Source organism: Desemzia sp. FAM 23989 (genome assembly GCF_045528345.1).
GTDB lineage: Bacteria > Bacillota > Bacilli > Lactobacillales > Carnobacteriaceae > Desemzia.
In genome coordinates this window covers 1-92059 of sequence record NZ_JBGQQT010000008.1, presented here as the reverse complement: position 1 = coordinate 92059, position 92059 = coordinate 1, and the positions used below count along the sequence as shown (strand labels likewise).

Sequence of the window (92059 nt, the reverse complement as noted above, 5' to 3'; positions counted from 1 at the left end):
AGCGATTGAACATCAAGGAAGTAATCTTCATGATGAAGAATAGCGATTGAACATCAAGGAAGTAATCTTCATGATGAAGAATAGCGATTGAACATCAAGGAAGTAATCTTCATGATGAAGAATAGCGATTGAACATCAAGGAAGTAATCTTCATGATGAAGAATAGCGTTTGAACATCAAGGAAGCAAACTCCATGATGAAGATCAGCGATTGAACATCAAGGAAGTAATCTTCATGATGAAGAATGGCGTTTGAACATCAAGGAAGTAATCTTCATGATGAAGAATAGCGTTTGAACATCAAGGAAGCAATCTGCATGATGAAGAATAGTGTTTGAACATCAAGGAAGGAGCCTGCCTGATGAAGACTCTAACTTTTAGAGTTTTAAGAAGACAACGCCAAGGCTTTCCGATGGCTTTCCATAAGCAGCCTCATAGGTCGGAGAGAATTTCTTTACCAACATTAAAAATGTGGGGAATGGGACAATAACCTGATACTTCATTGGAAAACTGAACGTCAGCTACCAAAATGCAGCCTTAGATTCAAACAAACCAAATACCGGACGAGAGAATAACTTCTCGTCCGGTATTTGGTTTGTTTGAGCAGAGCTAAACGCATTTTGTCCCGCTCTTTCATTTTTTTATAGCTGAGTTGCGCAAATCAGCTTTTTAGGGGTTTTGTTTCTCCTTTTATTTTGGGGAAACACCCCATTAAAAAGGAGAAAGTGGACCTCTAGGAAGTCTAAACGCTCTTGCTCCACTCTCTAGAGCCATGATCCAGTAAATTGATGGATGGCATAGGTGTTCTTAGTATCATCTATTTCATGAGTATAGTAGTCTTTTGGTGAAAAGTAATCCCGAGGAAAAATAGTAACATCATCATACACTTGTTTGGTATTGTTCATTTGGAATCCTTTTTCTGCAAGGATTTCCGTGACACGAATGACGTTTGTTTTCCGGTCATGCGTTCCATCTTCTTTGATGAACGTTCTGTCTGCGTAATCTTGGTACCATTCTTCAATCAGAGGATTATGGGGTTCTGCGCCGATAATTCCTGTAGAGATTTCTGTCTCGATTTCAAATCCCATGAAAGCAGGCAACTCTAGAAATTCATCTAATGATTTAATCACTTCCATGTCTGTATCCATGTAAATACCGCCGTATTCTTTTAATACGTATAAACGAGCTACATCTGAAACAAAGGCCCATTGTTTTTCATCATAGGCTTGCTGTGCGTAAATACCCGCCCCTTCCAAATCAAAACTTTCTTCATTCCATAGTTTGATTTCATAGTCGGGACAGTACTTTTTCCAGCTGGCAAGGCATTTTTTTTCAACTTCTCCAAAAGGCTTGTCCCCAAACCATACATAATGAATTATTTTAGGTATCATAACAAGCTCTCCTCTTTTCTTCTTTTTTTAAGCTTCTATTCAATGATAAGAACAAAATGGAAAAAAATCCATTAAAACGCCTTATGGCAAATAAAAAACCAGACCAACAAAGTATTGGCCTGGTTTTTACAGGGTAAGGTTTTCTTTTTTAGTTTGGAGGAGTAAAAAAGAAATAAGAAATTAGGGATGTTTCTTTTTGGTATGAAATAAGTATAAAAGAAGAATATGAACATTTTATGATGAAAATATGCAGATTTAGAGCAGCCCGTCAAATTAAACTAGTTCAAACAACAAAGCTTGATTTTACAAGTTGTCTGACTTCAAAATCATCCTGATTTTCTTTACAATAAATTCAAAGTGAATGCTTGCTTTTTCAGTAGGAGAAAGAAGGGGAACACAAACTTATCTAGGGGGACGACTGTTTGGATTACAAAACAGAAGAACTAAAGAAGATCGCAGAGGAACTAAAGGTTGATATCGAGAAAGGTCTGGACACACAACAAGTAGAAGCCAATCGGGAAGAATATGGGAAGAATGAGTTTGAAGAATCAGAGAAGAAGTCTTTATTTGCTCGGATTGCAGAACAGTTTAAAGATGTGATGAATCTTATTTTAGTGTTTGCTGGTTTCTTATCACTATACATTTCTTTGTCTGACCCTTCTCATGGATTTTCGGAACCTATTGTTATCTTCATAATTATTGCCATTAATATGACGATTTCTATTCATCAAGAAGGCAAAGCAGAAGATGCGTTAGATTCTTTAAAAAATCTTTCCTCGCCGGTTTCAAAAGTCATTCGTGAAGGAAAAGAGCAAGAAATCGATGCCAGTGAAATCGTTCAGGGAGATATTTTAGTGCTTCAAGCTGGAGATAAAGTAGATGCAGATGTGCGTTTAATCGAATCCAATAATCTGCAAGTAGATGAAGCTTCTTTGACCGGAGAGAGTGTTCCGGTCGATAAAGATCCGAATGCCCAAGTTGAAAAAGATGCTTCTACTGGAGATGTGTTAAATACAGCTTTCTCGGGTACAGTTGTGACGAATGGAAATGGAAAAGGGATCGTAGTGGGTGTTGGGATGGATAGTGCAATGGGATCTATTGCCGGGTTATTGACCGATTCCAACCAAGGCAAAACGCCTTTACAACTACGAGTAGATAGTTTAGCAAAAAAACTGGCTGTGGTAGCCTTTATCGCAGGTGCAATTATTTTTGGTTTAAACTTTTTCACAAGCAATATTAACATTTTAGATAATTTGATGACTGCCGTATCTCTAGCTATTGCAGCCGTACCAGAAACGTTGCCGGTCATTGTGACCCTTTCACTAGCTTATGGTGTTCAAAATATGGTGAAGAGAAATGCGATCATTCGGAATATTCCAGCAGTAGAAACGCTTGGGAGTGCTTCAATCATCGCTTCAGATAAGACTGGGACATTAACTAAAAACCAAATGACGATTCAAAGAATCTGGGCTGTTTCTCATGAGCCCAAAACAGCAGAAGAGGAATTTAATGACGATGAAGACTGGCTGATCAAAATGATGGGATTGGCTTCCAATGCTCGAGTCAAAGAGCTAGAAGAGGAAGAAAATACTATTTCCGGAGATCCGACAGAAGCAGCTATTATTCAGTTGCTGGAGGACAAAGAGTGGTCAAAAGAACAATTGGATGAAAAGTACGAACGTGTTCATGAGATTCCATTTGACTCGGATCGAAAACGAATGACAACCGTTCACAAATATGAAAATAAATATGTAGCCATCACAAAAGGAGCGTTTGATCGAATACCTTTAGATGAGGCAGCTGTTGAAAAAGAATACGATCAAAATGCTGGCGATATTCATGATGCCTTTGCTGAAAAAGCGTTACGGATCATAGGGGTATCGTACAAATTTATGGACAGTAAGCCCAATAACCTTGATGATGAAGAACTGGAGAAAGATATGACTTTTGCCGGAATCGTGGGAATGATTGATCCGCCAAGAGAAGAAAGTAGGCAAGCAGTTCAAGAAGCGCGTGAAGCTGGGATACGTCCAATAATGATTACTGGGGATCATGCCGTTACAGCTACGGCTATTGCCAAAGAGATCGATATTTTCCGTGACGGTGACAAAACCATCACTGGAAAAGAGATGCAAGAACTGTCTGATGAAGATTTAAACGAACAAATCGAAAACTTTTCTGTTTATGCACGAGTATCTCCTGAAGATAAAATCCGTATTGTAGAAGCTTGGCAACACAGAGGGGACGTCGTGGCCATGACAGGAGACGGTGTCAACGATGCTCCTTCTCTTCAAGCAGCAGATGTAGGAACAGCAATGGGAGAGAATGGAACAGAAGTAGCGAAGAATGCTTCTGACATGATTTTGACGGATGATAACTTTGCGACGATTGTTCATGCCGTTGAAGAAGGTCGTCGAGTGTATGACAATATCAAAAAAACAGTCTATTACCTGCTTTCTGCCAATGTGGCTGAAATTCTTGTTATGTTGATTGCCGTATTGATTGGTTGGGGAACTCCATTAACTTCTATTCAGTTGTTGTTTATCAACGTCATTGCGGACGGGATACCGGGGTTTGGTTTGAGTCGGGAAAAAGCGGAAGCCAATATTATGAAGCGTGATCCTGTTCATAAAAATGAAAGTATCTTTGCGCATGGAGGCTACCGCAGAATCGCGATTGCAGCTGCCACGTTTACAGTTATCACATTAATTGCCTTTTATATTGGAGAAAATCTGGCGCTGAATGCTGCTATTGAACCTTCCTTAGAGGTAGCTCAAACATTGGCCTTTTTAGTTCTAGGATGGTCTTCTGTCATTCATATATTTGTGGCGCGAACAAATGATTCCATCTTTAATGCAGGCATTACAGAGAATAAAACGGTTTTTTGGACAACTTTATTTTCTTTCGCAGCTACCACAGTAGTAGCAGTAGTTCCGTTTCTAGCGTCGATTTTTAATCTGGTGACTTTAAGTTGGGAATATTGGCTAATTGCAGCTGTTTTGTCCATTATGATCATTGTCGTGGTGGAAATTGAAAAAGTAGTGATGAAGAAAATGGGTGGCAGTTTCTTAGGTTAAAGCATTTTTGTCCTAAATCTGGTAGCAAAGACAAGTAGCTTAAAAGGAGGGAAATAAAAATGGATATTTCTAAATACCTTATAAAACCTGAAGAAAATGTAAATTTAGCAGAACTGGCTGAAAAAGAAAATCCTGATTATACAGAAGAAGAGATCAAAGAAAAATTGATTCCTGAAAGTGTGGAACAATTAAGAGAATGGCAATTGCGACTGCATGCAGAAGAAAAAAAAGGAATCTTAGTAGTGTTGCAAGCGATTGATGCAGCAGGAAAAGATGAGATCATTACCTTTATCTTTTCTCATTTGATGCCGCAAGGATTAAAAGTAACATCTACTAAAAAACCAACTGAAGAAGACATGAAACATGACTTTTTATGGCGTGTCCACAAAGGGATGCCTGAAAGAGGGCAGATTGCTATCTTAAATCGCTCTTACTATGAAGATTTGCTGTCTCCGATTGTGTACGGAGAAGAAGAAAGTATCCCGATGCCTTCCAGCGAGGACGATCATGATGCTTGGGAAGTCCGGTGTCGACAAGTCAATGATTTTGAAAAGTATATGGTAGAGAGCGGTTTTCCAGTGGTTAAATTTTTCTTGAATGTATCGGAGGAAAAACAGCGGGAGCGGCTGTTGGAACGTATGAAAACGCCGGAAAAAAATTGGGAGTTTTCATTCAGCGATATAGATGACCGTCAAAAATGGGATACTTACCAGGAAGCATATGGAAAAATCTTGAATAAAACCTCGACAGAATATGCACCGTGGTATATATTACCTGCTGATGATGGTTGGTATACGCGTTATCTTGCAGCGGAGATCATGATAAATGTGATCGAAAAACAGGATCCAAAGTTTCCCGTGATGACAGATGAAGATAAAGAACAGTTGGAAAAAGAAATTCAGCGATTAGAAGAAGAAAGAGAACAAGACACCTGAGAAATAAAGTATGAAGAAGTCTTTAAAGGGCCCCCTCTGCATGATGCAGAAGGGGCTTTTGTGGGTTTATTTTGAAATACCGGTAAGGAGAACGAGGTCAGTACTCATGAAAGATTTCTGCGACTACTAAAGTGTGAAAAGTTAGTCTACTGTTTCATTAGAATCGATTAGTAAATCTACGGGAATTGATTTTAATTTATTTCTAATAATTAATTGCGTATTCAAAATTGTGTTAATCAGCTCTATTACAAGGTTTCTATATATAAATAAGACTGTTCATCATCAACTACCTGCAAAAAATAAAATTCAACATTTTGTTGACGTTTTATTCTAATTAAATTATAATCAGATTATTATTATTTAATAGTATTTTAATATTGTTTTAATCTTGGCAATTAAAAAGGGTACAGGGGGAAAACTTAATGAAAAAGACAAAACGATTCAGTTTGTTTATTGCCGGAATGACATCCATGTTGGTATTAGCGGCATGTGGAGGAACTAGTTCAGAAGAAGCAGAAGGAAATGCCAATGCTACAGAAACTGCAGGCGGAGGAGTATTGAATGTTCAAGTAGATGTAGAAGTAGCTTCTATGGATCCACAAATGGCAACTGATGGAACTTCATTTGAAGTAATTGCCAATACGATTGAAGGATTGTATACATTGGATTCTAAAGGAGTAGCGATTCCTTCATTAGCTGAAGCAACAGATGTCAGCGAAGATGGGTTAACATACACGTTCACGTTGAAAGATGCAGTATGGTCTAACGGAACCTCTGTCACTGCAGATGATTTTGTTTATGCTTGGCAACGTTTAGCAGATCCGGATACTGCCAGTGAATATTACTACATTATGGGAATTGCTGGTGTAGAAAATGCTAATGAAATTTCTGCAGGAGAAAAAGCACCAGATGAATTAGGGGTAACTGCAATTGATGAGAAAACATTGGAAGTCAAATTGACTCATCCAGTTCCTTTCTTTGAAAGCTTAATGGCTTTTCCATCATTCTTCCCGATGAACCAAGAATTCTTTGAAGAAGCTGGAGAAAACTATGGAACATCCCCGGATACACTACTTGCAAATGGAGCGTTTGAAATCACTTCATACGAACCCGCTGCAACAACCATCGAATTGGAAAAAAATCCAGATTACTTTGATGCAGATAGCGTTAATTTAGACGGAATCAAATACCAAGTCATTAAAGATACTCAACAAGCTATGTTGTCTTACCAAAATGGGGATTTAGATGTGGTGACGTTAGCTGGAGAGCAAGTTGACTTGTTCAAAGAAGATCCAGAATTCCAAACGATTCAAGCTGGGTATCTATGGTATATTTCGCCAAATACGAAAGTACCTGGGTTGGAAAATGCCAACTTGAGAAAAGCACTAGCACAAGCATTTGATAAAGATTATATTGCTGAAACAGTCTTAAAAGATGGTTCTGTACCAGCTGATTACATGGTACCAGATGGGTTGGCAGTAGATGCTGAAGGAGTTGATTTCCGCGATACGGCAGGAACTTACTTGGCTTATGATCCAGCTGCTGCACAAGAATCCTTGGCATTAGCTAAAGAAGAATTAGGAAAAGACAGCTTTACATTTACAATGATTATTGAAGATACAGAAAGTTCTATCAATGTGGCTCAAGTGTTGAAATCACAGATTGAAGAAAATCTAGATGGCGTTACGGTCGAAATCGAGCAAATGCCTAAGAAAACAAGATTGGATCGTATGAACACAGGTGATTACGAATTAGGATTAACTCGTTGGGGTCCAGACTATGCAGACCCAATGACTTATGCAGATTTATTCTTAACAGACTCTGGGAACAATAAAGGTTTCTGGTCAAATGAAAAATATGATGAACTGGTTAATTCTTCTTTAGACGGTGAATTGTCACTTGATGTAGAAGGAAGATGGGCTGCATTGCAAGAAGCAGAAAGCATCATTCTTGAAGACGCTGGTATTCTTCCAGTATACCAGAAAGGAAATGCTGTAATGATCAAGAGCAATGTTTCAGGTGTTGATTTCCACTCTGTTGGTGTATCAAGAATCATGAAACATGCAGTAAAAGAATAACCGTTTTTAATGCATGCTGAAAGAAAGGTGTACAAGAGAATATCAAGCGGTTAGTAGAACTGTTTTGGATTATTCATTGTATGCCTTTTTTTGATAGTTTAGTGTCGATGTAAAAAGAATGCATTTTTATTTCGAACGAAAGGAAAATAACTATGAAAAAATATATTGCTCGTAGAGTACTGATGTCTTTTTTAACTTTGTTAGTGATCATTCTGGTGTTATTTGTTTTGATGCAGCTGCTTCCAGGATCACCTTTTAACGATGAACGATTATCCATCGAACAACAAGGATTTATCATGGAAAAATATGGATTGAATGATCCAATTCCGGTCCAATTTGGCCGTTACTTAGTCAATATGTTGACGGGAGATTTCGGGAAATCTTACACGATCTCAAAAGATACAGATGTATCCATCCTTCTTCAGAATCGATTGCCGATATCCCTTGCAGTCGGTGGGGTTTCAATTGTGCTCGGAGCCGTTATCGGCTTGTTTTTAGGTGTGTTTTCAGCATTAAAACACAATACAGTATGGGATTCTTTAGCTACCTTTATCTCTGTTTTAGGCGTTTCGATTCCTTCTTATGTATTTGCCTTAGGGTTATCTTATTACCTAGGGTTCCAATTGAAATTATTTCCTATGTTGTTTAACCCCGCAGATGGCATCAATGCTTATCTATTGCCGGCTGTTGCGTTAAGTATGACAGTGATGGCGACAGTTGGACGCTTTACCCGAACAGAAATGCTGGATGTCTTAAATTCAGATTACATTCAGTTAGTGGAAAGCAAAGGTGTATCTGGTCCCCGATTAGTTGTTACACATGCATTGCGCAATGCGTCGATTTCTATTTTGACGGTTCTTGGTCCTTTAGTAGTAAGTTTAATGACGGGGAGTTTAGTAGTCGAAAAAATTTTTTCCATTCCTGGAATCGGGCAATTGATGGTACAAGCCATTCAATCAAATGATTACAATATCATTATTTCATTAGCATTTGTGTACAGTGCCTTGTATATCGGAGTGATGCTGGTGGTGGATATTTTATACGGTGTACTGGATCCAAGGATACGTTTAGCAAAGGAGAGTTCAAATGGATAAACCAATCGAATTTTTACCAAATGATTTTGAGTTTGTGAATGACAATAAAGCGGCGATGATCGACGAAGTGTATTCAGGAGAGTCTTTCTGGAAAACGATCATTCAACGGATCTTGAAAAATAAGGGTGCCGTTTTAGGTTTTATCAGTATCTTAATCATTTTAGCCTTGGCTCTTATTGGTCCGGAAATAACAGGGTATACTTATGACCAGCAAATAACAGGGCATGAAAGTATGGCACCGCGAATTCCAGGACTTGAAAAATTAGGCATTTTTGATGGAACAGAAACCTTAAAAACTTCAACAGGCGAACTGGAAGTCAATAAATATGAGGAAATCGATGGTGGAGCAGATGTCTATCATTGGTTCGGGACAGATGTTCTAGGAAGAGATTTATTTACTCGGACTTGGGTAGGGACACGGATCTCGCTTTATATTGCTTTAGTGGCGGTAATTGTTGATGTATTGATCGGGATGAGTTACGGAATGATTTCTGGTTTCTACGGCGGAAAAGTCGATATGATCATGCAGCGTTTTATGGAGATCCTAAATGGTATCCCTAGCTTAGTGGTCGTTACTCTGTTGATCATTGTCTTAAAACCAGGCTTATTAAGTATCACGATCGCGATTGCATTGACAGGTTGGATCGGTATGAGCCGTATCGCCAGAGCCTCGATGTTGAAATTGAAGCAAAGCGAATATGTATTGGCCGCACGAACAATGGGAGCAAAAGACTTTCCTATCATGTACAAAGAAATTTTGCCCAACATCTTCTCTCAGCTTCTCGTTATGTCGATGTTTTCTATTCCCAGCGCTATTTTTACGGAAGCCTTTCTAGCCTTTGTCGGTATTGGGATTCCGGTTCCAATGGCTTCACTGGGATCTCTTATTTCAGAGAATTTCAAATCCTTAACGACACATTTTTATATGATTGTGCCTCCCGTCATTGTCTTAGCCGTTTTGATGCTCAGCTTTAACTTATTAGCAGATGGGTTGCGCGATGCATTGGATCCAACATTGAAAGAGGTGTAAAAAACATGGGCAAAGAAAAAGTATTGTCAATACGAGATTTATCGATCGCCTTTAAGACATCTTCTGGACTGGTAAGTGCCGTTCGAGGAGTCAACTTGGACTTATACAAAGGGGAAACTCTGGCGATCGTTGGCGAATCAGGAAGTGGTAAATCAGTGACCGTTAAAACGATCATGGGGATTCTAAGCAACAATGGGAAAATAAACAGTGGAACGATAGAATACACTTACGAAGAAAATGGACAAAAAACAACGAAAAACCTGCTGGAGTATTCTAAAAAAGAGATGCGAAAAAACATCAATGGAAAGCATATCGCGATGGTTTTCCAAGATCCTATGACGTCTCTTGATCCAACAATGAATATTGGGAATCAAATTATGGAAGGGATGCGTATCCATTACAAAACCCCTAAAAAAGAAGCATATGCTAAAGCGCTGGAGTTGTTGGAATTAGTTGGGATAACAGATGCAGAAGCTCGAATGAGCAATTATCCCCATCAGCTTTCTGGAGGTATGCGCCAACGGATAGTAATCGCGATCGCTTTAGCCAGTGATCCCGATGTCCTCATTTGTGATGAGCCGACGACGGCGTTAGACGTAACGATCCAAGCAAAGATTCTGGAATTGATTCAGTCCATCCAACAAAAAACAGGTATCTCCGTTATTTACATTACCCATGATTTAGGGGTAGTAGCGAAAGTTGCGGATCATGTAAACGTTATGTATGCAGGACGAATCGTAGAAACGGGGACAGTAAACGAAGTGTTCTATGAACCAAGACACCCTTATACTTGGGGTCTATTGCTGGCAATGCCTGATTTAGAAACGAAAGCGGACAAATTGGAATCGATTCCCGGGAACCCTCCAAACTTAGAACATGAAGTAGTAGGGGATCCATTTGCGCCGCGTAATCCCTATGCTCTCAATATAGATTATCGCTTGGAGCCGCCAATGTTTCAAATTAGCGAAACGCACTATGCAGCTACTTGGCTGCTGGCAGAAAATGCTCCAGTGTGTCCTCCACCAGCAGAACTGCTCGAACGAATCGAACGCATGAAGAAGGAGGATGAGCTCTATGTCGGAACTGAAGAAACCTATACTTTCCGTGAAGAACTTAAAGCAGCACTTTAAAGTCAGTCGAAAATTTACCGTCAAAGCGGTAGATGGAGTTTCCTTTGAGATTTATCCAGGCGAAACGTATGGGTTAGTTGGGGAATCAGGCAGCGGAAAATCCACTATCGGCCGTTCGGTCATTCGACTGTACGATATCACAGAGGGTAAAATGACCTTTAACGAACAAGACATCTCTGGGAAGCTCTCTAGGGAAACGAATGATATGATGCGCACTAAGATGCAAATGATTTTTCAAGATCCAATGGCTAGTCTGAATCCGAGAAAAACCGTCATGGATATTATTGCCCAAGGGTTAGATATTCATGGTAAGGCTGGTTCTAAAAAAGAAAGAGAAGAGCAGGTCATTGAGATATTAGAGCGTGTGGGTTTATCTCGTGAATTCGCCAATCGCTATCCCAATCAATTTTCAGGAGGACAGCGGCAGCGGATTGGGATCGCTCGGGCATTGATCATGGATCCGGATCTCATTATTGCAGATGAAGCGATCAGTGCGTTGGACGTTTCTATTCAAGCTCAGATAGTGAACTTGATGAAGGATATCCAAAAAGAAACTAATGTGGCTTATCTGTTTATTGCGCATGATTTGTCTATGGTCCGCTACATTTCTGATCGGATCGGTGTATTGCATTTGGGGCATTTATTAGAAACGGGGACAACAGAAGAGATTTTTAACAATCCCTTACACCCTTATACCAAATCATTGATTTCAGCCATTCCGCATCCAAATCCAGTGTTGGAAAAGAAACGGACTTCTCTAACCTATGATTATGCTGCAAGTGGGTTAAACTACAGTGAAGGAAAGCTGCACATTATTGAAGGAACCCACAAAGTGTTGGGAACAGATCTGGATATTGAAAAGTGGCTGCAAAAAGACAATCAAAAAGAAGTCATTGGTGTCAGTTAAGAAAAGAATAATGACTTTATTTTAGTCAGGACAGGAGCTGGGATACTTTATCTCAGCTTTTTTTGATTAGGATGTGTCTTGAAACTATAGTTGTACACTATTTGAGTTGGTGATGAAGAATACGTTTTGAACATCAAGGCAAAACCAGCCTTGATGAAGAATGTGTTTTGAACATCAAGGCAAAAACCGCCTTGATGAAGAATCCGATTTGAACATCAAGGCAAAAACCGCCTTGATGAAGAATGTGTTTTGAACATCAAGGCAAAAACCGCCTTGATGAAGAATGCATTTTGAACATCAAGGCAAAAACCGCCTTGATGAAGAATCCGATTTGAACATCAAGGCAAAAACCGCCTTGATGAAGAATGTGTTTTGAACATCAAGGCAAAAACCGTCTTGATGAAGAATGTGTTTTGAACATCAAGGCAAAAACCGCCTTGATGAAGAATGCGTTTTGAACATCAAGGCAAAAACCGCCTTGATGAAGAATGCATTTTGAACATCAAGGCAAAAACCGCCTTGATGAAGAATGCATTTTGAACATCAAGGCAAAAACCGCCTTGATGAAGAATGCATTTTGAACATCAAGGCAAAAACCGCCTTGATGAAGAATCCGATTTGAACATCAAGGCAAAAACCGCCTTGATGAAGAATGCATTTTGAACATCAAGGCAAAAACCGCCTTGATGAAGAATGTGTTTTGAACATCGCGAACAACCACATTATCAATGAAATATTGCTCGGGATTCAAGAAATGTAGTTTTTTGAAGCCGTTGTATCAATAAGCTGCTGTTGCTCTAAAATAGAAGGTAACTTTGATTGTCAACAAACGTTACATGATGAAAATCAAAACTATTTATCTCTTTTCAAAGTAGTTTTAAGACACACCTTAGGCTCGGTAGTAAGATGTGTCAATTTTTGTATATAACAAGATCACTAAATTATTTTTCAATCAACAAATTTGGAAAAAGAAGATGCAGTGTGTCAAAAATAATGATACACTAAACTTAAAACGAGAAATGTAAGTGCTTTTATTTTTTTCTAAGGAGGAACAAGATGAAAAGAAAAGATAAGGTACTAGCTTACGTATTGGAAAAAACCAGTCATTTAAAAGATCGGGATATTGAAATCGGTGGCGGGGTAACAGCTTTTGAAATTGCGGAGTCCTTAGACATTCTTCGCAGCAATGCGTCAAAAGATCTTAACACACTAACCAGAGAAGGTAAGTTAGACAAAACGGAGACGCGACCGGTTCGTTACTATGACGCAACGATCAATCATTATCGACCGCTCGAAAAAAAGGTCAGAAGTTTTAAAGAATTTCCAAGCAAAAAAGAAAATAATTCAAAAGAATCGTCATCAGCAGCTACTGATCTATTCCATAATATGATTGGAGCAAGCGGCAGTCTGACTAGTCAGATTAGTCAGGCAAAAGCAGCTATTTTTTATCCGCCGAAAGGATTGAACACGCTGATTATAGGTCCAACTGGATCAGGGAAGACTTATTTTGCAAATGCAATGTATCAGTATGCTCAAGACAATAAATTGATTGCTAAAAATAAGACGATGGTGGTGTTGAATTGTGCCGATTATGCGCACAATCCGCAACTTTTGATGTCTCATTTGTTTGGCCATGTGAAGGGTGCCTACACCGGAGCAATCAGCAGTAGTGAAGGGTTATTGGAGAAAGCCAACCACAATATGCTGTTCTTAGATGAGATCCATCGCCTGCCGCCTGAAGGACAAGAGATGTTGTTTTACTTTATGGATACGGGTTCTTTTTCACCTATGGGAGACACGGGAGAAAAGAAAAAAGCTGATGTGCGGATTGTTTGTGCCACAACAGAAGATCCAAATTCAGCTTTGTTGGCAACTTTTAACCGACGGATACCCATCGTTATTACGCTGCCGTCATTCCAAAATCGTCCAGCTGTCGAGCAGATCAATTTATTGAAATATTTAATGAGCATCGAAGCTAAACGGATCCAAAAAAGTATCCAAATAGAAGATAAAGTCATGCAAGCCATCTTGGGTAGTGTCACATATGGAAACGTTGGACAATTAAAGTCAGTGATCCAAATGGTTTGTGCCAGAGGATTTTTGGATAGTGTCAACAATCGATCAGAAATCACGTTACGCTACGACAGCATGTCCAGTATATTAGAAGACGGATATGATTCTATTGCGTTAAATCAACGATTGAGACACGAAATTGTTCATTTTTTAGAACCTTGGACTACAATTACGCCGATTGACGATATTATGGTATTTGATTCAGATACTTACGAATTGCCATTTAATTTATATGAAATTATTGGAGATAAAGTAGCCATGTTGAAGGAAAGCGCGGTTTCTGATCAAGAAATCCACCATTTTATCACGACCGATATCGATCTGCATTTAAAATCTTTTTATAAAAATACGATTTTTTCGACTAAAGAAGACGGACTGAAAGATATTGTCGATGTGGAGATCATTGAACTAACAAAAAAAATTCAGCAGATCGTAGAAGAAATATTGCAATTCAATTTTTCAAAAAAATTCTTGTACGCGATGAGTCTGCACATCAGTTCTTTCGTCAAGCGTATCCAAGAAGGAATATTCGTACACAATAATAATGTACATTTAAAAGAGTTTGTATTGAATTACCAAGAAGAACAGCGTGCTGCTCGAGCGGTCAAAACTGAGATTGAACAGTATTACAAAATCGTAGTCCCCACAGTAGAGGTCAATTATTTGACGATGCTGCTGGTTTCTTTACGAACAGAAGAACAGCAAGGCCAAGTAGGGATCGTGATTGCAGCGCATGGAGTTTCGACAGCGTCCTCCATGAAAGAAGTGGTCGCAACATTGCTGAATTCTGTTAATTTGTATGCGGTAGATATGCCATTGGAAATGAATCCTAATGAAGCTTTTCCAAAAGTAAAAGCTGCTGTTGAAGAAGCAGATAATGGGGCTGGAGTGTTGTATCTGACCGATATGGGTTCTTTGGTAACATTTGGACAAAAGATCATGAATGAAACCGGTATTCGTATTGAGACTCATGATATGGTGACAACTCCTATGCTGCTTGAAGCTGCCAGAAAAACACAGTTCTCCAATCAAGACCTGGTGTCCATGTCTCAAGAATTGAAGCGATTCAGGGGATACTCTACACAAAAAAATAGTCTTGAAATAGCTGCAGAAGAGAACTACTCTTTATCCAAACAAACAGATAAACCTCAAATTATCGTTACGATATGTGCTACTGGAGAAGGAACAGCTATTCAACTGCAGAAGATCATTGAGGATATCTTAGCGGAATATCTAGAAAGCGACATCAGTATTATCCCGATCTCTATTTTGAATTATCAAGAGCAATTAAAAGAACTGCAGAAAAATTATACTGTTATAGCTACCTGTGGTTCGATCGATCCTCAACTGCAAGTGCCTTTTATTCCGATTGATGCTTTATTAGCGGGTAATGGAAAACATCGGCTGCATAATATCTTAGAGGGGATCGAATCAGAAGGGGAGCAAAAGATCTTGCCGCGTTTGTCTAAAGAGATATGTGTAGATTATATGAGTCAGTATGTAACCTACATCAACCCGGCAAAAATCATTACACCTGTATGGGATTTTTGTTATGTGATGGAGAAACAGTTGGACCAAGTATTTGAAAATGCCTTTAACCTAGGTATCATGCTGCATCTGTGCGGGATGTTAGAAAGAATCGTCACACGTGAAGAAATCCATTCAGGAGAAGATGTAGACGAGGTGGATCCTAAATTGGCTTTATTGATCGAGGAGAATATTGCTCCTGTATTGTATGGTCTCAATCTAGAAGTTTCGAAAAATGAATTGAAATTCGTCGGAGCGATGTATCAGAATAAGTTGAGAGAAAAACAAGTATAAAAAGTCTTCATATGCATCACTTAAACGTAGTCTGGATGTTTTTTAACCGAATTGATTTAGAAAGTTTATTGAAAAGCAGAGGGAGAGACAACCTATTATGAGTATGGAAATTCGATTGGTCCGTATTGATGACCGCTTGATTCACGGACAAGTAGCCACTGTTTGGACCAAAACAACAAAAGCCAACCGTATTTTAGTCGTCAGCGACAGTGTAGCTAAAGATGAATTACGTAAAACGTTGTTGAAACAAGCTGTACCACCTGGAGTAAAAGCAAATGTGATCACTGTCAAAAAAATGGTAGACATCACGCATGATCCTAGATTTAGTGGTTTCAAAGCAATGCTGCTATTTACAAATCCTGAAGATGTCGTAAAAGTCGTGAAGAACCATGCAGACATAAAGACTATCAATATAGGCAGTATGAGTTATGCAGAAGGAAAGAAAATGATTACGAATGCCGTTGCGGTTGACCAAAATGATGTGGATGCTTTTAAATATTTACATGAAAAAGGAATTGAATTGGAAATTCGAAAAGTAGCCTCAGACAGTAAAGTAAATATGATGAAATTATTGAAAAAAGAAGGATTAGTCTAAATGAAGACTAAGGCAGGGTATAAATGTGCTGATTCGTAAATTAGAGTCAAATGAAGAGCCGCCAATGGAATTACTGCTGTCAGCGGATCCTTCAAAAGAGATTATTGAAGAATATTTGCTGAGAGGGGATTGTTATGTAGCTGAGAGGGACAATCAGATAATGGGAACCTACGTCTTAGTTGCGACAAAGCCTGATACCATAGAATTGATCAATATCGCTGTAGCAGAAAATCATTCTGGCAAAGGCTTTGGAAAACAATTGATCAAAGATTCCATTAAGCGTGCAGCAACAAAAGGATACAAAATAATGGAGGTCGGTACGGGAAATTCAAGTATTGGACAACTAGCCTTGTATCAAAAGTGCGGATTTAGAATAGACGGTGTGGATAAAGATTTTTTCCTTCAGCGCTATTCTGAAGTCATTTGGGAAAATGATATTCACTGTAGAGATATGATTCGATTATCTCTACAGTTGTAAATGAAAAATGTTTAACATCGTTGCCTGTGCTAAGCGTTTTTTTGGTGATTTTTCCCGTTTAACTTAATGATTGCACGAATCACAGTTATTTTCTTATTAGTAACCTCAAAAAAAGCTATCAATTTTCAATCATACTTCGGACTAACAAATTAAATATTCTTTTATTAGTCAAGTGACGACAAAATAAAAGCCCACTCGAAGAATAAGCCCGCTTTACTAGTCAAGTGACAACAAAATAAAAGCCCACTTGAAGAATAAGCCCGCTTTACTAGTCAAGTGACAACAAAATAAAAGCTCGCTTGAAGAATAAGCCCGCTTTATTAGTCAAGTGACGACAAAATAAAAGCTCACTTGAAGAATAAGTCCGCTTTATTAGTCAAGTGACGATAAAATAAAAGCCCACTTGAAGAATAAGCCCGCTTTACTAGTCAAGTGACAACAAAATAAAAGCCCACTTGAAGAATAAGCCCGCTTTACTAGTCAAGTGACAACAAAATAAAAGCTCACTCGAAGAATAAGCTTGCCTTACTAGTCAAGTGACAACAAAATAAAAGCTCACTCGAAGAATAAGCTTGCCTTACTAGTCAAGTGACAACAAAATAAAAGCCCACTTGAAGAATAAGCCCGCTTTACTAGTCAAGTGACAACAAAATAAAAGCCCACTCGAAGAATAAGCCTGCTTTACTAGTCAAGTGACAACAAAATAAAAGCCCACTTGAAGAATAAGCCCGCTTTATTAGTCAAGTGACAACAAAATAAAAGCTCACTCGATAACTAAACCTATTCATACAAAAAATCCCCTCAGCCACTGAGAAAATTTGTCAGTGGCTGAGGGGATTTTAAGAGAGTAGTGTTACTCGTGATGAAGCAACTGCTTCAAGTCTTCAGCGTCTTTTTTCATTTGTTCAGGTGAGTTGTCTTTGACAAATTCCAGTAAAGCAAAGTGTTCGGGTGACGTAGAAGGAGAGAGAATCTCAAAATAGGAAGCCCATTCTTTAGCCCCCTCTTCTAACGTATAACGCGTATGGTAATCTTGCCAATGAAAAACATGGACATTCGTCAACCATGGTTTCAATAATGGAAGACTGGCTATACGTTGACCAAAGGATAAGCTTTCAGCTAGCTGCCAATACAACTTTACGTTTGGTTCATTGATGGCTTCCAACAGTTTAATGGCACTTTCGGGAGTATCGGTCAAGGTATTGCTGTGGTATTCAAAATTAAGTGTAATGCCAAGGTTTTGTGCCGAATGAGCATTCAGTTTAACATCACGAACGATCATATCGAATTTTGCTTCATCTGTTTCATCAGAACCAACATCGCCGGCCCAGATACGGATCATTTTAGTATTTAGTTCTTGAGCAGTTCTTAACACACCTTGAAAAGGTTCAGTAGATCCAGCTATGTAGTAAGAACCATAAGAAGACACAACTAATCCGGCTTCTTCAGTAAGACGAGCGGCTCTTTTTGCAGCCTTTAAATCTTCGTGAGGCACATGACCTTTGCCTCCCCATTCAATAGCCTCAAGCTCAGCTTCTTTTGCCAGCTGAACGACCTCTTCTATAGAACGGTTACGAAATGTAACGGAACACAATCCTGTTTTCATTTAAATCCTCCTAAGCCATATGTTGGTATTTTTCTTTGGTAATTTGATAATCTAATGGCTCGTCGGCTAAGTAATGTTTCAACTCGCTTAGCATATAAGCTCCCATTCGTTCGACTTCCGTTCCTGCGCTCCCAGCAATGTGCGGAGTAAGAACCACATTTTTCATATTGTATAAAGGCGAGTCGATTACGGGCGGCTCAGGATAAGTGACATCCAAAACAGCTGTTAAATCGGTCCTTTCCTTCAAAACAGCGATCATTTGATCTTCGTTAACGATAGCGCCCCGTGCGGTATTGATGAAAGTCGCATGTGGTTTCATGGATTTCAATAATTCTCCAGTGATCATTCCAGTAGTTTCAGGAAGCAAAGGAGAATGCAGGGAGACGATTTCAGACTCTTTAAATAATTCTGCTAAAGTTACTTTGGTAACGTTCAGTTCGGCAGCTTCTTGATCAGATACAAAGGGATCATAAGCCAGTACATTTACATTAAAGGGTTTTAAATAGTCCAACACTTTTCTGCCAACTTGACTTAGTGAGATCAACCCAATGTTCCGATTGTAATTGCCAAATACAAATGGAAAATCACCGAATTGATATGTTCGGTCTTGTCGAACTTGTTCGCGCAATTCCCAACCATTTTTTAACGCAAATAAGATCTGACTCAGCGTAAATTCAGCTACGGGGATGGCATTGGCTGTATTGGCAGTAGTCACAATCAGTTTACGTTCCCAAACAGCATCGGTCAAAAATGATTTCATAGTTCCGGCTGCGTAAAAAATCGCTTTTAAATTAGGCGCTAATTTTAAAAAGTAGTCATCAAAAACAGGTGCCCCCCAGCCTGAAAAAATCACTTCTACTTCTTGCAGCAATTCAGGATGTTCAAAACACGATTCACTGGTTAAAGGACCATGAAGCACTTCAACACGTTCTGCTATTTCAGTTTGGACTTCTTTTGGATAAACAGCATCAAATAAACCTTCATTTAAGATATATAGAGCTTTTAGCATTTTTCTTCCTCCTCATTATACAGTAATTATTTAGTTGGAGCCAAATTGAAAAAAGTACTGAGGTGCTGCTTAAAGAAATTTGTGAAAGGGCCAATCAGAAAAGCTGATAGTACTGTTCCTTCTCGGATTCCAGTAACATTACCCAAGACAATTAAAGAAAGGATGACAGAAAAGACGATCAATCCATTGTCAAAAATCAGTTTTACATTTCCAAAAGATTTGTGAAATGCTATCGCTAAAGTGTTGACGATTCCTTCACTAGGATTGTAAATGGTCTGAGAAGAGAGTTGTAAAAATATCCCAAATGCTAAAACCACACAACCAATTAGAATAAAGAGGAGCTTGGCTGCATAAGGACTAGTTTGTAAAAAGCTGAAGACAGTCCCGTTTGAATCGATCGAGAGTCCTAATAGAGGACCGACAAGAAATTGCAAGTATTGTTTTTTCTGAAAGTCTTTTTTCAAGATCAGCAATTGTAGAAAGACGAAGAAAATATTCATCAGCATGGTAAATGTACCGAAACTGAAAGGAAAAATAGCGTTTAATACAAAAGGAAGACTGGTGACAGCGGTCGTTCCAAGGTTATTTTGTGTAATGATGCTGATACCTAGACCAATTATCCAGACGCTGATCAAAAATAACCCATAACGTTTGGCAGATTGCTTCAATAGATTCACCCTTTCTTTCTTTTGATGAAAAAAATCGGTATAGTATAATTAAAGCACAAAAAAAATATAGGAGCAAGGCGACTAAGGCGTACAAAGTAAGCGTGTTACATTTTCAGGCCATTAAAGTTTTAAGTGATTTCCACTAAACCAATCAGCCTAAAGAACCACAATAAAAGTAGAGAAAGTATGGGATAAGAATGGAAAACAATCAATTAGCAGTCAATATGCTGGCTTATGAGGCAGCGGTAAATGAAACGACCAGCCAAGTACAATTTTTTAAAGAGATTAAAGCTGCTGGGATCACAAAAATCGAAGTGCGAAGAGAATATGTTCATGACGAGGAAGATTTGAACTCTATTCAGCTAGAAGCAGCCGAGTTGGGGATCGAACTTTTTTATGCCATTCCTGAAATCTTGTTTGAAGACAAATTATTGCTGCTAAATCAATTAGAAGGGTACTTTAAAGAAGCTCAACTACTGGGAGCTAAACAAGTGAAATTTACTGCTGGATATGCTGCGGATGTTCCTCAAGAAGAAGCGGATGCCTTGCGTCGCTTATTGGATACTTACGGAATCGAGAATTTAACGTTGGAAAATGGTCAAGACCCAACATTTGCTAAAGCAGAGACTCTTTACAATTTCATCCAAGTGTTAAAAGAGAAAAGTTTGCCAGTGAGCGTCACATTTGATACAGGGAATTGCTTGTATGTGGATGAAGATCCACTAACAAGTTTTGCAGTATTGGAAGAGGAAATCAGCTATATTCATTTGAAAGATGTCTCTAAATTAACTCTTGCACCAACCTTGAATGGAGAAGGGGATGTACCGACGAAAGAAATTCTGTCACGAGTTCCGGTCACCGTGAATATCGCGATCGAATACCCGCTGGGGGAACATCCAACAGAAACATTGAGGGAAGAACTGGCTAAAATAAGCTAGCTATTAACGTTCTACATCAAAAATGTGGATGAAGAAATTTCTTGATGAGAGCCATAAAAAAAGAGGTTCTACAACATTTGACGTTGGTGAGTAGAAAATACACTTCTTTTTAACTCTAACTCTATTAGAAACTCAGTTCTAGAAATTTATGGAGGAATATGGGGTTGCTTATAACCATGAAAAGGATGCAATGAGAATTACCCCGAGTTAAGCTTCAGCTTTTACTCGGGGTTTGAAGCTTGCAAGTCTTGAGACGCGGTTTTCGGCTCAAGGCGTTCCCATGGTGTTCCATAAGCAACCCCATAGGCCGGAAGAAATTTCTTTACCAACGATAGAAGATGAAGAGCAAAAAAAGAAACACGAAAAGTTCAGTAAAAGGAACTTTTCGTGTTTTTTCTGTTATCAGATCACCGATTCTTGTGATGCAGGATATAGCTTTCTGTTAATTGTTTGTATTCAGTCATGATGGTCTGGATAATAGGATTTTTGGCAGGGTCGAGTACAATGTCATCAATCGAAGCAATCGGCAAGACATCATTGCCGGTTCCTGAGATAAAGGCACCTTCAATTACCGATAATTCGGCAGCAGGAATAGGTTGCTCCACGATCTCAATGCCTTGTTCCTGACAAATAGAGACTACTTTTGAACGAACGATACCCAACAGCACTGTTTTCGCCGGGGACGTATGCAATTTACCATCTTTAACGATAAATAAATTCGAGCGGCTGCCTTCCGTGACATTGTCGTGCTGGTCAACTAGCAATACTTCATAGGCACCCGTCTTTTCACGTTCCGCCAGCACCGTTTTTTGGTATTCTTCCCGCTGTATCTTGATATTAGGATCTTGTCTTTCCAATTTCAGCAAAGTTGTTTTCATCCCTGTGCGGTAGTACGATTCTGGAGGGTAAGGGCTCTTAGTAAAAAAAGACAGCAAGCCTACATCTTTATTTAAAATCAATTTGATGTTTTGATTGGAGACTTCATTTTTGGCTACTAATTGGTACAAACGCTCCGTCAATACGTCGTCTGACTCTGCCAAAGGAATTCCAACTGATAAAGCAGACCGTCTGAAGCGATGCAAATGGTCTTCCAGAAAAAGAGGTATCCCTTCTCGGACTCGAATGACTTCGTACACATTTTTCCCGCTTAATTGTTCAAATGGGCTGAGATCTTCTGTGGACTGCTCTTGATTATTAAGGTAATAAAGGGATTGTTCTATATATTCCATGTTTTTCATCCTTTCATACAATTGTGATGTGTATTCAGTGTAGCACTTTTTACAAGTTGAATGCATCTGAAAATAATGTTTCAACTCTAATTCTATCTGTTAGGAAATTTATATAAATTATGGTATTTTTTAGTGAGATACTGAAAGAGAGGAGTAATAGATATGTCTATATCAGAAAAAAATGGCGCAAGATTTACATAGGATTAATGATTTTTATTTACGCCGTATATGTACCGGTATCCGTTTTTGAATGGTTGGCTTCAGATGGAGGTTTTCCGTTTACAGCTGTGCTGTTAGCCGTGGCCCTTCCTTTGATGCGCAAAAATCATTGGACGCAATTGAAAAAGGAACGTAAAAAATGATGAAAAAGAACCATTCTTTAAAGCCGTAACTTTTTATTCTCCATGAAAAAGATGTTAAACTGCTTACATACACAGCTTCATCAATCATCTTATAAAAAGAGGAGAGATAGTATGCGCGCAGTAACTTGGCAAGGAAATGAAAAAATGGAAGTTAAAACCGTTCCGGATCCAACGATTCAAGAGCCGACAGATATGGTGATTCGAATCACCGCTACAGCAATATGCGGATCTGATTTGCATTTGTACCATAACGGAAAGCCGGTAATGGAAGAAGATTATGTGGTCGGACATGAGCCGATGGGAATCGTAGAAGAAGTGGGATCAGCCGTCAAAAAAGTTAAAAAAGGCGACCGAGTAGTGATTCCGTTTAACATTGGCTGTGGAGACTGTCAATTTTGTGCCCATCATATGGAAAGTCAATGTGACAATTCTAATCCGAATCCGATATTTGATCAAGGTGGATTGTTTGGATTTGGTAAAATGAACGGAAACTATCCTGGAGGGCAAGCGGAATACTTACGAGTACCTTTTGCTGATTTCACCTCCTTTGTCGTGCCTGAAAGCAATTTGCCGGATGAAAAAGTCTTGTTTTTATCTGATATTTTACCAACAGCTTATTGGAGTGTCGAGCACAGCGGCATGAAGCCAGGCGATACGGTTATTGTCCTAGGTTCGGGTCCAGTAGGATTGTTCGTGCAAAAATTTGCCAAAATGAAAGGCGCCAAACGTGTGATTGCCGTCGATAATGTAGACCATCGCTTACAACATGCTAAAAAAATGAATGGTGTAGAGATCGTTAATTTTTCTGATGTTTCTGAAGTTGGGGATCAATTGTACGAGATGACAAAAGGCGGAGCCGAAATCGTCATTGATTGTGTCGGAATGGACGGAGTGAAACCAGCGAAAGAAAAAGCCAAAGACTTTATAACATTGCAAAGCGGTTCTTATTCGCCACTGCAAACAGCGAGTGAATGTGTTAAAAAATTCGGTACCCTTATGGTCACTGGAGTATATATGACACCAGCTGCAAGTTTCCCATTCCAGAATTTCTTTACTCGAAATGTGGACATTAAAATGGGGCAGGCTCCAGTTATTCACTTGATGCCTACGATATACGACATGATCGAAAGAGGAGATTTTGACCCGACCGATATCATTACGCATACGATGCCTTTGGAAAAAGCTGCTGAAGCGTATGATTTATTTGATAAAAAAGCTGACAACAACATTAAAGTAGTGTTGAAACCGGGGATGTCTTAAAAATAATGGACCTTTTGAAAAGTACAGGCTTTTCAAGAGGTTCTCTTTTTGTTTTGCGAGCAGAAAAGAAAGGAGCAACATATGATTCAAGAAATAGGCAGAATTATGTTGTACGTCGATAATCAAGAAGAAGCTAAGAATTTTTGGACACAACAAATCGGATTTTCTGTTGTAGACGACCAAACTGAAAATGGTATCAGATGGATAGAAATCGTTCCTTCAATGGATGCACAAACCAGTTTTATATTGCATGACAAAAAAATTATTTCAAAATTAGAGCCTGAACTGACGTTGACTACGCCATCTTTGATGTTTTACACTCCAAATGTAGAAGAACTATATGAGACATTCAAACAAAAAGGCATAACAGTAGGTGAGATGGTGACCACATCGTCTGGTAAAGGATTTAATTTCGCAGATAGCGAAAACAATTACTTTGTAGTGGTGAAAAAAAATTAAGCTTAGTAATTTAATAGTTTAAACTGAGGAGTTAGTCCAAAAGTCGAGTGGGTTGAGTCGATTTTTAGGCAGCTTCTTTTTTTATTGCCCACAAATAGTTGTTATTGGCTAGTAAAAGCCATTTGGACTTTTTTTTAGTTCGAAATGGCCGCTATTCGTTTATTAAGAGCCATTTGGACTTTTTCTCAGAGTGAGATGGCTGCTATTTGTTTATTAAGAGCCATTTGGACTTTTCCTCAGCGTGAGATGGCCGCAATTCGCTTAATAAGAGCCATTTGGACTTTTTCTCAGAGTGAGATGGCTGCTATTTGCCTATTAAGAGCCATTTGGACTTTTCCTCAGCGTGAGATGGCCGCTATTTACCTATTAAGAGCTATTTGAACTTTTTCTCAGCGTGAGATGGCTGCTATTTGCTTATTAAGAGCCATTTGGACTTTTTCTCAGAGTGAGATGGCCGCTATTTGCCTATTAAGAGCCATTTGGACTTTTTCTCAGCGTGAGATGGCTGCTATTTATTTATTAAGAGCCATTTGGACTTTTCATCAGAGTGAGATGGCCGCTATTCACTTAGTAAGATCCGTCTCCATTTTTTTATTTCTTGCAATAGCCATCACAAGACAACAAAATAGGACTATCTCATTTTTATGATAGTCCTATTTCCCAATAGAAAAGCTATTAAATTCTAGCTACACCAGTCTCAACAGCTGCTTTTTTTACAGCTTCAGTTACGACACTAGCTACTCTTTTATCCAACGCATCTGGAATAATATAATCGGGTGACAATTCAGCTGGTTCAATCAACTCAGCAATGGCAACCGAAGCCGCTATTTTCATTTCCTCATTGATGTCACTGGCTCTCACAGCTAAAGCGCCTTTGAAGATACCAGGGAAAGCCAATACATTATTCACCTGGTTTGGGAAATCGCTGCGTCCCGTACCAATAACTGCCACACCAGCTTCTTTAGCTTTATCCGGCATGATTTCAGGAGTCGGATTGGCCATCGCGAACACAATCGCATCCCGGTTCATTTTTTTGACCATTTCAGTACTTAAAATGTTGGGAGCAGAGACGCCGATAAACACGTCAGCTCTTTCTAATGCTGTTGCGAGGTCTCCTTGAACATTATCCAAATTAGTGACGTCCATCATTTTTTGCTGCTCACTGTTCAAGTCAGAAGAAGCTGATGACAGGATGCCTTTTTTATCTGCTAGGATCAAATCCTTGACTCCAAAACTGAGCAAATGTTTAGCGACAGCGATACCAGCAGATCCCGCTCCATTGACTACGACCTTGATGTCTCCAAAGGACTTGTTGACTAATTTTAAAGCATTGATCAGTCCCGCTACTACCACGATTGCCGTACCATGCTGATCATCATGGAATACAGGGATATCCAATGATTCTTTCAAACGACGCTCGATCTCAAAACATTCTGGAGCAGCGATATCTTCTAAATTGATGCCCCCAAAACTGCCGGCTATTTGCTGAATAGTCTGAACAGCGGTGTCTACATCGGTTGCTTCTATACAAATCGGAAAAGCATCTACATCTGCAAACTCCTTAAATAAAACACATTTTCCCTCCATTACCGGCATAGAGGCACTTGGCCCAATGTTTCCTAGTCCCAGTACCGCTGTTCCATTGGTAATAACGCCGACTAAATTATTTCTTCGAGTCAGTTGGTAGGCTTTTTCAGGCTCTTTTTCAATCGCTAAGCAAGCTTCAGCTACTCCTGGGGTGTAGGCTAAAGCTAAATCTTCACGACTTGTGATTTTAGCCCGGCTAATCACTTCAATTTTACCGTTCCATTCGTAATGCTTTTCTAATGCTTCTTTTCTTACATCCATATCAAGGTCTCCTCAATTTTCAAATGGGAAATGAAAGTCGGTAAGTCCGGCATCGTCTCGAATCGCCAACAGTTCTTTTTGAACAGATTCATTTACCGGCAATCCTGTTTTTTCCCGTTCTTTCCAAATCAAATATTCTTTTTCTCCTGCTGTATAGATCCGTTCTGCTCCGGGTGCTTTTTCAGAGGTCCGTAATTCGCGCATAATGTCTCCAGCAGTTTTCTTAAAGCTGTCCAATCCCATAAATGCTTCAGTATCGATCGCAATAAAGAAATGTCCTAAATGGAATTTTGTTTTTTCTCCATTTTCCCCGATTCCTGACAACATACTCAAAAAGCTCCCTTGCTGCAAAGCAGCAGATAATACCTCTACAATAGTAGCATATCCGTAACCTTTATAGCCAGACAGTTCTTCTCCGATTCCGCCTAATGGAGCTAAGGCTGCTTCACCAGATTGGAGATCATTTAAAATTTGGTTGGAGTCGGTAAGGGCCGATCCATCGCGTCCAATGACGGTTCCCTCAGGAGTATCTTTGCCTTCACGTGCATACAATTCAATTTTTCCTCTTTGTATAATAGATGTTGCGCAGTCTAATGAGAAGTGGAAAGCTTCATCTGTTGGAAAACTAACCGTTAACGGGTTGGTTCCCAATTTATTTTCGACTCCAAAAGTAGGGGCGATAGAAGGACGAGCATTTGTTCCGGACATACCGATGCATCCGGCATCAGCCGCCATATCCGTATGATATCCAGCGATTCCGTAATGGGTAGAATTGCGAACCGCCACCATCCCCATGCCATATTTCTTCGCTTTTTCAATAGCCATTTTCATTGAACGATATCCAATTACTTGACCCATTCCGTCATGACCATCCACAACAACAGTAGTAGGAGTTTCACGTAAAATTTCAAAGTTTGTGACTGGATTCTGTACACCATCTTTTATCCGGTCTATGTAAATCGGTTTAAAACGATTTACACCGTGACTTTCGATTCCTTTTTTGTCTGACTGCAATAAGACATCCGCACAAATTTTGGCATCTTCTTCTGGTACTCCATAAGCAACAAAGGCTTTTTCAACAAAATCTGTCAAAAAATCCCATTCTAAGTAGTTTGACATTGTAAGTCCTCCTTTAAATTTTTGTTTATGTGAATTAGCGAGCAATAAAGAATAGCAGGAAACGCTTTCATAAATACGTCTATAGTTTACCACAACATAAAATTGTCCTCAATGATTTCTTAAAAAGAATTCATTTAAGCTATATTATGTATGAGAAAGTGTTATAAGAATAGAAATGAGCACAAAAGCGAATGATTTGAAATAACTAATATAAAAATGTTCGCTAAAATGCTTTACAATTCTAACAACGGGGATTATAATGGCACTATCACATTAATAAACGAACGATTAGATAATAGCATAAAATAAAAGTTCGTTAAAACAGGAGGATTAACGTGGAAGAGAACATGCAGCATCAGGTAGTTGGCAGAAACGCGGGAAATTTAAAGGAACAGGACGACAGTTTAACTTTAAACTATGGCATTGAGGACAAACCAGATCTTGTGACCACAACTATTTTAGGTTTTCAAAATGTATTAACCGCTTTTGGAGGCTTGGTAGCTGTTCCCTTAGTCATTGCTGGGATTGCTGGATTTGGTGTAACGGATACAGCTTATATGATCAGTGCTGCATTATTGGTTTCAGGAATTGTTTCTATTATTCAATCAAAAGGTTTCGGCCCTAAACATTTTAGAGTTGGTGCTGGAGTCCCAACAATCATGGGCACAGATTTTGGCTTTGTCGGTCCTGCTAATGCGGTCATCAATACGATGGGCGGCGGAATTGCAGGGTATTTAGGCGGAACGATGATGGGAGCTTTACTGGAGATTGGTCTTAGTTATTTCGTCAAACCGTTAATGAAATTTTTTCCTCCTGTTGTAACGGGCTCAGTCATTGCTCTGATGGGAATGACTCTTATGCCAGTTGCCTTTGAATGGGTCGGCGGTGGTGTAGGCGCTGCGAGTTATGGAGATCCGTTTAACTTGATTATCGCTACTCTTGTATTTTTGATTATTCTGGCTATCAACCATTATGGCAGCAGCCGTATCGCACCAGCAGCTGTCTTGATCGGTATCGTAGTAGGGTACATCGTTTGTATCCCGCTTGGAATGGTAGATTTCTCTCAAGTAGCTCAAGCAAAATGGTTTGCTTTCCCTCAATTGTTCAAATTTGGAATTTCATTTGACATTCGTTTTGCGATTCCATTCTTAGCTGGGTATTTAGTAACGGTTATTGAAACAGTGGGAGTTATGCAAACGATCGGTGAAGTAACACAAACAAAATTATCTGACGAGGACATTGCAAATGGCGTTCGTGCAGATGGAGTGGGCTCCTTTATTGGACCAGCTCTAGGGTCTGGACCGGTTGCTACATTTAGTCAAAATGCTGGTTTGATTCCATTGACTAGAAACGCTTCACGTACTGTAGCGATTGCTGCTGGATTTATTTTGATCTCAATGAGCTTCTTCCCTAAATTTGCAACATTGGTGTCTATTATGCCGATGCCGGTGTTAGGTGGAGCTGGAATTCTAATGTTCGGTACAGTGGCTGGAGCAGGAATCAAATCACTTTCACGCGTCAAAATGAACAACCGCAACTTATTGATCGTTTCTTCTGCCATTGGAGTGGGTCTGGGTGTTGCTTTCAGACCGGAAGTTGTGGCAGGATTACCTGGCATTCTTGGTGGATTATTTTCTTCAGGCATTTCAGCTGGAACTATCGTTGCACTAGTATTGAATATCCTTTTAAAAGAAGATTAAGTTGATTTACTATCTAACAAGCTACTCTGCTAAAGATGAGTGGCTTGTTTTTGTATATCTTTACTTCCATTTTTTTCTATTTGCTGGTCACTTTTCGTCAAAAAGAATTGTTCACAACATGATAAGTGGATATCTGGTATAATTATTCTAAGAAAAAATAGAAAGGAAGCTTAGATGACAAAATTACTAGGTTTTATCGTTAGCGTTTTAATTTCGATAATGTTCGGGTTTTGGCTGGCAGCGACCAATATATTAGATGGAACTCAAGTCGGACAATTATTGTATGATGTCGTCGATATGATTCCTGTTCCAAATGAATTCAGTCCAGGAATGCAAGTAGATTTGCCTGAAGAAGAAACTAACTCAAACTCAGTGAATGAAACTGAACAACAAGAAGCAGCAATTGAAAACAGTTCTGAAGAAATAGATTATAAAATTATCGAAAATCGAATTTTTGAATTGCTCAATGAATTAAGAACTGAAGTAGGTGTTCAACCGGTAACGAAAAACCAGCTATTAAAGTTGGCTGCAGATCAACGTGCACTCGAAACGGAAGAACTGTTTGAACACACTCGCCCAGATGGCAGCGATCCATTTACTGTTTTAGAAGAAGCAAGTCACGAATACCGCTATCAACTGGCAGGAGAAAACTTAGCCATGGCTACTTATTATTTAGATGAACTCGGTATGGCTGATGTTATTTTTGACGGTTGGAAGAACAGTGAAGGGCATTACGAAAATATGGTCAAACCTGAATTTGAAGAAGTAGGCATAGGCATTCATTATGATGGGGAAGTCCTCTACGCTACTCAAATTTTTGGAACACCAAGATAAAAAAATGTGGCAATGAGAAAGATAATGACTCCAAAAATTAGAGTAAAATCTAATTTTTGGAGTCATTTTTTATGAGAAAGTATTAGGGTGACACTTTATTCCTCAAGTGAGCCCAAAACTATTGTTCACTTGATGCGTAAAGTGGCTTTACTCATCAAGTGAGCCTGAAAATATTGTTCACTTAATGAGAAAACACGTTTTATTCGTCAACTGAACTTATTTTAAATTTCCACTTGAATAATAAAATCCAATTCATTTAAAGATTCAAACCTTTTTTTGCGAATAGTATAGAGTAATGACTATTTTGTGAGAGGAGCTTTTTTATGATTATCAAGAAACGATCCAAGCCATTGACACTTAGAGTTTTAGAATCTTTGAATTACCGAACCGACCTCAAAGTTTTAGAAAAAAAAGAGTATTCCAACCATACTAAGGGTTTCGAAGGTGAAACAGATTTTGACATCTATCCAGAAATCCTGCCAGCTGATAATCTCGTGATAAACGATTTATTGCTTAAGGAAAATGGACAAATGTTTCAAATTGATTGTCTTATTTTAAAGGAAAATACGATTTTTCTTTATGAAATAAAAAATTATTCTGGCAGTTATGATTACAAAAACGGGGCTCTTCATGGGCAGTCGGATTTCATCATCTCGGATCCTCTAACTCAAGTCCATCGTAGTCAGCCACTTCTTCATAATTTAGTCCGTAAACTTGGCTTTCAAATGGAAATAAAATCGAAAGTCGTCTTTATCAATCCAGACTTTTATTTATATGAACTTCCTAGGGATAAACCATTTATATTCGCAAACCAATTACCCCGCCACTTTGAGCAGATGGCAAAAATAACTTCAGTGACAAACGTGGCTCAGAGTCAGCTTGCTAATCAGTTGTGCGCATTGCATATAGATAACTATCGACCGCTTGATTTGCCACAATATGATTTTTCCGTGTTAAAGAAAGGAATTATCTGTCCGCGCTGTTTTTCATTTGATCATATAAACACGCGTCAAAATCGCATCTGTTCTGCTTGCGGGTATAAAGAAACGGCCTCAGATGCTATCATACGTTCGGCAGACGAATGTCATCTGCTTTATCCGGGATTGAACGTCACGAAACGACTCATTACTCTTTGGTGTGGAGAAGAATATGATGAACAGCGTGTTCAACGGGTATTGGCGAGACATTCTCATACACATGGCCACTACAAAAGTACTTTTTACGAACTCCATTCCCCTTTATTCATCAAGTGAGTCTAAAATAATCGCTCACTCGATGAGAAAACCCGCTTTATTCATCAAGTGAACTCAAAATAACCGCTCACTCGATGAGAAAACCCGCTTTATTCATCAAGTGAACTCAAAATAATCGCTCACTCGATGAGAAAACCCGCTTTATTCATCAAGTGAACTCAAAATAACCACTCACTCGATGAGAAACACAACCCACACACATCACTTTAGACACTACTTAACTCAGACAATCAGCTGCAAAAAAAGGTGTCAGCGAAAAATAGCTGGCACCTTTTTTTATACTACAGAATCCAAAACGCCCTTTAGCGACTCTCTGAATTTATCCCGGTCTTCATTAGTAAAGGGTTTCGGTCCTTTAGTCCGTTTGCCGCTTTTTCGCACCATGGCGCTCAAGTAGCGAGATTGCAACAGCTGATCGATATTGTCAGCAGTATAACGGAAACCAGTGTGGTGTAAAACTAAACAGCCTTTTGCTAAACACAATGAAGCTAGACCATAGTCTTGAGTGATCAATAGATCCTCTTTTTTTACCAGCTGCATAATTCGGTAGTCAGCTGCTTCTGCTCCGGTATCGACATAAACTGTCTGAACTCCTGGTGGATACTCAGTGGTAGAATAATGTGCAATACTGGTTACTAAGGTGACTGGAAGACCGCGTTTTAATCCCTCTTCGATCACAATATTTTTCACTGGACTTGCATCCGCATCAATATAAACGTGCATCCTTAGCACACAACCTTTCTATGCCGATAAAACCAATAATTTCAGTATACAAGAAAGCATTCCATTTACCAATTCAAATATAAATAGAAGACCCACTAAATAAAATGTAGTAATCCAAAAATGTGACAAAGTATTCACATTATTTTCCTTAATATACGCTGTTTTTTTCCGATATGGGTTACAGCGATAAAAATAGGGAGGGCTTCATAAAAGAGGAGGGAAGAAAAGGTATCGGTGAGGCAAAGAAATGTACATAAGAAAAGTGAGGGAATAGAACTAATGGAAACTACAAACAATATAAATGAAACAAACTTAGATAATCTAAAAAAACGATCTCGGAGCTTAAAAGGTAAATTTAATGCGAAAACGATCAAAGGAAAATTGTTAATGAATTTTGGTGTCATCATTTTATTGGTCTTGATCAGCAGTGGATTCAACTTATTCAGTGTTACGAATCAAAATAACGCTGTGAAAAAAGTATTAGAAGAAGATATGGCATTATTGATTTTAGATGAAGGCATTGCAAATAATATGGCTGAACGCATGAATTTACTACAAGCCTATGTGATTTCAGATGACACACAGTATTTAGAGAAGTTCAATGACAGAATCGATGCGAGTATTGCTTTAGAGAATGAATTTTTAACTAAATCCAGTTCACCTGAAGCTGAAGAGTTAGTTGACCAAAAGACTAAATGGGGAGCATTTACAGATGAGGTCATTTCAGCAATGGAGAGAGAGGACACTGCCTATGCTGAAATGACGATGTTGACCGAAGTTATTCCTCGAGGAGATGCATTGATTCAGTCCTTTAACGAACTATCAGCTCATCGAGAAGAAGAAATTCAAGAAATAGCTCAAGAAGTTAATCAATCCGGTACTATGATGGCTACAAATTTAGTGATCATTTCAATACTTACCGTAATTATCGGGATTGCGTTTGCTTTGATCGTTTCTAATAATCTGACTAAACCAATCAAACAATTAAAAGAACGTATGCAAATTATGGCAGCCGGAGATTTAAGTTCTGAACCGCTTGTGGTTACTTCTCAAGATGAAATCGGAGAATTGATGACAGCAGCTAATGAAATGAGCAGCCAAACGGCAGAAGTGTTAAAAGAAGCCAGTGCGATTTCGGCTACTACTTCCAGCCATAGTGAAGAATTGACGCAAGCTACTTTGGAAGTGAAAAGCGGTGCTGAACAAATTGCAACAACAATGCAGGAAATGGCATCTGGATCAGAAACTCAAGCAGAGACAGCTTCTGAACTAGCCGTTATGATGGATTCATTTGTAAAGATTATTGAAGATGCTAACGAAACCAGCAGTGAAGCTAAGACAAAATCAGCTCATATCTTGGAAATGTCTGAAAACGGACAAGTTCTCATGAACACTTCAACAGAACAAATGACTAAAATTGACAATGTAGTCAGTCAAGCCGTTGAAAAAATGTTTGGATTGAACACTCAAACCAATGAAATTTCTAAATTGGTAGAAGTTATCAAAGATGTAGCAGATCAAACGAACTTGTTAGCGTTGAACGCAGCTATTGAAGCAGCGCGTGCAGGGGAACACGGTAAAGGATTTGCCGTAGTAGCGGATGAAGTGCGTAAATTAGCGGAACAAACCTCTAACTCAGTGAAAGACATTACCAACTTTGTCCAAACGATTCAAAATGAATCTTTCGATGTAATGGACTCTTTAAGCAGCGGATACAGAGAAGTAACCGAGGGCTCAGCACAAATCAAACAAACAGGAATGACGTTGAGTTCAATCAATGCTGAAATCTCACATATTACAAGCGGCGTAAATAAAATTACGGCTAATTTACAAGATATTTTGGCTTACAGTAAAGAAATGGATATTTCTATCGGAGATATTGCTTCTGTTTCCGAAGAATCTGCTGCAGGAGTCGAAGAAACGTCAGCAGCTTCACAAGAAATTTCTGGTTCAATGGATGAAGTATCTGCAAGTGCTGCCCAAGTTTCAGAATTAGCTGAAGAATTGAATAGTTTGGTACAGCACTTTACATTAACAGCAGAATAAAAAGATCTATTCGACTGTTGAATAGGTTAGACGCGACAGTTTATGGGTTTGATTTAAAAGGAGATTTTTACATGCACTGACTTTATAGTTGAAGGGGAATAAACGATGGCTGACAGATTTTTGGATACAGTAAAGCGAATGTGGGGAAAAATAAAGACCATTCAATGGAGAAAAGCGGCACATACAAAGGGAGAACGGAAAAAAAGTATTAAATATCCCGTTATCTTTTTGATTGTATTGTTGGTGATTGTACCAGTTATTGCAGCTTTGGCACTGTCTTTGAACAGTTCAAATAAATTACTGGCTGATCGCATTGAAGCCAGCGAAAAAGATATGACTTCTATTTTAGCGAATCAATTAGAAGCAACCGCTAAATCAATGGAAGTCAGTTTGGATTTATTGGCTAAAGAAGAAGTTTTTTGGCAAATAGCTGAGGACGAATCGGTACGTTCAGATATTTGGAATAATTTAAGCATGATCCAAACAACAAACAGCAACATTGGAAATGCATTATATGCTCCTGTAGAAAAAGAAATCATTGCCACTACAACGGGAGTATACGAAAATTACGATCCTACCACACGAGAATGGTATACCGGCGCATTAGACGCTAAAGGGAAAGTTTACTGGAGCGCACCGTATACCAATACGGCCACTGCAGAACAAATCGTTACAGGTTCTAAAACCATTTATCAAGGCGGATCTTTAATGGGTGTATTGGCTTTTGATCTAGTATTGACTGAATTCAATGATGCGATCTCTAATTTGAATATTGGAAATACCGGTTACTTTTTTGTAGCAGACACTGCCGGGAAAGTGTTGATGTCTCAAAAAGCTTCGGAAGTAGATGCTTCCATTGTGAGCAGTCCTCTGTTTACTACTGCTTATGAAGAAAGAGGATTTGTCACTAACGAACGCAACGAGGACATTGACGCTTATTACCAAAAATTGCCTACCTTAGGCTTAACGGTTTATTCCATTGTAGAAGAAGGAGAAATGGCTCCTGAAACAAGCGCAAGTATAAAATTGTTATGGGTGTTGATCCTGATTGGAATAGTCATTGCTATCCTATTGGCTTTATTGGTCGCAAAATACTTGACACGTATCACATCCCTATTTGCTCAAGCCTTTGACAAATTAAAAAATGGGGATTTAGCTGCTCGCTTAACCGAAGATGATTTGGCATTTACATTTGAAAGCAAGCTGCTTAACTGGAAGAAAGAGATCAAAGCTACAAAAATAAGCGGTGACAGCAATGAATTTGGGCAAATTGCGTATCATTTTAACGAAATGGCTGCTCGATTCAATCAAACTGTTGGGCAAATTCAGCATGACAGCATTCTGTTGACGGATATGACGGAAACGATGCAAGAGATCTCTAAACAAACGTCCTCAGCTACAGAAGAAGTCTCAGAGACAATCACGGGCATTGCTGAAGCAACTGGATTACAAACACAAGATACAGCTACTACGGCCGAGAAAATGGATGAATTAGTGAATGTATTCAATCAAATTGAAGTCAGCTTAGGAAAAATGCAACTTCATATCAATGATACTTCTGATGCTAATATGAACAGCAGTGAAAAGCTGTTCTATGTGTATGAAAATTGGCAAGGAACTATTGCGATGATGATGAACTTAAAAGAAAACATTGATAGTGTCAATGTTGAAATCCAAAATGTGGATAAAATTGTTCAGGCCATTCGCGACATCTCTAAACAAACGAATTTGTTAGCTTTAAATGCAGCTATAGAAGCGGCTCGAGCAGGAGAAGCTGGAAAAGGATTTGCGGTCGTTGCGGATGAGGTTCGGAAGTTAGCTGAAAAAAGTTCTTCTTCTACTAAAGAAATCAGTCAAATTATTGGAACTATCCAGCGTAAATCTAAAAACATGGTGGACAAAGTACAAGAAACCAATGAGGGAAGCGAAAAGCAAACGGCCTTTATCGATCAAGCTATTGACGCAGCCAATACGGTTACGGATGAAATGGATCTATTGCTGCAAGATATCAACAGTGTGTCGGAATTAAATGAATCCATTATAGCTAAAAAAGATGAAGTAGTGCTTTCTATTGAGAATATTGCAGCTTCAGCTGAAGAAAATTCTGCTGGAACCGAAGAAGTTTCCGCAAATGCTGAAGAAATATTAGCTACAATGGAAGAATTTAGTGCCCACATTACAGATTTGGAAAAGGTAGCCGGAGAATTAAACGAAGTAGCCAACCAGTTCAAATTGCAAGATGACGATCAAGATACAGCAAGTAAAGACAGTGAAACTCTGGGAGAATCAACGGAACTTTCATTAGAAGGAATATAAAGAATGAGCCAGCCAGCCGACCTTTCGCAGTCAAGAAGTGAAAGGTCGGCTGACATAGCCGTTTAAGAGAGCAGGTGAAGCTATGGAAAAGCACATTATTTTCATGTGCAATCATCAAAAAATTGCTATAAATATTGATGCTACTGAACGAATTTTGTTGTTGGAAGATATAACATTGATTCCAGATACATCAAGCTACATTAAAGGAGTCATTGATTATAATGAAGAAGTTCTTCCTATTGTAGACATGAACGAACGATTATTTAATGAAACATACCAACGAACAGAACAAACCAAAGTGATTGTAGCTTTTTGGAAAAAACAAAAAATCGGTTTGATCGTAGATGATGTGATTTCTGTTCGAGATTTCAACGATCAGCAACTCCAGTCTTCGAATGAAACTAAAACAGATGGACAGAAAAAGAAAAGCATCCACGCCATTATTAGAACAGAAGACACGATCATTACAGTCATAGAAGTGAACAACTTATTTTCAAATGAGGGAGAAGATGAATTGTTATCGATTATAGAAACATTTGCGAAAGAGAAAGCAGAATGAATCTAATGATGGAAAACGAGTCCTCTTCTGCATGTAAAGAAGTGGTGAACAATGAATGTCAGAAGAAATAAAAGTAAGAATATCAGACTATAAATTGGCAACTTATCCAGATACGTTGATCACTATTGCATTGGGTTCATGTGTAGGAATTGCGATTTATGATCCCATTACTAAAGTCGGCGGTTTGAGTCACGTCATGCTGCCGGATAGTACCATGTTTAAACCACCCTATAAAGTAGAAAAATTTGCTGATTTGGCTCTTCCGCAAATGGTGGAAGAAATCAGAAAGCAAACAAAGCACCATCAGCTGGTAGCAAAAATAGCAGGTGGAGCCAACATGTTTCAGTTTACCAGCCAAGGAGAAGGCGAATCGATCGGTGAGAGAAATATCAAGGCTGTCATAGCCAGTCTTAACGAGATGAAAATTCCATTACTGGGACAAAATACAGGCGGTAATATAGGAAGAACGATGATAGTGGATCTAGGTAAGTTCGAAGTGAAGGTACGAAATGCGAATCGCGATATTAGTATTTTATGAAAGGTAAAGGAATGAAGAAATGAGTATTAAAGTGTTTATAGTCGATGATTCGCCATTTATGCGAAAAATATTTTCGGATATTCTCTCTGATACTGCGGGATTAGAAGTCATTGGTACTTCTAGAAGTGGAAGAGATACTATCCGCAGATTAGATACCCTTAAGCCGGACATCATTTTAATGGATGTGAACATGCCGGGACTTAGTGGGTTTGAAGCTTTAAAACTCATCAAGGAAAAGACATCGATTCGAATCATCATGATGAGCTCTCAAGGTGGAGAAGACGTTACTATAAAAGCCTTGGAAAGTGGTGCGGAAGATTTTATCGGTAAACCGCAAGATTTAAAGAACACTTCCACTGAATTTAAAAAAGAATTGGAGTACCGTATTAAATCATTGTTTAAAAATGAATGGGTGCGAAAAGAGAAACCGCTGAAAAAAAATCCGCCAGTAAGGAAAAGAATTTCAGAAAAAACGGTTTTTTCAAATCAAGACCTCCCCAAAAAAGTAGAAGCTATTACAATCGGTGCTTCAACAGGAGGCCCAAGAGCATTGATGCAGCTGATCCCGCTTTTTCCGGCGGATCTATCAATACCTGTTCTTGTGGTGCAGCATATGCCGGCAGGTTTCACGGCGTCATTCGCTAATCGCCTCAATGCTGAATCAAATGTGACCGTTGTAGAAGCTGTAGATGGTTTACCTGTGGAACAAGGGGCCGTATACATTGCTCCTGGGAATTACCATATGATAGTTGACAATAAAACGATCCGTTTATTGTCTACACCTAAAATGCATGGCGTTCGCCCGGCGGTGGATATTTTATTTGAATCCGTAGCGAAAGAATATGGCTCTAAAGTACTAGGCGTAATCCTGACAGGAATGGGATACGATGGAACTCAAGGGCTGTATGACATCAAAGCTGCAGGCGGCTATTCCCTTGCACAAAATGAAGAAACTTCTGTTGTTTACGGGATGCCCAAGAATGCTGTCGAAAATGGTGTAGTGGATCAATGTATTGGATTAAAAGAGATCTCTGAGATTCTAAATCAAATGATAAAGGTGAGCTAATGGAACTAAACTATGAATTCTTTTATCAATGGACAACTAAAAATCTGAAATTGAATTTAGATGGATACAAAGAAACACAATTGCAGCGACGGATCGCTACCAGTATGAAAAATGCCGGGGCTGAGACATTGGAAGAATATGCAGATGTCATCAACAAAAATCCTGAAGCAAAACAAAAATTTTTAGACTATATCACGATCAACGTAACAGACTTTTTTCGCAACAAAGATATTTTTGAGGAGTTTGAAGAGCAGCTGATCAATGAATTGCTTCCAAAATTTCCTTCGTTGAAAATATGGAGTGCAGCTTGTTCAACAGGTGCTGAAGCGTATTCTATCGCAATGATTTTAGCGAAACATCACGTTAAATTACAGAATAAAATTTTGGCTACAGATATTGATGAAACCATTTTACAAAAAGCACGTGTTGGAGTTTACAACGAGTATGAATTGAAAAATCTGGAATACAATTTGCGTGACAAATACTTTCAGGAAAAAGCGGGAAAGTATGCTGTTAACAGTTCGATCAAACATACCGTTGAATTCAAGCGACATGACTTGATATCGGATGATTATCCTAAAAACTATCATGTCATCGTATGCCGAAATGTTATGATCTACTTCAAAAATGAAGTGAAAAACGATATTTACCGTAAAATAAGCGAGTCATTGATACCCGGAGGACTCTACTTTGCAGGAGCTACCGAAACCATCTACAATCCATCACAATATAACCTGACAAAAGTAACATCATTTATCTATCAAAAAAACCAGGATGCGTAGAGGCCTTGGGAGCAATGAAGCAAAAATAGGAAATTTTGATTGGGGTATTTTTTACCCCAAACAAAATTTATCTTTTTTGCAAAATTGCTAGGCCTCGCAGCTCAACTAAACCAGGATGCGTAGGTCGCTTGATAGACACGACAAGAAAATAGGAAATTCAAATGAGGATGCTCTTTATCCTCAATTGAATTTATCTTTTTCTCGAGTGTCTAGCGACCACAGCTCAACTAAACCAGGATGCGTAGGTCGCTTGCTCAAGCTCGAAAGACACATCTAGTAACAGAACAAATATATTATACGAGGAGGGGATTCAATGGATGACAATAGTAAATACCTTGAATTGTTTTTCGAAGAATCGGATGCACATATCCAAAGTTTGAATGATTGTGTGTTGGAATTAGAAAATGATCCAGATAATCAAGATATTATGAATGAGATGTTCCGTTCCGCTCATACATTAAAAGGAATGGCTGGCACAATGGGATATGACTCATTAGCTAAACTGACACATAAAATGGAAAACGTATTTGATTTATTAAAGAAAGAAACGATCAAAGCAGATTCTCAATCCATTGGACTTATTTTTGACTGTTTGGATTCTATATCCGCCATTGTGGAAGATTTACGAGAAGGCGGCGAAGGAGATTTAGACGTAGCTGAACTAGTGGGACGTCTGAACGCAGTTTCTGAAGGAGGATCAGTTGCTTCAACTACTGACCAACCAGCTGCAAAAAAAGATGATAACTTCAATTCTCAACTGCATTTTATCGATGAATCCGATGTCTCAGTCATTGAAAGTGCGGCTGAAGATGGCTACCAAGCCTTTGTAGTAACGGTTAAAATCGAAGAAACCAGTGGGATGAAAAATGCCCGCGTATTTCTCGTGATGAGCAAATTAGACCAACAAGGGGAAGTACTCTATTCTGAACCAGATCCAGAAACACTAGAAAAAGAAGATTTTGGTTCTATTTTCAAAGTAGTGCTGTTGACACAAGCAAATGCTGAAACAGTCAAAGAAGCTGCGCTGAACAACAGTGAAATTGAAGATGTCTTAGTCAAACACTTTGAAAAAAGTGATATCATTTCAAATGAAATTCAAGTTCAAGAAGAACGAGTTGAAGTTGAAACAGTAGAAGAAGTGAAGGAAACTAAAAAAGAAACCAAGAAAAAAAGCACAGCAAAAGCTGTTCATGCCAATCATACCGTTCGTGTAGACATCACTAAACTGGACGATTTTTTGAATGCCGTGTCAGAATTGTTGATTTACCGAACTCGTTTGGAAAGTATCAGTCAAGATAACCACATCAAAGAAATGGATGAACCGTTAGAGCAATTTGCTCGAATCACGACTGAATTGCAGGATCTAGTATTAAAAATCCGTCTGCAGCCCGTCAGCACGGTGATGACGAATTTCCCTAGGATGATTCGTGATTTAGGAAATGATTTAGGCAAAAAATTCAATTTAGTGATTGATGGCGGAGAAACGGAGCTGGATCGGACAGTTGTTTCCGAGTTAGGCGAACCGTTGATCCATTTGATCCGAAACGCTGCCGACCATGGAGTAGAAATGCCGGACAGACGTCAAGAACTTGGAAAAGATTCTGCTGGATTGATCCAAATTGCGGCTTATCAAGAAGGAAATCGTGTCGTATTGACGGTGCGAGATGACGGAAAAGGACTAGATCCTCAAGCTATCAAAGAAAGTGCTGAACGTAAAGGCATATCTACTGCAGGACTTACCGATATCGAATTGCAGCATTTGATTTTCCATCCAGGTTTTTCAACGGCTAAAACAGTTACCGGAATTTCTGGTAGAGGAGTCGGAATGGATGTAGTGCAACAAAAAATCCATTCTTTAGGCGGAAACATAGAAATCATTAGTGCGATCAATCAAGGAACGACATTTAAAATCAATTTGCCATTGACCTTATCAATCATCGATTCATTATTGATTAAAGTTGGAGAAAGTACATTTGCGATTCCTCAAGGGATTATTGAAAAAGTAGTGAGTCCAGGTCCAGGCGAGATCATCCAAACGTATCAACAAGAAATCTATACCAAAGGCGGAGCCACTCCAGTCATCCGTTTAACGAATGTACTGAATGTTCAAGAAGTTGACACACCAGAACCCTATTTGATTATAGTCAAATTAGGAGAGAATCGATTTGCTTTGATGATCGATGATGTTATCAAGCAACAAGAAATCGTGATCAAAGATCTAGGGAAAGAATTGGCCAACGTGACCAGCTATTCAGGAGCTACTATTCTAGGAAATGGCGAAATCGTGTTGATTCTAGATGTGACAGCCATCACCAATGAAAGTCAAGGTGTTCAAAATGCCATCCGAGTTTAATAGTGTACAGCTAGATGCGTTAAAAGAAGTGATCAACATTGGGGGCGGGAATGCGGCCACCAGTTTGTCCCAGCTGATCAATAAGCCGGTTCAAATGACAGTGCCGGTAATTGAAGTATTGGCTTACGATGATTTGTATCAACAAGTCATGTCAGAAGAAACGATTGTTGATGCAGTGATGACGAGAATGATCGGACAAGCAGAAGGCATCTTCTTGCTGGTGGGGCTGGAAGAGGATATGAATCACGTAGCTTCTATCATGTTGCCAGATGATGCAGCAGCTAGTCCTGAGATGATCAACTCGGCCTTAAAAGAGCTGGCCAACATTTTAGTCAATTCATTTTTAAATTCTGTAACAAAACTGTTGGATATTAACTTATTGACATCCATTCCTTTATTGACACAAGACATGTTTGGCGCCATAGTAAGTAGTGTCTATATGGAAAGCGGACAATACGATGACACGATATTAATTTTAAAAAATGAATTTTATTATATGGGCGAACGAATGGAAGCAGCTTTGTATTTCGTTCCAAAACCCGGTGTATTAGAGAAATTATTTAGTTTATTAGGAGTTTGAAAGGGGAAATAAAAAATGACAAAACGAGTACTGATTGTAGACGACGCGGCATTTATGCGCATGAAATTGAAAGATATCTTGGAGAAAAATGGTTACACTGTGGTAGCGGAGGCTGAAAACGGTGCCGATGCAATCGAAAAATACAAAGTTGAAAATCCGGATATCGTTACAATGGACATCACTATGCCGGAAATGGACGGAGTAGACGCATTAAAAGGCATCAAAGCCTTTGACGCCAATGCTAAAGTTGTGATGTGCAGTGCGATGGGTCAGCAATCAATGGTTATGGACGCTATCCGTGCCGGAGCCTTGGACTTTATTGTTAAACCATTTGATACAGGACGTGTGATCCAAGCGTTAGACAAAGTCACTCAATAATTGGAGTTGAACAAGAATGCAAATTGTGATGTTTACGATAAAAGAGAATTACTATGCCATTGAATCCAAAAATGTGGAAGAAATTACGCAACAGTTAACTTGGACTCCTGTACCTACTGCACCAGAATGGGTACAAGGACTGATCAATCTGCGAGGCGAAGTCCTAACTTTGATCAATTTTCAACAATTGCTGTATCCCGATCTCACAGGAGAAGATTTGTGCTACAATAGGACCATCATTTTATCGACTGAAAAAGGGAAAATCGCTTTAATGGTGGATAGTGTGGAAGAAGTAACCAATATAGATGCCGCTGATATTGAACTTGCAGACAACAGCTCTCAAGGAAAAGTTTCTGGAGTGGTTTCTATTAAAGATAAGATCGTTAGTGTTCTTAACTTGGAAGCTTTATTACCTAAAAGTGAGGGAGAATAGTGAAACAAGTCTTATCACAGCAAGAAATTGACTCCTTATTGGAAGCCGTGCAAAGTGGGGAAATCGATTCAGAAGAACTCGAAGAAGCTGAGAAGCCTAAAATAAAAGCTTATGATTTCAAGCGACCCGTTCGCCTTTCGAAAGAATACATCAGTACTCTGACAATGATTTTTGAGGAATTTGCTAAGATCGTGGGAAATCAATTGACTACTCAAGTACGTAATAATGTTTCTCTTCAATTGGCTTCTATCGAACAAGTCAGTTTTGAAGAGTTTATCCATTCTGTGCCTCGTTTTACTTGGATGAACGTGTTCCACTCGAATCCTTTAGAAGGGGTACAAGTGGTAGAACTGAATCCGCAAGTAACGTTGCAGATGATCGAATTGTTGTGCGGCAGTTCAGAAATTATTGAAAGCAAAGACTTCTTAGAAAAAGAAAGCTTTACAGAAATCGAATTAGCTATTTTAGAAGAAGTTTCTCTAAGTTTTAAAAAAGCGTTTAAAACGTCATGGGCAGGTATCATAGAATTGGATACTGAACTAGAAGCGATGGAAACAAATCCGCAATTGCTGCAAAGTATGTCGCCAAATGAACCAGTTGTATTGACCACGTTTACAGTAACCCTGTTGGGAAATCAGTCATTTATGAACTTGTGCATACCGTATGTTTTCTTTGAAAAAATCTTGGACAAATTAAGTTTCCGAAATTGGTTCCATACTGAAAAAGGAAATAGCGATCTGGACAATGAAAAGTTGGAAAACAACTTACAAGCGGTCCAAGTCAATACGGAAGTACTGCTTGGAAAAACACAAATGACGTTAGACAACTTTTTGCAATTGGAAGTGGGAGACATTATTCAATTAGATGGAAAAACTTCTCAACCGCTGGTAATGTCTGTTGAGAATTTACCTTCTTATCTGGTGAAACCTGGATTGCATGGCAAAAACTTGGCAGTTGAAGTACTAGAAAATATTGGAGGAGAAACAAGCTAATGAGTGAAGCATTATCACAAGAAGAAATCGATATGTTGCTAAATGGAAACAGCTCAGCTTCAGCAGAGGAGCCAGTTGAATCGTTGACTAAAGATCAACTGGACATTATTGGTGAAGTCGGAAATATCTCTATGTCGCAAGCGGCAACTACCTTATCGACAAATTTAAATCATCAAGTTAAGATCACGACGCCACGCGTTTCGACAACGACTTTTAAACAGATCATTGAGGAGTCTGCTACTCCAAAAGTAGCAACTACGGTTGAGTTTAAAGAAGGCTTAGTAGGAATGAATTTATTGATGATCGATGTGAACGATTCTGCTGTGATCGCTGACTTGATGATGGGCGGAAGCGGAGATGTTCAATCGGAAGAATTAACCGAGTTGGAATTGAGCGCCGTTAAAGAAGCCATGAATCAAATGATCGGATCAGCTTCTACAGCCATGGCAACTATGTTAGGACGGGCCATCGATATTTTACCGCCAAATGTCATCGTCCTGAATGAAGACAATTTGGATGCTCATGAAGAATTGATCAATAATACAGGAGTAGTATGTAAAATTGCGTTTGATTTAGACGTAGAAGGTATCTTACATAGTGAGATCATGCAAGTCTTTACTTTGGATACAGTGAAGTTGATTGAAAGTCTCGTGATGAATGATACAGCTGAAGTGCTTCAAGATCGGCCTCAGCCTCAAGCGGCAAAAGTGGAACAAGCTCCAGTGGTGGAATCACAACTTGCACAACCAACTGAAAAAGTATCTGTATCTAAACCCCAATTTCCTGAATTAAGCGCCAAAGATTCAGAAAAAGCGACGAACAACTTGGACTTGATTATGGATGTTCCCCTTGATTTCAGCGTCGTATTAGGCGAAAGCCGCAAAACGATCAAAGACATCTTGTCACTAGGAACAGGTTCAGTGGTTGAATTAAACAAAATGACTGACGAGCCATTGGAAATTTATGTCAATGGCAAATTGATCGCTGAAGGCGAAGTAGTCGTCATCAACGAAAGCTTCGGAATTCGAATTACGAATATCTTGAGTAAAGAACAACGCGTGAAGCACTTAAACTAGCGAGCGACTAACCAAAGCTCGCTACAGAACTTTCTTCCAGAATCGGGATTGCTGGGTGAGAGCCATGGGAGCGCGTGGAGCATAGAGTCTCCACGCTTGCAAGCTTCAAACCCAGCGTAAGGGCTGGCCCCCAAATGCTGGATAATTCACATTGCATCCTTAACATGGCTACCAGCAACCCCGATTCCTCCAGAAAGTCCTAGAAGTTAGTGTTTAATCAACTTAAACTTTCTAACAATATTAAATGATGAAGAAACCAAAAAATAAGTCTTGATGAGAAGTAGCGATACTTTTTATCAAGGCTTATTTTATTTGATGATCCATTTTGTCAGCAGAACTAACAAAAACAACTTTACTTGACTTGTGAAGTGCGAAATTGAAGCGACAAGTCAGGTTAAACGTCCATACCTGACTTGTAGGGAGAAAAATCGCCCACACAAGTCAGGAAACTAACTTTTATCTTACTTGTGAGGTCTAAAATAGGAGTGATAAGTCAGATAGAGAATTACTATTGATGTGGAGTACTTTGAGGAACACTGACAGGTCGAATAAAAAGGGTCTAAATTACCATTCTAGCTTTTGCAATCAGTACAACGAGTCGTGAAGTAAATGAAACTCAGCCCTTGTAACTCACCTTATTGATTGTCTTTTGCCTCGTTTGTCAATGTGTCACAAAAGATTTCGTTTATAAATTTCTGTAAATGGGTTAATATTTAAAAGAATCATCCGATATAACTTTTGAAAGTCATAAAAGACACGAATCAACTAGATAACAACCTAATGGACAAATAGAAAGGAGCTGGAGAAATGAAAATCAATAATGGTTACAACCAATATGTGAACAATAATCTCCGCTACAATAAAGAAAACACTCAAAATAAAAAAATTCAAGATCAATCGCAAACGGTAAATGAAGATGCTGTAAAAGTAGACATCTCTGATGCTGCTAAACAAGTTGCAGAAGCAAACAACAATGTTGTGTTTAGTGAAAAAGTTCAAGCGATCAAACAAGCTGTTTTAAATGGTACCTATGAAGTATCACCAGAAAAGATCGCAGATAAAATGACTGCTGAGATAGGTCAACAACGAAAAGGTATTGAAGAATGAGCCAACAAAAGAGTGTTTTCAACTTACTGACAGAATTTGTAGATTTGTTGAAAAGCGAAAAAGAGGCTTTGATTCATAACGAGGCTGAAAAAGTAGGCGCAATCGTCACTCAAAAGCAAACGTTTCTAGAAATCTTAGAAACGCTGACGCCAACTGCATTCGACGACGCGTCACTAAAAGAGCCTTTAGCTGAAATTAAACAATTGCAAGAAACCAACTTGATGCTGACTAAAACAGCCCTGCAATTTCAAGAAACGGTATTGAAGGCGATCACTCAAACAGTGAAAAGTTCTGGTAATACGTATTCGAAAAAAGGTTATTACAAAGGCAATGAACAAGCAACTTTAATCAATCAATCCCTATAAAGAAACAAGAGGTGGAAAAATGTCCGGATTATTTGGATCCTTAAATTCAGCAACATCAGGTATGACTGCTGCTCAAACCGTATTGCAAACCATCAGTCATAACGTCGCAAATGCTAATACAGACGGCTATTCTAAGCAAAAAGTCACTATGGAAACCAACAACCCCTTCAATAAATCGGGTGTAGGTCAATTAGGTACTGGTGTACGTATTTCAGGAATTATTCGCGTGGTAGATGACGCTGTTGTAGAGCAATTAAGAAATGAGAACAGCAGCCTTGAAATGTTTGATACGAAATCAGACGCTTTAGCTCAATTGGAAGCCATCTTTAATGAGCCTTCTACGACAGGCTTAAGCAACAACTTAAGTGAAGTATTTGCTTCATGGACTTATCTTGGATCAAATCCAGAAGTCGCAACGGCTAAAACAATGGTCGTGCAAAATTCAGAGACGATGACAGATACATTGAACCATATGTCTACACAATTGGAAAGCCTGCAGACAGGTACTATAAAAAATATTGAACAAGATGTCAAAGACTTCAACAGCAAATTAGAACAACTGAACTCTTTGAATAAACAAATTTCTTATTCTATGTCAAGCGGTCAAACACCTAATGACTTATTAGATAGACAAGATGCTTTGTTAGGTGAGTTAAGCGGCTTAGCAGGTGTTGATGTTCAATTTGATGAAATGCGCCAAGCTACCGTAAGCATAGGGGATGATGTTTTATTATCGCCAACCAATATGCAAAAGTTGGCTGTCGCTAAAGAACCGAACCCAGAAGGTAAGATCGTTTTAGCTGGTGACAACCCTAAGGAGGTTGTGTTGACTAGTGGATCTGCTAAAGGTTCTCAAGAAGCATTAGCAGAAGTGAATCACCAGGTAGAAAACTTGAATGATTTTGCTTTTACATTTGCTAGTGCAGTTAATGCGATACATAGTGGCGGAGAAGAGAACGGAGAAATGTTCTTTGATTTAGGCACAGATACGAACTACGCTAAAAATATTTCTGTGAATGCTGACTTGGTCAAAGATCCTAAAAATGTAAACTCTGGCAAATCATTGGAAAATCCTGTTGCTGGAGATGGTACACGTGCTCAAGCGATTGCGGATTTACAAAACACGAAATTGGTGTATTCTTCAGAAACAACGTTTAAGTATGACGAAGAGACAATGACGATTGGAAACCAAATCGGTGGAACTTCTGTTGTCAATGGATACAACGACATCGTAACAGAGGTCGGGATTTCTAAACAACAATCCGATAACATGGCTGCCAGTCAAAAAGATTTAGTGCAATTACTGGATCAACGTCGACAATCGATTTCAGGTGTTTCGATCAATGAAGAAGTGGCCAGCATGATCCAACACCAAAGTGCTTTCCAAGCCAATTCCAGAATGATCTCAACGATTTCTGAAATGCTGGACACTTTGATCAACCGAACGGGGGTATAATGAACGATGCGCATAACAGATTCTTACATGTCTTCTAATTTCCTTAGCAGCTTACAAAATAATTTAACTCGTTTGTCTAAGGTACAACAGCAATTATCTTCTTTAAAAGAAGTCAGCAAACCTTCAGATGACCCCATGTTGGTATCACAAATCATGGACCTGAACAACAGTATTATTCAAAATGAAGAATACATGACGACCATTGAAGATTCCATCGATTTTTCAAATATGCAAGACTCTGCTTATAGTTCAGTTACCGAATCTTTATCTAGAATACGTACGCTGATTCAACAAGCCGGAACAGATACGATGAATAGTGGAGACCGCCAAATTGTTAAAGCAGAAGTTGAAGCCGAAATTCAAACGATGACAGATGCCTTGAATACAAACTTTGGTGGTAAATACATCTTTTCAGGTATGAATACTACAGAAAAGCCTTTTAGCATTGCAAAAGATGCAGCGGGAAATATGACCGGTATTGATTATGCAGGAACGTCTGATAATTTACCTAGAAGAATTGCTCAAGGAGTTCAAATTGAACTCAAAACAGACGGTTCAGCTCTAATGAATAAGCAAGTTACTGAGGAAGGTTCAGATGACTTGGGTATTTTCTTAGCGGATGTACTGACAGCTTTAAAGACAGATAATGTAGATGCTTTATCAGGGAACTTACTTGAAAGAGCAGATAGTAATATTGATCATATTGTTACACAACGCGCAGAAAATGGAGCTGTTTTTAATCGACTGGAAGCCTCTAAAGAACGCAATACATCAGAAAACCTAAACTTAGAATCCATGCGTTCGGGCAAACAAGATATTGATCTAGCCGAGAAATTCATGGAGTACACCATGGAACAAACAGCTTATCAAGCATCTTTAGCTATGGGTACAAAAATTTTATCGACCAGTATTCTAGACTATCTGTAAAAAGATAGTTTTTTACAGATAGTCACACTACAAATAAAGAACCCCAAAAGTTAGAGTACAATCTAGCTTTTGGGGTTCTCTGTTATCTAGTTGTAGTAAGAGAAATTCTTTTTACGGTACTATTCAATTATTCTGAGTATTGTGCTTTAATATAAGTTGCCGCATGTTCAAGATCAGGATAAATGTGATGATCATTAATGCCTAAATGGGCTAATTCAAGTTTTATAATTTCCTTTAAGGCAGAAGGGATGATGTAACGAATAACCTTTTCATGGTGCTTGGCTCTATATTGTTCGATGGAGGATTTGATTCCGTTGGGTGATGAGTCTAAGGAATCCTTTTCCATATCGTATAAACTAGTAATAATGAAAGAACCGTTTTGGTTACTAATTCTTGCATTGTCTATATGTGTACTAACAAAAAAGGCTTGTGTTAGATGGCGAGGATCGATAACGGGTTCAAAGTCCCCTACAGTTGATCGGATTTCATGTAATAAATATTTTACAGAATCTTTTTGGTTGAATTCAGCAATAACGTCTTTTTTGTTATCATTAGAAGCACTAAATTTGTTGCTGAATTCTTTTGAGAGTGTAAATAGTTCTTGCTTTTTTTCAGCATCTATTGCAGCCAATGCGCTAATAATTTCAACGGTATCACTATTATTCGTTTTAACATTATTTTGTTGGGTATCGAACCGAATAAATTCACCATCTAGATGAGGATTTCCTGAAATAGCAAAATATAATGCAACTAATGGGTTTGAGGTGATATCTATTAATCTAGTTGGCATTCTGTAATGTTGCATTTTTCGCAGAATATCTACATGACGATGAACGTTTAAGAAATCTTGATTTGAAGTAGAGATTAATTGATCGTTCATCTGACTCTCGTACTTTTCTAAACCATTTCTATGTATACTTGGAAGTAAAGAATAGTTGACACTACTATGTCCTCGATAAAAAAACAAGTCTTTTCTTTTTTGAAAATCAGAACATGCTTTAATGGTAGATTGTATTTTATGTTGTTGTTTATAGTCTTTAGAGAGTGAGAAGGCATTTTTAAAGTTCTTAGACTCTTCATTTAATTCACAAATAGCTTTTTCTTTAATTTTTTTGATTTCTTCATGAAGTTTTTGTAAAAAAGTATAGGGATTTAAGATGATACGAGCTTCAATATCTTGATTAATAAGGTAATGTTTTTGATTCTTTTCAAGTATATCATGAATGTATTTTTCAGTTTCTACTTTAGTATCAAGCGTTTGTTTATTTTTTTCGATTATATTATTTGTTGTAAAGAGGTTTAATTTTTTTTCTTTTAAAACAATTTCACAATTACGACAAGGATGTTCGATAAAATTTTCTGTATCAACTTTTTCATGGGTACTCTGTTGTCGTCTTACCTCATATAAACTAAAAAAATCTTCGATACATACAAGACCATTCTTTTCAGCTTCCTCTATTAATTTGCTAAACGCTGTTTGTTCATCAATAACTTCCATTTCATCTCTCCCAAAAATATCATTTTTGTATAACCAGATATACTTGTTATTCTAGCACTACTTTACCAAACGAAAGCAACAAAAAGAAGACTGTAATTAAAAATAAGAGTAGCTTATTTAATCCTGAATGATTCAAGGCAGTTATGAGAAGCAAAATAGTCATTTTTTCTATTCTAGACTGCTTATAAAAAAATTTAAATCATTACTTAATGAAATGGCTAATCAACCGATATAGTCTTTGAAGACGCGAACTTCAACAATTTTAATTTTAGAGCATAAAAAAGCAAAAAATACTTAACTACTAAAATGAATGACCGATATAGATTTTGAAGACGCGAACTTCAACAATTATCTTAGGAGGAATTATATAATGAGAATTAATACAAATACAGCAGCAATGAATACTTACTCAAATCTTACATCAGCTAACGCTTCAAAAAGCAATTCATTAGCTAAATTATCTTCAGGTCTACGCATCAACAAAGCAGGGGACGACGCAGCAGGTTTAGCAATTTCAGAAAAAATGAAAAATCAAATCAGCGGAATGACTCAAGCTTCACGTAATGCACAAGATGGCATTTCTTTGATTCAAACTGCTGAAGGTGGCTTAACAGAAACACATAGCATTTTAAATCGTATGCGTGACTTAGCTGTTCAAGCTAAAAATGACACAAATACAGATGAAGATAAAGGCGCAATCCAAAAAGAGATGGATTCTCTTTCATCTGAAATTGGACGTATTTCTAAAGATACTCAGTTTAACTCAAAATCATTATTAGATGGTGGAGCTAAAGGTACCACATTTAATTTCCAAATTGGAGCAAATGCTGGTCAAGCTATTGAACTATCTATTAAAGATATGTCTACTAATGGTTTAGGGTTAACTAGTGAAACTGGACTTACTAAGGAAGCAGCAACAAAAACTGCGGCAGTTAAGGCAGCAGCTTCAGTAGTTGAGGATGATGCAAAAGTTTTAGCTGCACAAAAAGCACTTGATGAAGCTGTAGATGGCGATGCTCTTGCAACACCAGAAAATGTAACAGGAACATATAATGCTGCAAAATTGAAATATGATGAGAAATTAGAAGCAGGAACACTAGATAAAGCAGCTACTGAAGAATTTGCTGAAGCGAAAGCAGTATACGATAAAGTTGTCTCTGAGAAAGATCCTACTGGTGCTTTGAGAGCTGAAATAACAACAACGAAAGAAAAAGCAGCTAAATCTTTAGTTGCATCTGTAGAAGCTAACAAAGTTGCTGTAGCAAACGAAGGAAAAACTGAAATGGCAATCTCAAGTAAACTAAAAGTTTCAACAACAGAAGGCGAAACTGCTCTTACTGCTAAAGACTACGATAACGTAATTGAAACAATCGACTCAGCAATTAAATTAGTTTCTGAAGAGCGTGCAAACTTAGGTGCTGTTCAAAACCGTTTAGACCATACAGTTTCTAACTTAGCTACAACTAAAGAAAACTTGTCAGAAGCTAACTCACGTATTACTGACGTTGACATGGCAGAAGAAATGATGAGCTTTACTAAATCTAACATCCTTTCTCAAGCTTCTACTTCAATGTTGGCTCAAGCAAACCAAATGCCGCAAAGTGTTCTTTCATTATTACAATAATCTTTTCAAAAATAGAATGATGGATAATAGGCCGGCTTTTGCCGGCTTATTATTTATAAGTTGAAAAAAATGTGTAAAACATTTAAGATAAAGAAGATTTTTCTTCTTTTTCATCATGGTGGAGGTGTGGAAATTGTCTGAAATCAATTCTATTCAAGCAAGTAAACCAATAGCTGCTATAGAAAATAAGCCATATACTACTCCTGTTTCTTCGGGAAAAAGCGATATAGAAACTCAGCTCCAATATGATGAAGCAGAAGAGAAGATTACAATGGAACAACTTGAAAAAGCAGTAAATAAAGCAAATGAACATATTCTGGGAGTAAACACCCAATTTCAATATCGAATACATGAGGGAACAGACCGGATTATGGTGAAATTAATCGATACAAAATCTCAAGATGTGATTCGAGAAATTCCACCAGAAAAAATGCTGGATTTAGTAGCAGAGATATGGAAACGAGTAGGACTCGTTATTGATAATCGAAAGTAATGAGGAGATAAATTATGACAAGTAGTTTAAGTTTTATGGGTTCCTACTCTGGGATTACCATGGACACTGTAGAGCAATTAATACAAGCTGAATCAGGAAAATTAGTTCAATATACAAATCAGCAAACGGAGTTAACCAGTGAAAAAAATGCCTGGAAAGACATTAATACTCGTTTAGATTCTTTATATAAGAAATTTGATGAGCTAAAAGAAGCTGCGACTTTCGATACCAAAACGGTTACGAATAGCAATAGCAGTGCTGTTACAGTATCAGCAGGTACCGATGCCTTAGAAGGGACATACAATGTAGAAGTTACTAAATTAGCAACTTCTAGTCAGTTAACTTCGGGCACTATTGAGGCCATGAAAGGTGTTCAAAAATCTACTGATCCTTTAACGCTAGAGGGAAGTTTAGCAATTTCATCTACTTCATCAGAGCTGGATGAAAATGGAGAACCTATTCAAACAACTTTCGAAATAACCGTTAAAAGTGGTGAAAGTTTAAAGGATATCGTCACTAAAATCAATGAAAAAGCTAAGGAAGAAAAGTCTGGATTGCAAGCTTCTATTGTTGATAATCGTATTATATTAAAAGACTCCAATATGGGTCCTAATACAATAGAGGTTTCAGGAGACTTAGCAGCTAGTTTAAGTCTGAACAGCGATAATCCTGATGCCGAACTTTATATTGGGAACGGCTCGATGATGAAGGTTAATGGTATTGAAATTACGCGAAATTCGAATACGATTACTGATGCTGTAGATGGCTTAACGTTTAATTTAGTTGGTGTAAGTGAAAACAACAAAGTAAGTACCGTTAAGGTAGCTGAAGATGCGGATAAAACCACAAAAGCTGTGCAAGCTTTTGTGGATCAATACAATTCTGTCATGTCTTTTATTGGGGATCAATTAGATGTCGGAGATCCATCAGCGGAAGGCAATACAACTGGAGCCTTAGTTGGTGATAGCTCTGTGATGCGATTGCAGACTCAGTTGCGTTCAATGATGACTAGTTCATCTAAGGATTCTTCGCAATCGATTAAAGGATTATCCGATTTAGGAATCGAAGTAGACCGTTATGGAACGGCTACATTGGACACTGCGAAATTAAAAGAACAATTAGCAGAAAACTCCAATAACGTCCAGAACTTCTTTTTTCGAGAAGAACCTGTATTAGATGCTAATGGAGCGGAAACCGGAGAAACAAAAGAAGTTGGTATAGCTTCTCAAATGACGACTTTTATCAATGAATACATTGGTGAAAAAACTGGAATCATTACGACTAAATCTAAAACAATTGATGATATGATTAAAGGTTTGGATGAACAAATCACCAAATTCAATGAGCGCTTAGAAAAGAAACGTGAACGTTACATTACACAGTTCACTGCTTTAGATGTAGCTATGATGGAAGCTGAATCTCAATTGAGTTATTTAAATAGCCAATTAGGAACTTCTGAAGATTAGAAGGGATACAGTAGATGCCAATTAAACAAGCTGATCGTTTTGAAATATTGAACTTGCTTTACCGACAGTTAATGGTCTGGGATGGTACTAGCGTAAATGCTAATGAAATCATTGAGAAAAATAAGTCATTACTGATAGAATTAAAAACAATTGACGTCTTATTAAGCGAACAAGGTAATGGGAAATACAACGAGATGGAACAACAACATGTTGCCAGCATTATTAAAGCGCAACAAGAACTGTTAACGGTCATTAAACATGACCGCACCGACATCTTAGAAAAAATGAAGCAAGTAAATCAGAAAAATAAGATTGTGAATAACTATTATTCTTCTTTTCAACAATCTATTTTTGTGGATAAAGGTATGTAACTCTTAGGGAACAAGTTATAAGGAGAATAGAAATCATGATGCAACAACGCAATGCGCAAAATATCTACAAACAAAACCAAATCTTAAATGCCAGTCCTAAAAAACTCGTTGTTTTATTATATGATGGCTGTATCAAAAATCTTAAATTAGCTGAGATCAGTATTGCAGAAAAGAACTTAGAGCAAGCAAACAATGCTTTGATTAAAGCTCAAGACATTGTTGCTGAATTAGCGGGTACTTTGAACAAGGACCAGGGCGGACAAATTGCTGAAGACTTAAGTGATATTTATGAGTACCTAATGACAAAATTGATTGAAGCCAATCGGACTAAAGACGTCACCATTATTCAAAAGAACCGAGAGATGCTGGAAGAGCTTCGAGAAGCTTGGGCAGAGATCTAATTGTGACAAAAAAAGTTGAATTTTAGACATTCTTTTGTAAAGCAAAATATTCACAAAGAAACTACACTTGAAAATAAGTGTAGTTTCTTTGTTGTCTCAAGGGATAAAAGCTATTTTTTTAATAAAAAAGCGCATTTTATAAAACTGAATGTTACAAAAAATGTCAAAGTATTACTTTGATTTACAAAGGAATTACAAAAATACCGTTGTCAAATAAAAAACGATGACTTATACTTTAAATTGTTGAGATAAACGTTGTCATAAAATAGAAATTATACATAATTTGAATATTTATAATACAAGTGTTGTTTAATAATGGGAATAAAAGTGAGTTTTGGAAATTGAAAAACGAACATTTTTTATTGTTAAGCTCTTTTTTTATGTGAAATACACTAATATCGCTAAATATTTTAATCACCAAAAGAATATTTATACATTTTTTATGAATTAAGTGAAAAGGGTCTTAAAACAAAAGTTACTTTAGTACTGAAAGATCAACTCTTTTGTTTTTTAGCTTTTTTATAAAATATGCATAAAGTAATTTAAAGAAAAATAAATACTGTAGGAGGCTTACTATTGGATACAACATTTGGATTAATCAAAAATGCATTGAATGCTTCGGAACTGAGACAGGAAATGATCTCCAGTAACATCGCCAACGTCAATACGGACGGATATAAGGTCAACAAAGTGGAGTTTGAGAGTCTATTGACTCAAGCATCAAATGGGTTTGCATTAACGAAAACGGATGATCAACATTTTGGGATTGCGGATTTAACAGACGTTCAACCTATTGTGGGGAAAAAGACCAACACTACTGTCAAAGACAACGGCAATAATGTAGATATTGAAGTAGAGATGATGGACCAATCAGAAAACAGTCTTTACTATAACGCATTGGTTACACAACTGAATACTAAGTATTCCATGTTGAATAGTGTGATCACGAAATAACAGGAGGAATGAAGAATGTCTATTTTTGATTCTATGCGCATCAACAGCAGCGGATTGAGTTTGGAACGATTAAAACTGGATACTATTTCGAGTAATATCACAAATGTGAATACGACTCGTACAGAAGAAGGCGGACCGTACCAAAAGAAAACGATCGTCTTTGAAGAAAGCTTGATGCAAAAAACGTCCGATTTGGCGGGAACAATCGGTCAAAAGAGCTTTGGGGTTAAGGCAACGGGTATTGAAGAAAGTGACGAGATCGTAATGGAATATAATCCAACACACCCAGATGCAGATGAATTTGGGTATGTTTCGATGTCCAATGTCAATATGGCTGATGAAATGGTGGATATGATGAACACGATCCGTACGTATGAAGCTAATGTAACAGCCACTAACGCCAGTAAAAGTATGCTGAGTAAAGCGTTGGAAATTTCAGCTCGTTAAGAAAGAAAAATATGCGCAGTGGTTGCGTATAGTATGAATAAGTCAGCGTAAAAGATTGTTATGAGGGAGAAATGAAATGAACGTAGATGCAATGTACAGTAGTTTATTGAACGGGATCACAAGCACGGATAGTTTGGCTAGTTCAAATGCGGCAGCAGCAAATGGAACAGGTGAAGCGCAAGCTTTTGAGAACGTATTGAGCCAAACTATGGAAAGTTTAAATGGTCAACAAGCAGCGTCAGATAATGCTATTACAGGATTGATTACAGGTGATGTGGATAACTTACATAATGTTATGATTCAAACGACTGAAGCTCAACTTTCTTTAGAATTGGCTATTCAAGTACGTAATAAAGCACTTGAAGCGTATAACGACGTTAAAAATATGCAATTCTAATAAATGTTGAGGAGAATACGTCTAAATGAATAACATAAAGGAAACATGGGGGAAAGTACAAGCTGGCTGGCAAGCTATGGATAAAAGCAAAAGAATTCAATTAGGAGTTATTCTTTTAGCCATTATCTTGGTAGTAGGAAGTCTTACATATTACACAAAAAAAGTCGATTACAGCGTGTTGTTTGCCGATATGGAAGCAGCGGATGCAGGTGTGATCGTAGAGGATTTGGAAGCGCAAGGTGTAGCTTACAAGTTAGAAAATAATGGAACAACTATCATGATCGATTCTTCTTTAGTCGACAAATACCGGATTGAATTGGCTATGAACGATATGGTGCCGGCAAGTTCTGTTGGGTTTGAGATATTTGATACGTCCAGCATGATGGCAACGGATGAAGATCGCAGTATTATGTACCAGCGTGCGGTTTCTGGCGAACTGCAACGTGCCATCACAGCATTGGATTCTGTCGATGGTGCGCAAGTGATTTTATCGATGCCGGAAGACAGCGTGTTCGTTGATCAGGAAAATAAAGCAGAAGCGTCTGCTTCAGTGGTGATCACACCGAGAACAGGTAATCTGTCTGCTTCAGAAGTTCAAGGGATTGCTTCCTTGATTTCAGGAGCGGTGGATAATTTGCCGCAAGAAAACATTAAAATCGTGGATACAAACGGGAATTTGTTGAGCAGTGTCTTAGGAAATGAAGGCTTGAACTCAGTTGATTTAACCAACCAATACCGTGATATTGAAGCGAAATACGAACAAGAACTGATCAGCAAATTAAAAGAAACATTGGGTCCAATATACGGAGTGGAGAATTTAACGATTTCAGTCAATGCTGCTATGAACTTTGATGCAGTGGAAGAAGAAGCTGTTAATTACGATCCTAACTACACTCCAGATGGAGAAACCACAGAAGGCCCTGTTGTCCGCAGTGAAAGTGTACAAGCCAGCGGCTCAAACATGGGGATTGATGAAACAGGCGGAAACGATAACGTAAGCAATGTGATTGTAGAAGGTGAAGCTGAAGAGGGGTCTAGCTACAATCGTACGGTCAACAATGAAATCGACACAACTACGACCCGTACAGTTAAAGCGCCGGGAACCGTGACATCGTTGTCTGCTTCAATCGTTTACAACGGGAACTTAAACCTTGACCAGTCTGCTCAAATCGGTGAGATTGCACAAATGACGATCGGAGCAGATCCAGATAGTATCGTGATACAAGGTATTCCTTTTGTGAACTCAGACACAAACGAACAAGTGCCGATTGGTGAAAATATCCAACAAGACTTGATTGCTGCATTGAAGAAAAACTGGCCTTACGCGGCTGGTGGAATCGGATTGATCATTTTGCTGGTTCTCTTATTGAAGATTTTTAGAAAGAGAAAAGATGATGAAGACGAATTCGATGACTTTTATAAGGATGAAGAGGAGAGCAGCGCTCAATCGATCATGAGAGAAAACGAAGCTTTGATTGCGAAAAAAGCAGCTGAAAAAGAAGAAGCTGATTTGAAACTGCAATTGAACAGAACCATGAATGAAAAAGAAGATAAAGTGAAAACGATGGCCAAAGAAAACCCTGAAATGGCCGCAGATTTAATCAAAATTTGGATGAAGGAAGAGTAGCGGATGGAAAATGAACAAACAGACGGCTTGAAAAAAGCCGCTATTTTAATGATTACATTAGGTTCTGAAGCCTCTTCTCAAATCATGAAGATGCTGCCGGACAAGATCATTCAAAAAATCAGTTATGAAATTGCCAATATCGATTACGTAAAACCGGAAGAGCGGGATACGATCGTCAATGAATTCATTGAGATGCAGCAAGCTCGCGAATACATTATTGATGGCGGGATCGACTATGCGAAAAATTTATTGAATAAGGCTTTAGGACCTCAACGGGCAAAAGAAGTAATCGATATGCTGAATCAAATCCAATTACGTGAGCGCCCATTTGATATTGCGCGCAAGGCGGATCTTCAACAATTGACCAATCTTTTACTGGGCGAGCAACCTCAGACAGTAGCGTTGATCTTATGCTACATGCAGCCTGAAAAAGCCGCTAATGTATTAGCTGAGTTTCCGATTGAACAACAATCGGAAATCGCTGAGCGGATCGGGACAATCAGTCATACGTCGCCTACGATCATTGAAAAGATCGAAAAAGTGATTGAAAATAAATTCTCCAATTATGTGGAAAACAATACGGAAGCTGTTGGAGGCGTACAAACGTTGGTAGAGATTTTAAATTCTGTTGGCAGAAGTACCGAGAAAAATATTATCCAAGTATTGGAAGACAGACAGCCTGAATTGGCGAATGAAGTCAAAGCAAACCTATTTACCTTCGAAGACATTGTTACGTTGGAACGCTCGGATGTACAGAAAGTCCTTCGTCAGGTCAACAAGGACGACTTGTTATTGGCGCTTAAAGGAGTATCGGATCAAATCAAAGATTTTGTTTACAGCAACCTGTCCAACCGTCAAGTAGAAACAATGAAGGAAGATATGCAATTCTTAGGACCTGCTCGTTTGTCACAAGTCGAAGAAGCGCAACAAAGTGTTGTGGCGGTTATTCGCAAGCTGGATGAACAAGGTGAAATTTATTTGAGAAGAGGAGAAAGTGATGTCATTATTTCATAATGTGATAAAGGCAGATCGAGCTTCTCAAGAAGCACAAGTGGCAGAGATCACCACAGACTTTACTGTATACAAAAAAGAACCTGCCAGTTCTGCAGAATCGGGACCCATCAGTGAGGCACAGACTAAAGTAAACCGTCTCTTAGAAGCAGCAGCGCAAGAAAAAGAACAACTGCTGCAAGCTGCTCAAATAGAAGCAGAAAATATTAAGGCTATTGCTCAACAAACGGGTTTTGAAGCGGGAAAAGAGCAAGGTTACCAAGAAGGTTATGCAGAAGGATATGCTGTGGCTACTGAAGAAGGGGAACGAGCTACCGCAGCACTGAAACAAAGTGCCCAGCAAATGGTGCAGCAAGCGGAAGAACTAGTGAATCAATACTATGTTGAAAAACAGGAACAATTGATCCAATTAGCAGCTACTATGGCGGAAGCGATCGTCCATCAAACCATTGATGCTTCTTCAGAGCAAGTATTGGAATTGGTAAAACCTCTGTTGATTCGCATGAACAAAACAGAAAAACTGATTACCGTAACGGTTCGCCCAGAACAATCTGAATTGGTCCAAGAGAAATTAACGGAATTGGAACAAAAAAATCAGGAAGTTCGATTTGTAGTGTTAACGGATCACACATTGGAAAAAAACGGCTGTGTGATCGAAACAGCTCATAACATTACTGATCTGCAAATAGGAAAACAACTCGACAAAATGGTAGCAGAAATGAAAACAATGAGGTGACGGTAAAGTGATAGAAATTCCTTTTGAAAAGTATGGAGCAGTATTAAAAGAGAAAACTTATACCTTGAAAATGGGGAAAGTCAGTCAAGTTACCGGGTTGATCATTAAAGTAGAAGGCTTAGATGCTTTTGTTGGAGAGGTATGTGAAATCCTCATTAAATCCAGCAGCCGAATGGCGTTGAGTGAAGTGGTTGGATTTGTGGATGAGACGGTCCTTTTGATGCCGTTGGATGAAGTAGAAGGAATCGGACCTGGTTGTTTGGTCCGTCCAACGGGAACCACACTGAAAATTGAAATCAGTGAAAATTTGTTGGGAACAACCATGGACGGCTTGGGTCGCCCAATGTATCAAGATATTGAGATCAATGGTGAAAACTTTAATGTAAACCAAAGTGCGCCCAATCCTTTTACACGTATGAAGATCAAGGATGTAATCTCAACCGGGATCAAAGCAATCGATGGGTTGCTGACAGTTGGTGAAGGCCAACGGGTCGGGATATTCGCCGGTTCCGGGGTTGGGAAAAGTACATTGCTTGGGATGATCGCTCGTTACTGTGAAGCGGACATTATCGTCATTGGGCTGATCGGAGAGCGTGGTCGTGAGGTCCTGGAGTTTATTGAAAAAGACTTGGGTCCTGAAGGCTATAAAAAATCCGTTGTAGTTTGTGCGACTTCAGATATGCCGCCTTTGGTTCGTTTGAAAGGTGCTTCTGTAGCAACAGCAATCGCAGAATATTTCCGAAACCAAGGGAAAAAAGTGGTCTTGATGATGGATTCGGTCACTCGTGTAGCGATGGCGCAGCGGGAGATCGGGTTGGCAACAGGAGAACCGCCAACATCAAAAGGGTATACACCATCGGTATTTACGACTTTACCGAAACTATTGGAGCGAAGCGGTATGTCCGATAAAGGATCGATCACCGCGTTTTACACCGTTTTGGTTGAAGGGGACGATATGAATGAACCTATTGCAGATACGGTGCGCGGGATCTTGGATGGACACATCGTCTTGTCTCGGAAAATTGCCTCGGAGAATCATTATCCGGCGATCGATGTCCAAAGCAGTATCAGTCGTTTGATGAAAGAAATTACAGATGACACCCATTACCAATTATCCGGAAAGCTGAAAGAAAACTTAGCGATCTATGCGGAATCAAAAGATCTGATTGATGTAGGAGCTTACCGTCAAGGAAGTAATCCATTAGTAGATCGTGCGATCCAATTGAATCGTCCGATAAAAGATTTCTTGAAGCAAAATGTGGATGCACCTTCTACATTTGAAGAGACAAAGGCGGCCTTGAGTCAAATCATGCAAGGTGCTTAACAGATAAGAGAAAACAGTTGAGGTGAAGCAAGTGGCAAGTCAGAAATTTTCAATGGAAAAAATCTTGGATTGGCGTTCAGACATCGAAGAAATGGCTAAGCGAACAGTAGGCCAAGTACAAGTAAAAATCGAAGCTCAAAAAGCAGTATTGGAAGATTTGATTCGGGAGAATACTAAAATAAAAAATGATCAGCTGACGACAACAAAAATCAATGATTTACGCCACCAGCAATTGTATAAAGCGTTGCTGGACGAAAAAATCATTCAGCAAAAAAATCAACTGGATTTGACTCAAAAAGAGTTGGAAGATGCACAAGCTAAATTAGTTGAAGCACATAAAGATAAAAAAGTGATGGAAAAATTAAAAGAAAAAGAATTGTGGTCAGCTCTGGAATTAGAAAAAAAAGAAGAGCAACAGCAATTAGATGAAATAGCTACACTAAGTTACGGACGCTCATTTTATTAACCTCAGTACGATTTGAAAGGAGGTGAAAACTATGCAAGCCATACAAGCAGCGACCACGATACATAATACAACTGAACCAGCAACAGGGCAACAAACGACAGCTGTTGAAAAAGCTGCCTTTTCCGAGCAATTGGAGCAATCAATAGACCAACAAGCCAAAAAAGCAGAAGACTCTGTCAAAGATGATTCAAGTTCAGATCAGTCATTGGAAACGGATGAAGCTGAGCAAAACGCTGAACAAATGGAGCTAAGTGAAGACGAAGTAAAGCCTGATGCAGCATTTTTATGTTATCAACCCTTTCTAACAGCTGAACAACAATTGGCCGTTCGTTTTAAACATGTATCGGTCGAAAAAGAGATAGAGCAAAACGATGGTCAAACGACTGTTGAGCCGCTTCAACCACAAAATACCGCTATGCTGAATCGTCTCGAAGTTGGGCTGAAAGCAACTGAAGCTGTATTGCCTGGAGAAAAGAATGCAGTTCTTCCTATTTCGTTAGATGGAACACAAGATACAGTGGAAACAGAAGTAAAAAAAATGTTGCCGGATACTCTTCAAATAGTCGATAAAACAGCTGGGCCACATTTAACTGATCAAACTGTTTCTTTAATAACAGATAAAATGCTAGATGCAGGAAAACCTGTTGAGCAAGCTGTTGTAACAGAGGACGGTCAAGAAGCTTCAGCAATGCAAGAAAAACCAGCAGTTGGACAACAGAATCTGTCTGTGTCTTCTAATCAACAAAGTATCGTAGATCCACTTGTTGCAGAAGAAGCGGCTGAATTAAAACAACCTCCAGTAGTTGAAGGTATGCAAATGGAAATCAGTGATTTGGATGTGCAATCTGATTTGCGTTTGAAAGTCACAGCGGCAACAACAAGCGACTCGTCTTTCGCACAACAACCTGTAACTCAAAGAGAAGTGCAGTTACCTGTAGCTTTGAACAGTGGAAGTCTGTCAACAAATCAACAAGTATTGTCTCAAGCTATCAGTGAGGTAGTGATGGATCAAGTCACTACGCTGAAAGATGGTCAACAGACAATGGCTCGACTCAGTCTGACTCCTGAAACACTAGGACACATTAAAATTGAATTGAGAATGAGAGACAGTCAATTGCAAACAACGATCGTAGTAGAAACTACGGAAACAAAAGAGCTGCTCGACAGCAGTATGCAGCAATTGACAACGAGTCTGGCACAGAAAAATATCCAGCTCCAAGACGTATCGATTCAATTGAATCTGCCTCAAAACTCAAGTTTTACATTTGCGGAAAGCGGTTCGCAACAAAACGCACAGCAACAAGATAGTGAACAATCAGCAATGTACTTTGACCCTGTAGAGGAAATCGGTCATCCAAAAACAAATGAGGAAGAAGACTCTACTACAGGAAGGTTGAGTATTTTAGCCTGAAAGGAAGAAAATAATGGATATTCCAACAAGTTTTAATATTGGATCTGTAAGCAGTATCAGAGGAACAAAACAAAAATCCAACTCTGAATTGAGTTCAGAAGACTTTTTGAAAATCATGGCGGCGTCTATCAGCAACCCTCCTCTTTCAGGTGGAGAAGGTGGCAGTAGTGATGGAGGGAGCAGTGATTACATCTCACAAATTGTTCAGTTCAACATGGTGGATCAGTTAACAGCTTTAACGGAAACCACGACCAATAATATGCTGATGATGCAGCAGCAACAAGGATTAGATCTATTAGGCAAAGAAGTAAAAGTGCTTGATGAAACGACTTTTGTAACGGGAACAGTTGAAAAAGTGAAGTTCACGCAAGGATACGCTACTCTTCAAATCAACGGAACCGAATATGCCTTAAATGATGTGGTAGAAGTAGGTGTTCAAGCGAATGACCCTGCGAATTGATAGTCAACAAACTCACGCGTTTAACTCTAACAAGTCGGTTAATCCGAAAATCGACCGGACGTTCAGCACGTTCTTATCTGAAGCTGCTCAACAAACTGTCAGCACGAAAGAGATCAAAATCTCTAACCATGCTCAAAAGCGCCTAGATGAAAGAGGGTTGCAGTTGGAAGATAATGACATGGAAACCTTGGAAACAGCCTTTGACGAATTGAATCAAAAAGGTTCTAAAGATTCCTTGATTTTTTTCAAAGATATGGCATTGATCGCAAGCATTGATAATCGAACGATCATTACAGCTCAAAAAACGAGTGAAATGCGGACAGTCACCAATATAGACAGTGCAATATATATTTAACTAATTATTTGGCCGGACCTAACGGAAGCCAATGACCCATGGACCGAATGAAGTGGGTACAACTGAATGGAGGAAATCAACATGTTAAAATCATTATACTCAGGCGTTACAGGAATGAAGAGCCAACAAACAAAAATGGACGTTATCTCAAATAATATTGCAAACGTTAGTACGACAGGGTTTAAATCAGGACGCGTGCGTTTTGAAGATATGATCAGCCAAACGAATGCTAATGCTCAAGCAGGCATCAATGCTCAGCAAGTCGGATTAGGGGTGCAAACTGGTTCAATTGATACAATCATGACAGGTGGTTCTTTGCAAACAACCGGAAGAGCATTAGATTTTGGGATCGAAAATGGCGACAGCTCATTCTTTACGGTAAGTGGAGATGGCGGAGTGAACAATTCTTATACACGTGACGGTGGTTTCTATACCGATTTTAACGGCAACTTGGTTACATCAAGCGGCTTGAGTGTGATGGGTTATGCTGCTGATGCAGATAACACAGGTATTGCTGAACCTAGAGTAATGGAAGCCTTAAATATTCCTGCAGAACATCCAACTGTAAATGATGCAGATGGAAATCCAGTTAAATTGCAAAACTATTCAGTAGATAAAACAGGAATGATTACAGGGACTTACAGTGACGGTAAAGTTTACACTATCGGACAAATCGCATTGACTAGTTTTTCCAATCCAGACGGTCTAGAAAAAGCTGGCAGTAATCTATATAATGCTACAGCCAACTCTGGAGAACCTGTACTTGGCGAACCAGGCGAACCGGGATTTGGTAATGTGCAATCTGGTTTCTTGGAAATGTCTAACGTGGATCTAGCCAATGAATTTACCGATATGATCATTACAAACCGAGCATATCAAGCCAACTCAAGAAGTATCACTACTTCAGATTCAATGTTGGAAGAATTGATTAATCTGAAACGTTAATTACTAGATACCTAAAAAGGGGCACTTAATGAAGGCCACAATTGATAAGTCCTTCATTAAGCCAGTCTCTAACAACGAAATGAGGTTGATGTATGATTGCTTTAACATCTGTGTCAGGAAAAGAATTTTATTTGAATTGTGATTTGATTTACCGGGTGGAACATACTTTTGATACCATCATTACTTTGGTAGACGGAAAAACGATTCGGGTTGTGGATTCTGAAGAAGACATTGTCAAAAAAATGATTGCTTATAAACGCAAAATACACAGTCCATTTCCAGAGAGCGAGGAAAAAGCATGAAGAAAAATATGGTTCCTTTAATTGGAATAGTTGTAGGAACTGGACTACTGATTTGGTCGATCACATCTGGCGGCCCATTTGCTGCCTTTTTAGATGCACCATCACTTGCTATTACGCTGGGTGGTTCATTTTGTGCATTATTGGTTAGTTTTCCATTAAGTGATGTAAAAAAGATGCCGACTATTCTCAAAAAGTTAATGTTCAGCCCAGACACCAATGAAGAAGAACTGATCAATACCCTTATTGAAATTTCTAAAAAATCGAGAAGCCAAGGGATTTTAGCGATTGAAAATGATATCAAAGAATTAGACAATGAAATGCTGGTTTATGGATTAGAAATGGTAGTAGATGGATCTGACGCAGAAGATATCCGTGAAATCATGGAAATCAAAGCAGAGAATATTGAAAAGAGACATAGCGTCGGACAAAATATATTCAATAAGTGGGGAGAACTAGCCCCTGGTTTTGGGATGTTGGGAACACTGATTGGATTAATCATCATGTTGGGGCAATTGACTGATCCAAGTACTATTGGTTCTGGTATGGCCACAGCATTGATCACTACTTTCTATGGAAGTTTCTTAGCCAATATGATTTTCTTGCCGATAGCGAATAATTTAAAAATGCAGACAGAGGCAGAAATGCAATTGTGTGAAATGACGATTGAAGGAGTTCTATCGATTCAAGCTGGACAAAATCCGCGGGTCATTGAACAAAAGTTGAAAAGTTACTTGGCCGATTCTAAAAATGGTGTCGATTCTGAAGCGAGCAGCGATAAACTAGACGGCGAATTTTCAAAGGAAAAAAATTATGGCTAGAAAACAGAAAAAAAAGATAGATGTAGAAAGCGGAGGCTCTCCGGGCTGGATGACGACCTTTTCTGATCTAATGACTTTGTTGTTAACGTTCTTTATTCTTCTTTTCTCGATGTCCAGTGTCAGTGATACTAAATTCGACCAAGCATCTGCGTCAATGTCTTTGGCTTTTACCGGTCAAGACGGTTTATTGCCTAAAGAAACGACTGTAGTTCCGGATGATACTGGAGAAAAAAAGGATATCGATGGCGTTAAAACAACTGGGGATGAAATTCCGCCTGAATTAGTTGAAATGTATGAAAAAATGGAGCAGCTGCTGCATGAACAAGATATGGATACGACTATCGGCATTGAAGTGGACTCAGAAGGGATCTATTTAGACATTAAAGATTCGATTCTCTTTTCACCAGGGAGTGCGGATATCGTTGGTTCCGGAACAGAGACCTTGAACAATTTAGCTGAATTGATTCAACAAGTAGACAACGAAGTCATTATTGAAGGATATACAGATGACGTTCCAATGAGTAATGAACAATACGACAGCAACTGGGAACTGTCAACATCCAGAGCCGTTTCTGTATTGCGGTATTTAAGTGAAGAAAAAGCGGTCGATCCAACACGATTATCTGCTAGAGGATACGGTGAACATCACCCGATTGTACCGAATGATTCAGCGAAAAACAGAGCAGAAAACAGACGAGTCAATATCGTCATATTATATGAAGAATTTGAGGAGGGAAGTTGATGGAAAATGAGACTTCTAAACCAAAAAATAAATTAAAGCCTATTTTGATCGCTGTGGTCATTTTATTGGTCTTAACGATTGGAACTTTATTAGGAATTGGATTTAGTACTGGAAAAATTCAAGAGGTAACGGCAACTATGTTTGACTCAAGTGAAGAGATCACTGTTCCGTTAGATCAGTTTCTGGTCAATTTAACACCTGGCGAAAGCAACAGAGATCAATATTTACAAATTGAATTATCCATCTTCAGTGCGCAAAAAGATGCAGAAGCAACACTAACCGAGAGAATGCCGCAAGTTAGAGATGCTGTCATCACGGTACTGAGAAATAAAACGAGTGATTCCTTATATGCAACAACTGAAGACGGAACATTAGTGATCAAAAATGAAATAAAAGAAAAAATCAATCAAGAAATTGGAACGAGTTTAGTAAGTGATATCTACATAACGAACGTCGTTACACAATAGAGAGTCAGAAAGGAAGAGGAGTTAAAGAATGGGTTTTGGAACAGGGCTTGAATATGTCTTTAAAAGTGTTTTAGCATTGATCGTGATCATCTTTCTGGCAAATAAGTTTTTACAATATTTAAATTCTGTGATGAAGAAACAGGCTAAAACCATTCAGGTTATTGAACGGATGCCGATCAATAAAAGTTCTTCATTATGCATTGTGGAAATGCTGGGAAACTATTATTTAATGAGCTTTACAGAAGGACGCAATGAGATTCTTAAAGAATTTACCACAGAAGAAAGCCAAGCGATCGTAGCGATGCAGACAGAAAAAGTGGCTCTTGGGGAACAAAAAATACCAAATGCAGAACAGTTTAAAGATGTATATGCAAAAATTCAAGAAAAAATTCAAACTTATACTGAAAAGAGGAACTAGAATTGTTGAAGAGAATCTTGCTTGTTATGGGCGGAATAGTAGTGTTGTTTGGGTTTCCCCAACAAGTAGGAGCAGCAGAAATTATGGACAGTGTAACTTCTGCTTTGGAGAGTGGAGCAGGAGAAAATGCCGAGACTGTTCAACTGTTCTTATTGCTTACCCTGTTAAGTTTCGGAACAGCATTTCTTGTTTTAACAACAGCTTTTACCCGAATCGTTGTGGTATTATCTTTTACCCGAAGTTCACTTGGAACACAACAAAATCCGCCAAATGTCGTGATTATGGGACTAGCTTTGTTCTTAACACTTTTCGTCATGCGTCCGGTAACGGACGAAATTATGGATGAGGCCATCACGCCTTATTTGAATGATGAAATCACAACCGAAGTTGCTTTAGACAGAGCGGAAGATCCGTTAAAAGAATTTATGGCAGCACAAACGCGTGAAAAAGACATTCAGTTATTTCTAGATATCTCTGGCGAAAGTCAGCCGGAAAACCTGGAAGATCTGCCGATGATGGTTTTGACGCCCGCATTTGCGATCAGTGAATTACGGACTGCCTTTACTATCGGGTTTCTGATCTTTATTCCCTTTCTAGTAATCGATATGGTAGTGGCCAGTATCTTGATGTCCATGGGGATGTTCATGCTTTCTCCAGTCATGATTTCCTTGCCATTCAAGTTGTTGTTGTTCGTTTTAGTAGATGGATGGTATTTAGTAGTTGAATCCCTTGTTTCAGGATTTCAGTAGAGGTGCAAAATGACGATAGAAAAAGTGTTAGATATTTTACGTGAAGCATTCTTCGCGATTATTGAAGTAGCTGGACCAACGCTGGCGATAGCGTTAGTAGTAGGTTTGTTTATCAGTATTTTACAAGCTACTACTCAATTGCAAGAACAGACATTGAGTTTTGTGCCTAAAATATTGGCAGTGATCGCTTCTTTGATCATCTTTGGCAATTTTATGCTGAATGTACTGATCGAGTTTACTGAAAAAATCTTTGAAACGATTGCGAGTTTGTGATGGATACAGGAATGTTAGCGGAGATTCATGTTGCTCTATTGATTTTGATGCGTGTTTCTGCCTTTATCTTTGTTTGTCCCGGATTCTCGTTTACCGGGTTGCCTAATTTAGTTAAAATTGCGATCTCAGCAGGAATTTCTATTGGTGTGTATTCGGTGGTTCCAGCTGTTACCAGTATTGATGGTGTGATCGAATTTTTTTTCTTAGGATTGAAAGAAGTGTTGGTCGGATTTGCGATCGGGTACATTTGCCAGTTGTTTTTTACAGCTGTGGAGATGGCCGGGAAATTAGTGGATTTTCAAGTCGGATTTTCGATGAGTGAAGTATTTGATCCTAGTTTAGGTATCAGCGCTTCCAATTATGGAAAAGTATTTTATTGGATATCCATGTGTGTATTCTTTTTTACAGACTTGCACCATGCGGTCATTAAAGCGTTGGTCCAATCTTTTACATATTTGCCCTTAGAAAGTACGAATTTAGGTACCTTTGGAGTAGAAGGCATTATCAAGTTGTTTGGTATGATTTTTGAACTGTCGATCAATTTAGCGTTGCCTTTGATGATCACTTCTTTGATCGCTGAAGTTGTTTTGGGATTGATATCGCGAACAGTTCCGCAAATCAACGTGTTGATTTTGGGGATGCCGATGAAAGTTCTAGTCAGTTTGATCATTACATTAGCAGTGTTGACACCGATGACGGAGAGTATTCAAGACATTATGCCGATGATGGTGAAATACATGAATGAATTTATGCGCTCATTGCCAAGCTAAAAAAGAGAGGTGAACAGCATGCAGGATAAAGACAGTAAAACAGAAAAGGCCAGCCCCAAGCGATTAAAAGACGCTCGAAAAAAAGGGGATGTGGCTAAAAGTTCCGATTTAACGTCTGCTGTCTCCTTTGCTGTTTTTGCATTGATGACGGCCTCTCTTGGTTTATACGTATTTGAAAAATCCTTTGCTTATCTGCGAGGTTTTCTGTCAAATGGGTTAACCATGGGAAGCCATGTAGGCACAGAAGCCTTGCGAAATAATTTAGCGAGCCTCGGTGTCCAGGCAATCACCATTCTCTTTACGATTGCCGGACCTTTTCTATTGATTGCTTTTTTCGTGTCGTTATTTGCTGCTGGATTGCAAACCCGTTTTCTCTTTTCAAAAGAACCGCTGAAAATGAGTTTAAATAAGATCAATCCTGTGAACGGATTGAAAAATATGTTTAGTAAAAAGGCTTTATTTACGATGTTAAAGACCTTTTTAAAATTGGCACTGGTGTTTTACGTCACTTTTGCTGCTCTAAGTGATTCTTTGGATGTCATTATTAATTTAGGGAAGTTTGGTACAGAAAAGATCTTTTTCGTCATATTGGAATTGGTCAAAACAGTAGGAACTAATTTAGCTGTATTGTTATTGGTACTGGGAATCATTGATTTTGTTTATGAAAAGTATGAATACAGTACAAAAATGAAAATGACTAAACAAGAAGTGAAGGATGAGTTTAAAGAAAGCGAAGGAGACCCGCAAATCAAATCCCAACGGAAGCAACGTCATCGTCAAATGATGAATGGGAACATTAAAGATGTGGAGTCAGCAGCAGTGATTATTACCAACCCAACGCATTTGGCAATCGCGATCCGCTATGAACGCGGAAAAGATGAAGTTCCGATTGTAATGGTAAAAGGAGCCGATTTAATGGCTCAAAAAATTCGAGAGCGGGCACGCGAACACGGTGTTCCAATTGTCGAAAATAAACCGATCGCTAGAAACCTCTACAAAAATATCCAAGTGGGTCAAACGATTCCGGCGGATCTTTACCAAGCTGTTGCAGAAATATTAGCGTTGGTGTATCAAATGGAAGAAATGAACAAAAATAAAATTTGATCGGCTGAATCAGTACAAATGAAGGAGAACAAACAATGATAAGTGCTTTAAATGGAAAACTAGAAAAAATGACACGTTTTTCGGATATAGGAATTGCGGTACTGGTCATCATGATTTTAGCGATGATCATTATTCCTTTACCAGCGTTCATGCTGGATTTTATGTTAGTAGTGAACATCTCATTAGCCTTGATTATTTTACTATTAACTTTATTTACTAAAAACGTATTGGAGTTCTCTACTTTCCCCACCTTACTGTTGGTGACGACGATGTTCGGATTGTCCTTGAATATTTCGTCTACTCGTCTGATTTTGACTGAAGGAAATGCCGGACAAATGATCGATACATTTGGAAACTTCGTAGCCGGGAACAATTTTATCGTTGGAGCGGTTATCTTTATCATCATTATTCTTGTTAATATGATGGTGGTTACCAGTGGTTCAGGTCGTGTTTCGGAAGTATCCGCTCGTTTCACATTGGATGCTATGCCAGGAAAACAAATGTCGATCGACGCGGATTTGAATGCGGGATTGATCACCGAAGATCAAGCTAAAAAACGACGCAAAGATTTAGAACGAGAAACGCAGTTCTTTGGAGCGATGGATGGAGCCAGTAAATTTGTTAAAGGAAATGCTATAGCGGGAATCATTATTACTTTGATCAACCTGATCGGCGGGATCTTGATTTTCTCTCTTCAAGATGGTATGGATATCATGGAAGCTTTGAACCATTTTGGAAAGCTGACGATCGGTGACGGTTTAGTGAGTCAAATTCCCTCATTAATGGTTTCTGTTGCTTCAGGGATCTTGGTGACGCGTTCAGGAAGCCAAACCGGTTTTGGGAGTTCGTTAAGCGGCGAGTTATTCGGAAATGCTAAAGTTATCAAAATCGCATCCGGCGTATTGCTGTTGTTTGCGATCGTTCCAGGTATGCCGACGATTCCCTTTTTGCTCATAGGGGTAGTGGCTTTTGCAGCTGGGTATTTGATGGATGAAAATGAAAAAGTAAAAGCCAGCGAAGCGAAAAAATCAGAGATTAAAGCTGTTGCTGAACAGAGAACTGAAAGTAAAAAAGTGGAAGAAGAGTCGATTACAACATTCCAAGTCGATCCGATCTCAATCGAAATCGGTTATGGGTTGATTCCATTGGCTGATGAGCGTCAAGATAACAATTTGACTAGTCAGATCCCGACAATTCGCCGTCAATGTGCTCAAGAGATGGGGATCTTATTGAATCCGATACGCATCCGCGACAATTTGCAATTAGCGCCAAATGATTATGTCATCAAAATTAAGGGCAATGAAGTTGCTCAAGGAAGCTTGTATCTGGATAAATTCATGATCATCGATCCTGGTGAATCAACGTTTGAATTCAATGGAATAGCAGCGAAAGAACCTTCCTTTGGTTTAGACGCTATGTGGGTCGATGAAAGCGACAAGGATATGGCCGATATCAAAGGCTATACTGTCGTTGATCCATTGACTGTACTGATTACTCATTTGAAAGAAACGATCACACAACACAGCTTTGAATTGCTGGGCAGACAAGAAGTGAAACAATTGTTTGAAGGCATCAAAGAGAAGTATAGTGTAGTCATTGATGAATTGATTCCGGACATCTTGCGTTTGGGAGAAGTGCAAAAAGTCCTGCAAAACTTATTGAAAGAACACATTCCGATCAATGATTTAGTTACGATCTTAGAAACTTTGGCAGACTATGGAAATACGACAAAAGATACAGAAGTATTGACGGAATATGTGCGTCAAGCACTCAAACGAACGATCGTCAAACCGCATTTAGATGCAAATGGTGTCTTGCACGTGGTGACGATTCATCCAGATTTAGAGGAACGAATCAGTCAAAGCACACGAAAATCGACAGCAGGGTCAATACCTGCTTTGCAGCCAAATGAAATTACCCATTTATTTGATAACCTGACCTTCTCAAATAACCAATTGGATAGTCATGGTATTCCACATGTGTTGCTGGCGTCACCAAAAATACGTCCAGCAGTGAAAAATCTATTGGCCTTTAATTTTCCGGACTTGCCGATCTTGTCTTTAAATGAAGTGCCAAATGACATTGCCATTGAAACTGAGGGCATGATTGAAACGACAGTGCGATAATGAGGCAAAGCAGTATACACCAAAACGAAATGGCTAGGAGGAAGGGCAATGATGTATTATGAGACAGACCGAGAACAGGAAATCTTAAAATATCTTCCCTTGGTCGAAAAAGTCGTGAATGGGTTAGACATCAAGCGAAAAGACTATGAGCGCTCTGATTTGATCAATATGGGCGTGATTGGTTTAATGGACGCCTTGAATAAATTTGATAAATCCAAAAAGGTCCCTTTTGAAGGATATGCCTATATTCGTATCAAAGGGGCGATCATTGATGAAGTGCGTAAAACGTCTAAAGTATCACGTTCACGTATTACAAAATTGAATGATTTTTACAAAGCGAAAGACAGACTGGAAAAGACATTGATGCGTACGCCGACAGATAAAGAAATCTGTGCGGAATTGGACATCGGTGAAAAAGAATTTGCAAAGATCCATGAAACAGTGCACCAATTAGCTTCCGTGTCTCTGGAAGATGTGTTGTTTTCGGAAGACGGACATGATGTTGAGGTGTTGGATATGTTGGAAGACACATCGGCTGTGAATTCTGAAGAACAACTGTTGGACATGGAACGAAAACAACTATTGGCTGTGGCCATTAAACGATTGGATCAACGTGAGCAGCAAATTTTAAATATGTTGTATGTAGATGAATTGAGTTTGAAAGAAATCGCCTATGTTTATGACTTATCGGTACCGCGTATTTCACAGATTCATGGGAAAATGATTGTAAAACTAAAAGGTTATATGAAAGAGGCTTACAATGATTAGAGGATTGATTACCACTAATAGGAACTTACATATTTTAGAAAAGAAACAGGAAAATTTAAGTACTTCTGTAGCAAATTTAAATACTGCAGGATACAAAGAACAAGAAATCATTCAAAGTACATTATTGAAACAGAATTTGTTCAATCGATTGAATGGTCCAGAGTTGAATCAACAATTAGAGGTAGGCGGACTTCCTTTGGGCAATCAAATAGATGAAGTTTACCGTGATTTCAGTCAAGGCGGTATCCAATTGACCAATTCTAGTACGGATCTGGCGATTCAAGGAGATGCGTTTTTTACCGTTGAAACGGGCGCTGGAGAAGTGATGTACACACGTAATGGGAATTTTACGGTAGATGCAGAAGGATTTTTAGCTACTCAGGATGGGAATCGTGTCTTGAGTACGACGAATGATCCAATCCAAGTGGGCAGTATGGATTTTACCGTCTCTAACAATGGAACAGTGATTGAAACAGGACAGCAGCTGCAATTGACGACATTTGCTGATCCAGCTGGCCTTACGAGTACGGGAGATACATTATTTGCCGGAAACGGCGGAGTGATGACTGGAGATAGTGTAGTCTTGCAATCAGCTATTGAAGGTGCGAATACAAATACGGCTGATGTGATGGTTGATTTGATGCAGATATCGAGAGAATTTGAAGCCAATCAAAAAATCTTGCAAGCAGCAGATCAAACGCTGCAAAAAGCTGTGAATGAATTAGGTAAAGTATAGAGTAAGTTGAAGATGGAGGACAAGAATGAGCATTTCGTTAAGCACCAGCAGAAGCGGTATCCATGCACATCAAAAAGCAATGGATGCTATTGCAAATGACATTGCCAATGTCAATACAACTGGCTACAAAGCAAAGCAAGTCAATTTCCGCGAATTAATGTCGAATCAGTTAGTAGAAGATAGATTGCTGTTGGCAGACAACGCAGAAAATACCAGCATCAGTACGGGAGCATTGAGTGGGATAACCACCTCAGACTTCACCCAAGGATCGTTAACCGAAAGCGGTGGGACGTTCCACATGGCGATTGCTGGGAACGGATTTTTTGGTGTCACAGATCCTGCTGGACAATTTTATTTGACCAGAGATGGCGGTTTTCAATTAAACGGAGATGGTACTCTGACAAATGGACGCAACGAATCATTGGTCATGAATACGACACTGCCTGTTGGTTCATGGCCTCAGGGAGATATCGTTATCCAAGAGACGGGCACAGTTATTGTCCAAGGTCTGAATGGTGAGGAAACACAAGTGGGGAACATTCCTTTATTTTACCCTAGTGTTCCAGACGCATTGCAACCTGCCGGCGGAAACAATTACCAAGTTCCTGAAGACATCGAGTTATTGACGTCAAATGGAAACAACGATGCATTCGGTACAATCCAACAAGGCTATCTGGAGAGCTCCAACGTAGACTTAGCCAGCACATTTACGGATATGATCGTCACCCAAAGAGCCTATTCCCTAAACCTGAAAACGGCCCAAAGCAGTGATGAAATCATGGGAATGATCAATAACTTTAAACAATAGAGAGCGGAGTAAGGCGTTAAGCTCTCCGGAAAAAATAGAACCGATGAGAGTTAGGTGCACTTTACCTGACTCTCATCGGTTCTATTTTGGGAGTGGGAGCTGCCTTACGCAACTTGTTCAAGCTAGAGAGTGGAGTTTATTTATCGAAAAGAGCAAGCACCAACGAAAGTTAGTAGTTTTTACTGACTTTTTGTGGGTGTTTTTTTGATAAGTGCGCTATTTATTAATAGAGGTTTACGAATAAGCTTTGATTATTAAGTAGAGGTTAGTTACTTCGTAAAAGGACTACTGACTAAGTTGCAATTGTTAAGTAGAGACCTGTTACTTCACAAAAGCACTACTGACTAAGTTGCAATTGTTAAGTAGAGACCTGTTACTTCACAAAAGCACCACTGACTAAGTTGCAATTGTGAAGTAGAGCCTTCTTACTTCACAAAAGTACCACTGATTAAGTTGCAATTGTGAAGTAGAGCCCTGTTACTTCACAAAAGTACCACTGACTAAGTTGCAATTGTGAAGTAGAGTCCTGCTACTTCACGAAAGCACCACTGACTAAGCAGTAATTGTTAAGTAGAGACCCTCCTCAATAATAGTAGTCGTTTTTGAAAAACAGCTAAAGACTATACTGTTTTAGTAGTAGAACAACAAGTTTAATTAAAAAAGGAATGTGGACTTATTGTCCACATTCCTTTTGAAATAAGTGATTTAGTTGGCTTCTGTTTCGCCGATTACTTCTGGCTGTGCGTCTTCTGCGCCTTCTTCAGCAACTTCCTCAGTACGAGGAGCAGAAACTGTTGCTACCAAAGTCTCAGGGTCTTCCAAGATTTCTACATCTGGAATTTCATCTAAGTCAGCAACCGTCAATGTGTCTCCGATTTCTAAACTTCCTGCATCTACAGTAAATTCATCAGGCACTTTCTCGGCTACTGTTTCTACAGACACTTCGTAGATTGCTTGTTCCAAGATACCCACTTTTATATTTTCGGTATTTTCTAATACGACTGGTACATTTACGGTTAATTTTTGTCCAGCTTTTAATGTTTGCATACTCACATGAAGGATTTGGTTTTTTAATGAGTGGCGTTGAACTTCTTTAATGTAAACTTGTCCAGTTCTACCACCTTCAACAGCAACATCAAAAATGGCACTGTCACCTTGTGTTTTTAAAATAGTCGCAATATCTTTTTCATCTAACAAAACAGGGATTGAATATTCGCCTCTTCCATAAATCACTGCTGGAATTTGATCTTTACGACGATCCTGGTTTGAAGCGCCTGTTCCTACTGTGTTTCTTTTGATAGCTTTTATTTCCATGTTTGTTTCCCCCTTAAGATAATTACCTCACAACTAATCATAAAGGAAATCAAATTAAAATGAAAGCGATACGCATTGAGAGAGACTGCATGAACTCTCTCAATAGCTGTTTGTTTATCCAAAGGGACAGACAGAATAAAATCAAACCCTTACTTTTTTTTTTGTGAAATAAGGAAAAGACTACTGTATCAAGGTTTTCTGCATTTTGAATGTCAGAATAATTACAAATTGTTGCAATAACATATTTTATTTTACGGCTCGTCCGTATTTGTCACACATCTGCAAAGAACACTTACTTTTAATACAAAAGCAATAAGGAATCATAACAAATCCCCTTTTTTGCTTTTTTTCTTACCGATACGTGTTACGATTCATTTCGTGGCAGAGGAACCCATTAATAGAACACTTAAAGAATTATCTTTAAAGCTATTAAAAATTTCAAGGGACTCTGGAAATGCATTTACTGCATTTGGAATAGAAAGGGAGAAAATAATGAGAAACATGAAGTCGAAATTAGTAGCTGCAGGATCAACTATAGCCCTCGTAGGACTCTTCTCAGTAGCGAACCCATCTGAAGCATCAGCAAACGAATATACCGCAAACTCATGGCAAGCACGTACAGTAACCGAAGTTAAAAATGACATTAAAAGTGATGAAAATGGTTCAAAATATACTTTCCAATGGGGAGATACGTTATCAAGTATTGCTTTAGCAACAGATATCTCTGTAGATTCATTAGTTAAAATCAATGACATCAACAACGCAGATATGATCATCGCGGGAAATTCTATTCACTTATCAACTGACCATTCAGTGGTAACGGTTGAAAACAACGATAATGTGAAAACTTATGATGTTAGTGAAGATGAAGTGAAAGAAGTCGAAACTCCTGAAGAAACTGAAGTTGTAGAACCCGAAGTTGCAGAGGAACCTGAAGCAACTGAACCTCAAACGACTGAAACTGAAACTGCTGAAGCAAGCGAAACAGCAGAACAAACTGGTGAATGGGTTACTGTAGAAGCAACAGCTTACTCAACGAATCAACCAGAATTAAGCGATACAACTTATACAGGTATCAACTTAAACGAAAACCCAAATGTTATTGCCGTTGACCCAAGCGTTATCCCATTAGGATCAACTGTATATGTGCCAGGATATGGAACATTTATTGCTGGAGATACAGGTAGTGCAATCAATGGACACCGTATTGATGTTCACATGACCGATTTAAATGCTGCTCTTCAATTTGGAAGAAAAACCATTGATGTTCAAATTTTAAACTAATTCAATACAGCTAATAAAATAGACCTGACTATTCGCAAAAGAATAGTCAGGTCTATTTTAATACGAAAGAAAGCAATGCTTGGTTGAATATCTGTCAATAACTCGTATACTAGAACTAAAGAGAAATACTAGAGGAGTTGAAGAAAAAGTGACAATTAAAATGATTGTGGTGGATATGGATGGAACCTTTTTAGATGACAAAAAAGAATACAATCGTGAACGATTTAAGCGGTTGTTTACTCGGCTGCAAGAAAAAAACATCCAATTTGTCGTAGCTAGTGGAAATCAGTACGCCCAATTAAAGTCATTTTTCCCAGACACCTATCAAGATATGACTTTTGTGGCTGAAAATGGAGCTTTCGTCATTGAAAAAGAAAAAGAGGTTTTTACAGAGAACATTCCTTTTGAACTGATCCGACATACATTACAGATTATTGAAAAAATACCAGGTATATCAGTCATAGTATGCGGGAAAAAAAGTGCCTATGTATTAGATTCCTCAGACAAAAAGTTTATTGATATCGTCCGCATGTTTTACCATAAATTGACGATAGTTGAAAAATTTCAAGATATAGATGACCAAATCTTGAAATTGGCACTAGGGTGCTCAGAATCGCAAACGAGTTCTATACATGAGCAATTAAAAGAACTATTAATGGAAGAAATCACTCCAGTCAGTTCCGGGAGAGGGAGTATTGACTTAATCAGGACAGGCACACATAAGGCGAATGGGCTAAAGAAATTAGTTAAAGAAGAGAGGATAAAGCCCGAGGAAGTGATGGTTTTTGGAGACGGCGGAAACGATATCGAAATGCTGCAGTTTGCCAAATACAGTTTTGCGATGGCTAATGCAGATTGCGAGATTAAAAATAATGCAGCCTACGAAGCCCCTTCCAATAATGAAGAAGGTGTACTGGAAGTGATTGAACAATTTATTTTACAAGGAAATCTGCTAGAACAATAAAGAGTATAAATGCTCGACAAAAAAATCTAGGTCAGTTGAAGAGAGTCATACTTCTCCCAATGACCTTAAATTTTTGTCTAGCCTGCTCAAATGATCTGTGCTAGTAGAGAACGATCATATAAAAAATCGTTACCCCAATAGCTGCTCCCACAATAAAATAAAGCAGCATTTGCAGCAAGAGATACCAGTCCATTTTGTTGGCAGCATCTTTTTTCTTGTTTGTGGCGGATGTTGCAGGGTCATCTCGTTTAGATAAAAGGAAAAATCCAATCCCTACAATGATTCCGACAACGGATAAAAGAGACTGAGATACTTCTGGCCGAAGATACCCAACCACTAATCCCGTCAAAACGGCAAATAGCAATAAACTGTAACGTCCGATTTTATTTTTCATTACGTATCTCCTCGATGGATAAAGATTTAGTTATCTTTAAATAAGATAATTAAATTATACCATTATTCTGGAAATGAGACCGCTTAAATGTAATATAAGAAAATGAATAGTGGAACATCAATGATGTCATCCCACTAAAGGAGAAGATCAAAAATGAAAACATACTTATCTATTCTTGTTCTTTTGTCGCTGACTGGTTGTGCTGCTAAGGATACAACCTCAAATGAAATGGAACCTGATAACGTTTCTTCACTCGAAAGCAGCACGGAATCTGTTTCTGAAAGTGAGGCAGAAGAAACACGGATTTCGTTTATTGGTGTAGGAGATAACTTGATTCATGAAGAAATTTATACAGATGCTCAAACTGAAGAAGGTTCGTATGACTTTTCCTCTATGTATCAATATGTTAAAGAAGATATTCAGACAGCAGATGTAGCTTTTATCAACCAAGAAACCATGCTTGGCGGAGATGATTTAGGTTTCTCAGGCTATCCTTCATTCAATACACCAAGTGATATGGCTGAAAATTTAGTAGAGACTGGTTTTGACCTTATCAACTCCTCCAGCAACCATTCTTTGGACAAAGGGACTGAAGGTGTTTTAAATGCTTTAGAAACGTGGTCTGACTATCCTGAAGTGACTTATACAGGAGTATTTAAGGATCAAGAACAGCGAGACACTATTCCTATTTTTGAGAAGGACGGAATTACATTTTCATTGTTGACCTATACGTATGGTACAAATGGGATCGAGCCTGAGTATCCTTATTTGGTCAATTATTTTAGTGACGAATTGATCACTCAAGATGTCACACAAGCAAAAGAAATCAGTGATGTGGTGTTGGTCTCGGCACATTGGGGAGATGAACACACTTTTGCTCCTAATGAGTTTCAACAGCATTACGCTCAATTATTTGCTGATCTTGAAGTAGACGTTGTTTTTGGAACTCATTCCCATACTATCCAACCAGTAGAATGGGTCCAAGGAGAAGAGGGAAATGAAACTTTAGTGATTTATTCTTTAGGCAACTTTTTAGCTGCGACTACTTCAGACATTAATTTATTGGGCGGGATGATCGCTTTTGATGTTGTTCAACAAAATGATCAAGAAATCCACGTTGAACAGGTCAAATGGACTCCGCTGGTTATTTATTATGAGAATGAAGTAGCAAAGAACCTTGATACCCGGGAAAACTTTGCTGTATATAAATTGGAAGACTACACAGACGAGTTGGCAGAAACGCATGGATTAACTGGGTTTGAAGATAATGATGTATCCATCGATCAGTATCAGCAGTTGATAAAAAAAGTTATTGATCCTTCATTTTTAGAGGAGTAACGAAAAAGCAGGGGTTGGCTGTTTAAGAGCACACTGAGGAGATAGAGCTGGTGGCTTCAGAGAAGGCTGGTTGATCTGTAACATAGCGGATGGACTTGATAAGAGCTGTCTCAGAGCCATTTGGTGTGGTTCAACCAATCCGAATGTCGCTGATAAGCCTTGTCAGCGACATTTTAGATACTCGAATAAGCCGAATGAAATGGGATAAAAGTGCTTTTTCTAAAATAATAGTCTCGCCTCTTTAATATTAATTAAATACAAAGTAAAATGCACTCCCACTATTGGATGAAGAATCTAATAGTTTTGGGAATGCATTTTTTCTAGGGGCTTTTTGTTCCAACCCCTTCTTTTAGTTAAAACTAATCCTATTGTACGTGCTTTAATTGAAGAATCGTTTCTTTATCTGAGTGTGTACCCATTTGGAAGGTTTCTGTGTAAGCTTCTGGCCCTTTGCCAGTCAGTACGACATAATCCCCAGGTTTAGCCAACTTCTGAGCTTCCTGAACAGCAAGTGTACGGTCCATAACAATCTTGACATGGTCTGTAAGATTAGCTTCTGTTATTAACTGTTGATAAACGTCTATCATGTCCTCTTCAGAAACACCATTCAGATCATCTGTCGTCAATAAAGTATACTGACTTAGTTGATGAGAGGTCTCGAGCATCAAAAGGCGTTTCGTAGCATCTCGATTTCCGCGAAAACCAAAAATATGGATGATATTGTGGGCATCGAATTCGCGAATAGATTCCAGACAATATTGTAAGGCTAAATCTGAGTGTGCGTAATCAATGATGTAGTGAACCCCGTCAATAACGGCTGCCTGTTCAAATCGACCAGGGACGCCTGGAAAGTCCTTCAGATGTTCGCTGATTTCTTGAATAGAATGTCCTAAGTCAAACACCACAGCACCTGCCATCGACAAATTATACATATTGTGTACTCCGATCAAAATTGACTGCAGAGTAGAAACGGATTTATGAGTATCGATCTGAATGTCTTTACCTATTCTCGAAATGAGCCTAAATACAGCATCCTCATTTGTACCAACTGAAATGGTTTGAACATTTTTAGAAGCTAAGCGGTGTACTAACTTATTTCCCCAAGCATCATCAAAATTGATCACAGCTTTTCCAGTAGGTTTTAATTTGTCGAAAAGCAGTGCTTTTGCTTCAAAATATTCTGCCATTGTATGGTGATAATCTAAATGATCGTGTTGCAGATTAGTAAACAATGCATAATCAAACGTTATTCCTTCTAAACGATATTGAGTTAATCCGTGAGAGGATACTTCTACAATGATTACTTGGTCATTGGAATGAGCCATCATTTGATGGAGAAGTAATGAACTAGGCGTTGTATTTGATGACTTTGAGGTCTCACCATTAATCACGTATTCAATAGTTCCTATCAGTGATGTAGTGTAGCCCGCTTTTTCCAACAAATGCCTTAATAAATAACAAGTAGTCGTTTTTCCATTTGTTCCAGTGACTCCAATTACTATTTTATTGGAAGAAGGATTGCCGTAAAAAATATTAGCTAGCTGACCGAGCATTTTACGACTATTTTCTACTAGCATATAAGGAGTACTCATCAGATCGTTTTGAGGGGTCTCTCCGATGATCAAAGAAGCACCGTTCTTTACTGCATCCGTAATGTAGTTGTGTCCATCGAATTGATATCCTTTGATAGCAATAAATATCATTCCTGATTTTATGTTTCTTGAATCATCCGTTATACCAGTAACTTCCATTTCAGGATTTAGGCCTGAAAATTCAGATAAAGAAGAGAAGGATTCAAATAATGTGTTTAGTTTCATTTGGAAAAGTTGCCTCCTTCTATAAGACAGTCAGTATATATAAAAACAAAATCATTTTAGTTAAATGGATGTATTTTTTGTTTAAAAAGTTTCATCAATCTCAAATAAAAAACCACAAGGAAGCCTTTTGCGCTGGATAAAATCTGTAAACATGAGTTTAAAAATACCTTACTATATCAAATGTTATTTGTTTAAAGGGATAAAGAGTGGTCAGTAGGTGCTGCGGAAAATGAGGGATTTCTTAAATAAAGAATAGAAAAGAGGATATCCATCCGGAAAAACCGGATGGCTGAAGAAATCAGTGGAAAGTAAAAGGGTGTTGTTTTAAAGTCGTTAATTGTTTCTCAAGTTGATGAGTCTCATATTGCTGTAAAGTTGAAAAGTCATTCTTTAAGGATTGATCTGCTTCGGCTAAAAAAAATGCATCCAGAACAACCGTATTTTCATAAATATCCGTCACTTTACTCAATGATCTTTGTATTTTTTTCATTTGTTTTTGTTCTTTTTTGTATTTTTTATTTACTAGAGGGGGAAAGCTTTTTAAAATATAGCGGTAAGTCTTTGCTTTTTTCCGCACTTCATGGACCTCTTTTGCATCCTTGTAGTCCAAATGTGAGAGCATCTTTTGCAATGATCGATGTTTTTTCTGAATCTTTTTTTTAGCAAAGTTCTCGAAGTCTTCAGTTTCCAATATTAATGGAACCCAATCAACAGTATCGGCCCATTCCAACAGATTATTTAAAATAGTCCGAAATTTCTTTTGATTACTGGAATGTACCAGTCTTCTTTTTTCTTTTCCGCGATTCTCAGCAAGAACAGCCAATACAGCGGTACCGTTTTCTAATAAACTGGGTTCTTCTTCAATAATCGTGTTCACTCTATCGATCAAAACATCCAACTCACGCAAATGGGAAAATTGTTGAAACGCCTCTTTTGCAGGAACTTTAGCTTTTTGATAGACATTATCTGGCAATAACGGTTTTAGGAAAGAGAGCAATGAGCGGAAGTGGCGAATCTGGACTCGAAAACGATGAGTGGTTTCTTCATCAGCAGGATCTTCAAGAAAAGCTTGATGTAAACTTTGTATCTTACGGAGCTGATATTGGAGCAGTAATCTGACTTTAATGGAATCATTAGTGTCTACTGAACCTAGACGTTTTAAAGAAATAGGCTGATGAAACCACAACAAATCACTTTTAGCAGAATTCTTCAGCTGAATAGCAGCACAGGAACCTTTATCAAATGGTAAGGAAACTCCTGTCAAGTGCTCAATCCAAATGCTTAAAGTAGGCTCATGTCCAACTACGATGGCCGTACAGTCTTTAGGAAGACTATCCAGTTCTTTAGTCAATAACTGAATATCTCCTGCAGAGATAAATTCTTTTTGAACAATATCGGGATTTCCAAAAGACTGAGCCACAATCTCAGCCGTTTCATAGGCACGTGTCAATGGACTAGACCAAATGAAAATTGGGTGTTGTGTATCCAATAAATACCGGAGATTTGGAGCGGAAGCCTGCAGTTCTTTTTTACCTTTGGGAGTTAGTGTGCGATCATAATCTGGTTTATCGTTAGTTTTTTTCTCTGCTATGCCGTGACGAAACAACCATACTTGTCGTCTCATTATATTCCTCCTTCCGATACCAAAGCGTTAACCATACTATAAAAAAATAACCAGCCAATTCTTGTTCACTATTATAGGTACTTATATTATCGCTTCTTTAATGGAATTTATCCACTAATACGATAAGGTGGTTCAGTTGTCTATCGGTTAGAGAATAATGAGTGGAGGAATATCAAAAATCTCCTAGAGTTTATAGGGAGAGTATGATAAGATTGAAACTAATTTATGAAAATAGGATTAAAATCCATATATGTAGGAGGAACCAGCAAATGAAGAGAATTAAAATAGGCTTAGTGCCGAAATTACTCATTGCTATTATTTTAGGAATACTTTTTGGCCAATTGGACATTTTGCCCACCGTTATTTTGCAGATTCCAATTACAATATCCAGTTTATTTAGTAGTGTATTATCCTTTATTATTCCACTCATGATTATTGGTTATGTAATTGTTGGTATTGCGGACTTGACTCAAGGTGCAGGGAAGTTATTAGGAGCGACGACACTTATTTCCTATGGATCAACATTAGTAGGTGGGGTAATTGCTTACGCTATAGCATCAAATGTATTCCCCATATTCATCACTCCTGAACTAAGTGAAAGTGTCACAGATAGTGGTGCAGGTTTAGCAGCCTTATTTACGATTCCCTTAGAGCCGATGATGGATGTCACCTCAGCGATTGTATTTGCATTCTTATTTGGGATCAGTATATCTTGGCTGAGAGGACAAAATAAAGGAGAAACGATTTATCATTTCTTCAATGACTTCAGTGCTATTATTACTCGTATATTGAATTCATTTATTATTCCGGGTTTACCAATTTATATTTTTGGAAATTTCATCAACCTCAGTTATACAGGATCAATTCAATCTATTTTAGCTGTATTTTGGAGAGTATTCTTGATCGTTTTAGCTTTACAGTTATTGGGAGTTGTGGTGTTATTTACTATTGCAGGTATTTACCGTAAAGAAAAACCTTGGCAATTTATTAAAAACCAAGTGCCAGGCTACATCACTGCTGTCGGAACACAATCATCGGCAGCTACGATACCAGTTAACATAGAGATTGCCAAGAAAAATGGCGTCTCACAACAAATTCGGGAATTTGTTGTGCCGCTATGTGCTACGATTCATTTGTATGGAAGTATTACAACGGTCACTTCGTGTGTAACAGCAGTACTGATCATGTATGGAATTCCATTTGATTTTCCGATGATGCTGAGTTTTATATTGGTACTCGGCGTAGCTATGGTAGCAGCCCCAGGCGCTCCAGGCGGGGGGATAATGAGTGCTTTGCCTTTCTTGCCTCTAGTCGGTATTCCTACGGCAGGGCCGATTGCGACATTATTGATCTCACTCTATCTGACTCAAGATAGTTTTGGAACAGCTGCAAATGTCTCAGGCGATAACGCGATTGCGTTGATTGTAGATAAGATTTACCATACTAAAATCTTGAAAGATAAGTCATGGACTCCAAAAAAGAATTTTGAATCTAGTATTTTAGAAGAAAATAATCTATAAGTAAAAAGACTATCTGAAGTAAAAGGGGTGCTGGCCCCTAAAAGTGAGAGTTTTTATTATACAGCTGATTGGCTGGTTTGAGTTCGGTATTCAACCGGACTTAAGCCAGCCAATTTTGCTTTTGCTCGAACATGATTATACCATTCGATGTATTCCTCGTTTCTTGACCTATATTGGTACTGTCAGCTTTGATCAGAATGGGAGATTGGTGTATATTGTGGCTTGTTCCAGTGGGATGCTCTATCCAACGTGAAAGAGACGTTCGTTCGATGAGTGAATGAAGTTTATTCTTCAAGTGAGTATTAAATTGTTTCCCACTTGAAGAATAAAATCGATTTACTCATCAAGTGGACATAAAATTAAGTCTCACTTGAAGAAAAAATTTGGTTTATTCATCAAGTGAACATTAAATTAAGTTTCACTTGAAGAATAAACTAAAATAATAGTGCCGCTGGCTGTCTCTGACTCATATTTTTTTCTATTCAGGCAACATTTAAGGATAAAGGGATGAGAAACACACGGTTTCTTCATTATAAATAATAAATGATAGCCAAAGGACCTTTTAAATATTTTTGGTCTCTTGTAACTTAGATTCTTCACTAGATTTTGCCATAAAAAACGACCTCTAAAAATTAGATTTTGCTCTAACCTTTTTAGGGGTCGCTACCCTTCAGATAATCTTTTTTTCTTATTTTCAGTAAAAAAATAAACTCAATTGATAATTATTCGATGCAACGATGCGATACTACATAAATAGAAGGGAGCACCACGTTAATAAAACATTTCAATAGATAAAGGAAGTTTGTATCCTATTTTATTACTTTAGGGTTATAAAGATCTATTTTGATTAAAAAGAAATAAACAATCAGCACTGTATTATAATAAACAAGACAACAATAAATCATCACTAATACTAGGATTCTCTATAAACACCCTGCGAAAAGAATTTATTAGTAGGTAGATTTAAGTTACACTTGAGGTGTATAATAGATAAAAATGTTTATGATAGAAGGGTTTGTATTGAGAAAAAAAGCACTAAAGATTCAGTTAACGAGTTGGATTTTCCTATTAACTGCAACTGCAGGATTTATGAACGTTGTAACAATTATCTTATTTTCAGCTACTAGCTCCCATCATACGGGGAATTTATCAAACAGTATGATTCATTTAGTAAAAGGGGATTTTGAGGATTTTATTCGTTTGATAATCGTTATACTAGCCTTTTTCTTAGGAACGATGTTGAGTGGGTTCCTATTTCCAGAACAGGCCTTTAAATTGAAACGTCGGTATGGTTATATTCAACTTTTATCGGGCTTAGCGATTGTAGCGGGAAGCATTATGCTTAAGAATCCTTGGTGGTATTTGCTAGAGATAACCCTGATTTTAGGTCTGCAAAATGGTATGTTTGTCTATTATAAAGGGATGATTGTTCGGACGACACATATGTCTGGAAACCTAACTGATGCTGGTTTGGCTTTAGGTAGAAGTTTAGCAGGACGAAAATCCGAGTTATGGAAAGCCCGTTTCCAACTACTGAATCTCAGCTTCTTTCTATTAGGTGGCATAGTTGGTGCCGGCTTATTGCTATATACTAGCGTTGATATTTGGCTTGTAGCAAGTAGCTTATACCTCTTTCTTGGTCTCTTATATTTCTCGTTGTATCATCACGTCAATTACATAAAATCAACCCATGATGAATTTGAAATAAACGGAAAACACTTATTTGATTATTTAAAATAGGCTTAGATTGGATTGTCTACACTAAACTGTACAAAATTTATATGGCCTGTGATCTGAAGTCCAGTGGACTCTTGTAGCCCAAGGTTCCGTGAATTCTGAACTTGTTGAACCAATTAATGTAATCAACCAGTTCTAGTCTCAGATGGTCTAGACTTTCAAACTGTTCCTGATAAATAAATTCTGTTTTGATCACTTTAAAGGCAGCTTCTGCTACCGCATTGTCATACGGACAACCCTTTTTACTCTTCATTCGAATTTTACAAGACCTTAATTTTATTGTCCAACTAAGTGTAGCCTATCCATTTTAGCAGAACATTTTATAAATACCAGAACCAGTGCCAGAGAACTTCTTTTGATAAGACAAAAAAAGAAATAAAGTCTATTTAAACTTCATTTCTTTTTGAAAAAGGGTCGGAGGCTTTCCGTAATACTTTTTAAATAATTTGCTAAAGTAATAAGCATCTTCGTAGCCTACCAGTTTTGAAATCTGGCGGATACTGATTGCTATGTCCTCTTCAATGATCTCTTTAGCTTTAGATAACCGCAGTTGAATGAGGTAATTGATCAAGGTTTCGCCAGTATGATCTTTAAAAATACGTGATAAAGAAGCAGGGCTAGTGTAAAAATGCTGAGCAATTTGGTTTACGGTAATGTCTTCCATGTAATGATTTTCAAGAAATAGAACCACTTCATCTACCAAACTGATTTTTTCTTTTTCTTCTTCTGTCAGCAATAACGAACTTTCTGTTAAAGGCAGCATAGCAGCGTCTCGTAAAAGTAAAACAAATAATTTCAATACTAATGATTTCAACAATAACTCTGAACCGGCTTTTGATTGTTCGCGTTCGATCAGAATTTCTTGGCAAGTATCAAAAAAAGAATGGTTGTGTTCAGATAGTTTAATGATTGGATTCGTAATAGGAAAATAATCTTTTGGGAATCGATCAACGTTAAAATTACGGATACCAATATGAATTTGGACATTTCTCATTCCCGTATCCGAGTATTCATAATGACTGATGCCCGGGTTAAAGAGTACGACGGTTTGTTCGCTTAGACGAGTAGTGTTCCCCTCTATATTATAGAAAATTTCTCCGCTGACGATCACACTCATTTCTACAAAATCATGATGGTGATTTTTCCCTTGAAAACGATCTTTAGATTCTGCGTCAAAGATATAAAGGATCTCTGGGTTAAACGTTTTTGCATCAATTTTTAACATGCTTACACCCCACTTCATGTTACGGCAATTATTTTGAACATACAGAATAAAGCTATATTCAAATTATAGGTTATCTGAAAAGCGAACTCAATAAGGAAGATCGATAGAAATGGCGGAAATGGTTTTTTATAGCGCTTACAAATCTATGCGACATTTCTTTAGTTAAATTAGGCTAGAGAGTATAAAAAAGAAAAGATTTAAAGGCTAACCTGTTGCTAACGCGTTAGTTTATACTGTTTGACTAAACCAGCTCCTTATCTTTCGAAGCATCATTTTTCTATTTTTTCGTCATGTCTCCCAAGCCAGCTCCGTATCTTAAAATTTTATCCATTGTTTTTGTTTGTTATGTCCATTTTATGGGTGGTTGTTTTGGTTTATGATGTGGGTAATTGGTTGGGGAGGGGTGTGTTTTATGGCGAGTTTTCGTTGGGTTTGGGGATATATCAAACCTAGTAAACTGAATTGGATTTGGGCGAGTTTGTGGACGGTTATGGTAGCTTTGTTGAACATCGTGACGCCTTATATCGGCGGGATGATTGTAGATGAAGTGATTGATATTAAGCGTGGTTCTTTGTTGGTACCCTTATTGATTATCATGGTCGTCGCGACGGTATTGCGAACAGTATTGCGATATGTTTATCAAATGATGTTTGAAACGATCGGGCAGGAAGTTTTATTTCAAATTCGAGAAGATCTCTATGTCAAACTGCAAGAAATGGATTTCGTTTTCTTTAATACTACTCGTGTCGGGGATATCATGGCACGAATGACTGGGGATACAGATGCTATCCGGCATGCAGTTTCCTGGGTGTATTTTAACGTGCTGGACAATATTGTGCTTTTTATTTCCGCTATTGCTTTTTTAGGCGGAATTCAGTGGCGATTGATGCTGGCAATGCTGGTTGTCACGCCGTTTATTGGGATATTGACCGTCATGTTATCATCTCGGGCAAATGCAGCTTATTACGAGATTCGGGAAAGTTTTTCCAGATTAAACTCCATGGTAGAAGAGAATATCGGGGGGAACAAGGTCGTTAAGGCCTTTGCAAATGAAGACTATGAAACGAAAAAATTTAACAAACGAAATGAAGATTATAGAGAACGCAATTTATTTTCAGCTAAAATTTCGCGTACGTATTTGCCGGTATTGGAAACGTTGGCTGGCTTGCTGTCGGTGATCTCTATTGGATTAGGGGGATTCTTTGTTATTAGAGGGTTGATGACTGTTGGAGAACTAGTTGCATTCAATGGGCTGGTTTGGATGCTGAATGCCCCTATGCGGAATATTGGGGGATACATGAATGATTCGCAGCGTTTTATTACTGCGACGTATAAAATTCGAGAAATGCTGTCTGCTCAGCCGTTAATTCCTGTTGAGCTGCAGAGAAGAGAAAAACGCATCAAAGGAGAAGTAGAATTCCAAAACGTCTCTTTTGCTTTTGCGGATGACCCGGACAATAAAGTATTGGAGAACATTTCGCTGAAAGCTTCTCCTGGTCAAACGTTAGGGATTTTAGGAGAAACGGGCTCAGGGAAATCAACTTTAGTGAATCTCATTTCCCGCTTCTTTGATCCTACAGAAGGAATGGTATTGATCGATGGGGAAGACATAAAAAATTGGAATGTACGGGAATTGAGGAAAAATATTTCAATCGTCATGCAAGATGTGTTCTTGTTTTCCGATACGATCAAGAAAAATATTTCTTACGGGACACCTCAAGCTACATTTGAAAATGTTCGAAAAATGGCTCGAGTTGCTGATGCCAGTCCGTTTATTGAAAAAATGCCGGAACAGTACCAAACTTATTTAGGAGAAAGAGGGAGCGGATTGTCCGGTGGGCAGAAACAGCGGCTGTCGTTGGCACGTGGATTGATGAAAGATCCCTCTATTTTAATTCTCGATGATACGACTTCAGCAGTTGATATGGAAACTGAAGTGAAAATCCAAGAAGGAATGAAAAATGTGAGTTTTGCGAAGACGACTTTTATCATCGCAAACCGGATTTCATCTGTGAAAAATGCTGACGAGATTATTATTTTGTCTAAAGGGAAAATCATCGAACGAGGCAAGCACCAAGAACTGCTCCAAAAACAAGGGGCTTATTACGATATCTACAAAGAACAGCTTGGACGATCAGAGGTAGAGGAGGTATCCGAAGATGGCAGAGAATAGTTTTGAAGAGGACAAGCAGTTAGCAACCAAATTCAATAAAGAAGACTACAAAAGAATCGGAAAATATTTAACGCCGTACAAATTTTCCATCCTGAAAATATTTGCGGTCATCATCTTTTCCAATTTAGTTCTAGTCTTAGGACCTTTTTTAACCAGTATTGTTATTGATGAAACCATTCCAAATCAAGATAGAACCCAGCTTCTTTGGATTACGGTCCTGTATGCATTGGCTATTTTCTTTAATGGTGCTGCTGTACGATACCGATTGTACAACATTACTGAATTGGGGCAAAATGTGTTAAGGGATATGCGGTCTGATTTATTTAACCATTTGCAGCGGTTGTCATTTTCGTTTTACGATACACGGCCGCATGGGAAAATTTTAACTCGAGTGGTCAACTACATCAATACGTTAAGTGACTTACTGTCAAATGGGGTCATCAATGTATTGTCGGATATTTTAAGTATTGTGGTGACTTTGGTATTCATGTTCTCTCTAAATGTCACGTTGACGCTATACAGTTTTATTTTGTTGCCGGTTTTATTTGCGATTACAATGGTGATCAAAAATAAACAGCGGGTGGCTTATGATGAGCTGAGTATTGAACAAGCTAATTTAAATGCTTATATTCACGAAAGTATTGCTGGGATCAAAACGACGCAATCTTATACACGTGAAGGAATGAATTACGATATCTTTTCTAAATTTAGTGACAACCAACGAAAAGCTTGGATGAAAGCCGTTCGAATACAATTTCTATTGGGACCCTTTGTCCAAAACATTGCCACTATCACGATCGCTTTTATCTATTTTGCTGGGATCAGAGGATTAGGAGTGGATGTATCGACAGGGATTTTAATTGCTTTCGTCGGGTACGTGAACAACTTTTGGAATCCCATCATCAATTTAGGGAACTTTTACAACTCCTTGGTTTCAGGTTCGGTTTATTTGGAACGAGTGTTTGAATTGATGGATGTGGAACCCAGTATTAAAGACTCCGAAAATGCTTTTGAAATGCCGCCTGTAAAAGGAGATGTGGAATTCAAAGACGTGACTTTTGGGTACAAAGAGGGACAAACGATTTTTGAAGAATTGAATTTCCACGTAAAACCTGGTGAAACGATAGCGCTGGTAGGGCCGACTGGAGCAGGTAAGTCGACGATCACCAATTTGATCAGCCGCTTTTACGATGTGCAAAAAGGGGCTATTTTAATTGATGGTATTGACATACGGAATGTGACACTGGATTCATTGCGCAATCAAGTAGGGGTCATGCTGCAGGATACGTTTATCTTTTCGGGAACGATTTTAGATAATATTCGTTATGGGAAGTTGGATGCTACAAGCGAAGAAATTGTAGAAGCAGCCAAGATCGTTCGTGCTGAAGAGTTTATCGATAGTATGAAAAATGGTTATCGAACCGTTGTGCAAGAACGAGGCAGTACGTTGTCAGCTGGACAACGGCAATTGATTTCTTTCGCTAGAACGCTGCTGGCCGACCCAAAAGTGTTGATTTTGGATGAAGCAACATCCAGTATTGATACGCAAACAGAAATTCTTCTGCAAGAAGGGTTAGACCGCTTATTGGAAGGTCGAACAGCATTTATTGTAGCTCACCGTTTATCGACTATTCGAAACAGCGATCGTATCTTCTATATCGGCGATAAGAAAATATTGGAAGCGGGAAGTCATGAGGAATTGATGGCGAAAAAAGGATTATACTATCAATTGTATCGGACACAGTCTGATTTATTGCAAAAAGTATAAGTGAAAGCTGAATTTACCACTAGATTTTTTTCGACCATAACAGGCATGAATGAAGAAATTCATTCATGTCTATTTGTATGAGAAAATCACTGATAAATCTTCTGAATAAAGAAAAAGGTAAGCGCAAAATGAAACGGTATATAGATATAACAAATAACCCTTGCTACAATAGTTTTGTATTACAGTAAGGGTTATTTGCAGCTTTCTTGAACTTCTTTACTCCATGGTAATAGATTTTGAAGTA

At 38.4% G+C, this 92059-nt stretch carries 84 protein-coding genes and 2 pseudogenes; 70 read left to right on the top strand and 16 right to left on the bottom strand.

Annotated elements, in window-relative coordinates:
• Window positions 1-763: 763 nt before the first annotated feature.
• Window positions 764-1390: a glycosyltransferase family 32 protein gene (locus tag ACEN36_RS06570; RefSeq protein ID WP_407096196.1), complete on the bottom strand. Its 627-nt coding sequence runs from the start codon at window positions 1388-1390 to the stop codon at window positions 764-766.
• Between the two features lie 422 nt (window positions 1391-1812).
• Between ACEN36_RS06570 and ACEN36_RS06565 the strand changes: the two genes are divergently transcribed.
• From ACEN36_RS06565 to ACEN36_RS06520, 10 genes are all read left to right on the top strand, one after another.
• Window positions 1813-4467, top strand: coding sequence for a calcium-translocating P-type ATPase, PMCA-type (locus ACEN36_RS06565; protein ID WP_407096195.1), 2655 nt, complete (start codon window positions 1813-1815; stop codon window positions 4465-4467).
• A gap of 59 nt (window positions 4468-4526) precedes the next feature.
• A complete protein-coding gene (locus ACEN36_RS06560; RefSeq protein ID WP_407096194.1) occupies window positions 4527-5402 on the top strand; it encodes a PPK2 family polyphosphate kinase in 876 nt (291 codons plus the stop codon).
• Window positions 5403-5824: 422 nt separating this feature from the next.
• Window positions 5825-7480, top strand: coding sequence for a peptide ABC transporter substrate-binding protein (locus ACEN36_RS06555; RefSeq protein ID WP_407102027.1), 1656 nt, complete (start codon window positions 5825-5827; stop codon window positions 7478-7480).
• 152 nt (window positions 7481-7632) lie between these two features.
• Window positions 7633-8574 (top strand): ABC transporter permease, encoded by a 942-nt coding sequence (locus ACEN36_RS06550; protein ID WP_079650648.1) that lies wholly within the window; start codon window positions 7633-7635, stop codon window positions 8572-8574.
• Window positions 8567-9604 (top strand): ABC transporter permease, encoded by a 1038-nt coding sequence (locus ACEN36_RS06545; protein WP_407096192.1) that lies wholly within the window; start codon window positions 8567-8569, stop codon window positions 9602-9604. The genes ACEN36_RS06550 and ACEN36_RS06545 overlap by 8 nt, the downstream gene beginning before the upstream one ends.
• A 5-nt stretch (window positions 9605-9609) precedes the next feature.
• Window positions 9610-10734, top strand: a complete 1125-nt coding sequence (locus ACEN36_RS06540) for an ABC transporter ATP-binding protein (RefSeq protein WP_407096191.1) — start codon at window positions 9610-9612, stop codon at window positions 10732-10734.
• Entirely contained in the window at window positions 10679-11641 is a 963-nt protein-coding gene (locus ACEN36_RS06535) for an ABC transporter ATP-binding protein (protein WP_109557449.1), read from the top strand. Before ACEN36_RS06540 ends, ACEN36_RS06535 begins: the two co-directional genes overlap by 56 nt.
• 1056 nt (window positions 11642-12697) lie before the next feature.
• Window positions 12698-15535, top strand: coding sequence for a sigma-54-dependent transcriptional regulator (locus ACEN36_RS06530; RefSeq protein WP_407126203.1), 2838 nt, complete (start codon window positions 12698-12700; stop codon window positions 15533-15535).
• 97 nt (window positions 15536-15632) lie between these two features.
• Window positions 15633-16130, top strand: a complete 498-nt coding sequence (locus tag ACEN36_RS06525) for a mannose/fructose/sorbose PTS transporter subunit IIB (protein WP_407096189.1) — start codon at window positions 15633-15635, stop codon at window positions 16128-16130.
• Between the two features lie 25 nt (window positions 16131-16155).
• A complete protein-coding gene (locus ACEN36_RS06520; protein ID WP_407096188.1) occupies window positions 16156-16608 on the top strand; it encodes a GNAT family N-acetyltransferase in 453 nt (150 codons plus the stop codon).
• Between the two features lie 853 nt (window positions 16609-17461).
• Here the strand turns inward: ACEN36_RS06520 and ACEN36_RS06515 are convergent.
• From ACEN36_RS06515 to ACEN36_RS06505, 3 genes are read right to left on the bottom strand one after another with little or no spacing between them, the layout of a single operon-like run.
• Window positions 17462-18214 carry a sugar phosphate isomerase/epimerase gene (locus ACEN36_RS06515; protein WP_079650609.1) on the bottom strand — a complete coding sequence of 251 codons (753 nt, stop codon included), beginning with the start codon at window positions 18212-18214 and terminating at the stop codon, window positions 17462-17464.
• Between the two features lie 10 nt (window positions 18215-18224).
• Window positions 18225-19223, bottom strand: a complete 999-nt coding sequence (locus ACEN36_RS06510) for a hydroxyacid dehydrogenase (RefSeq protein WP_407126202.1) — start codon at window positions 19221-19223, stop codon at window positions 18225-18227.
• Between the two features lie 26 nt (window positions 19224-19249).
• The gene (locus ACEN36_RS06505; RefSeq protein WP_131832574.1) at window positions 19250-19891 is read right to left on the bottom strand and encodes a DUF6198 family protein; all 642 of its coding nucleotides are present in this window, start codon (window positions 19889-19891) and stop codon (window positions 19250-19252) included.
• Window positions 19892-20088: 197 nt separating this feature from the next.
• Between ACEN36_RS06505 and ACEN36_RS06500 the strand changes: the two genes are divergently transcribed.
• On the top strand, window positions 20089-20829 hold the full coding sequence (locus tag ACEN36_RS06500; RefSeq protein WP_407126201.1) for a sugar phosphate isomerase/epimerase family protein: 741 nt from the start codon (window positions 20089-20091) through the stop codon (window positions 20827-20829).
• A gap of 407 nt (window positions 20830-21236) precedes the next feature.
• On the opposite strand, the gene ACEN36_RS06495 is transcribed toward ACEN36_RS06500, so the two are convergent.
• Window positions 21237-22058, bottom strand: a complete 822-nt coding sequence (locus ACEN36_RS06495; protein WP_407096183.1) for an aminotransferase class IV — start codon at window positions 22056-22058, stop codon at window positions 21237-21239.
• Window positions 22059-22264: 206 nt separating this feature from the next.
• Between ACEN36_RS06495 and ACEN36_RS06490 the strand changes: the two genes are divergently transcribed.
• From ACEN36_RS06490 to ACEN36_RS06480, 3 genes are all read left to right on the top strand, one after another.
• Window positions 22265-22420, top strand: a complete 156-nt coding sequence (locus tag ACEN36_RS06490) for a hypothetical protein (protein ID WP_407126200.1) — start codon at window positions 22265-22267, stop codon at window positions 22418-22420.
• A gap of 111 nt (window positions 22421-22531) precedes the next feature.
• The gene (locus tag ACEN36_RS06485) at window positions 22532-23680 is read left to right on the top strand and encodes a zinc-dependent alcohol dehydrogenase (RefSeq protein WP_407096181.1); all 1149 of its coding nucleotides are present in this window, start codon (window positions 22532-22534) and stop codon (window positions 23678-23680) included.
• 81 nt (window positions 23681-23761) lie between these two features.
• On the top strand, window positions 23762-24139 hold the full coding sequence (locus tag ACEN36_RS06480; protein WP_407096180.1) for a VOC family protein: 378 nt from the start codon (window positions 23762-23764) through the stop codon (window positions 24137-24139).
• 675 nt (window positions 24140-24814) lie between these two features.
• Here the strand turns inward: ACEN36_RS06480 and ACEN36_RS06475 are convergent.
• Entirely contained in the window at window positions 24815-25987 is a 1173-nt protein-coding gene (locus ACEN36_RS06475; protein WP_079650500.1) for an NADP-dependent malic enzyme, read from the bottom strand.
• Window positions 25988-25999: 12 nt separating this feature from the next.
• Window positions 26000-27106, bottom strand: a complete 1107-nt coding sequence (locus ACEN36_RS06470) for an Ldh family oxidoreductase (protein ID WP_407096178.1) — start codon at window positions 27104-27106, stop codon at window positions 26000-26002.
• Window positions 27107-27441: 335 nt separating this feature from the next.
• Here ACEN36_RS06470 and ACEN36_RS06465 point away from each other — a divergent pair, with 335 nt between their 5' ends.
• The 3 genes from ACEN36_RS06465 (at window position 27442) to ACEN36_RS06455 (ending at window position 30893) form a co-directional block, all read left to right on the top strand.
• Complete coding sequence (locus ACEN36_RS06465; RefSeq protein ID WP_407126199.1) at window positions 27442-28806, top strand: uracil-xanthine permease family protein; 1365 nt, start codon at window positions 27442-27444, stop codon at window positions 28804-28806.
• 174 nt (window positions 28807-28980) lie between these two features.
• Window positions 28981-29640, top strand: coding sequence for a CAP domain-containing protein (locus ACEN36_RS06460; protein WP_079650445.1), 660 nt, complete (start codon window positions 28981-28983; stop codon window positions 29638-29640).
• Between the two features lie 323 nt (window positions 29641-29963).
• The gene (locus ACEN36_RS06455) at window positions 29964-30893 is read left to right on the top strand and encodes a nuclease-related domain-containing protein (RefSeq protein ID WP_079650443.1); all 930 of its coding nucleotides are present in this window, start codon (window positions 29964-29966) and stop codon (window positions 30891-30893) included.
• Window positions 30894-31169: 276 nt separating this feature from the next.
• Here the strand turns inward: ACEN36_RS06455 and ACEN36_RS06450 are convergent, their stop codons facing one another.
• On the bottom strand, window positions 31170-31616 hold the full coding sequence (locus ACEN36_RS06450; RefSeq protein ID WP_407126198.1) for a YaiI/YqxD family protein: 447 nt from the start codon (window positions 31614-31616) through the stop codon (window positions 31170-31172).
• Window positions 31617-31895: 279 nt separating this feature from the next.
• On the opposite strand from ACEN36_RS06450, the gene ACEN36_RS06445 reads away from it, so the two are divergent.
• From ACEN36_RS06445 to flgL, 16 genes are all read left to right on the top strand, one after another.
• The gene (locus tag ACEN36_RS06445) at window positions 31896-33662 is read left to right on the top strand and encodes a methyl-accepting chemotaxis protein (protein ID WP_407126197.1); all 1767 of its coding nucleotides are present in this window, start codon (window positions 31896-31898) and stop codon (window positions 33660-33662) included.
• Window positions 33663-33767: 105 nt separating this feature from the next.
• Complete coding sequence (locus tag ACEN36_RS06440; RefSeq protein ID WP_407126196.1) at window positions 33768-35978, top strand: methyl-accepting chemotaxis protein; 2211 nt, start codon at window positions 33768-33770, stop codon at window positions 35976-35978.
• 82 nt (window positions 35979-36060) lie between these two features.
• Window positions 36061-36537 (top strand): chemotaxis protein CheW, encoded by a 477-nt coding sequence (locus ACEN36_RS06435; RefSeq protein ID WP_079650667.1) that lies wholly within the window; start codon window positions 36061-36063, stop codon window positions 36535-36537.
• Between the two features lie 55 nt (window positions 36538-36592).
• The gene (locus ACEN36_RS06430) at window positions 36593-37075 is read left to right on the top strand and encodes a chemotaxis protein CheD (RefSeq protein ID WP_079650789.1); all 483 of its coding nucleotides are present in this window, start codon (window positions 36593-36595) and stop codon (window positions 37073-37075) included.
• Between the two features lie 19 nt (window positions 37076-37094).
• Window positions 37095-38141, top strand: a complete 1047-nt coding sequence (locus ACEN36_RS06425; RefSeq protein WP_407126195.1) for a chemotaxis response regulator protein-glutamate methylesterase — start codon at window positions 37095-37097, stop codon at window positions 38139-38141.
• Window positions 38141-38923 (top strand): CheR family methyltransferase, encoded by a 783-nt coding sequence (locus ACEN36_RS06420; RefSeq protein WP_407126194.1) that lies wholly within the window; start codon window positions 38141-38143, stop codon window positions 38921-38923. The genes ACEN36_RS06425 and ACEN36_RS06420 overlap by 1 nt, the downstream gene beginning before the upstream one ends.
• Window positions 38924-39236: 313 nt before the next feature.
• Complete coding sequence (locus ACEN36_RS06415; RefSeq protein ID WP_407126193.1) at window positions 39237-41276, top strand: chemotaxis protein CheA; 2040 nt, start codon at window positions 39237-39239, stop codon at window positions 41274-41276.
• Window positions 41260-41856: a chemotaxis protein CheC gene (locus tag ACEN36_RS06410; protein ID WP_407126192.1), complete on the top strand. Its 597-nt coding sequence runs from the start codon at window positions 41260-41262 to the stop codon at window positions 41854-41856. Before ACEN36_RS06415 ends, ACEN36_RS06410 begins: the two co-directional genes overlap by 17 nt.
• Window positions 41857-41871: 15 nt before the next feature.
• Window positions 41872-42234 (top strand): response regulator, encoded by a 363-nt coding sequence (locus tag ACEN36_RS06405; protein ID WP_079650646.1) that lies wholly within the window; start codon window positions 41872-41874, stop codon window positions 42232-42234.
• A 16-nt stretch (window positions 42235-42250) separates the two neighbouring features.
• Window positions 42251-42667, top strand: coding sequence for a chemotaxis protein CheW (locus ACEN36_RS06400; protein WP_079650644.1), 417 nt, complete (start codon window positions 42251-42253; stop codon window positions 42665-42667).
• Window positions 42667-43659 carry a flagellar motor switch protein FliM gene (fliM, locus tag ACEN36_RS06395; RefSeq protein WP_407126191.1) on the top strand — a complete coding sequence of 331 codons (993 nt, stop codon included), beginning with the start codon at window positions 42667-42669 and terminating at the stop codon, window positions 43657-43659. The genes ACEN36_RS06400 and fliM overlap by 1 nt, the downstream gene beginning before the upstream one ends.
• Window positions 43659-44735 carry a flagellar motor switch phosphatase FliY gene (fliY, locus tag ACEN36_RS06390; protein ID WP_407126190.1) on the top strand — a complete coding sequence of 359 codons (1077 nt, stop codon included), beginning with the start codon at window positions 43659-43661 and terminating at the stop codon, window positions 44733-44735. Before fliM ends, fliY begins: the two co-directional genes overlap by 1 nt.
• An 807-nt stretch (window positions 44736-45542) precedes the next feature.
• Complete coding sequence (gene flgM, locus ACEN36_RS06385) at window positions 45543-45842, top strand: flagellar biosynthesis anti-sigma factor FlgM (RefSeq protein WP_079650749.1); 300 nt, start codon at window positions 45543-45545, stop codon at window positions 45840-45842.
• Window positions 45839-46207, top strand: a complete 369-nt coding sequence (locus ACEN36_RS06380; protein ID WP_407126189.1) for a flagellar motor switch protein — start codon at window positions 45839-45841, stop codon at window positions 46205-46207. Before flgM ends, ACEN36_RS06380 begins: the two co-directional genes overlap by 4 nt.
• 19 nt (window positions 46208-46226) lie before the next feature.
• Window positions 46227-47663 carry a flagellar hook-associated protein FlgK gene (flgK, locus tag ACEN36_RS06375; RefSeq protein WP_079650526.1) on the top strand — a complete coding sequence of 479 codons (1437 nt, stop codon included), beginning with the start codon at window positions 46227-46229 and terminating at the stop codon, window positions 47661-47663.
• Between the two features lie 6 nt (window positions 47664-47669).
• Window positions 47670-48590 carry a flagellar hook-associated protein FlgL gene (gene flgL / locus ACEN36_RS06370; RefSeq protein WP_407126188.1) on the top strand — a complete coding sequence of 307 codons (921 nt, stop codon included), beginning with the start codon at window positions 47670-47672 and terminating at the stop codon, window positions 48588-48590.
• A gap of 127 nt (window positions 48591-48717) precedes the next feature.
• Here flgL and ACEN36_RS06365 read toward each other — a convergent pair whose 3' ends face one another.
• Complete coding sequence (locus tag ACEN36_RS06365; RefSeq protein ID WP_407126187.1) at window positions 48718-50088, bottom strand: FRG domain-containing protein; 1371 nt, start codon at window positions 50086-50088, stop codon at window positions 48718-48720.
• A 370-nt stretch (window positions 50089-50458) separates the two neighbouring features.
• Between ACEN36_RS06365 and ACEN36_RS06360 the strand changes: the two genes are divergently transcribed.
• From ACEN36_RS06360 to ACEN36_RS06215, 30 genes are all read left to right on the top strand, one after another.
• Complete coding sequence (locus ACEN36_RS06360) at window positions 50459-51712, top strand: flagellin (protein ID WP_407126186.1); 1254 nt, start codon at window positions 50459-50461, stop codon at window positions 51710-51712.
• A gap of 133 nt (window positions 51713-51845) precedes the next feature.
• A complete protein-coding gene (locus tag ACEN36_RS06355; RefSeq protein WP_407126185.1) occupies window positions 51846-52205 on the top strand; it encodes a flagellar protein FlaG in 360 nt (119 codons plus the stop codon).
• A 14-nt stretch (window positions 52206-52219) separates the two neighbouring features.
• Window positions 52220-53671: a flagellar filament capping protein FliD gene (fliD, locus tag ACEN36_RS06350; protein ID WP_407126184.1), complete on the top strand. Its 1452-nt coding sequence runs from the start codon at window positions 52220-52222 to the stop codon at window positions 53669-53671.
• 14 nt (window positions 53672-53685) lie between these two features.
• Window positions 53686-54042 carry a hypothetical protein gene (locus ACEN36_RS06345; protein WP_131832558.1) on the top strand — a complete coding sequence of 119 codons (357 nt, stop codon included), beginning with the start codon at window positions 53686-53688 and terminating at the stop codon, window positions 54040-54042.
• 35 nt (window positions 54043-54077) lie between these two features.
• Window positions 54078-54443 carry a flagellar export chaperone FliS gene (fliS, locus tag ACEN36_RS06340; protein ID WP_207558015.1) on the top strand — a complete coding sequence of 122 codons (366 nt, stop codon included), beginning with the start codon at window positions 54078-54080 and terminating at the stop codon, window positions 54441-54443.
• Between the two features lie 576 nt (window positions 54444-55019).
• Entirely contained in the window at window positions 55020-55397 is a 378-nt protein-coding gene (flgB, locus tag ACEN36_RS06335; RefSeq protein WP_079650694.1) for a flagellar basal body rod protein FlgB, read from the top strand.
• Window positions 55398-55412: 15 nt separating this feature from the next.
• Entirely contained in the window at window positions 55413-55844 is a 432-nt protein-coding gene (gene flgC, locus ACEN36_RS06330) for a flagellar basal body rod protein FlgC (RefSeq protein WP_407126183.1), read from the top strand.
• A 76-nt stretch (window positions 55845-55920) separates the two neighbouring features.
• Window positions 55921-56241, top strand: a complete 321-nt coding sequence (gene fliE, locus ACEN36_RS06325; protein ID WP_079650581.1) for a flagellar hook-basal body complex protein FliE — start codon at window positions 55921-55923, stop codon at window positions 56239-56241.
• Between the two features lie 25 nt (window positions 56242-56266).
• Window positions 56267-57868: a flagellar basal-body MS-ring/collar protein FliF gene (gene fliF / locus ACEN36_RS06320; protein ID WP_407126182.1), complete on the top strand. Its 1602-nt coding sequence runs from the start codon at window positions 56267-56269 to the stop codon at window positions 57866-57868.
• 3 nt (window positions 57869-57871) lie between these two features.
• Window positions 57872-58882, top strand: coding sequence for a flagellar motor switch protein FliG (gene fliG / locus ACEN36_RS06315; RefSeq protein WP_407096147.1), 1011 nt, complete (start codon window positions 57872-57874; stop codon window positions 58880-58882).
• On the top strand, window positions 58866-59615 hold the full coding sequence (locus ACEN36_RS06310) for a FliH/SctL family protein (RefSeq protein WP_407101982.1): 750 nt from the start codon (window positions 58866-58868) through the stop codon (window positions 59613-59615). The genes fliG and ACEN36_RS06310 overlap by 17 nt, the downstream gene beginning before the upstream one ends.
• A gap of 7 nt (window positions 59616-59622) precedes the next feature.
• The gene (gene fliI, locus ACEN36_RS06305; protein WP_407126181.1) at window positions 59623-60939 is read left to right on the top strand and encodes a flagellar protein export ATPase FliI; all 1317 of its coding nucleotides are present in this window, start codon (window positions 59623-59625) and stop codon (window positions 60937-60939) included.
• Between the two features lie 31 nt (window positions 60940-60970).
• Complete coding sequence (gene fliJ / locus ACEN36_RS06300; protein WP_407096144.1) at window positions 60971-61405, top strand: flagellar export protein FliJ; 435 nt, start codon at window positions 60971-60973, stop codon at window positions 61403-61405.
• A 31-nt stretch (window positions 61406-61436) separates the two neighbouring features.
• A complete protein-coding gene (locus ACEN36_RS06295; RefSeq protein WP_407096143.1) occupies window positions 61437-62816 on the top strand; it encodes a flagellar hook-length control protein FliK in 1380 nt (459 codons plus the stop codon).
• 13 nt (window positions 62817-62829) lie between these two features.
• Window positions 62830-63276, top strand: coding sequence for a flagellar hook assembly protein (locus ACEN36_RS06290; RefSeq protein ID WP_407096142.1), 447 nt, complete (start codon window positions 62830-62832; stop codon window positions 63274-63276).
• On the top strand, window positions 63260-63631 hold the full coding sequence (locus tag ACEN36_RS06285; protein ID WP_407096141.1) for a flagellar biosynthesis protein: 372 nt from the start codon (window positions 63260-63262) through the stop codon (window positions 63629-63631). The genes ACEN36_RS06290 and ACEN36_RS06285 overlap by 17 nt, the downstream gene beginning before the upstream one ends.
• Before the next feature lie 81 nt (window positions 63632-63712).
• Complete coding sequence (locus tag ACEN36_RS06280; protein ID WP_407126180.1) at window positions 63713-64576, top strand: flagellar hook-basal body complex protein; 864 nt, start codon at window positions 63713-63715, stop codon at window positions 64574-64576.
• A 92-nt stretch (window positions 64577-64668) separates the two neighbouring features.
• Window positions 64669-64878: a flagellar FlbD family protein gene (locus tag ACEN36_RS06275; protein ID WP_079650629.1), complete on the top strand. Its 210-nt coding sequence runs from the start codon at window positions 64669-64671 to the stop codon at window positions 64876-64878.
• On the top strand, window positions 64875-65696 hold the full coding sequence (locus tag ACEN36_RS06270) for a motility protein A (RefSeq protein ID WP_407096139.1): 822 nt from the start codon (window positions 64875-64877) through the stop codon (window positions 65694-65696). The genes ACEN36_RS06275 and ACEN36_RS06270 overlap by 4 nt, the downstream gene beginning before the upstream one ends.
• Complete coding sequence (locus tag ACEN36_RS06265; protein ID WP_407096138.1) at window positions 65689-66438, top strand: OmpA family protein; 750 nt, start codon at window positions 65689-65691, stop codon at window positions 66436-66438. Before ACEN36_RS06270 ends, ACEN36_RS06265 begins: the two co-directional genes overlap by 8 nt.
• On the top strand, window positions 66438-66905 hold the full coding sequence (fliL, locus tag ACEN36_RS06260) for a flagellar basal body-associated protein FliL (RefSeq protein WP_407101976.1): 468 nt from the start codon (window positions 66438-66440) through the stop codon (window positions 66903-66905). The genes ACEN36_RS06265 and fliL overlap by 1 nt, the downstream gene beginning before the upstream one ends.
• A 28-nt stretch (window positions 66906-66933) precedes the next feature.
• A complete protein-coding gene (locus tag ACEN36_RS06255; RefSeq protein ID WP_407096136.1) occupies window positions 66934-67323 on the top strand; it encodes a flagellar biosynthetic protein FliO in 390 nt (129 codons plus the stop codon).
• A 26-nt stretch (window positions 67324-67349) separates the two neighbouring features.
• Window positions 67350-68072 carry a flagellar type III secretion system pore protein FliP gene (gene fliP, locus ACEN36_RS06250; RefSeq protein ID WP_407102037.1) on the top strand — a complete coding sequence of 241 codons (723 nt, stop codon included), beginning with the start codon at window positions 67350-67352 and terminating at the stop codon, window positions 68070-68072.
• Between the two features lie 9 nt (window positions 68073-68081).
• Complete coding sequence (gene fliQ / locus ACEN36_RS06245; RefSeq protein ID WP_079650494.1) at window positions 68082-68345, top strand: flagellar biosynthesis protein FliQ; 264 nt, start codon at window positions 68082-68084, stop codon at window positions 68343-68345.
• Complete coding sequence (fliR, locus tag ACEN36_RS06240) at window positions 68345-69115, top strand: flagellar biosynthetic protein FliR (protein WP_407101971.1); 771 nt, start codon at window positions 68345-68347, stop codon at window positions 69113-69115. Before fliQ ends, fliR begins: the two co-directional genes overlap by 1 nt.
• A gap of 18 nt (window positions 69116-69133) precedes the next feature.
• The gene (gene flhB / locus ACEN36_RS06235; RefSeq protein WP_407096134.1) at window positions 69134-70219 is read left to right on the top strand and encodes a flagellar biosynthesis protein FlhB; all 1086 of its coding nucleotides are present in this window, start codon (window positions 69134-69136) and stop codon (window positions 70217-70219) included.
• 35 nt (window positions 70220-70254) lie between these two features.
• A complete protein-coding gene (gene flhA, locus ACEN36_RS06230; RefSeq protein ID WP_407126179.1) occupies window positions 70255-72345 on the top strand; it encodes a flagellar biosynthesis protein FlhA in 2091 nt (696 codons plus the stop codon).
• 51 nt (window positions 72346-72396) lie between these two features.
• On the top strand, window positions 72397-73113 hold the full coding sequence (locus ACEN36_RS06225; RefSeq protein WP_407096210.1) for a sigma-70 family RNA polymerase sigma factor: 717 nt from the start codon (window positions 72397-72399) through the stop codon (window positions 73111-73113).
• The gene (locus ACEN36_RS06220; protein ID WP_407126178.1) at window positions 73106-73849 is read left to right on the top strand and encodes a flagellar hook-basal body protein; all 744 of its coding nucleotides are present in this window, start codon (window positions 73106-73108) and stop codon (window positions 73847-73849) included. The genes ACEN36_RS06225 and ACEN36_RS06220 overlap by 8 nt, the downstream gene beginning before the upstream one ends.
• A 25-nt stretch (window positions 73850-73874) precedes the next feature.
• Window positions 73875-74657, top strand: a complete 783-nt coding sequence (locus ACEN36_RS06215; RefSeq protein WP_407126177.1) for a flagellar hook-basal body protein — start codon at window positions 73875-73877, stop codon at window positions 74655-74657.
• 705 nt (window positions 74658-75362) lie between these two features.
• Here ACEN36_RS06215 and ACEN36_RS06210 read toward each other — a convergent pair.
• Window positions 75363-75971: a 50S ribosomal protein L25 gene (locus ACEN36_RS06210; protein ID WP_079650635.1), complete on the bottom strand. Its 609-nt coding sequence runs from the start codon at window positions 75969-75971 to the stop codon at window positions 75363-75365.
• A 492-nt stretch (window positions 75972-76463) separates the two neighbouring features.
• Here ACEN36_RS06210 and ACEN36_RS06205 point away from each other — a divergent pair, with 492 nt between their 5' ends.
• A complete protein-coding gene (locus ACEN36_RS06205) occupies window positions 76464-77255 on the top strand; it encodes a 3D domain-containing protein (RefSeq protein WP_407126176.1) in 792 nt (263 codons plus the stop codon).
• A 148-nt stretch (window positions 77256-77403) separates the two neighbouring features.
• Window positions 77404-78219: a Cof-type HAD-IIB family hydrolase gene (locus tag ACEN36_RS06200; protein ID WP_407126175.1), complete on the top strand. Its 816-nt coding sequence runs from the start codon at window positions 77404-77406 to the stop codon at window positions 78217-78219.
• Between the two features lie 100 nt (window positions 78220-78319).
• Here the strand turns inward: ACEN36_RS06200 and ACEN36_RS06195 are convergent, their stop codons facing one another.
• Window positions 78320-78613, bottom strand: coding sequence for a hypothetical protein (locus tag ACEN36_RS06195; RefSeq protein ID WP_407096127.1), 294 nt, complete (start codon window positions 78611-78613; stop codon window positions 78320-78322).
• Between the two features lie 153 nt (window positions 78614-78766).
• On the opposite strand from ACEN36_RS06195, the gene ACEN36_RS06190 reads away from it, so the two are divergent.
• Window positions 78767-79951, top strand: coding sequence for a CapA family protein (locus tag ACEN36_RS06190; protein ID WP_407096126.1), 1185 nt, complete (start codon window positions 78767-78769; stop codon window positions 79949-79951).
• 365 nt (window positions 79952-80316) lie between these two features.
• On the opposite strand, the gene ACEN36_RS06185 is transcribed toward ACEN36_RS06190, so the two are convergent.
• Window positions 80317-81768 carry a UDP-N-acetylmuramoyl-L-alanyl-D-glutamate--2,6-diaminopimelate ligase gene (locus ACEN36_RS06185; protein WP_407096125.1) on the bottom strand — a complete coding sequence of 484 codons (1452 nt, stop codon included), beginning with the start codon at window positions 81766-81768 and terminating at the stop codon, window positions 80317-80319.
• Between the two features lie 298 nt (window positions 81769-82066).
• Window positions 82067-83392, bottom strand: a complete 1326-nt coding sequence (locus ACEN36_RS06180; protein ID WP_407101952.1) for a CHAD domain-containing protein — start codon at window positions 83390-83392, stop codon at window positions 82067-82069.
• 269 nt (window positions 83393-83661) lie between these two features.
• On the opposite strand from ACEN36_RS06180, the gene ACEN36_RS06175 reads away from it, so the two are divergent.
• Window positions 83662-84912: a dicarboxylate/amino acid:cation symporter gene (locus tag ACEN36_RS06175; protein WP_407101950.1), complete on the top strand. Its 1251-nt coding sequence runs from the start codon at window positions 83662-83664 to the stop codon at window positions 84910-84912.
• 56 nt (window positions 84913-84968) lie between these two features.
• Here ACEN36_RS06175 and ACEN36_RS06170 read toward each other — a convergent pair.
• Window positions 84969-85070, bottom strand: a pseudogene (locus ACEN36_RS06170) (IS3 family transposase); the annotation flags it as partial.
• Window positions 85071-85932: 862 nt separating this feature from the next.
• On the opposite strand from ACEN36_RS06170, the gene ACEN36_RS06165 reads away from it, so the two are divergent.
• Window positions 85933-86652 carry a YoaK family protein gene (locus ACEN36_RS06165; RefSeq protein WP_407101948.1) on the top strand — a complete coding sequence of 240 codons (720 nt, stop codon included), beginning with the start codon at window positions 85933-85935 and terminating at the stop codon, window positions 86650-86652.
• 37 nt (window positions 86653-86689) lie between these two features.
• On the opposite strand, the pseudogene ACEN36_RS06160 reads toward ACEN36_RS06165, so the two are convergent.
• Window positions 86690-86905: pseudogene (locus ACEN36_RS06160) on the bottom strand (IS3 family transposase); the annotation flags it as partial.
• Window positions 86906-87031: 126 nt separating this feature from the next.
• A complete protein-coding gene (locus ACEN36_RS06155; protein WP_407096122.1) occupies window positions 87032-87874 on the bottom strand; it encodes a helix-turn-helix domain-containing protein in 843 nt (280 codons plus the stop codon).
• Between the two features lie 412 nt (window positions 87875-88286).
• Between ACEN36_RS06155 and ACEN36_RS06150 the strand changes: the two genes are divergently transcribed.
• Together ACEN36_RS06150 and ACEN36_RS06145 are read left to right on the top strand one after the other, a co-directional pair.
• Window positions 88287-90047 (top strand): ABC transporter ATP-binding protein, encoded by a 1761-nt coding sequence (locus ACEN36_RS06150; RefSeq protein ID WP_407126173.1) that lies wholly within the window; start codon window positions 88287-88289, stop codon window positions 90045-90047.
• On the top strand, window positions 90034-91815 hold the full coding sequence (locus tag ACEN36_RS06145) for an ABC transporter ATP-binding protein (protein WP_407096120.1): 1782 nt from the start codon (window positions 90034-90036) through the stop codon (window positions 91813-91815). Before ACEN36_RS06150 ends, ACEN36_RS06145 begins: the two co-directional genes overlap by 14 nt.
• Window positions 91816-92059 lie beyond the last annotated feature (244 nt).

Coding starts and splice junctions, on each gene's coding strand:
- ACEN36_RS06225 (WP_407096210.1), top strand. CDS start 72,397: ATGTATTATGAGACAGACCGAGAACAGGAAATCTTAAAATATCTTCCC.
- ACEN36_RS06490 (WP_407126200.1), top strand. CDS start 22,265: ATGATTTTTATTTACGCCGTATATGTACCGGTATCCGTTTTTGAATGG.
- ACEN36_RS06270 (WP_407096139.1), top strand. CDS start 64,875: ATGAAGAAAAATATGGTTCCTTTAATTGGAATAGTTGTAGGAACTGGA.
- ACEN36_RS06480 (WP_407096180.1), top strand. CDS start 23,762: ATGATTCAAGAAATAGGCAGAATTATGTTGTACGTCGATAATCAAGAA.
- fliQ (WP_079650494.1), top strand. CDS start 68,082: ATGACGATAGAAAAAGTGTTAGATATTTTACGTGAAGCATTCTTCGCG.
- ACEN36_RS06510 (WP_407126202.1), bottom strand. CDS start 19,223: ATGCTAAAAGCTCTATATATCTTAAATGAAGGTTTATTTGATGCTGTT.
- ACEN36_RS06145 (WP_407096120.1), top strand. CDS start 90,034: ATGGCAGAGAATAGTTTTGAAGAGGACAAGCAGTTAGCAACCAAATTC.
- ACEN36_RS06195 (WP_407096127.1), bottom strand. CDS start 78,613: ATGAAAAATAAAATCGGACGTTACAGTTTATTGCTATTTGCCGTTTTG.
- ACEN36_RS06345 (WP_131832558.1), top strand. CDS start 53,686: ATGCCAATTAAACAAGCTGATCGTTTTGAAATATTGAACTTGCTTTAC.
- fliR (WP_407101971.1), top strand. CDS start 68,345: ATGGATACAGGAATGTTAGCGGAGATTCATGTTGCTCTATTGATTTTG.
- fliG (WP_407096147.1), top strand. CDS start 57,872: ATGGAAAATGAACAAACAGACGGCTTGAAAAAAGCCGCTATTTTAATG.
- ACEN36_RS06475 (WP_079650500.1), bottom strand. CDS start 25,987: ATGGATGTAAGAAAAGAAGCATTAGAAAAGCATTACGAATGGAACGGT.
- ACEN36_RS06280 (WP_407126180.1), top strand. CDS start 63,713: ATGTTAAAATCATTATACTCAGGCGTTACAGGAATGAAGAGCCAACAA.
- ACEN36_RS06265 (WP_407096138.1), top strand. CDS start 65,689: ATGGCTAGAAAACAGAAAAAAAAGATAGATGTAGAAAGCGGAGGCTCT.
- ACEN36_RS06530 (WP_407126203.1), top strand. CDS start 12,698: ATGAAAAGAAAAGATAAGGTACTAGCTTACGTATTGGAAAAAACCAGT.
- ACEN36_RS06495 (WP_407096183.1), bottom strand. CDS start 22,058: ATGGAATATATAGAACAATCCCTTTATTACCTTAATAATCAAGAGCAG.
- ACEN36_RS06285 (WP_407096141.1), top strand. CDS start 63,260: ATGACCCTGCGAATTGATAGTCAACAAACTCACGCGTTTAACTCTAAC.
- ACEN36_RS06380 (WP_407126189.1), top strand. CDS start 45,839: ATGAGCCAACAAAAGAGTGTTTTCAACTTACTGACAGAATTTGTAGAT.
- ACEN36_RS06175 (WP_407101950.1), top strand. CDS start 83,662: ATGAAGAGAATTAAAATAGGCTTAGTGCCGAAATTACTCATTGCTATT.
- fliP (WP_407102037.1), top strand. CDS start 67,350: ATGGGCGGAATAGTAGTGTTGTTTGGGTTTCCCCAACAAGTAGGAGCA.
- ACEN36_RS06405 (WP_079650646.1), top strand. CDS start 41,872: ATGACAAAACGAGTACTGATTGTAGACGACGCGGCATTTATGCGCATG.
- fliS (WP_207558015.1), top strand. CDS start 54,078: ATGATGCAACAACGCAATGCGCAAAATATCTACAAACAAAACCAAATC.
- ACEN36_RS06215 (WP_407126177.1), top strand. CDS start 73,875: ATGAGCATTTCGTTAAGCACCAGCAGAAGCGGTATCCATGCACATCAA.
- ACEN36_RS06550 (WP_079650648.1), top strand. CDS start 7,633: ATGAAAAAATATATTGCTCGTAGAGTACTGATGTCTTTTTTAACTTTG.
- ACEN36_RS06420 (WP_407126194.1), top strand. CDS start 38,141: ATGGAACTAAACTATGAATTCTTTTATCAATGGACAACTAAAAATCTG.
- flgC (WP_407126183.1), top strand. CDS start 55,413: ATGTCTATTTTTGATTCTATGCGCATCAACAGCAGCGGATTGAGTTTG.
- fliL (WP_407101976.1), top strand. CDS start 66,438: ATGGAAAATGAGACTTCTAAACCAAAAAATAAATTAAAGCCTATTTTG.
- ACEN36_RS06535 (WP_109557449.1), top strand. CDS start 10,679: ATGTCGGAACTGAAGAAACCTATACTTTCCGTGAAGAACTTAAAGCAG.
- ACEN36_RS06190 (WP_407096126.1), top strand. CDS start 78,767: ATGAAAACATACTTATCTATTCTTGTTCTTTTGTCGCTGACTGGTTGT.
- ACEN36_RS06545 (WP_407096192.1), top strand. CDS start 8,567: ATGGATAAACCAATCGAATTTTTACCAAATGATTTTGAGTTTGTGAAT.
- ACEN36_RS06365 (WP_407126187.1), bottom strand. CDS start 50,088: ATGGAAGTTATTGATGAACAAACAGCGTTTAGCAAATTAATAGAGGAA.
- flhA (WP_407126179.1), top strand. CDS start 70,255: ATGATAAGTGCTTTAAATGGAAAACTAGAAAAAATGACACGTTTTTCG.
- ACEN36_RS06515 (WP_079650609.1), bottom strand. CDS start 18,214: ATGAAAACAGGATTGTGTTCCGTTACATTTCGTAACCGTTCTATAGAA.
- ACEN36_RS06310 (WP_407101982.1), top strand. CDS start 58,866: ATGTCATTATTTCATAATGTGATAAAGGCAGATCGAGCTTCTCAAGAA.
- ACEN36_RS06485 (WP_407096181.1), top strand. CDS start 22,532: ATGCGCGCAGTAACTTGGCAAGGAAATGAAAAAATGGAAGTTAAAACC.
- ACEN36_RS06295 (WP_407096143.1), top strand. CDS start 61,437: ATGCAAGCCATACAAGCAGCGACCACGATACATAATACAACTGAACCA.
- ACEN36_RS06415 (WP_407126193.1), top strand. CDS start 39,237: ATGGATGACAATAGTAAATACCTTGAATTGTTTTTCGAAGAATCGGAT.
- ACEN36_RS06525 (WP_407096189.1), top strand. CDS start 15,633: ATGAGTATGGAAATTCGATTGGTCCGTATTGATGACCGCTTGATTCAC.
- ACEN36_RS06155 (WP_407096122.1), bottom strand. CDS start 87,874: ATGTTAAAAATTGATGCAAAAACGTTTAACCCAGAGATCCTTTATATC.
- fliY (WP_407126190.1), top strand. CDS start 43,659: ATGAGTGAAGCATTATCACAAGAAGAAATCGATATGTTGCTAAATGGA.
- ACEN36_RS06435 (WP_079650667.1), top strand. CDS start 36,061: ATGGAAAAGCACATTATTTTCATGTGCAATCATCAAAAAATTGCTATA.
- ACEN36_RS06460 (WP_079650445.1), top strand. CDS start 28,981: ATGACAAAATTACTAGGTTTTATCGTTAGCGTTTTAATTTCGATAATG.
- flhB (WP_407096134.1), top strand. CDS start 69,134: ATGCAGGATAAAGACAGTAAAACAGAAAAGGCCAGCCCCAAGCGATTA.
- fliD (WP_407126184.1), top strand. CDS start 52,220: ATGACAAGTAGTTTAAGTTTTATGGGTTCCTACTCTGGGATTACCATG.
- ACEN36_RS06185 (WP_407096125.1), bottom strand. CDS start 81,768: ATGAAACTAAACACATTATTTGAATCCTTCTCTTCTTTATCTGAATTT.
- ACEN36_RS06570 (WP_407096196.1), bottom strand. CDS start 1,390: ATGATACCTAAAATAATTCATTATGTATGGTTTGGGGACAAGCCTTTT.
- ACEN36_RS06290 (WP_407096142.1), top strand. CDS start 62,830: ATGGATATTCCAACAAGTTTTAATATTGGATCTGTAAGCAGTATCAGA.
- ACEN36_RS06210 (WP_079650635.1), bottom strand. CDS start 75,971: ATGGAAATAAAAGCTATCAAAAGAAACACAGTAGGAACAGGCGCTTCA.
- ACEN36_RS06450 (WP_407126198.1), bottom strand. CDS start 31,616: ATGCACGTTTATATTGATGCGGATGCAAGTCCAGTGAAAAATATTGTG.
- ACEN36_RS06410 (WP_407126192.1), top strand. CDS start 41,260: ATGCCATCCGAGTTTAATAGTGTACAGCTAGATGCGTTAAAAGAAGTG.
- flgM (WP_079650749.1), top strand. CDS start 45,543: ATGAAAATCAATAATGGTTACAACCAATATGTGAACAATAATCTCCGC.
- ACEN36_RS06500 (WP_407126201.1), top strand. CDS start 20,089: ATGGAAAACAATCAATTAGCAGTCAATATGCTGGCTTATGAGGCAGCG.
- ACEN36_RS06150 (WP_407126173.1), top strand. CDS start 88,287: ATGGCGAGTTTTCGTTGGGTTTGGGGATATATCAAACCTAGTAAACTG.
- fliF (WP_407126182.1), top strand. CDS start 56,267: ATGAATAACATAAAGGAAACATGGGGGAAAGTACAAGCTGGCTGGCAA.
- ACEN36_RS06425 (WP_407126195.1), top strand. CDS start 37,095: ATGAGTATTAAAGTGTTTATAGTCGATGATTCGCCATTTATGCGAAAA.
- ACEN36_RS06180 (WP_407101952.1), bottom strand. CDS start 83,392: ATGAGACGACAAGTATGGTTGTTTCGTCACGGCATAGCAGAGAAAAAA.
- ACEN36_RS06560 (WP_407096194.1), top strand. CDS start 4,527: ATGGATATTTCTAAATACCTTATAAAACCTGAAGAAAATGTAAATTTA.
- ACEN36_RS06540 (WP_407096191.1), top strand. CDS start 9,610: ATGGGCAAAGAAAAAGTATTGTCAATACGAGATTTATCGATCGCCTTT.
- flgK (WP_079650526.1), top strand. CDS start 46,227: ATGTCCGGATTATTTGGATCCTTAAATTCAGCAACATCAGGTATGACT.
- ACEN36_RS06455 (WP_079650443.1), top strand. CDS start 29,964: ATGATTATCAAGAAACGATCCAAGCCATTGACACTTAGAGTTTTAGAA.
- ACEN36_RS06445 (WP_407126197.1), top strand. CDS start 31,896: ATGGAAACTACAAACAATATAAATGAAACAAACTTAGATAATCTAAAA.
- flgL (WP_407126188.1), top strand. CDS start 47,670: ATGCGCATAACAGATTCTTACATGTCTTCTAATTTCCTTAGCAGCTTA.
- ACEN36_RS06430 (WP_079650789.1), top strand. CDS start 36,593: ATGTCAGAAGAAATAAAAGTAAGAATATCAGACTATAAATTGGCAACT.
- ACEN36_RS06220 (WP_407126178.1), top strand. CDS start 73,106: ATGATTAGAGGATTGATTACCACTAATAGGAACTTACATATTTTAGAA.
- ACEN36_RS06400 (WP_079650644.1), top strand. CDS start 42,251: ATGCAAATTGTGATGTTTACGATAAAAGAGAATTACTATGCCATTGAA.
- ACEN36_RS06440 (WP_407126196.1), top strand. CDS start 33,768: ATGGCTGACAGATTTTTGGATACAGTAAAGCGAATGTGGGGAAAAATA.
- ACEN36_RS06255 (WP_407096136.1), top strand. CDS start 66,934: ATGGGTTTTGGAACAGGGCTTGAATATGTCTTTAAAAGTGTTTTAGCA.
- ACEN36_RS06275 (WP_079650629.1), top strand. CDS start 64,669: ATGATTGCTTTAACATCTGTGTCAGGAAAAGAATTTTATTTGAATTGT.
- ACEN36_RS06360 (WP_407126186.1), top strand. CDS start 50,459: ATGAGAATTAATACAAATACAGCAGCAATGAATACTTACTCAAATCTT.
- ACEN36_RS06470 (WP_407096178.1), bottom strand. CDS start 27,106: ATGTCAAACTACTTAGAATGGGATTTTTTGACAGATTTTGTTGAAAAA.
- ACEN36_RS06555 (WP_407102027.1), top strand. CDS start 5,825: ATGAAAAAGACAAAACGATTCAGTTTGTTTATTGCCGGAATGACATCC.
- fliE (WP_079650581.1), top strand. CDS start 55,921: ATGAACGTAGATGCAATGTACAGTAGTTTATTGAACGGGATCACAAGC.
- ACEN36_RS06205 (WP_407126176.1), top strand. CDS start 76,464: ATGAGAAACATGAAGTCGAAATTAGTAGCTGCAGGATCAACTATAGCC.